This is a genomic window from Bradyrhizobium embrapense (assembly GCF_001189235.2).
Classification (GTDB): domain Bacteria; phylum Pseudomonadota; class Alphaproteobacteria; order Rhizobiales; family Xanthobacteraceae; genus Bradyrhizobium; species Bradyrhizobium embrapense.
The window spans coordinates 111,390-225,605 of sequence record NZ_LFIP02000011.1 but is presented as its reverse complement, the minus strand read 5'-3'; the positions used below and the strand labels follow the sequence as shown (position 1 = coordinate 225,605).

Here is a 114,216-nt window from a genome sequence, read left to right as displayed (position 1 = left end):
ACGTTCAGCGGCGTTGGCTGCGAAAGGGCAGGCGTTGACTGCTCACAGCACAAAATTTGGAAAGTCATCTAACTGCGTGGCGCATTCGAACAAAAATGTTGCCGCGCCCATGAAATGCTTCGCCATCTTGACACTCCATGAGGATCCAGAAGATGGCACTTACGTTCGGGTTTTGGTCGGAGCAAGAAACCCAGGTCGGGCAGAGCTATGCCCGCCGGCTCCATGAACTCGTGGACGAGGTGCGTCTGGCCGAAAAGGTCGGATTCGACTGCGTCGCGCTTTCCGAGCAGCACGTTGCGCTCGGCGGCATCTCGAGCTCCGCGCCGGAGGTCGTCTACGGGTACCTTGCAGCCGTTACGTCGCGCGTGAAGCTGAGGTCAGCGGTGACGCTGATGCCGCAGAAGATCAATCATGCCTTGCGATCGGCGGAGCGATTGGCAGTAACCGACATCCTGTCGCATGGCCGCATGGAATTCTACGCCGGCCGGGCCAACACGACCATCGCCATGCGCGCCTTCAACGTTGATCCGAGCGAAACTCTCGCCCAGATGGAGGAAGGCATCGCGCTCCTGAAGAAATCGATGCGCGAAGATATCTTCACCTTCGAGGGCAAGTACTATCAGATCCCGCCGCGGATGCTGGTGCCGAAGCCGATACAGAAGCCGCATCCGGTGATCGGCATCGCTGCGACCAGCGAGCGGAGCCACAGCTGGGCCGGATCCGAAGGCCTCGCCGTCATGAGTAGCTGCATCTACCAGGGATGGGAGGTCCAGGAAAAGCTTCTAAACACTTACCGTCGCGGCTGGAAGCGTGACGAGCAAAGCCCGCTCGATCGGCCGCGCATCGGCATTCCGCTTTTCTTCGGCATCGGGTCAACCGATCAGAAGGCGAAGGACGATTACGCCGAGCCCCTCATGCACTATGCGAGGATTTCAACGGACGCCTATCCCCGTCTCGCGAAGCTCGCCGACGACTATGCGTATATGAGCGAGAGCGTGCCAGCCATGGAGCGCGCGGGAAAGGACTGGGACTACTTGCTCAACCACTCCGCGACAACGGTCTGCGGAAGCCCGGACACCGTCATTCGTCAGATCGAGAAGTTCCAGGCGATGGGCGTCGACGAGGTGCTTCTCCATCTCGACTCCGTCAATCACGAGAAGATCATGGAAGCGATCGACATGTGCGGCCGGTATGTGATCCCCCACTTCAACGACAGGAACAATGTCGTCCGGCCTACGGAAGATATTCTCGGACAGATCCGCGCCATGCGACCGCAAAAGTAAGGCCAACAGGAAGCAACGGAAGATAGCCATGTCGAAGCAGAACTACAAATATCTGATCGTCGAGAAGCGGCCGAGCGGTGTGGCCATCGTCACGATGAACCGGCCGGAGATCCTCAATGCGATCAATTGGGATATGCACAGCGAGCTCGAACGGGTCTTCGTCGAGCTGGACGAGGACAAGGCGGTCCGCGCGATCGTTCTGACGGGGGCGGGACGGGGGTTCTGTTCGGGCGGCGATCAGAAAACGCTCGACAAGAGTCCGATCCCGTCGCCGACCCGGGGCGGACGCCATCTGATCCGGAACATGCTGGAAGTCGAGGCGCCGATCATCGCCGCGGTCAACGGCGTCGCGGTCGGTCTCGGGGCAACTCTCGCCTTGTTCTGCGATGTCATATTCGCCAGTCCGGCCGCGAGGTTTGCCGATACGCATGTTACCGCAGGCGTGGTCGCGGGCGATGGCGGCGCGGTGATGTGGCCACTGTTGATGGGACCCGTCCGGGCGAAGCACTACCTGATGACCGGTGACTTCATCTCCGCGGAAAAGGCCGCGTCCATCGGCATGATCAACGAGGTGATTTCGAACAGGGACGTCAAGGATGCTGCAATCGAGTACGCGGAGATGCTCGCGAGCGGCCCAAGAGAATCCATCATCTGGACCAAGTATTGCGTGAACAAGATCATCAAGCAGTACGCGCATCTTCTCCTTGACACCTCGACCGCCCTCGAGACGATCACCTTTGCCGCGCCCGACCGGCGCGATGCCGTTGCCGCCTTCGCTGAAAAGCGCAAGCGCTTCGCGGAGCGTTGAGGTGAGCGCCGAGGGTTTTGCGTCAGGCGCCCAACTCGCCGACGTAACCATTCCGCGGCTCCTGAGCCAGCGGAGGGTGGAGCTTTCTGACGAGATCGCGTTCAAGCAAAAACGGCGCGGTGACTGGATCGCCACGACCTGGAAGCAGTATTCGGACGAGGTGGCCAGGTTGGCGGCCACTCTGCAAAAGGCTGGCTTCGAACGCGGCGATCGCGCGGCGATCATGGGGGATGTGTCCCAGGAATGGCTTCTTGCGGACATGGCGATCATTTGTGCCGGCGGCATCATGGTCGGCGTCTACTTCACCTCATCGGCGGAGGAGGTCGGCTATTATCTGGGCGACTCCGGAACGTCGTTCATGTTCGTCGGGAGTGAACTTCAGCTCGGTACCGTCCTTGCATCGGGCCATGCTGACCAGTTGAAAAGAATTATCGTGCTCGATCCCGCGTGGAAGAAGACAGGCGGGCCGGCGAACGTCGTCTCTCTTCATGACTTCTGGAGCGAAACATCGGTTGACGCTGACATCTTTCTTAAGGAGCAGGTCGCAAAAGCAAAGGCGAGCGACCTGACCAGCATCGGATACACGTCCGGCACGACGGGATTTCCGAAGGGAGCGATGCTGACCCATCTGTCGCTGCTTGCTGGTGCGCACAGCGTAACCCTGTTCACGTCGAAGTTGCGCTCCGATGTCCACCGTGTCGTCGTGCACCTGCCGATGTCACACACGGTGGCACGCGCACAGGCAACGACACTGCCTCTGCTCATCCGCCTAGTGCCGTATTTCGGCGAGAACAGCGCAGAGTTCGCTCAAACCGTCAAGGAAGTGAAGCCGACCTACTTCATGGCTCCGCCGCGGTTCTTCCAGCGGTATGCCACCCAGATCCTCAGCAAGGTTCACGCTGGGTCCGAGAAGCAGAAGCAGGACTATCAGCTCGCGATGACTATCGCCCGCAAGGCCCTTGATGATCGTCAGGCCGGAGGCGTGCCGGACCCGTTCATTTCCGGCCTCTTTGCCCTGTGCCAGCAACAGGTCTTCCGTCCGCTGCTTGGTGAGGTCGGGTTCGAGGAACTCACGGTCGCATACACCTCGTCCGCGGCGATGCCTCCCGAGCTGATGTCGCTGTGGCAGCTATGGGGATTGCAGCTGAAGGAATGTTACGGACAGACGGAGCTGGTCGGCGCCAATCTGGTGCAGATGGCGGAATGGCCGGAAGCTGGCACCGTGGGCGTACCCCTGCGGGATCCGGCTTGGGAGACCGCTGTTCTCGAAGACGGGGAAATGATTGTCAGGGGACCCGGACTCTTTGTCGGTTACTGGAATAAGCCGGAAGAAACCAAATCCGCTCTGCGCGATGGCTGGCTCTACACCGGAGACATCGTGGACGTCGATTCGACGGGCCTCTTCAGGCTGGTCGATCGAAAAAAGGAGATCATCAACACTTCCAATGGAAAATCCATCAGCCCGACGCAGATCGAAAACGAGCTCAGGCGTAGCCCGTTTATCTCTGAGGCGGCTGTGCTGGGAGAAGGAAAGAAGTACCTCACCGCGCTGATCGAGGTGAACGCGACCGCAACGATGGATTGGGCCAGATCGCACGGTCTTCGCATCGACCGGTACTCGGAACTGGCGAACTCCGAAATCGTGGTGCGGATGATCGAAGGAGAGATCGGCAAGGCGAATGGCAGGCTCGCCAGGGCCGAGCAGATCAAGGCGTTCCGGATATTGCCGGAAGAGCTGTCTCCCGAGAACGGCATGATGACGCCGACTCGGAAGAAGCGTCGGAAGCAGATCATGGAGAGGTATCGGTCGTTGATCGATACGCTTTATGACGAGAGCGAAGACAACCTCGTCAAGGCGGAAGTCAGAACCTGAGCCAAATCATGCGGGCGGCGCATCTCGTGAAGCGCCGGGCCGCGAGTACAGATCCCTGGCGATGGCGCCTGACTGTTCGGTGAGCGCTATCAGACCGATCATTATTCTTGCAGCCAACCAAAGGGGGAATTCCATGAGAAAGCACGGCGAAAGCGGTTTGACCCGCCGGTCCTTGATCGGTAGCGGAATTGGCGCCGCAGTCGGACTCGCATCGTGGCAGTCAAGAGCGGCCAGCCCGGCCAAAGTCCGCGTCGGCGCAATCAATCCGAGCAGTGGCGTCCTGGCCTTTCCGGGGCAGGCTTGCGTACGCGGCATCGATGTCGGTGCGAAGTTCGCAAAGGAGAAGTTCGGTATAGAGCTGCAAATCATCCATGCGGACACGCAAAGCCGGCCGGAAAACGGACGGATTGCCGCCGAGAACCTGATCAGGCAGGGGTGCACGGTACTTATCGGCGCGTGGGATTCCGGAGCAACCATCTCCGCGCTTCAGGCCGCAGAAGCCGCAAAAGTGCCTATGGTCGTTCACATCGCGAGCGCGACCCAGGTGACCTCTCAAGGATTCAACGAGGTGTTCAGGTATTACCCGACGTCCCTGACAATCGTCAGGAAGTCCCTCATGGAGCTGAAGTCCATCCTGTCCTCGATCAAGGACGCTCCAACAAGCGCCGTCGTCATGCACCTCAACAATACGATGGGACAGTCGACCGCGGCGAGCATCGATCAGGCCTGGAAGGAGGTCGAAGTGCCTCTCAGGATTGCCGAGTATATTCCATACGATGAAAGAGCCAAGGATCTCTCGGTCGAGGTTGCAAAAGCCAAAGCGTCAGGCGCGGACGCGTTGGTCTCCGTGACGCGTGTCAACGATGCCATTATGATCATTCGGGAATGCACCAAGCAGGGGTGGAATCCCAAGATGATCTTCTCACCCAACTCGAATGGCGCGCAGGACAAGGCGTACTATGACGCGTTGGGCAAGTACGGTGACGGCGCGATACTCTCGACCCTGTGGTACAATCCGAAGGCGCCCGACGCCGCGGCGATCTTGAAGCGATTTGCGTCCGATTATCCAAATGACTGGGTCGACGGGAATTCAGGGTGTGCCTTCGAAGCTGTTCAGATTGTTGCGGACGCGGTAAGCCGCGCCGGTTCTTCCGAGTCCGCAGCGATCCACGCCGCGCTTAAAGCAACGGATATGACGCCTATCCTGATGTCCAGCGGCAAGATCAAGTTCGACGCCAATGGCCAGAATATGGGCAGCGACGTGACCATCCTCCAAGGGCAGAACGGGAAGCCTCGCGTGGTGGCGCCGCAGTCGGTCGCCGAAGCTGCGCTCCAATACCCTCTCGTCCCATTCAACTCGCGATAGGAGACGCTGCGAGCTGCGGCCCCAGCTTGCGATGTTGGGGCCTGGGCTCCCGGGCGAGGTCTTCAAGCCAAGGGCTCACGGCCGACGAAGCTGGATCGTTCGGCAAGGAAGCGGCGCGGGCTCTTGCCCATTGCCTTCTTGAACATGGTTATGAAGGCGCTGGGGGTCTCATAGCCCAGATCGAGCGAGACGGCCTGAACGGAAGATCCCGCAGACAGCCTCTGCAGCGCGACGAGGATGTGAAGGCGCTGTCGCCAGCGTCCGAACGTCATCCCGGTTTCCTTCAAGACCAGGCGGGCGAAGGTCCGAACACTCATCGCATATCGGGTCGCCAGTTCGTCGATCCTGCTGCGATCGCCGGGGTCATTGAGCAGCGATGCCGCGAGATGCTGAAGCCGGCTGTCGGTGGAGATGGGCAAGTACATCTGTTCGGTGGACATCTGCACCAATTCGTCGAGCAGCACGCGTCCGAGCCGGCTGGTCGGCCCCTCGACCGGATACAGGGGAGGAAAAACGGAGAGCCGATGGATCAGTTCACGGACGAGCGATGATATCGTGAATGTGCAGCATGTGCTCGGAAGCGTACTCGCCTGCGGATCGATGAAGACGACGTAGACCTTTCCATTGTCCGAGACGCAATTGCTGTGCATGACGCCGGCCGGTATCCACACGGCTCCCTGCGGCGGAACGATCCATAGTCCGCCGGGGGCACGACACATCACCGATCCATGTGAAGCGACTACGAGTTGCCCTTTCTTGTGTGAGTGGAGCGGAAGCTCGTCGTTGTCTTCACCGGTTTCGATGCAGAATGAGGTGATCGGCCGATCGAACTGATCCGGATCAATCGGATCGTAGTTGATCCGAAGCTCGGGCAAATTCATTCTGGCAAAGCCAGGATCCATTTCGGACGTGGATAACATGCTCATCGAACTCGCTCGTTATTGGCTACGGCTCCCGCAATTCAGGAGGCGGAGATAAGGGGCGCGCCTGGAGTCCGGGTGACGATAGCGCTCGGGGAAATGCTCGTCACCGAAAAGTAACGCGAGGAAGCAAGAATCTGATCCCGCGGGTTAGCCTCGTTCCTTCCCGGATGATGACTGTCACGGCCGCTCATCGCCGGGCTCCGCGATGGGGAAAGCAGCTGGAAGGCTCAACGTGCTGGGGACAAGACGCGTCTCGCGGCGCCAGACCGCGCACCGCCCCGACGGTGGAAAATGCCGCGTTCCCGCGTCAATCGGCTCCGCCGATCGCGCTTTCACGGTTGTCCGCAAGGGTTTTCGCCAGAAAATGCCGCGACCCCCGATGCTAGCAAGGAACTGTTTCGCAGAAAGCCGGCACGGACGTGTTGCCGATTGGAAGGCGAAAGCCAGGCCGCGCAGGCTGAATCATCGAAAGACCGAAGGCGGCGCCGGGCGATCGTTCGGGGGCAATTGAATATGGCGGAGGATAATCGAACTGTCTTCAGCATATCCCTGAGCGCTCAGGAACTGGAGTTCGCGGCGGCAGGCCGTGACTTTGTTCTGCAGAAGAAACCCGAGCTCAGATCGTGCATCGTTGTAGCGGACAATATGCTTTCGATCGCCGACCAGCCACATGTCCGGCAAGCATTCATGGAATTGGGCCTGGCTAGATTGGTCCGCGTTCTGCGGCTCGCGATCGTGGGTAAAGCGATTGCGATCAGGAGAGTCCCTAGATTGCTGTTCGATCTCGCGCGCTTCAGGACAAAAATCGTCCGCGCCCTGCGCAGGCGCGCGGGATAGCCGCTCAGGGAACGGCGTCGATCGATCGTGCGATGAAGCCGGCATTCGAAAGATGGTCGGTGATGGGCTCGATCAATTGTTGTGATCGGGTCGTCGTCGGCTATCGACCGACTGGTCCCAGGTTCATGCAGCATGGCGCGTGCCGATGTGGCTCATCCTGGCCTTGTCACGCGAAAATGCCGGAAGCTAGCGCAGTTCCGCCTTCTTCAGCAGAAAATGCCGGGCGGCATACCGGATAGTTCTGTCGCTGAGATCGTTCGTTGGGCTGTCTTCGATCGATATCCGCGTTCGGCGTTTGCGAAGGATCCACATCCTTCGCTTCCTCCCTGGACTTGGCCCGGCTTGTGCCGGGCCATTTTTTGCTCGGCGGCGGTTGAAGCGTCTACGGGATCAGCTTGTCGGCCGGCTCAGCGCTGTGGGGCTCAGCGGCGTATGATTTTCTTGAGAATCTCGGTCAGAGTCCGAAATTCTTCCCTCGTCAACGGGGCAAATGTCTCGCCGGAAATCTCAGCAATGGTCTCGATCGCAGCGTCCGCCGTCCGCCTCCCTTTGTCCGTTAATTCGATCTGCCGTCGTCGTGGATCCAAAGGATCCTTGGAGCTCTTGATCAGCCCGCGCGATTTGAGGCGATTGATGACGCCAGTGATCGTTGCTGAATCATAGTGGATCAGTCGCCCCAGGTGATTTTGAGAACATGATCCGACTTCCCTCAGTTTCGCCAGCGTCGAGAATTGGGGTGGGGTCAGTTCTTCGATCATTTTCGCGACAAAGATCGATGTGTGGGTACGGAGCGCGACGCGCAACAGGAATCCTGGTGCATCGTCCAACCTGTAAGATTGTGCGGCCTCTTTCGGCTTCTCCGTCGGAGCCGTCCTGGTTTTCGGTTGCACGATTTTCGTCCTCTTGCGGCACTTGCCCGTGGCTCGGCTGAACAAAGCTGGATGGCTCGGCCTTGGAAGTTCCGAGTTGATCATTTGTGTACATTCGTTGCCCCCAAGAATCCATGCCGTCCGACCGCGAGCCCTATCCGTCCGGCGGGTAGGGCTATCACTCGTATACGAGTGTAGCGCTTGCATACGAGTGATAATTGGGGTAGAGGTTGAGTATTGCCCCTGGGGAGGAGCCGCGCAGGCTTCCTGACCATTCGGCTGTGACCTCGCACCCCGGATCCGAGCATGTCGGTGACTGACAGCATGAGTGCCGTACGACCCGACCTCATCGAGAAGGTTACGGGGCGGGCAGAATACGTTACCGACCTCGTGATCCCGGGGATGCTGCACGGCTTTGTGGTTCGTTCGCCGGCTCCTCACGCGCGCATCTCGTCGATTGACGTGAGCGTCGCCAGGTCCGTACCCGGCGTCGTCGACGTGCTCATCGGAGCGGATGTCGTCTCGTTCGGTTGCTGGGGTGTCGTGCTTAAGGACCGGCCGATCATGGCAATCGACCGGGTCCGGTATGTGGGCGAGCCGGTCGCCGTGGTGATCGCTGAGACTATCGAGATCGCCGAAGCCGCCGCGGAGCTTGTGGACATCGCGTACGACGAACTCCCGCACGCAACGACCATCCGTGAAGCGATGATGGCGGATGCGCCGCTCATCCATGAGCATCATGAAAACCTCGAAGACTTCTACTTCAAGGGCGGCGCCAGGCCGACACCGGGCAGCAACATCTTCCACACTTACAGGAACAACGTCGGAGATGTTGAAGCTGCGGAGGCGGTCGCGGCGTACGTTCACGAGGACCACTTCACGTTTCCGGCAATCTCGCATTTCGCGATGGAGCCGCATGCTGTCATCGCCGACTTCCAGGGAGACTCCCTGACGGTCTGGGCAGGTGCGCAGACGCCGACCGCGGTTCAGAAGGTGCTCTCCAGGCTGTTCGGCCTGGCGCTGGCCAAGGTCCGCGTGATCGTCCCGTTCGTTGGCGGCGGATTCGGCGGCAAGGCATCCGTCAAGATCGAGCCGTTGGTCGCCGCCGCGTCCTGGAAGGTGCGCCGCCCGGTTCGGGTGGCTCAATCCATGGCTGAATCGATGCTCACCTGCCGAAGGCTCGGCGCTGACATCACGATTCGCACCGCGGTCGATGCCAACGGACGGATCCTCGCGAAGAGCGCCAGGCTTCTGCTCGACGGCGGAGCGTACTCAGATACGGGCTCAGCAGTCGCCACGAAATCGGCGAACCGCATCATGGGCCCATACGTGGTGCCGAACATGCGGCTCGAAGCATGTGCGGTTTACACGAACACCGTCCCTGGCGCGGCGTTCCGCTCAATCGGTGGCCCACAGGCGGTTTGGGCCAAGGAATCGCACATGGACAATGTGGCTGCGGCAATCGGCATGGACCCGACCGAGTTCCGCATGCTGAACCTGGCCTCCCGTGGCGAGCGCATCCGCCCCGACCTGCGCGCGCTCGACATGGACATGAGCGAGTTGATCGGCCGGGTGAGGCGGTCGTTCGCGCCGGACGCGCAACCCTCCAACCGCAAGGCGCAAGGATTGGCGCTTGCCGCAACCGATCCGGCGAATACGCCGATCAGCAACGCGATCGTGCGCCTCAAGATCGATGGGTCGATTCTCGTTGCGGTCTCCAGCATCGAGGTTGGTCAGGGCGCGCACGCGACGATGGCCCAAATCGCGGCGCAGACATTGAAGCAGAAGGTGTCTGCGGTCACCGTCCTGCGCTCGGATACAGCGGTCGCTCCTTACGACTGGGGTACCGGCGCGAGCCGCTCGACCGTCGTCGTCGGCCTCTCTGTCGAGAGCGCCGCTCTCGACGCAGCCGATCAGATTATCGACATGGTTGCAGAGGTCTGGGAGCTTCCCCGCGACGGACTGTCACTCGTCGAGGGAGGCGTCTCGACCGGTCCAGACGTTCTCACTTTCCATCAGATATTTCACCGCAGTCTGGGTGTCGATTCGGGAGAAGTCGTCGGCCGCGGTGCCATCACGCCGCGCTCGAAGAAAGGCTCCCTGGCGGAGTCACCTCTGTTCTGGGAGACAGCCGCAGGTCTCGCAGAGATCGTGGTCGATGAGGAAACCGGCGAGATCCGTGTGCCTCGGTACGCCAGCGCCGCCGACGTCGGCCGTGTGATCAATCGCCTCGCCGCGGAAGGTCAGGATGAGGGCGCCGCTGTCATGGGGCTCGGTCACGCGCTTCACGAGGCGCTCGAGTTCGAGGACGGGCAACCCGTCAACGCGACTCCGATCGATTATTCGATACCGCGGATCACCGACGTGCCGCCCTCGTTCGACACGATACTTGTCGAAAACGGCGACGGCCCCGGGGCTGGCGGCGCCAAAGGAATGGGCGAGGGAGCAATCCTGCCGGTCGCTCCGGCGATCGCCAACGCGCTGTTCGCCGCCTACGGCGTCCGAATAACCAATCTGCCGATGACACCCGAAAAAGTGTGGCGCGCACTCCGGAAGAGGAACTGAATTCATGGAATTCAACATGTCAATGGCGGTGCCGGCGACCCCGGCGCAGCTTTGGAGCACGCTGCTCGACGTTCCACGCATATCGAGCTGCATTCCCGGGTGCGAAAGCGTCGAGGAAATCCAGCGGCTTGCAACCTACAAAGCGACCGTCAAGCAGAAGATCGGTCCTTTCAAGCTCGAAGTGCCGGCTGACATCATCGTTGAATCGATTACCGAGCCGTCTCACGTGCGTACCCGCGCTACGGGCCGCGACAAGATCACAGGAACGCGGCTGGCCGTTGTCCTCGACGTAACCGTCACGCAGGCCGGTTCTGGATCCACATTTGCCGTGGACGCGAAAGTCGACGTGCAGGGCCGGCTCGCGAGCATGGGGTTCGGCATCATCAAACGCCGGGTCGATCAGAACTTCGAAGAGTTCGAGAAGCGACTCAAAGAAATGCTGGGCGCGGCCTGATCATGCTGCCGTCACCCTTCCAATTCGAGCGGCCTTCGACGATTGCCGACGCCGTGCGTGCCGTCGGCGATTCCGGGGACGGTATGTTCTACGCCGGCGGCACCGAATTGCTGCTCGCGCTGAAAATGCGCGTCATCCGTATAGACCGCCTCATCGACATCAAGGGTATCCCCGGGCTCGATTGCATTGCCGTCAACGGCATGAACGAGATCGAGATCGGCGCGCGCTGCACGCACAGAAAGATCAGCGGCGATCCCGTTATCCGCGAGCACGTGCCGGCGCTTGCGTCGCTCTGCGCCGAGGTCGCAAACATCAGGGTCCGGAACGTTGGGACAATCGGCGGCAATCTCTGCTTCGGAGAGCCTCACGCCGATCCGCCGACGATGCTCGCCGCTCTCAACGCACGGCTGGTGCTCGAGGGATCCCGGGGGACGCGTGAAGTTTACGCTGATGATTTCATCCGAAGCGAAATGGAAACGGTGCGCGAGCCTGACGAGCTGCTGAGAGTGATCGTGTTCCCGCGGCCCGCAGGACCCGTAACCTATCGCCGGTTCAAGCATGGTGAGAGGCCTTCCGTTAACGTCGCGATGGCCTGGTCACTGAATCCCGGCAGGAGCACGATCACGAGCGCCCGTGTGCGGGTCGGCGCGCTTGGTTCGCGGCCACAGCCTTTGACGATCGTCGAGGGTGCCCTCCGAAACGTAGCGGTAGCAGAGGCCCGTCGGGCGATTGAGACAGCTCTTCCCGCAGCCTTGGATCAGCTCGAAGTCAACGCCGATCGACATGGCGGGGCCGATTACAAGCGTCACCTTGCAGGCGTGCTTCTTCTGCGTAACGCCGATGAGGCGATCATCGCCGGCGGGAGCTGGCCGAAATGACACAGGTATTGGCTATCTCGTTCTCGCTGAACGGCAAGACGATTGCCGTCGACGTCCCGGCCCATGTGCTCCTGATCGACCTCATCCGAGATCGTTTGGGCCTCAGGGGAACGAAACGTTCCTGCGACATGGAAGTATGCGGCGCTTGCACGGTCCTTCTTGACGGTGAACCGATCTCGAGCTGCACAACGCTCGCGGTCGATGTGGACCGGCGCGCGGTCACCACAATCGAGGGTGTGACCCCACCAGACGGACTATCCCGGATCCAGGAGGCGTTCGTGCTTCATGGCGGTCTGCAGTGCGGCTTCTGCACGCCCGGGTTCATCATGGCAGTCACGGCGCTCTTGGAGACGACGCCACACCCGACAGACGCTGAAATCCGGCACTATCTCGACGGCAATCTTTGCCGCTGCACCGGTTACACCAAGATTTTCGAAGCCGTGAAGAGCCTTGCGCGCCGGCAGGATGCCGCTTGAAACCGCGCGAGACGGCGCAGCTACTTTTTGGAGGTATCATGAGTATTGATCAGGTCAAAAGAACGAGCGTCTTGATTGCGGGCGCGGGCATCGGCGGCTTGGCGATGGCCTTATCGCTGCTCCGACGCGGCATCGATTGCGACGTTTTCGAGCAGGCGTCCGAGTTGCGTGAAGTCGGCGCCGGTCTTTGGGTCTCCATGAACGGTGTGCGCGTACTTCGCGATCTCGGCCTCGCCGAGCAAGTCGAACAAAATTGCATCGCGGCCGAGCGACGTTCCATCCGGCTCTGGAACACCGGTGAAACGTGGTCCCTGTATGACCGGAGCACCGACGCAGCCCGCAACCAGCCCTACCTTCTGCTGCGCGCGCACCTGTTGAAGATCCTTGTCGACGGCGTACGGCGCGCGAAGGCGGACGCCATCCATCTGAACGCCCATGTTGTCGGATTCAGCCAGAGCCGGGACGGAGTTTTGGCCCGGCTCGCGGACGGCCGCGAGATCGAAGGTCGGGCGCTGATCGGCGCCGACGGTTCGCATTCGAAGGTCCGAACCGGGCTGATCGGCCAGATCGAAAGCCAGTACACCAACGCAATCGCCTGGCGTGGTCTTGTGCCGGTCGACCGCCTCGAGCCGCATCAGCGCGAGCCCGTGGTGTCGACATGGATTGGGCCGAACGCACATGTCACGGCATATCCGGTCCGCTGGCAGAACACGGAATTGATGACGTTCTCGGGGCAGGTCGATCGCAACGACTGGCTCCTGGAATCCTGGTCGGAGAAGGGGTCTGTCGAGGAGTGCCTGAAGGACTTCGTGGGCTGGCATCCCGACATCATCGCGCTCGTCAGCAACGTCGAAAGCCTTCACAAATGGGGCCTGTTCGTGCGGCCCACGCTGGCTGGTTGGTCGCAAGGACGGGTCACGCTTCTTGGAGATGCGTGCCACTCCATGCTGCCATATCTCGGTCAGGGAGTGAACATGGCGTTGGAGGACGCCTCCGTTCTCGCCCGGTGCCTCGAGCAGCACCCAAGCGATCCTGCGAGAGCTTTCCAGACATATCAAAGCCTGCGCCTGGATCGCACAACCAGGGTTGTGAACTCCGCGGCTGGGATGCTGCCGATCTTTCATAACCCGGCGCTATCCAGGGCCGAAACGGCGGGAGACTACATCAGGACGCAGTGGGCGCCGGAAGCGACCGCCGCTCGTTACGACTGGATCTACCAGTACGACGCGACCGCCATTCCTCTTCATTGACATCTCTCCCCACGAGCACCGGTGCACAAGGATGATCGGCAAAGCGCAGCCCTGGGACAGGGTGATACCGCTCGAAGAGCGCGAGACCTACGCGATCGCAGGATTGGGTGGCGCGGCTGGATTCGGCAAGCGGCCCGCGCTGCTGGTGATTGACGTGCAGTACCGCTCGGTCGGTGACCGGCCGATGCCGATCCGCGAGGCGATCAAGCAATATCCAACCAGCTGCGGTGAGGCTGGTTGGCAGGCCATAGCGCAGATTGCCGATCTGATGCGGTTGTTTCGCGGCAGAAGATGGCCGGTGATATTTCCGCATGTCGCCTGCAAGGTCAGCCATGACCAGGGGGCATTCGCGGCAAAAATTCCAGCCATCATGCAGATCCCGCCCGAGGGCTACGACTTTGTTCGCGAGGTGGCTCCAGAGCCGGGAGAGCTGCTGCTGCCAAAGACGCAGGCAAGCGCGTTCTTCGGCACCCCGCTCACGACATATCTCGTCGGGGCCGGGATCGATTCACTGGTGGTGACCGGCTGCACGACAAGCGGCTGCGTCCGGGCATCGGTCGTCGATGCATGCGCGCTGAATTTCAAATCGATCGTGCCGAGCGATGCTGTCTACGATCGTTCGCCGACTTCGCACGCCGTCAACCTGTTCGATATAGCCAGCAAGTACGCAGATGTGATGCCCACCTCGGAAGTCACCGAGCGGCTTCATGCGCTGCCAGCCGATCGTACGCAGGATCGCCCGACATGAGTGTCGCCCAGGTCTCCGGTCTGCTCTACGGCGCTCACGTGCGCGCAAATGGCGTCCGCCAGCATTACCTGCGCTTCGGCGGAGCCGGTCCTGCCATCATCATCCTCCCGGGCATCTCGACGGCCGCGGCACAATGGGCGTTCATCGCGGAACGTCTGTGCATCGGACATGACGTCTATGTACTCGACGTCCGGGGACGCGGCCTTTCCGAAAGCGGGCCGCATCTCAATTATTCGCTGGATGCCTGCGCCTCGGATCTGGTCGCATTCGCCGAGGCGCTGGAAATAGGCGCGTATACCCTGCTCGGCCACTCCATGGGCGCCCGGATCGGAATTCGTGCCGCACGCTGGCGGCCATCGTCCATGAGACAGTTGATCCTGGTCGATCCTCCGGTCTCCGGCCCCGGACGCCGCGCCTATCCAAGTCCGATCGGGCCTCTTCTGAAGCTGCTTCATAGCGCAAGGCTTGGAGAAGCGGACGCGGCGCTGCGAAGCCCCTCCGCGCCGCGCTGGCCCGAAAAGCACATCCGTGCCCGGGCCGAGTGGATGCACACCTGCGACGAGCGCGCCCTGATCGAAAGTCACAAGGGCTTTCATCACGATGACATTCACAACGATCTCGCCAACCTCAGCGTCCGAACCTGGCTGCTCGTTGCAGGCAAAGGCGACGTCATCCGTCCCGAAGATGAGAGAGAGATTCAACGATTATTGCCGTCCATCGAGATCAAGCGACTGGAGGGCGCAGGTCACCAAATGCACATCGACGACACGGAAGGCTTCCTTTCGATCGTCAGTGACGTCCTCGCCTGACCGCTCGAAAGACCGGTCGGAGCGCTGCGATTACATGCCCGGCAAAGGAGATGACTGAAGATGACCCGGCAACGCATCGATGTTGATATGCTCGAACTGTTCAAGGCCGAACTTGCACTCTGCAAGGTGAGCGAAGGCGAGGTCGTGGCTGTCCTGAGCGGCGGCGAGGATCAGTCGGAGTATGCCCAGACGTTCATGCTGGCCGCGCGGAGCCTTGGCGCGACAACTTTCCACCTCAATGTTCCAAAGTACGGCCAGAGCAAGGTTGCGGGCCAGCAGGGCAGACACGCGCTGAGCGGCAACCAGCCGGCGATCGACACGCTCAAGCGCGTGGACATGGTGATTGATCTTCTGGGCCTGCTGTTCTCGCGCGAGCAACTCGAAATTCAGGAGGCAGGCACGCGCATTCTGCGCGTCATGGAGCCGTTCCACATTCTCAAGAAGATGTTCCCGACTGAGGATCTCCGCCGGCGGACCGAGCTCTCACGGACGCTCCTGCAGTCAGCCAGAACCATGCGCATCACGTCGCCGGGCGGAACGGATGTGACCTACGGCCTAAAGCAATATCCGGTCATTTCCGAGTACGGATACACCGATGAACCGGGCCGCTGGGATCATTTCCCGTCAGGATTTGCTTTCACGCAGGCCACGGATGGGGACGTCAACGGCACTGTCGTCCTGATGCCGGGCGACATTCTCTGCGCATTCAAGCGCTACATCCAGTCTCCGGTCACGCTCACCATCAAGGACGGCTACATCGTCGACCTCAAGGGCGAAGGCACCGACGCGACGCTCATCAGGAGCTATATCGACAGTTTCGGCGATCCGCGAGGTTGGGCAGTCTCGCATATCGGGTGGGGATCGAATGAGCGCGCCGACTGGCACCATATAGCTGCATCTCAGCAACTCGCGTCGGAGCACATCATGAACGCGCTTTCCTTTTATGGAAACGTTCTGTTCTCGACGGGACCGAATACCGAGCTTGGCGGCACGAACGACACGCCGTGTCATCTCGATATCCCGCTTCGCGGCTGCAGTCTCTGGCTCGACGATATTCACATCCTCGACAAGGGCGAGTTTGCCTACCCGGAGTTGAGGGCGCCCGGCCGCTAGGCCTCGGCATCGAACCGGGACCCGGAGTCGCAATTGCGGCTCCCAATGACGCGGAAAGCGCTTCGGCGACGATCATCCACTGTTCAGCTCTTTCAACGGGAAACGCATTGCATGTCTAAGACCGTCTCAGGTGTGGAAGATTACACGGCCAGGCAACGCTATTCGATCATGATCTCGGCGATGCTGGGATACATTCTCGACTTCTACGATGTCCTGATCTTTCCGTTTCTCTTGCCGGCGATCCAGCGGTCAATGTCGCTATCGTTGACCGAGATCGGCTCCCTGCAGGCCCTGACGCTCTTCGGATCAGCGATCGGCGGGGCCCTGTTCGGCGTCATCGGTGATCGCCTTGGCCGAAAGACCTCGCTTCAGCTCACGATCGCGCTGTTCTCGGTCGCGGCGATTATTTCCGCGTTCGCATGGAATTACTGGTCGCTTGCGGTGCTGCGGTTCATCACCGGCATCGGTCTTGGCGGCGAGTACGGCGTTGGCATGGTGCTCTTCAACGAGGCCTGGAAAAAAGGCAGCCGCGGCCTGGGCGCGGCTGCGCTTCAGGGCTGCGCCGTGATCGCATCGTCCACGGCGTCGATCGTCGGAATCTGGCTTATCGCGACGTTCAGCGACGAGTGGAGCTGGCGCATCGGCCTGCTGAGCGGCGGAATGCCGATCCTGCTGATCATCTTCATCCGCTTCTTCATGCCTGAATCGAAAATCTGGCTGGAGTACGAGGCGCAACGCAAGGCCGGTCAGGTTGCAGAGGCGGCCCGCACGCTTCCCCTGGCGGATCTGTTTCGCAACGGGCTGGCGCGCCAGACCGTCACTGCCTGCGTGTGGCTGATGAGCTACATGCTTTGCTACTACAGCGTCGTCTCCTTCATTCCGACGCTGTTGCTCCGGGACATGCACACGCCGGGCGACGTGGTTCGCACCACGGCCGTTCTTCTTTCCGTGGTCAGCGGCATTTGCTATCTCGCCAACGGCTTTTTCAACGACAGGGCTGGCCGCCGATTCGGTGCTCTCGTGCCGGCGTTGTTCTGGATCGGATCCCTGGTTGGCATGGCGGTATGGGGAGGTCAGCTCTATGCCGGCTCGAAGACCGAGTGGCCGATGTTCTGGCTCTATATCGGTTTCGGGATTGGCAACGTTGCGCTCGGCGTGACGGGCGTCTGGATCTCGGAGCTCTATCCGGTCAATTTGCGCGCGACGGCGGTGTCCACGTTCTATATGGGCGGTCGTGGTCTTGGCAGCATCGCGCCGGTTATCGTGCCCCTTGCGGCCGCTCATTTCGGCGGAAGCCTGCTGAACGGCATGGTCGCCGTGGCCCTTCCCGCCGCAACTGTCTTCGTTCTGGCCTCTCTTCTGCTTCCTGAGACGCTCGGTCGGGATTTGTCCGCGAAGGGCTTCAAGGCCGATGCGGACTCGGAGCCGGCGATGAAGGCTGCTCCCGTCTCGAGCCTATGATGCGCTCGTGAAAGACGCGCGGCGAGATGAGAGCTTGTCGCGCTCATCTCGCCGGCCCGGCGCGGAAGGTGGCACTCGGTACAGGGCTCGTCGATACGGACAAATGACGCCTGGTCGAGGCCTTCAATGCATCGATCAAGACTCGGCCAGCACCGTCTTCTTCATGCGTGTGCCGCTGCCCCGATCGCAGGTGTTGCCGCCGGCCGATCCTCGGCGCCCCTGCCGAACCTGTTGCAATCATGCGATAGTGCTGCTTGGGCAATTCGGATTTCCGCGGCATGGCGATTGGCCGTATCGTCCGGATTTGGCGGTGTCCTTATGTAGCTGCGACCTTCAGATCGGCAGGTCAAGTTGTGGCGCCGCATCGTCGTTCTGTAGGGACGAAAGCGAAACCCCCAGCAGCCGGACTGACCTGGAAAAGGGCATCTCGTTTTGAAGCAGCGCGATCGACATTCGCTCGAGTTCTGCGCGGCTTGAAACCGCAGCAGGTACCGACCTGCTGCGCGTGATGATCTCGAAATCGTTGAACTTTACCTTGAGGGTCACCGTTCGGCCACGCGCTGCCTTGTCTTCACAGTGCCGCCAGACCTTGTCGATGAGTGGCTGCAGTTCGGCTGCCAATGTCTGGAATTCGGTCAAATCGCTTGAGAAAGTGGTTTCTGCGCCGACCGACTTCCGGATTCGATCGGCGCGGACCTCACGATGATCGACGCCCCTTGATATCCAATAGTAGTACGCTCCGGCCTTGCCGAAATTGGCCTGCATGAATGCGAGCGACTGATTGCGCATATCGAGCCCCGTGTAGAGGCCCAGGGCATTCATCCTGGCGCTGGTCGCAGGACCAATGCCGTGGAATCTGCCGACGGGCAGGACTTCCACGAATGCCGAGCCCATTTCAGGCGTGATGACGTATTGGCCATTCGGCTTGCGGTGATCCGAGGCAAGCTTTGCCAGAAACTTGTTATAGGAGATGCCGGCCGAAGCGTTCAGACCTGTCTCGGCTTTGATCTTGGCGCGGATAGCGAGCGCGACGTCGCGCGCCCATTGAATGCGCTGCAGGTTGTCGGTCACGTCGAGATAGGCCTCGTCGAGCGACAGGGGCTCGATAATCGGTGTGTGCTCTGCGAAGATGTCGCGGATCTGCTGCGAGATGGCCTTGTAAATCTCGAAGCGCGGCTTGACGAAGATCAGATCGGGGCATTGTCGTTTTGCCGTGACGGACGGCATGGCCGAACGAACTCCGAACTTTCTGGCTTCATAGCTGGCCGCCGCCACGACGCCGCGTTCGCGGGAGCCTCCGACGGCGACCGGCTTGCCACGCAGGTCTGGATTGTCCCGCTGCTCGACGGACGCATAGAATGCATCCATGTCGATGTGGATGATCTTGCGCTGCCGGAGCGGCGCAATTGCCTGGTCGTCATCGATCTCGATGGTCACGTCCCGAGCCCGGCCGTATCTTCCTTGACGCCACGAGCAACCACCCGGAGTGTTCCGTCGGCAAGCGGCCGCTGCAATTTCAGTGCCTCGTCCGGAGGTGCCGTCATCCAGACGTCTACCTCCGCCGGCGAGGTCAGGATCACCGGCGTCGCCTTCGGGTGAATGGCTCCGACCTCTGCATTGGGCTCCGTCGTCAGGAACGCGTAGAGGTCGTTGGTGGTCACGCCTTCCCTGACCTTGCGGACGGACGTCCAGCTGGTCCAGATGCCGGCGAAGCAGGCGAGGGGGCGACTCTCGTCGAGCGCGAACCAGATATCGCCGCCCGCAGCCCTGTTGAACTCGCTGAAGGAGTTGAACGGCACCACGCAGCGGTTTTCGGGGCCGAGCCATCTCGTCCAGTGCCTGCTCTTCACGTTGCGGATATTGGTCGTGCCGCCGTCCGGCTCCATCCGCAGCAATTCCTTGAAATCGACCGCCTTACCTTTCGCCTCGAGCTTTGCCGCGCGCTTTTTGGTTGCTTCCATCATGGCCTGCTGCGATGACGGCATGCCCCACCGTGCCGTCGCCAGTTCTCGGCCCTCGGCCGCATTGCGCACGATCGGCGCCTTGTAATTGGGAAAAACCCCTGGCATCGGCGCCAGATTGCCGACGTACCGGTTCACGACGCGGAACAGCGCGGCGATGGCTGCTTGATTGGTCGTGATCGAGTAGAGATTGCACATCGGTCAGGCTTTGGTCCGAGAGTGGCGCGGCTGCCCCGCCAACTGTAACAGAGTCGCGGAGGGACGCCGGCCTCGGCAAACTCGCGTCGCGCGACCTGCTCTGGATCGTCCAGTGCATCGATTTCGCCCTTTGGGATAGACCAGGCGCCCCTATCCTTGTTGACGTAGCAGATGTTGCAAGTGGTTTTCTTCCACGCTGCGTTCGACATCGCACTTCCTCCCGGATCGGTGGCGCCGATATTATATGATACGCGTAATAAAACAACTTGGGATATGGATATAGAGAGCCTGCGCGCTAGTTCCTCCTGATGCAGGCTGCATGCTGAGGTGTCGATTATCTGAACAGCCGCATCATGGGCAACGGCAAGCGAGGCCTTCGGCAGATCCCGCCATGGTGCCCCGGACCGCAAATCCAAAAAGATGCTATTGAGGGCACGGCGATCATTCACGCGCGGCAGGCCACGTGGCTTATTGGGGAGCACCGGCTTTATGGCGATCCATTCATAGGCGGCAAGTTAGTAGCGCATGATTCGATGAACGCTCTGTTCCCGATGAGAGCGATGGTGTTCGCGGAGGGTCGGCCCAAAATCGCAAAGGCAGCAAGCCGCCCATCCGCTGGCTCTACTTCAGCATTATGCAGGCGCCAAGAAGCACGAGGCGGTCGCCGATCGTGGTTACTTTGATTGAGAGGAGATACTAGCCTGCGAAGAGGCCGGCGTTGCAGTCACCTTGCCCAAACCATGACGTCGAACGCCAAGGCGGAGGGCCGGTTCGGCAAGCAGGACTTCGCCTACCTGCCTGATGAGGACGTCTACCGCTGCCCAATCCGGCCAGCTGCTGCCCTATCACTACACCAACATCGAGCACGGAATGACGCTGCGCCGTTATTGGTCGACGGCAGCGTGCCAAAGCTGCGCGACTAAGAGCCAATGTACGCCATCCAAGGAGCGCCGCATCTCGCGTTGGGAGCATGACCATGTGGTCGAGGAGGTCCAGAGACGGTCGATTCCAATCCCGACGCCGTGCGGAGACGGTCGAGCATCCCTTCGCACGATCAAAGCCCGCATGGATGCGTCCCACATCCAGATGGAGCACCTACGGAACGTCGCCGCCGAGATGGCGCTGCATGTTCTCGCCTATAACCTCACATGGGTGATGAACATCCTCGGCAAACAGAGCCTGATCGCAGCCATCCGCGCCGCCTGACGGCCAGAACGTGCGTCCAAAAGCGCAATACCGCGTCGCGACAACCACTTTGGAAGGTCATGGACGATCCGACGCGAGAATATTGGCCGACGACCGCGGCCGCGTGTCGCCCTATCCATTTACGCACGACAAAGACCCATTGTAGACATGGCTGGCAGATCCACGTAGCCTTCGCGGGGTGTTTGCTTCTCCAACGCTACAGAAAGCCGTACAATTGCCTCGGATTATCGACAAGGATTTTCTTGCGGGCAGTTTCATCCGGCGTCCACTGTGCCAACAGGTCGAACAGGCCCGCATCATCGGGCATGTGCTTTTCGCCGCGATGCGGCCAATCACTTCCCCAGACCATTCGCTCTGGCGCGGCCTTGGCGAATGCCTTCGCAACCTCGGTGGCATCGGCGTAGTTGGGAGGTCCGCTCGCAGTGTTGAGGTAAGCCCCGGAAAGTTTCATCCAGGTCCGTCCGCCATCAAGCAGCTTGCGGACCGCCTTATAGGCGCGATGATTGACGCCTTGAGCGGGCGGCAAGCGGGCGATGTGATCGATCACCACCGGTGTCGGCAGTCGTGACAAGATGCTCTGGAGATCGGCGATCTGGTCGCCTGTCATGTAAACCTGAACGTGCCAGCCGAGCGGATGGACCTTTCTGGCCATCGTCTCCAGGCGCTCGGCAGTCGTTACCCCCCATGATTGGGACGTCACAAAATTGACCCTGATGCCAACCGCGCCCTTCGCGGCCATCTGCGTTAGTTCCGCATCGGAAATATCGAGATCGACGACGACCACGGCGCGCGCCGAATTGCCGAATTGCGCGACGCCGTCGAGCGTGGCGCGATTGTCGACGCCATAGGTCGACGGCGTCACCACGACCACGCGGCTGGTTCCGATGCGTTTTTGAAACGATCGGTAGGCCGGTACGTCGCTATCGATCACCGGCTCGCCTTTCCAGTGACTCGAAGCGGGAAACTGCCGCGAGAAGATGTGGATGTGGGAATCGCAAGCACCTTCCGGAACAGACGTCTTCGGAGGTTCGGTGCCCGACGAAAACGGCACCACCCCTTGTTGGGCCTCAGCGTGGCCGCCCTGCAGTCCGACCGCCGTCGACATCGCAAACAAGCCAGCCGCTTTTAAGACATCGCGCCGAGCGACTTCAGCACCATGGATTGCTTTCATGGGTTTTCTCCTGATGAGCGTCCGTGCGTTCAGAAGCCGTAGAGCGCAGCGGGGTTGTCGACGAGGATCTGAGCCTGCAGCTTTGCATCCGGTGCCGAAACAGCCAGCAGATCGAGCAGCACGGCATCATCGGGTTTTGCGTCGGCAGGCGACGTGGGATGCGGCCAATCGCTGCCCCAGACGAGCCTTTCGGGGGCAAGCTTGACGAAGGCCCGCGCAAGCCGGTTCCGGTCAGCATAGGTCGGCGCGCCGCTTTTCGAGAGAATGTAGGCGCCAGTCAGCTTCACCCATGCGCCGCGCGTTTCAATGAGCCTGGCGATCACGCCAAACGCCGGATGATCCGGGCCGGCTGGCTCGGGAAGGTGACCCATGTGGTCAAACACGACCGGGACAGGCAATCCCTCCAGAGTATCTTTCAGCTCAACGATCTTGTCGCCGTCCGACACGAGCTGGATATGCCAGCCGAACTCGGCGATCTTGCGGGCGACCGGCGCCAAGTCGTCTATCGGGGCGCCACCGGGAAGCCGTGTGCCGAACCGCACGCCGCGAATGCCGATGGCGTGGAGGCGTTTGATCTCGTCCGTTGTCACAGTGGCGTCGAGCATGGCGATGCCACGTGCGTTGTTGCCGAACGCCTTGACCGATTCGACCAGCAGGCGATTGTCGGTCCCGTAGGTCGAAGGCTGCACTACCACGTTGCGCGCGAGCCCGAGCCGGCGCTGCAACTGGCGATAATTATCGACGCTGGCGTCCGGCGGCCGCAGCGTCGCGCTCGGCGCCGGCGGAAACCGGCTGTCGTAAATGTGATGGTGGCAGTCGGTCGCATTTGGCGGCACGGCGATTGATGGGGCCGCCGTGCCCGAAGACCAGGGCACCGGCTGGGCGAAGGCATGATGCGTTGTCGCGCCGAGCGCGGCGCCGGCCGAAAGCAACGCAAGGCAATGGCGGCGACTAATCAAGGTGATCACGTGTGGCTCCCGTCCAAGCTGGCTCATGCTGCGGTCGAGGCCGCGCGTGCTTCGCGAGCGGCCGCACGGCCGAGAACGAGCACGCTGATGGCAGCGGCCGCATCGATCGCGGCAACCGGCAACATGCCGAGCGCGAAGCTCCCGGTTGACTCCTTGATCAGCCCGACGACGTTGACCATGATGCCGCCGCCGATCAGATTGGCGATGGCGTTGATGCCCGCGATGCCCGCGGCCAGCGTGGTGGCCGACAACCATCCGGATGACAACGCCCAGAACGGTCCCTTGAAGGCATAGGCGCCGACCAGCGCGCAGGATACGGCGGCAACGGTGGTCGCAAGGCTTCCGGACAAAGTGAGATAGGACAGGCCGAACGCCCCGAGCAGCAGGGGAAGCGCAGTGTGCCATTTCCGCTCGTCGCTCCGGTCGGAATGTCGACCCCACAGGATCATGAGCACCGTGGCAATGCCGTACGGAATCGCGTTGACGAAGCCGGTCTGCAGGTTGGTCAGGCCGAACGCCTTGAGGACCTGCGGTTGCCATACCGACAACACGCTGCCGGTTGCCGATGCGCCTGAGCAGACCAGCGCCATCGTCAGGAAGTACTTGTTGCGCGCGAGTTCCCACAGCGAGATGTGACCGACGGGCTTTTTATGCGAAGCCTCTTCGTCGAGACGGCCGATCAGCCATTCGCGCTGCGCGTCGCTCAGCCAGCTTGCGTCGCGCGGTTTGTCGGTCAGCACGAAAAGGCAGGTAATCCCGAGCAGAACCGTGGGAAGCCCTTCCAGGATGAACAGCCACTGCCAGCCCTTGAGACCGAGAACGCCGTCCAGTTCGAGCAGCGATACGGACAGCGGGGATCCGAGGAATGTCGCCAGCGGGATGGAAACCGTGAAGGTCGCAAGGATGCGCGCGCGGTATTCATTCGGCAGCCAGTACGTCAGATAGAGGATTGCGCCCGGAAAGAAGCCGGCTTCCGCAGCTCCCAGGATGAACCGCATCGCATACAGCGAGTACGGCCCGGTCACCAGACCCATGCAGGCCGTGATCAGTCCCCACGTGATCATGATCCGCGCGATCCAGCGGCGGGCACCGAAGCGCTGCAAGGCAAGATTGCTCGGAACTTCGACCAGGAAATAGGAAAAGAAGAACAAGCTCGCGCCGAAGCCGAACATCGCCGGCGTCAGCCCGAGATCCTTGTTCATCTGCAACGCGGCAAAACCGACATTGACCCTGTCGAGCAAGGCGAAGAAGTAGCAAACCATCAGGAACGGAACGAGCCGCAGAACGACCCGGCGTATCGTTGTCCGTTCGAGTGATTGCACAGACTGTTCGCTCACGTCCTTATCCTCCCCTGCGGTGTTCATGGTTGCGCGTGATGGCTCGTCCGAGTGCGACGCGCCGCGCAAACTGCTGATTAGACTCCTTCGCAGCCCGCCTCTTGGAGGGCGCGCTCGACCCAGGAGCGGTCAACGGTACCGGCCTTGATGGCTGCCATCGTCTTGGCTTCGCCTTGCTGCTTCTTGTTGGCGGCGTCATAGACCGCTTCGGTCTGTTCGTAGGGAATGCAGACAAAGCCGTCGTCGTCGCCGACGATCAAATCGCCGGGCTGAATGATCATGCCGTCGATCGCAATCGGCGCGTTCACCTCGCCCGGTCCATTCTTGTAGGGACCGCGATGCGTCACGCCCGCCGCGTAGACCGGAAATGAGTTCGCGCGGATCCAACCATAGTCACGCACGGCGCCGTTGATGATCACGCCCGCAACCCCGATCTGCTGCGCGTGTGATATCATTAGTTCTCCGATGATGGCGTTGGTCAGGTCGCCGCCGGCATCGACGACGATGACATCCCCGGCCTTGGCGCGATTGAGCGCAGCGTGGACCATGAGGTTGTCGCCGGGACGCTGCTTGACCGTCAGGGCAACGCCGGCCAGCGCGCCTCCCGCATGCAGCGGCCGCAAACGGGGGCCGCCATGCGTCATGCGGTTCATGGAGTCGCTGATGTTGGCGACCGCAATGGCCTTGAACTTTTCGACTGTGGCCTGTTCGACCTTGCGTTGGCGGGTGTGTATCTTGAATCCGATGGACATGACTAAATCCTGATGATGGGAGGCGTGAATGGAGAGTGTGGTCAGGCCTTCTTCGATCGTGTCAGACCGGCCTTGAATTCGATGGCGTCGAGCGCTTCCTGGTAGGTGCGCGGCACGATGCCCTTGAAGTGGTCCTTGAGACCGAGGCTTTCCTTCCAGCGCAGGCGCGCCGCGATCGCGCGCGCCATGATCGGCTCGACGCCGGCATCCTGGACGGCGTCCGCCGACATTTCGAGTTCCTCGGCGCGGCGCTTGGCGTGGATCACACCTGATGGTGTGAGGCTGTGCACGGTATCCATCCATGGCCGCGCAAGCGTCTTGGAGGCGGACGCAAGCACGATTTCGTCGATCCCGTATTGACGGGCTGCGAGCAGCATCTCGTCCGTCAGCGCTTCGATACCCTTGATGAGGACGGAGCGGAGAATCTTGATGCCGGATGCGGTACCGAGAACTTCGCCGGTGAATTCGATCTGCATTCCCCATGGAACGAGCCAGTCCCGAACGCGCTCGCCGGCGGGACCGCTTGACAGCATGCGCATGGAGTAGCCGTGAAGCGGCGTGCCTTCGATCGAGCCGTCGCCGAGAAGCGCGCCGCTCGACGCCAGCTTTTCCGCAGCGCCCTTCTTGATTTTCGGCGTGGCAGAAGCGAAATCGAGAAATGTGTGCCTGTTGGTGAGAACCGGCGCAAAGGCGTCGGCGCTTTCGAGCGACGCCGAACCCGGCGTGACGCTGAAGATCAGGTCACTCGCGTCGGCCAGCTCCTTGTTTGAGCGCACCAGGGTGACGCCGGCTTCGCTCGCCCTGCTCTGAATAATATCGGAATAGGGGCCGTCGAATGCATATTTGTCGTAGCAGGCAATCTGCTGGAGGCCGGCCTTGCGGAGGCCCGCGCCGAGGGTGCTGCCGATCTCGCCATAACCGACGAGGCCAAGTCTGAACTGTTTGCGGTCTGTCATCATGTGCTTCCTTTGTGTTGGTGTTGACGGGTTCAGCCCTGCGCATCGGCGAGGCGGCGGAGGCCGGCGCCGCCGCCTCTCTCCGCAACGTGCGCGCACAGAACCTCGATCGGGTGACGCAAGCGAACGCCGTCTATGATTTTCGCTTGCGATCGACAGGAATATCCGTCCGCGAGCAGACGGCCTGATTTGCCTTTTTCGGCGACGTGTACGGCCCAGCTGAGCTGGTAGATGCGTTCCGACATCGCCCGGTGCTCGCGCTCGTGGCCGTAGGTACCGGCCATCCCGCAACAGCCTGAGGGCAAGGCCGATAGCTTGAGTCCGAATGCCTCGAACACGCTCGACCAGGCCGCCACAGCCGCCTGCGCGGTGGTCCGCTCGGTACAGTGAGGGAGCAGCCAGTATTCTTCTTGCCATGCCGCCGGCGGAATGCCGTCGAGACGCTGGGCGAGCCATTCCTGCACGAGCTGGACCTGCGGGACGTCGCGTCCCGGAAGCGCGTGGGCATATTCCGACCGATAGGTCAGCGTCATGGAGGGATCGAGCCCGATCAACGCAACGCCGGAGGCAGCGATGTCCTCAAGAGCGGTCGCGTTCGCGGAAGCGAGTTGTTCGAACCTGCCGAGGAAGCCGTGGACGTGCAGTGGCTTGCCGTTCGGTCGATAGGGCGAAAGCCAGGGCCGCAAGCCGATCCCGGTCAGGAGATCGACGAGGTCGAGCAGCACCCGCGTGTCGTAATAACTGGTGAAAGCGTCTTGCACGATGACAACGCTGGTCAGGCGCTCGGCGTCAGACAGTTTTGACAAACCTTCCGCTGCAAACGCGACGCCGCGGTGCGCGATTTCGCGATCAAGGTTCAGGTTCGACAGAGGCGGTGTGTGAACGAGCCCAATCGTTGCAGGCAGGCCGGTAGCGGTGGCGAGATTGAAGAGTTTTGGCGCCTTTGCCATCCAGGGTACCAATCGCTCCAGGGCCGCCAGCAGATGGTGTCGCAGGGGCCGCAGGTAACGGCCATGATAAAGTTCGAGAAACTTCGCCCGGAACGTCGGCACGTCGATTTTGATCGGGCACTGCGCCGAACAGGACTTGCAGGCGAGGCAACCGGCCATCGCCTCATGGATCTCGTGAGAGAAGTCGTTGCGGTTGCGCAGCGTTGCAAGCAGGCGAGACGGAAAGGCGATCCAGTCCGGGCGGGCGCGCAGGCGGCGCGCCTCGTCAAGCGGATCGCTCCCTGCCACGGCCAGCCGACGCAGCCACTCGCGCATCAACTGGGCGCGGCCCTTCGGTGAATGACGGCGCTCACGCGTGCCCTTCCAGGAGGGGCACATGGCGTCATCAGGATCCCAGTTGAAGCAGGCGCCATTGCCATTGCAGTGCAGGGCTTCATCGTAACCGGCCCGCACGACTGGCGGGATGGTGCGGTCGCTGTTTCCCTTGGTCGGCACGCCATCGACGCTCAGAAGCTTGCCGCCTTCCGGCACCGCGATCTTGCCGGGATTGAACTGGTTGCGTGGATCGAAGGCCGCTTTGATGGCCTGCAGAACCGGATAGAGCGGACCGAAGAAGCGGGGCGAGAACTCGGACCGAACGCCCTTGCCATGTTCGCCCCACAGCAGTCCGCCGTAGCGCTGCGTCAGCGCCACGACTTCTTCCGTCACGTCGCGGACGAGCGCCTCGGCGCCGACCGCTTTCATGTCGATCGCGGGGCGGACGTGGAGCACGCCGGCGTCGACATGGCCGAACATGCCGTAGTCGAGCCCGCGGCGGTCCAGCGCCGCGCGAAATTCGGCGATGTAGTCGGCAAGGTGCTCCCGTGGAACGGCGGTGTCTTCCACAAAGGGAATCGGCCGCTTGTCACCCTTCATGTTGCCGAGGAGGCCGACCGACTTCTTGCGCATGTCCCAGATGCGCTCGACATCCTCGGCGCCGCGCGCAACGGTGTAGCCGCGCCGGCCTGCACCGGAGCTGTCCAGTAAGGAAGCGAGGCGGCCAACCGCGCGCTCCACCTCCGCCTCATCGTTGCCGACAAACTCGACAAGGTTGACGCCGCGCGCCCGCTCGCCACCGTCCTCGGGAAAGAAGCCGGTGACATCGGCCCAGATCAGGTCGTCCTGGGCGAGCGCAAGAACTTTGGAATCAACCGTCTCAATGGATGCGGGTCCGAAGGGAACAAGAACCTGTGCGTCGCGCAGCGCTGCATCGAAGCTGTCGTAGCGCACGTTGACGAGCGCGGTGTGGCTCGGCAGCGGCAGAACCTTCAGCGTGGCTTCCGCCAGAAAACCAAGCGTGCCTTCGGAGCCGCAAAGGATCGCATTCAAGTCAAAACGCCCATCCGCGGTCCTGACATGGGCGAGGTCATAGCCCGTCAGGCAGCGGTTGAGCTTCGGGAAGAGTTCGGCGACGCGCGTCGCGTTTTCGCGCTCGAGCCTGTCGACTTCGCGATGGATGCTTCCGGCGAGATCCGGTCGCCCCTGGGCCTGCGCCAGTCCTGCCTGATCCAGCGGCCGGGAATGCCAAACGCTGCCATTGGAAAGAACGGTCGTGAGTTCGAGCACGTGGTCGCGTGTCTTGCCATAGAGACACGATCCCTGGCCGCAGGCATCGGTCGAGATCATTCCGCCGATGGTCGCGCGGTTGGAGGTCGAAAGCTCGGGCGCGAAGAACAAGCCGTGAGACTTGAGTGCCGCGTTCAGCTGGTCCTTGACGACGCCTGCCTCGACACGCGCCGTCAGCCCCTGCGGATCGATGGCCAGGATACGATTCATGTGGCGCGACAGATCGACGACGAGGCCTTCCGTCAATGACTGGCCGTTGGTGCCGGTGCCGCCGCCCCGCGGCGCAATCCGCACATCCGCGAAGCGTTCCTCGCCGAGCAGCTTCGCGATGCGCACGAGGTCGTTGACATCTAGCGGAAAGGCAATCGCCTGCGGGGTCAGTTGATAGATCGAATTGTCGGTCGCCATGACCGTTCGGTCTGCGTTGCCCGCAGTCAGATCGCCGGCAAAGCCGCGCGCTCGCAGTTCGGCGCAGAAGGCGCCGTAGAGCGGCAACGCGGCGGGTTCGGGCGGAAGGCGCGGGATCACGAGGTCACGCCGGCCCTCTGCGGGGCACCTCTTGTCCTGCTGCGGGTCCCTATAGCTCCGGCAAACAATGCGCCGCACCCATCACCCGATGAGGGCGGAGTTCGACCAAAAGCCACCGAAGCTCCGATTTGCATTTTCCTTCCCTTTGCGTCCTGCCCTGGAACAACGGTATCATAGTGTTGTTAATTTTGAAACACCGTTTCATTTTCAATAGGACGTATTGACCTGAGGATCAAGCTGGGAGGTTATGAGACTCCTGCAGGTCAGGTCTCGAAAACGAGCGGACGTGGAAAAGAATGCTGAAGGGAGTACGAAACAGGCCGAAGCTTGAAGGCGTCGCATCGGCCGAAAGGGTGTTGGCGGTGCTCACGGCCTTTCGACGCGGAGACGATGCGCTGGAATTGACGGAGCTCGCCCGCCGCACGTCACTCGTGAAGAGTACGATCATGCGTCTTTGCATCTCGCTGGAAAAATTCGAATTGATCGAGCGATTGGAAGATGGGCGCTATCGCCTCGGCGTCGAGTGCGCCCGCATCGGCTCCGTCTACCAGCAATCCTTCGCGATGGAGGAGCGCATTGTGCCGGTGCTAGAGCGTCTCGCCGCTGAGTCGCTTGAAACTGCGTCGTTCTACATTCGGCGTGGCAATCAACGGATCTGCCTGTTCCGGGCGGACTCGCCGTATCAACTTCGAATGAATGTCCGTCCAGGCGACGCGCGTCCAATGGACGGCTCGTCGATTGCCCAGGTCCTAAGTGCCTTCAGCGGAAAAGCCAGACAGAAATCGGCGGACATCCAAGTTCCGATTTATAGCTGCGGTGTAACCGACCCGCACGTTGCGTCGCTTGCGATGCCGGTCTTTGGCCCCGAAGGAAGCCTTGTCGGCGCTCTCGCGCTTTCCGGTCCATCTTCCCGCCTCACCGCCGATCACGCAGGCGGCCTGGGGCCGCGATTACGCGAAGAGGCCGAACGGCTCTCGTCTCAATTGGGCGCGCAACTCTGAAGGCATTGCACGTATTCGCATCAAGACGGCAACCGACTCGTCGACAACAACGTGGCTTTCGAAGAAGAAGGTTCGGTTTGGAATCGACGCTCATGTCTGCTTCTGGCCGTTTCGCTCGGAGTATCACTACTCTGGCCGGTCGGGCTCGGGCGTTAGAGCAAGGTTCGTAGGTGTCCGATCGCAACGCTGGCGCAAATAGGAGCCGCATACCCGCCAAGCCCTCCAGTGCTTAGGGCAGGGCTATTGAGCGATCGGCCTCCGCCCTCGATGCGCTCGTCCGCAATTGGTCTACGACCTGCTCCGTTCGAGCCGGTTGCCGATCGACCGCAAGGCCACTCGTGATCTCTAGGAACCTTGGGCTCGATGCGGCATCGCGCCGGCATGACATGCCCCAAATGCACTGGCCCAATGAAGGCCGGTCTCGACAATCAGCTCGTCTGCGAGCCGTGTCGCGAATATGTGCTCCTGTTTGCCGTCACGTTACGGTTCACACCTCCGTTCGGGACCGTGCTTGAGGAGCTCGGGTCGGCCCGGAGAGACCAAAGCAACCGGTGACACGCGTCAAGGTCCACGGTCATCCGGCGATCAGTTGGTCGAGCGGAAGACGGCAGCGCACGATGGTCTGGCCTTGCTCGCGGAGCAACTGCAGGTCTCCGTCGAGCGCACGCGCGCGTTCGTGCATTCCGGTCAGGCCTCTGCCGAACGTCAGGTCCCGCGGTAGGCCGACGCCGTCGTCGGATACGTCGATCTCGATCTGACCTCCGTTAACAGTCGCCGTGACGCAGATCGTTGTCGCCTTCGCATGTCGGAGCACGTTGGTCACACCCTCCTGGATGACGCGATAGGTGGTTTGTGAGAGCAGGCCGTCGAGGTCATCCAAGCGATGATCGATCCGGGATGTCACGCGGAGGCCGGGAGCCTGGGATTGGGCATTGCGCAGCAGCGCCCGCACGCTGACGGCTAACCCAAGATCCCCAATGTAGACCGGGCTCAGGCCTTCCAGCACACGCCGGTTCGCCTGCTGCAAGGCTTCCGTCGCGCTGAGAATGCCGTGCGCCGGCGAGCCTGGCTCAGGAGGGCCTTCAGCCTCGGGATCGGACAGCGCCGTGGCATTGGCGCGGATCGCGAACAGAAGCGGGCCCATCTCGTCATGGAGCTCCCGGGCCAGCTCGCGGCGCTCGTCGTCCTGGACCGCAACGAGCTTGCGCAGCAGGTCCCGATTGTCGCGGCTGAGGCGCTTCAGCGTCGCGGCGAGCTCGTTGGCTTCTGCACAGCTCTTCCGAATTTCTGGCGGACCGGCCAGCGGGATCGGAGTATCATAAACGCCATTTCGCATCCGGGTCAGTCCGGCACCAAGATGCGTCAGCGGGCGAAGCGCCGTACCCGTCGTGAAATAGGCGCTGAGCCCGGCGAGCAGCATCAGCGCAGCGCTCGATCCGGCAATGGCCAGGAAGCCCACCCACTTTTCCAGGATCTCGGCCGACAGGTCAGGTCTGAAGACGATATCACCGACATGTGCCGTTCGGATAGCGACGGGATGGGTTGAGCCGAGCTCGGGAATCTGCAGCAGAGCAGTGAACCAGGCGGGAACGCTGCCATGGTAAGTCTCAGAGGGCACGTTCCGCCGGTCGGGTCCCGACGGCACGAATGCGATGGCGGCAGGGGGGCGAAGCGAGGCTGCGAACGCATCGAGCGTTGGTTGCGGGTTGTCCGCGGCCGCAAGCGCAGCATTCAGCGCCTCGGCTACGCGCTGGGCAGAACGCGTGCCCTGGGCATTCTCATCTTCGAACTGTTCGGGCGAGAAGGTTTGCAGCGCAAGGCCGCCGAGCAGCAGCGCTCCGACAACCATTGCAGCCATGGGCAGCAACAGCCGGGCGCGAAGGGAAAGGCGGTTCCACAGTCGATCTGCGAGGCTTGGCACGGCGGGCTCCATTCGGCGATTCTTCTCTTTCAATTTCCGCGCTAAGTTCTATTTAGGCTGTGGAGGCAGCGTGCACGATACCGCCAAATCAGCCACGAGGATATTGATCGTCGACGACCATCCCGTCGTGCTGTCGGGCTGCCGATCCCTGTTTGCCGCAGACAAGACAGTGAAGATCGACGAGGCTGCCGATGCCAAGGCTGGTCATCGAGCTTTCCTACAGAAGCGGCCGGACGTGACCGTCATCGATATCAAACTGCCCGATGTCTCCGGGTTCGAACTGCTGCGCAGGATTCGCAAGGACGATCCGGACGCCCGTATCATCATGTTCAGCATGAATGACGATCCCGCATTCGTCGTGCGGGCTGTGGAGATGGGCGCGCAAGGCTATCTTTCGAAGAGCGACGATCCGCGCCTTTTTGTGAAAGCGGTACGCAAGGTCGCGGCCGGCGAGCGGTTCATTTCGCCGCACCTCGCGGAGGCAATTGCCTTCGCCAGCGCCGCGATCAAGGCTAATCCCGCTTCGCAGATATCTGCACGGGAGCTAGAAATCCTGCGGTTGCTCGGCCGCGGCGACAAGATCGTCGACATCGCAGCGGCGCTCGGCATCTCCTACAAGACTGTCGCCAACACCACGTCCCTCCTCAAGCAGAAGCTTGGCGCGAAGAACCACTCCGATCTGGTGCGCATCGCTGTTGAAATGGAACTCACCTGACGTGCGCAGAAATGGCTGGCCGCGTGCGGTGACGCGGCCAGTCCGTTGTCGCCGGAAGAACTGGCTGCATTCGTTGGGCAATGGAAGCGACGAATGCACCCTTCCGGCAATCGTCATGGGACCTTCTCGGCGGCTCACCACCTCGGGAATGACCAGCCTTGCCACCCTCCTTGCCATTCCGGGTCGCGATAGCTTGCAACGCGCTGGCCGCGCTGTGCAAACCGTGGACTTCTGTCGCCCTGCGCGTGCCGGGGCGGCTTTGCATGTCGCGCGATTTGCTCGAGCGCCTTCGACGGAGGTGACCTAGGCGGGTCAGCCTTTGCGACAGCCGCCGGCCGCGGTGCGGGAGCTTGAGCAGTGAGGGGAGCCGAGGGCGCGGGTGAGGCGGTGACGAGCGAAGCGCTTGTATCCATTCGTATCGCTTCCGGCCATTGGTGCCGGGAGTGAATGCGGATCGTTGCGCGGTCGATGTGGTTGCGGGCAACGGCAGCCGGCGGTGCCGGAAAGTACCAATCCGCGACAAACAGCAATCCAAGCAGCAGCGCGCCTGTAAACAGAAAGTATCGAAACAGAGGCATCAAACCGTCACCGCAATGTCGGACCGCATATCGGCACCGGCGCCGACTAACGGGAAAAAACGGCAATCGTTCCCGACATCTCTTTCGCAAAAAGGAGGCCGCCAACTGGCGGCCTCTTCGCATGGTTGGGGCGCGAACTGCCAGGTGGTCCCCGTGTCCCCGCGCCAATAACCCCGACCCTCGTGCTCACGGAAAGTGAACCGCTCGTGCGGTCCCCAACGCCAATTGTCTTCATGGACAAAGACGCCGGAGTCTCTTGGATAATCGAAAACCTCGTGGGTGTGCCAGCACACTTGCCCAGAGCATACGATCGCAGCCGATGCGCTCATCGCGGAAGCAGCCAGGAAGCCCGCACCAAGAACGACGCCGGCGGCCGTTTTGCCAATCAGCCTCGGGTTGTCTCCTAACGTCGAAACCATTGCCCGTGCGCCAACACTCCGGAGTCAAGGCTGGGCCTGGTTTTCGGGAGAAACATGCAACCAGGCTGGGAACTGTCGGCCTCTGCCGCGGTTGATGGCCAGTGCTAAGGCACACAATCAACTTCCCCCAAAAGGGCTCCGGCGCGGTTCCTCGGCTGCGCCGGAGCTGACGTTTGCCTACGAGCTCTAGCGCAGAATGTCGCGTCGAACGGTGCGATGTGGCACCCGGCTAGCCGCATCACCTGAAGCGGCGCCGGGTCAGACGTTTACGGACAGCAGGGATGATGGCAGTCGAAGGTCTCGCTGCTAGAGCGGCGCCCGGACCTGCTGGGCGGCCGGCAACGTGAAGTTCTTCATGGCTCTTGATTCCACGAATAGGCCGGACGTCACGATCAGGGCTAGAGAGAAAAATGCCACCACGGACAAGCATGCAAGCTGATCACCAGCGCCCATCGCAGCCACACTCCGCATTTGTTTCGATCCGTGAACGTGGCAGGAATCAGTTCGTTCCTTGGATCGGGAAAAACCGGCAATGCTCGTCGTGCGTTGCCCGACCTTGAGACATTTCTCGAGGCGGAGGTCGCTCAGGGCGAGGCGAGCGAATCGAAGCTGACCTTTGATGGGCTTCGCTACCGGCGGCAGTTGCTGGCAAGGGCCTGATGATACCCGCCCGGCAGAACCCCAGCCAATCGCGCCACGGTTTGCGTTGATCGTGAGCCATTCAAGCAAACGCCAATGAAGCGGCTCATGGATCTGAATGGCAAGCAGTTGGCGCACGGCCCGGAGTCGCTGGTGACGATGGCTGGTTCAGGAATCCGAGGTGGGAGCTCCCAGGAGACGCGCTGTGGATTGACTGATTGGCCCGCTGCCGTGCCCGATCCTCGAGCGTGGTCCACCATTCGCGGACCTTGCCTTCGATCGACTTGCGCCAGCCGTCTGGGGCCTTCTGCTTTAGCCGCGGCAGCAGGGCGCGCAGCGTCTCGGTGGCGTCCCCGACAAGGCCGACCTCCATCGGGAAGCGGATCGACAACATGCCGGCATCGATGTCGATTTGGACACCGTGGGCGCGGCCTTCCTTGGGCAGGAATTCCGAGTATGGAAAAGCCGAGCCGACCATCAGCAGCGTGTCGCACTGCGTCATCAGGTCGTAGCTCGGCTCGGTGCCGAGCAGGCCAATTAAGCCGGTCACCCAGGGAAGGTCATCTGGCAGCACGGCTTTGCCAAGCAGCGCCTTGGCGCAGCCGGCAGATAGTCGGTCTGCAACCGCGATGACCTCGTCGGTCGCGCCAAGTGCGCCGGCTCCGACCAGCATGGCAATCTTATGCCGGCGTTGAGGATATCTGCGGCACGGTCGAGTTCGGCTTCGTGCGGAACGATACGGAGCGGGGTGTAGCCGATACCGGAGCGTAGTGTGCTGTGGGCGCGCGGCGGGTCTTCGCAATCCTTCTCCTGGAGGTCGTTCGGGAGAACGACGGCAGTCACGGTACGCCGGGCGAGCGCGATCCGGGCGGCACGATCGGTCAAATGACGGACTTGCGCTGGCGAGGAGGGCTGGGCGACACAGGCACTCGCCATATCCTTCAACATCGAGACCAGGTCGCGTCGAGCTGCGCCATTCGAATTGCCCCGTGAAGCAGGATCCTGCGCTTCAACGCTGAGGCCACAGAAGCGCGCCGCGATGCTCTCAGCTGGTAGCACGAAAAGCGATCGAGCAATGGCCGCAACATCGGGCTCGGGTCGGAACACGATTAGTCCTCGCACGGCGCGGACGGCTTCGGCCGGATGTACTTCCACTACGATCAAGGGGCCGGGGACCGCACCGTGGGAGCGATACCGCTAGCGGGCCGCAGCTCGAGACGGCCACGATGCCGTTTAACCGCGTCATATCAATCGGGAAAAATAGGAACCTCCCACCCAAGTTGTTGTTGGCAATGGCTACTTTGAAGTCCATTGGAGGAGACATGAAATGAAGAAGCTCATTGTATGCGGTGCCCTCGCAGCGTTCGCATTTGCTACGCAGGCCGCTAGCGCAGCTGAGTTCTATATCGTACGCGACGCCAGCACCAAGAAGTGCACTGTGGTCGACAGCAAGCCGACAACCACAACCACGACAGTGGTGGGCGACGGCGTTTACAAGACGAAGACGGAAGCTGAATCCGCGGTGAAGACCACGAAGGTCTGCACCGAGCAGTAAGCCCTTCTCGCTTATAGTGGAGACTTAGGAATGCCCGTAATCTTGTTGTGGGGGATCCCCACGCTTATCGTTGTTGGCGGTGCTGGGTATTGGTTAGTTCACATGCACTGATCCTATTCGATCAGACGCGGCTCGTCCTGAATGGACGGGCCGTTTCGGTGCAAAAAAAGCGTTGCTGCAGCTCGGGCGCCGGTTTTGACATGACATGTAAGAGCTGGCTCTATGGCTTTGGGCTTGGCGAAGGTGCGGGCGAGGGTTGCTGAGGCGTCGGCGTTGGTTGAACCAGAGAGGTGATTGGCTGATCCGTGCCATTATGCGGAATGCAGGTCCCGGCATTCGCAAGTTTTCCGGCGGCTTCTTCTCGAGCTCGGCGGTGGTGGCGTCCACGGCGCCTGTCGAATTCGCCGTCATCCATCGTCGAGCGTTGACTCAAGGCGCTGTAGGCGTTCGCATAAGTCTGTTGCAACTGCTCCTCAGCGGTCAGGCAATCGGAGAGCTTCTCGAACACCAGATCGGTTTGAACCGGCGCTACGCCACCAACCAATACGACTAGAATCCATTTCATGTCTTCGCGATCCCAACATTCGAGCCTGCCTCGCAAACGTTTTGGGGAATCGAGGAGTTCCAGCTAGGTCTTGTGGTTCTCTGAGCGTTTCACCGACGACGCCCTGCGGATTTTACGTGTAAGAGAAATCAAAGACATCGAAGGACAAATCGCTGAGTTGGATAACTCCTCCTCCGAATCCGTGACCATGCGCCCTCCTTGAGGGGCGGAGCCTTCGTGGAGAAGACCTACTGACCTGGCGATCGCGGCAAGGCATTCTTCACCCGGTGTTCCGCCGGGTGCTTTCGGTTCTTGACCTTGATCAGTCGCAGGGGGCGACCGGTATTGCCGCAACTTCATGTCCGTCAGGACTGAAATGTGGCGGCGTTTCCGGAATCTCGCCATCCTCGGGCTTGTTGCACCGCGGGCATCGCGCGCCGGCACCACCGCAGGTGTCCGGTCCAAGGCTGATCCGGGTGATTCTAGCAGACCCAGCGGCCGTCGCAAACGGTGCAGCGCGGTGAGCTCATAGGTCTTCCCTTAGGCCGCAAAAGAAAGGATGTCGCACCTTCCCCTCGGCGGATTTGGCCCGGTACTTGATCTTGGCGAGCAGCTTCGGCTCGACCCAGATCCCTTCGTGCCTGTTGGGCTCGGTGTAGGGCTGCGTCTTGCGTATTAGCGGCGTCAGGCGCTGTCGAAGGTCGGTGGCCGAGGCCTTGTCAAAGCCGTGGTCGACTTTGCCGGCGTAGATCAGCGCGTCGCCCTCGCGCTGGCCGACATAGATGCCGTCCCAGTCGTTGCCATCAAGAGCAACGCCGGCGATGGTCAGCGTCTCACGCTGAGCGCAGGTCTTCTTCACCCAGTCGCGGCTGCGGTCGCCTATCGGGTAGACACTGTCGGCGATCTTCGATACGACGCCCTCACAGCCGAGCCTGCACGTATGGGCGAGCATCTCGGCGCCGTCGATCTCGAAGCCTTCGCTAAATTGGATGGCGGAGCCGGCGACGAGCTTCTTCAGCGCGGCCTTGCGATGCTTCAAGGGAAGCTTCCGCAGGTCGCGGCCGTTGAGATAGAGCAGATCGAAGGCCACCAGCACGATCTTGGTCGAGTGGTCGCGCAGCTCGTTCTGTAGCACCGAAAACTCGGTGGTGCCGTCGGCAGCCGGCGCAACAATCTCGCCGTCGATGATCGCCGATGCCGCCGAGATGTGCCAGGTATCGTCGGCGATCTTTTTGAATCGTTTGGTCCAGTCGTGCCCGCGCCGGGTGAATATCTTCATCTCCTCGTCGGCGAGGTGCACTTGCACCCTGTAGCCGTCGAACTTGATCTCGTGGATCCAGCGGGCGCCGCTCGGCACCTTGTCGATCGGCGTCGCCAGCGCGGGCGCGACGAAGCCTAGGAAGAGCGCCTTCGCTCCGATCGCCTCCGGCTTCCTCCGCTGAAACGCCACAACGCAAATCCACAAAATAATGAGCTGATTCAAACGGGCGTGGTCGCCAACGTTCCAGTGGGCAATTGGAACTGGTGATCTCATCTTGCGTTTTGCCCGATGGCAAAGACAGCGAAGAAGCTGACCACCAAGCCGCGGCGGAAGTCGGCCCGCCCGTGTGATAGGAGAGCCGCATGGATATGAAAGAAGCCTCGGCGATAACGGAAGCCTCGGGGCTGATCGAGCAGGAGGACATTGGTCGGACTTCCAAAGCGCCCCGTCGTGAACCCCAGCAGCCTTCGCACGGCTTCGCGCTGCGCTGGGGCGAGCAGCTACGTGAGGTTACCAGGAAGGCGCCTTTGCAGTCGCTCTTCGTCGCCTTCCTGGTCGGGATCTGGGTCGCGCGGCGGCGCTAACAGAATCCGCGAACCGGCTCGACCCACCAAGGCCTTGCCAGCAAGGGACGATCCGAACGTTGCCGAGCCAGGGTTATGCCCCTATGCAGGTTAGGAACCAAGTCCGGTGAATCACTGTTCCCGGATTTGCCGCAAGAAAATGCGGCGGATGAGGGATGCCAGAATGGCGAAGAAAGCGAAAAAACAGACGGCGCGTGGCCGCAAGCAGGACAGGGCACGCGTCGCCAGTGGCCAGGGCCATGAGGTCCGCTACGAGGCGCGGAAGGCCGGCAAGTCTGCGGGGTCCGTGAAGAAGGCGGTCAAGAAGGTCGGCAACAGCCGCAAGCGGGTTGAGCAGCGGCTGGGATCAACAATGAAGAAATCGTTAGGAACGCGGCCGCCGCGGTGAACGTTGGCAGCCAGCTCTCTGACCTTAGGGCGGAGCAGCCCTTTTGTTGATCAGTCGATTGAACGAAAATGGTTGAGAGGCTCAGACCATATGTAGCTTTCGCGGCCGTTTCATGCTTCCCGTTTTTGCACCGCTGCGCGTTCGGCGGAGAGTAATCCAGCGCTCGCATCATTTCCGGTGTCCAGCAGCCGCCCAGGAGCAACAGGCCTTGCGTGAGCTCCTCGCGCATCGCACGCAGCAACTCCTCGACGCGTCGGTTGTCCAAAACCGATTTGGTCATGGGATTGACTACGGGTCCTCAGCCGCAGGGGTAAAAGACGACGATACTGCCGAGGTAGGCGGTATGGTTCCGCGAAAGGAACAAAATTCCGGCTTCTCCACGTGTATTGAGAAAATCTGGAAGCAGATTCACACGGGTTATTTTTGCAGCGGCCGGGCTACGCGATGGTAACGCCGCAGGGCAGGTGATTTTCATTTCGTATTTTTTCAGCCCTAAACGACGGCTGCTGCTGCTACGTGACAGCGGTCAGCGATCCAGATTGGCCCCAGCATGATCCGGATGCTGGGGTCGTTTTCTTTAGGCGACCTGAGCTGGCATCGACCGATCGCGCATGGGAAGAGACGGTTAGCGGGGCGGTCCGCTAGGGCGCTGTCCCTCCGGCGCCCTGGAACGCTCCGGACGCTGATGGATTTTCCAGTCATGAGCGCGGACGATTACCTGGTGAGGGCTGGACACTACCGGCGGGCCAAAGAGACGGCCGACGACACGTTCACTCGCTATTTTCTTGAGCGGATGGAGCACGGTTATCGCGTCCTGGCTGCGAGCGAAGCAGCCATCGCGGCTTCGCAGGAAGTGGAAAAGAAACTGAACAATCGGCGCGACTAGCTGAACCCTTCAGCGTCATAGGTCCCGATACTCCGCTTTCGGATGATGGTCAGCCGGGCGCTGACCGCCGCCTCGGTACGGCCGAGCTTCTGGGCGATCCCGCGCCATGTCATCCCGGTCTCCCGGATCAATTGCAATAGCTCCTTTCTCTTCTTCAGCGGACCACGATCCTGCTGGCATGATTGTTCCGTGATGAAATCCCGGGAGTAATTTCAGATTCCTAAAGCCAGTCCGCTCGGTGCGTAGGCCGATCGGGAACCGGTACGGCATCTGCGGGTAGTCAGAGAACTGAAGCCGCGAAAGGATATTAGATGCAACTCGCAACGCTACCGGCGACTGCCTTCAAATCGCCGGCGATTAGCCTCTCTGGCATTGTCGACTATAACATGTACACCGCCTTTCGAACGCAGTTCGACAACGCGGCCGGCAAAGACCTTGTCGTGATCGAGCTGTCGACCTTGGGTGGGGACCCCGAGGTCGCCCGAATGATGGGGGAGGACGTGCGGTTCGCGAGCGAAACGGAGCCGCAACGTCGCTTTGTATTCCTCGGTAAGGCTGTGATTTATTCGGCGGGCGTTACGTTCATGAGCTTCTTTGCGCGGCCGAACAGATACGTCGCGCGCGGCACGCGACTGATGATCCATGAACGCAAGCTTTCGAAGAGCTTGGTGATCGATGGCCCTTTAACGACATGCATTGCGGTTGTGAGAGCGACGCTCAACGAAATCGAATGCTCGATCGCCATACAGAACGAGGGCTTTCAAAATCTAATCCTGGGATCGAACGTAACCATCGATGAGGTCATGCAGAAGGCGACGTCAAACTGGTATTTGGAGGCGCAGGAGGCGAGGACGTTGGGTCTGATCGAGACGGTTCTGTAACGCCGGAAAGGATCCAACAAGACTTATTCAGCCTCAGACGGAGGGCTCGGTGGCGGAAGCCCGTAGCGCTTGGCCCGATCGGCCGCCAACTTCCGATAGTCCTTCGCCTGCTGCATGAATTGCGCTTTCAGCCTGAGATCACTCTCGCCGGCGGCGAGGCGCTCAAATTGCAAAGCGTGCTCAATATACTCTGTTAGTAGCTTCATGGCTGCTAAGCGCCAACGCCTTGCTTCGCCGCGCGCTCCGCTCAAAGAGCCGGCTCGGAGTGCGGATGCGAAGCACGGCGGATCATCCGGTAGACGGAAGATCGTTCAAGAGCCTCGATCTGACAAGCAACCCTTCCTCCAGCTATCGGCAGCCTCATGGAGGCGCGTCCGGCTCGACCGGTCCGACCATCCGGCCATTGCTTACTTCGGCAAGTTGCATCGTTTCAAATGGTGACATGCGGGCAGTCTGGGCCGACCGGGAAATCCCCGCGATTACACAGAGCAACAAGTCGCCTTGCTGCCATTCAAAAGCAAATGCGCGAACCACCATCCAACCTCAGACTGGCCTGCATGTTCAAATTCGATCACATCGACGGTGTGGAGTGCAGCGTCATTGGACTGGCGGCTGGTGCGTCGGTCGCGCTTGTCGTCGGCGTGATCTGTCTCTTCATCTGGTGACGCTGGCCACCCCTCAGGCGTCACCTCACGGCCCCAGCTAGTGCCCTCGCTGGGGCCGTTCTCGTTCGGGAACAGTGGCAATTTGCGGCGTTGCAACGTCGGCCCCTCGCTGGGGCCGTTTCTTGTCAGGCCAGGAGATCTGCCTGGCTTGAGCATCCTCACGAAGGTTCCGCTCTCGTGGTACTCGAACCAGCCGTTGCTCGGCGGGAGACGCTGCAATGAAATCGTGTCGCTCACCAATCGAATCGGACCGAGTACCGCTGCTTCAGCCGCAGTTCGGCCGATACGAGCACCTGCTCAGAGTCAGCACCGTCACGCACCACGGCCACTAAGGTCTAATCAGTAGCGGAGGGGTTGATTTCGACGTGGCAGACATGCTCTCCGCCTGGGAGACTGCGGAGCTCGCGCGCTACCTTGACAGCCGCTTGATGGTCTTGACGGCACGTCTCGGCCCCCGCCAGCCTAGGAATTTCAGCTGCTTGTTCTCCAGAGCGTTCGTGGCCCGAAAAAACTGTTCGAGTTCATCGCATGCGCGAGAGGGGAGATGACGGATATCCATGAGCTCTGTTTCGGCCGGAGAGCGGTCCGGCACGGCGAAGATGCGGTCGTTACGCTCCTTCTTACCGTGGGCCTTCTGCTCGACCTCGAGGATGCCGACCGGCCTGCATTTGAGGACTACGCCGGGGTAAGTCTGTGCGTCATGGATGATCAGAACATCGAGCGGATCGCCGTCTGGGGCTCTCGTGGACGGGATAAAGCCCCAATCGTATGGATAGCTGAGTCCGGACATCAAAGGCTTGGAAAGGGTGAAGAAGCCGAGCTCTGGGTCGAAATCGATTTTGCAGGTACTCCCGCGCGGAGTCTCGACGATGGCATGCACACGTTCGTCGTCGGCCCAAGCGGGCAGTGAAAGGAGCTTGTTCATTCCCAGAAAACGGGGGCGACACGAGGATTGTTCCTAGAAGGACGTCGGGCCCAGCCATTTGGCTTCGAGGAGCCGGCAGGGGGCGGGTCGTGCTCAACACCGGCTACTGCTGCGGCGGTTGGCCGTTCGAGGCAGATACGCCGCCATCGACGGCCACGTTGGCGCCGGTCATGAAGCTCGCATCGTCGCTTGCGAGGAAAGCGATCACGGAGGCGATCTCCTCTGGTTCGCAGACGCGGCCGAGCGGGATTCGCTCGGCGAACCTCGCCAGCAGTTCCTTGTCGTCCATCATGTCGGCGGTCATTCCGGTCCGCGTCAGGGATGGACAAACCGCATTGACGCGCACGCCTCTCTTACCGAGATCCATGGCGAGAGCGCGCGTAAGATTGACCACAGCGCCCTTCGCCGCGTTATACGGGCTCATGCCCCAGTCACCACCGGTCCCCGACACTGAGGCGGTGTTCACTATCGAACCCCTGGTTTTCTCCAAATGGGGCAGCGCAGCGCGGCAGCCGAAAAACACACCGTCCACGTCGGTGGCCATGACCTTGCGCCACTGATTGTTCGTAATGGTCTTGGGGTCTCCGCCTTCGTGAACGCCCGCGTTGTTCACGAGGACGTCGAGCCGGCCGAAGTACTTGATCGTGGTCGCCACCATCTCGTCCACGGCGTCTGGGTCAGAGACGTCTGCCGTGTGAGCAAGGGCGCGGCCGAACCCAAGTTCTTTCGTGACATCCGCGAGTTTCATCTCCTCGCGGTCAACAAGCACGATGCTCGCTCCTTCGGACGCAAAGCGGCGCGCGGTTGCTGCTCCGATGCCGGACGCCGCGCCCGTCACGATCACGACTTTGCCTTCAAAACGGTTGGTCATTCGGTCATCCTTCGCGTCATTGGCTAGTCGTCGAGGTTGAGATCATCGCCTTCGCCGAGCCCGACCGTCCCACCCTCGGCATGGACAAGATCGTGGTCTTGCATTTCGGCCTTGCCAGTGTGCTCCACGATAACGCGTCGCTTGCCGCGCTCCGCCTTCGAAGGTTTCGGCGATGTCATTTTCGGCTTTTCGGGTTTGACTGACATCTGTGTCTCATCGGCGGCGTGTTCCGGCCTACGCTAGCCGTGTCGGCCTGGGCGGGTGCGCCGTCCTCGGATGCCGATCATGCAGAAACAAGGCAAGGGCGTTTGCCATTTCTTCGTCGGCTGCCGCTGCTGCGAACAGGCGTTCCTGCGCGTCCCGCGGAAGGTCCGCCCAAACAGCCAGCGCGGCGTGGCCGAGCAAAGCAGTCAACCGGTTTTCATCCGGATGTAGCACCTCCGGTGGACCAGGCAGCTCATCGGGTTGCAGCATCGGCCTTTCCCCTGCCACATCGTCTGCAAAGTCGACCGTTTCCGGCCGCCTCCCGACCGCTTGACGCGAGCCCTCATTCGCAAGCCTTCCGTCACCTACGATCTCGGCGACGAATTGCTTGGCAGTTCCTACGAAAGTGTCCTTAACGCTCATTCCCGCTAAGCTCCGAATGATTGCGCACGACATGCAGGCCGTACCGTTGGCCGGCTGTCATCATGGGTAGCCGATTGTGCGGCTGTGATGAATTAGGCGGCGCGTTGATTGACGCCGCTCACGGCCATATCGTTCAGCTTCTTGTCCGTTGCTTTTTCCTCGTCGAGGGTTTCCTGCAGAACGGCAGCGCAGTCATTACGGCCCAGCCTCTTGGCCCACGCAATCAGCGATCCGTAGCGGGTGATCTCGTAATGCTCGACGGCCTGGGCTGCGGCGATAAGTGCCGCATCCAGCACCGTCTTGTCGTCGACATCGCCGGCTACGTCACTGGCTTCTTCCAGAATGCCATCGATCGCAGGGCAGTTCACGCCTTTGGCCTCGACGCCGTGCATCTTGAAGACTCGTTCCAGTCGCATGATCTGGTTCTTCGTCTCGGCGAGATGAGTTTCAAATCCCTTCTTCAGAGCTCGGTCGCTTGCCTTCTCGATCATGTCTGGGAGGTTTTTCATGATCTGCTGCTCCGCATAATAGATGTCACGCAGGGTATGCACGAAAAGGTCATTCAGCGTTTTGATGTCTTTGGTGAAGAGTCCCATTGCTTACTCCATTTTCTGAGCTGAGCTTGCGGAGCAACGGTCGCAGACGATGCGCGTTCCTAAGGACTCGCGACGAATCCATTCAAGGGGCTGATAAGGAGGGTTGCCGAAAGACCACAAGCGGACCGAAGTGCGCTCGTTTCCGCCGTTGACTCCCCATTTCCGTCAATTTTGACCGCCATCTCAGGCATGGATATTTTTGCCGAAACGTGGCCAAGTCACGCGATCCATTCCTTTCAGTCAAAGCGATTTGCGAAACGCCAAATGAAAAACGCTGCGCTGTTTGCCCTTGGCTTGTTGGCCGCTGGTGTTTTGTTCCACGACGGCGCGAGATGTCAGACGTCGCTGGCCCCGCCACTTTCGCTTGCTCCGCCGCCGCCGTTAAGTGGACAGGGGACGGCACCTCCGGCCGCCGCCCCCACCAACAGCGTTTGGCCGCCGATGGCGGCACCGAGCGTGTCGCCGCCGCGGGTGGCGGGCAAACATCCGACGTCATCAGCAAAGAGCAATGTTGGGTCGTCACCGGCGATGGATGACGTTCCGCCGCCGGCGGAGACCGCCAAGGGCTCGGTTCCAGCCCGAGCCGCTAAAGATGTGCCGCCACTGGCATCCGCCCCACCATCTGCCACTGTCAAGGACACGCCGTCGGCGCCCGACGATGTTTCGCCAGCACCGGCGATCGGCAGGCTGCCGCCATTGGCCAAGCCGGCCACCGATTACGATGGCTTTAGCGTCGGCACCGTCGACGACAATGACGCGTCAAGCCGGACGACGCGACCCGTCAGGTCGCGCGCGGCAAAGCAGTCCAAGCGCGGTCAAGAAGCGGATCGTGTCTCTGGGCAGCAATCGGTCGATCCCAGGGAAGATGACAAACTAAAGGGCAAGCTCACGATTTGCCGCGGCTGCAAGTAGCAGGTCGCCGCTCCGGTTGCGTTCGTCAATTGGCCCACGAGGCAGGCGATCCAAACGCCGCTCCGAACACAGGCGCCGACGCTTCCAATAGTTTGCTGGAATGGCCGTTGTTTGTCTGAAGCTGGCTCAAACTTGCCCATGACGGATTGGAGCGAGAGTTCAAGTTTCACAGCGCTTAGAAAGTGGCGTACGCACGGGTGTGCACCGGGAGGTCAAGAAAAATCCCAACACAGCCAACAACCGTGGGCTTATGGCGGATGTGCCGGATCTGAACTTCCGAGGGCAGGCGAGGCGAGTGCTCCGCGAAAGCAGAATAGAATCGAAGGGGCCGCTCGGAGAGCGGCCCCTTCTCAAGTTCACCAGCTTCGGGTGCCGAAGCTGAAGCCGATGCTCGGGGGACCACCGTAGTAGCCATAGCCGCGGACGTAGCAGCCGGGGGCGGCCATAGTGGCCGTGACTTCGGCGAACCACATACTCGTCGTCCCTGCCGTAGCGGCGGTGGACGTAGCGGGGGCCGCGGGTCGGCGTCCGGCAGCAACGGCCATACTCGTCACAGAAGAGACGGATCTGCTTGGCGCCACCAACCTCGGTCGTCGCGATGGCCGCGGGCGCGACTGGGCGGCACCCGCAGAGGCCGACAGCGTGGCCCCGAGCGCTCCTAGACTAGAAGGACGGTCTTCATCATGTTCTCCTTTGCGCGAGTCAGTCGATCTCTTCGATGATGCGACGTTCGTGGGGCTCGACGATGTAGGTACGGCTGTCCCGGTTGATGTACCGGTACTCGCGAAGGCTCGGAGCATCCCGATAGACCTCGTCCGGGAAGGTCTCAATCTCAACGTCCTCCGGCACGCGCTCGCCGGTCCGCATCTCGGTCCGGACGGTACTGCCGGTCGTGCGACTCTCGCGTTCGACCGGGCGCGCCTTGGCGTGCTTGCGGACGACCTCGCGATCGCGGTCGCTGAACGTTACCCTACGCTGCTCGGTGCGCGCCGGCGCCGACGCGGTCGAGCGGCCGGAGTAGGGCAGGACCGTCACGATCTTGTAGGTGGACGGCTCCACGATCACGATCTCGTCTTTCACCAGGACGAAGTTATAGCCTCGATACTGGGGCACGATCTCGACGACGTCGGCGGGCAGTGGCTGCAGGTGGACGTCCCGCGGCACGACGGTGCCCACCGATAACGAGAAGTTCACGCTGGTGAGCGGCTGCACGTTTAGGTGCGAGATCGACGTGCTGATGCGCGTCCGCTGCTGGTCGTTGATGTTCGCCGCGGCATTCACGTTGGTGTTCGAGGAACGGTCAGCAGTGTTTTGCTGATTGTTTGGCTGCTGCGCGGCGTTTGTCGATCCGCTACCCATCGGCGACTGCGCCTGGTTGGTGTTCGACGCGGGCGGATTGGCGCTCTGCGTCTGATTGTTCGTGCTTGATGGCGGATTGGTCTGCGCCTGGTTCGAGGGTGTTGTGCCCTGGTTGGAGGGATTGGTCTGAGCCTGGTTGGCCGAATTGTTCGGGGCAGGCGCTTGTGTCGTGTTCGTGCCGCTTCCGGAATTGGACGACTGGCCGGCCGCGGTCTGACCGTTCGTCGACGGAGCCTGCGTCTGGGCGGAATTCGACGAAGGATTCGTCGGTGCGGGTCCGGATGACGAACCGGGTGACGTGGTCGATGTCGAGGGCGACGTGGTCGATGTATCCTGCTGACGCTGCGTCGTGGACGGACTGGAGCTTGACGTGTTTGGAGAAGACTGCGCAAACGCCGAAGTCGCGATGGCGACCGCAGCGGTCGTGGCCAAGAATAAACGCTTGTTCATCTGAATCTCCCTAATGTGGAAGCCGATCAACCCTCGGCGTGGCGTTCGGTTCCGAATCGGGAAATTTCGGCAATTGCGCGAGATCGATGCTAGGACTTTCTCCGGCGAGCCGGGGATGCTGCTTCGCGGAATGGCAAGCGCGCATTAACCTACAGAACCCTCGTCCGCCCGCTAACGCACCTGGAGTTCTGGCCTGGGCCGAACGGGCAAAGACCGCTGGCCATTCCCTCTCCGCCACAGCGTCGGACTGACCGTCGGACTTGAGCGCGAGAGCAGCAGCACCGAGTTCTTCGAGCGGCGTCAACTGCGTGCGACCAGCTCGCGATACCGGCTTTCGTATTCCCTCGCCATGCGACGGGCGACAAAACGATCCTCGAAGCGGGCGCGGACCGTTCTTCTGTCCAGCCGCACGGCTTCCTTGACGGCTTCGATCGCCTGCTCCTCGCTGTCCACAATAAAGCCGGTGACTCCGTCCTCCACTATTTCCGGGACCGATCCGGAGCGATAGGCGATCACAGGCGTCCCACACGCCATTGCCTCGATCATCACCAGGCCGAAGGGCTCGGGCCAATTGATCGGGAACAGCAAGGCGGCGGCACCCGCGAGGAACGGTTGCTTGCGGACTTCGTCTACCTCGCCGATCAGCATGATATTCTCTCCGTCGATCTCATGCTCGAGCTTCTTTTTGAAGTAGACCGTCTCCGCACGGGGAATCTTGGCGGCAATCCGCAGCGGCATCCGGACGGCGCGGGCGATGCGTATTGCATCCTCTGGGCCTTTCTCCGCGGTAAGTCGCCCGAGAAAAGCCAGGTACGAACCCGATTCGTAAGACGGCCAAAACAGATCCTTGGGTAGTCCGTGCGGAATCGTCGCGATCCAGTGCGCGCCCGGAAGGGGCTGGCGTTGATTGTCTGAAATGGAGACGAATGGGGCCTGCGGAAACGCGCCGACGACGTCGGACAAGCCGGGAAGATCGAGCCGCCCATGCATGGTCGTCAGAAACGGCACACCCGAGCGAGCTAGGACTGGTAGAGGCAACCAGTCGACATGCGAGTGGATCACATCGAATTCGCCTGCGCGCTCGGCGATGGCCTCAATCAGCAGAGCGCAGGCGGCATTTGGATCGACGCCCTTCCGCCCCAACCGCAACGCGCGCGGCCAAACAGCATGGAGCTTCCCCTTCGTTCTCGAATCTCCACTCGCGAACAGGGTGACGTCGTGCCCGAGTTCGGCCAGCTGATCCACCAGCCATGCGATCACCCGCTCCGTGCCACCATACAACCTTGGAGGAACACTCTCGGCCAAGGGAGCAAGCTGCGCGATCCGCATCGATCAGTCACCAAAGACGACCCGCAAGCCGATCACGACGACCGCGGAGATGAGAAAGGCGATCGCGAGCAGCGTCGCAAAGGGCCTTGTGCTCCCCCGAGCTACGCGTATGACGAGCATTTTCATGCTCGTCTTCATCCGTCTCCGGGGAGGCGGTGCAGGTAGGCAATCCCGAAGCCGGCGAGTTCTTCGGTATCGCTCTCTCGCTCTTCCCCTTTCCTTTGCAGGTAGCGTTCGAGAAGGCAGCGCCGGCTGTCCTGCGGACCGACGTCAGAGTGGCGCGCCCGGTAGACTGTCCAGGCGGTCTCCGCGGCATTCTTCAAGACGACACCGTCGACCATCTTCACGCTCCCGGCGACCGATCCAGCTTCTGGTAACTCAAGACGTCAGCAAAGTTTCCTATTTTTCCCGATCACCCAAAATGAGTCGGTGAATACGTACCCAACACGCTTCGGCGGCCGTGTCGCGTGCCGCACGGCGACGGTGCAGGCGCCGGCTTCGGCCAGAGCGCTTGGCGGCAAGAAGCTGGGACATCGAAGTGGGGCCTGAAGCCGACGGCTTGCCGAGGCGCGGCGTTCTCCGTCCGCATCTCGGCGGTCCCACCTGCATTAACTCAAGCACGGCACGACCCTTCTCAGTGATGTGCCATCCGTCTTTCAGAAGCGCGACCATGCGAGAGGATGTCGAGTTCGGGCGCGCGAGCGGCGAGGCGCTTAGTCCGCTCGGCCCAGTCGCCCCCTCGTCGCCAGAATCGCCATATCGCGCTTGAGGTCGGCCATGACGGCGAACCCCCTCGGGATACTAACCAGGATCTCGAGCACAGTGACTTGGAAGTTCACCGCACCTCCCCTGCCTATCGCCTCCTGTCGGAACGCCGTTGAGGGCCTCGCGTCCCACCTGGTTCTTTTCGGGCGCCCGCAGAAGTCCGACTGTGTAAGACGATTCTCGCCGAACTCAACAAAGTTAACGCGGCCACGTCAGGCAATGGCCATGGAGCGCTTCCGCGGCGCGGCACTGAACGCAACGTTGAACTTCCTGTTGTGGCGGAAGCTCGATGTTCTCGAGTTAAGCTGCGTCGGCGCCGAGCGAAACCATTGCCGTTTTTTCCCGTTGTTGGCGGGGCGCTCGAGCAACATGAAAGGATATCCTTGATGAAGAAGCTTGCAATATCGGCATTGATGGTCGGCACCCTCGGTCTGGCCTCTGTAGCCACGACGGCTCCTGCCGAAGCTCACTGGCGAGGCGGATGGGGATCAGGGATCGCCGGTGGCCTGGTTGCCGGTGCCGTGATCGGCGGGCTCGCCTCTTCGGCTTACGGCTGGGGACCGGGTTACGGTTACTACAGCGGCCCCGGCTACTACGGCGCCGGCTATTATGGCGGCCCGTACGCCTACGACTACGGGTACGATGAGCCGTATCGCTGGGGCGGCGGCTACACCACGACCTACTACACGGCGCCCGCTTCCTACGGTTATCGCTATCGTCGCGTCGTCCGCCCGGCCTACGCCTATTACCGCGGCTCTTATCCGGTCATTCGGCACCACTGGCATCACCACTACCGCCACTGGTGACGGCTAGTCGATCTGCACGCAGCGCGGCGGCGCGATGGAAGGCGCGGCCGATGCCTTTGCAGGCAGAATTCCGTCACCCCATCCACGAGCAAATGGCTCGGTCCGCTCGAAGGCGAGACGCCGGTCGGAGGCAGTTTTTCTGCAGCTTTGCCGAACGCTTCGGATGCGCGGGCCGCTGCGGAGCCGCGCAGGCGTCTCGCTCTTCGTCTCGACGCAAGATGCTGCAGGCATCGCAGCCATGGCTCAGCAGCACCCGCGGACGAACACAAAATAAATGAGAAATCAGCTATCGGCGGGGGCCGGAATGGAGTGGCGGGCCGCTTCTACAGCGACCCGCTAATGGAGGGCCTAGTCGATCTCCTGAACGACCTCTCGGGTGGACGGATCGACCAGCATCACGCGCTCGCCCGAGTAGACATAGCGGTACTTGGTGAGCGAGGGACCCCACTCGGCAGGGACCGCCTCGAGCTCGACTTCGCGCGGCACCGGCTGACCGACAACGATCTTCTCGCGGGTCTCCACGGGACGGACCTTGTGTTCGGTGACGTAAGACCGGATCTTCGTGCGGTATTCCGGCTCGATCTGCACGGCGGCAGTATGTCCGGTGCCGGTGGTGGTGGTGACGGTGGACTGCGCCATCGCGCCCGTTGAAATCATCGCCACCATCGCAGCTGTCAGTAGAAGCTTGTTCATCTTTCTCTCTCCTCGCCGCCATATGCGGCAGGGTCGAGAACCCTCCAATGATGGCAAGGTTCCGGTTCGTCCGCATGCGTCTGACGGAACATTCGGGTTCGGCGACGGTTCGTCCCAGGTTCCCAGCAGGGACTTGCTTAGGGAGTCCGCTGATGCCACCGTCCGACGCAGTCAGGAGTGCCTCCGATCGACGGCAACGAAGGCTCCTGATCCTGCTGGCTTTGGGATTCATCATTTTTGGCGCCGCCGCGGCCGCCCTATTCTACGTCCTGCAGCCGGAGACCCTCCGGATCGCCGTCGGCCCCTCAGGGAGCGACGACCATCAGGTGGTCCAAGCGATGGCGGAGGCCTTCGAAGAGGAAAGCAGGACGGTTAGATTGTCCCCAATCACTACCGCCGGAGCGGCCGAATCCCTTACATTCCTGGGGGCCGGCAAAACCGACCTGGCAATCGGTCGCGGCGACCTCGCCATGCCGTCTGATGCGCAGACGGTGGCCGTCCTGCGTAAGAACTACATCGTCATATGGTCGCCGTCCGCACGCGCGGGCAAGAACTCCAAGAAGAAGGGCGCTGCAAAGATCGGTGAGATCGCCGATCTCGCGGGACACAAGGTCGGCATCATCGGACAGACCGGCGCCAACGTCGCGCTCCTGCGGACAATCCTGGAAGGTTCAGGCGTGCAGCCCGACAAGGTTGCCACGGCCCAATTCGGAACCGAAGAGATCGAAAAGCTTGCGCAGGACAACACTCTAGACGCGTATCTCGCCGTCGGGCCTCTCGATAGCAAGATCACGGCTGCGGCCATCGCCGCGACGTCCCGATCGCGCGGGGCGCCGAAGTTTCTTCCGATCCAAGCATCTGAGGCGATCGCCCTGCGGCATCCACGCTACGAGGCCGATGAAATCCCCGGCAGCGCCTTCAACGGTAACCCGGCCTGGCCCGAGGACAAGATCGACACCATCAGCGTCAACCATCTCATCCTGGCCAGAAAAGAACTGTCGGAAGCCAAGGCAGCGACCTTCTATCGACAGCTTTTCGCGGTGCGCGATACGATCACGCAACGTGTGGCCGGCGCGGCGCACATCACGAAACCAGAGACGGATAAGGAGGCCGAGCCTTCCGTACACCGGGGCGCCGCAGCAGTCATCAACGGGACCGAGCGGACGTTTCTGGACAAGTACAGCGACTACTTCTGGTTCGCCCTACTTTTTCTCTCCGGGATCGGTTCAGCCGCCGCTTGGCTCCGGCGCTATCTGAACCGGGACGAACGGGTGGTTAACACCAGCCATCGCAGCCGCATTCTCGCCGCGGTATCGGAGGTTCGCAATGCTGGGTGTGAGCAGGATCTGCTGGCATCGCAACGGGAGGTCGACGCGATCATCGGCGAAACCCTCAAGTGCCACGACGAAGGAGCCATCGAACAGGAGGACATGGTGGTGTTTGGCCTCGTCCTTGAGCTATTCGATCATGCGGTCGCGGAAAGGCGAGCGGCGCTGCAGAGCAGTCTCCCCGATCAAGCGCGGACACAAGGACCGAGTCTCGCCTCTCGCCGATAGCCGCACCCGGCAAGCCAAAACTCATCGTGCAACACCGTCGAAAGCGCCGAGCCGTCGTTCAAGATCGAGAAGACATCCCGCGGAGGTAAATGCGCGGCGGCTCCCTCCAACATGTCACTCGCATCGACTTTTGCAGCGACCGCCAGGTGGCATCTCGTTCTAGAATACTGCCAGCGCGCCGTTTTTGTGCATCGATCTCACGGACCTGGGATAGGTCGAGAATCCGTCGGCATGTCTGCGACGGCCGTACTACGGCCTGTCTTCAGCCCTGATCCTCTAAGACTTGCCCGGCGCCCTAATCGGCGTCGATTGTCTTCGCGTTCGATGAACGCGGAACGGGTGCCACCTTCTTTAGTGGCTTCTGTCCCGGTGGTCTCGGCTCCGTCTTCTCCAGCTCTGCCTCAAATCGCTTCTGCCGCGATCGGGCAATCAGGCCGGCCAGCACCATCACGAAACCTGTAGCGATCATCGCATAGGGGGCCAAGTTCTTCAGCGAGACCGAAACCAATTCGCTCACTCGAAGCTCCGCGCCATCGCCGGACGCGAGCCTGATCCAGTGCAGGAAGCGCTCGCCGTGGTAGAGGGCGAGGTGGCCGGGCGACGCGAAGTCTGCTTCATTTTCCCTCGTGCCGGTGCTGCTGGAGAACGAGGCGCGCTTTAATGAGTTCGGCCTGCTCCTTGGTAAGTTTCTCGGCGATATCGCCGTTCTTGAGAAGAGCCGGGCCCTTCCGTTCTCGGTCATAAACCATCCAGCCGGTGGTTCCAATTCGAACGAGGAACCTGGCCTGCATAGGCAGTTCAGCGTAATTCACTGGATACCCCAATTGACACATGCAATCTGCACATTGGGGCATTTGGCGAGCGCCGCGGTCATTTCACTATGTGAATCGCAGTAGTCGATTTTAAGCGAACTAGTTACCCGTTACAGCAACAACGCTGACGTGCATACTTAAATGCGGTCGCCTGCCAAGCGGCGCAGACTAAAGCGTATGTTCGATCAGATTGAGGTTGTTGAATACGTGGTGCTCAGCTTTGGGCTGATGGGGCTCGCCGTGAGCGCGGCCTTCTTCCTCCTCATGTCCTGAAGCCAGCCAAAGGAGAGGCCGTTTCTTATCAAGGCGAACTGGTCGCTCCTAGCGTGCAGGAAAACGCCATGGAAGACATGGTATCGAGCGTGAAGAAGCTTCGCGCTGAAGCCGATCTGGCGCACCAGATCGCTATGAGCGCTACGGACGATAAAAAGCGCGAGCTATACGAACGCTTGGCGGCTCACTTTAGGCAAGTGGCTGTCGAGATTGAAAAGGCGATAAGCGACTAGCCAAGTGAATAGAAGAAAACCGACCATGCTGGGGATCTCGAATTCGCTCGCGCGTTACGAAGTTACGAATGGCCTCACGCACGCGATCGGATGATGTACGGCAGGTTCGGTTGGTGTGGGGAAAGGCGGTAGCGCTCTAGCGACTCGAACCTCCGACGGATCGTTATGCACACCGTCGGTTTCGCTGGTTTAAGATCCGACGCCAACCACCGATTGACCACCGAAACCCCGTGAACAAACAGCGATAAAGGTGGTCAATCAGGATCGACCTTCATTGTTTTTGTTGATTTTTTCGGCCGCTGATTACGTTCGGGACGCAGGGGTCGCAGGTTCGAATCCTGCCACTCCGACCATCTTTCCAAGCACTTATAGTTTCTGTGTTTTTTGCGCGCAACGACATGCGCGTCTATTTGTGGCGCGGCAGCCATGTCGGTCGATCTCGTGAGACATGTCCCTGCTATCGGGGAATCGCAACAGCGAGCCGCTCCGATTCTACGGCGCTCGGAACCTGACAAGGGACGATTGTTGGGCGCGGAGTAAGCGGCCCCTGACGTGATGTTGCGTAGCACGTCACCAAGCACCAGAAGGCCTCCCGTCGGATCTATCAGCCGATCCTGGCCGACATCAAAGCACGAATAGTCCGTCGCGAGTAGTGCTCAACGTGCCAGCGCAAATCCGAAAATAGCAGTTGTCAGGGCGTGCCGACCTCGAAGGCCAGCAGCACGTTGCCGGGCAGGCCGCCCCATTGCGCATAGCCTGAATTGACATACAGCATGCCGTCGACGACGACCGATCCGGGCCCGTCCATGGCGCCGCCACGGGCCGGAACACCATTCACCGTCGTGTAGTCGCGCGCGGTGTCGATCTCCCAAAGCAGCCGCGCATCATCGGTGGCGTAGGCGCGCAGGAAGCCGCTCACGCCGCCCGAGAAGACGACGCCGGGAATGAGAGTGACCGCTGCGGAGAGGGCGGGGCTACATTGGGGGCGGTCGCCGCAGGCAACCGGCGCCACCTGCATTTCGATTTTCCCGGTCGCAAGATCGAGTCCGAACAGGCCGCCGCCTTCGCTTGAGCTGAGGCGCCTCGAGCCGTCTCTCAAAAACCGCACGTCGGAATTGGCGACATAGATTCGGTCCTGGTCCGCGGCGGAGCCCCATTCGGTCCCTCCCAACGGGCCACCTTGGCCGATCCGCGTCTGCCACAGGATCTTGCCCTCATGGTCGGGATCGAGTGCATGTACGACGCCGGATTTCTGGCCGATGACCAGCTCGCGTTGACCGTCATGCAAGGTCACCAGGATGGGCGATTGTCCGAAATCGTGGTCGGGGCCGCGGTCCTGCGGACAGTTGCTCTGGTCGGTGCCGAAGCACGCGACGACGAAGCTGTCCTTGGGTGTTGCCTGCTGATGCCAAAGCATTCGCCCGGTCGCTAGATCAAGCGCGAGGATGGCATCGCTGGTGTCGGTCGCCGGATCGGCATAGCTGTTCGATGTCGCGACATAGAGCGCCTGGCGCTCCACATCGATCGTCGGTGCGGACCAGACCGACGCGCCGGCCGGACCGAACAGCTGGGTCCCGATGGCGTTGGTCCGGGTGGGATGCGGAGCTTCTGAAATGCTGTAGGTCTTCCATATCTGCGCGCCGGTTTCGGCCTTCAGCGCAACGACGCTGCCGCGAAACGTGCAGCATTGGTAGGTGGGCCGAGATCCCGTGGCCTCCTCGATCGATGACACCCCGAGATAGACGACGCCGGAATAGAAGGTTGGCGCACCGGTGATCCGGGCGGCCGGATGATTCTCGACCTTGCTTTTCCAGATCAGCGCACCGGTCGTCGCATTCACCGCGTAGACGTTGGCGAGCACATCGCCGAAGAAAATCGCGGACTGGCCGTTTTTCATCGGCGCAAAACTGATGGCCGCCCTGACCGGTGCGTCGGTCGGAAACACCCAGCGGGTGCATCCGGTTTTGGCATCGAGGGCGTGCACCTTGCGGTCGCCGCCGCCGACGAACAGCAAGCCGCCGATGACCGTCGGCTGAGCGAAGGCGACCGACGTGTCAGGAAACCCGAACGCCCACTTCAGACGCAGCCGCGGGACCTGGTCTGGCGCGAGGCCGGCCATCGCCGCCGGCTGAAACCGGCTGTTGCTGAGATCCGCGCCCCAGCCGTTCCACCGTGGTCCGTCGATCGGCTGCGGGAAACCGGCCTCGCCCTGCGCGCATTGGCCTGCACTGTCGGCCGACGCCTGCGAGGCAGTCTTGCCGGTGACGAGCGAGGCGATCGCCGCCCTCTCGTCATTGGTCAGCCCCTGCGCGAAGGATGCCATCGCACCGGTGGTGATCGCACCGAGAACCTCATCGAACGACTTCGATTGCAGCGCGGTGCGGCTCGGGGCGCGGATATCGGTGTTGCTGCTGTCGTGACACTGCGCGCAGCGTTGTGCGTAGAGCGCGGCTCCGCCTTGCTGCGCCGTCGCAGGAAGGCAAGGCGAGATCAGGGCGACGGCAATCGCGGCACTCAGTTTCATCGTGATGCACCGGTATAGGCTTTGATGAGGTGAGCGACGGCAGCCGAGCACAACCTGCCGGCTTCCACTGTGCATGGGAAGGCCGCTCGCGTGTGTCGGGGGTGCCGGGCCTGATCGCCACCGGCCGGTCCCCAAATCGGGCGCCCGACGGCGCGATCTCCCATTGACAGCCCACCCGATGTGATAGAATTATAACACAACAAGTTGCAAAAATAACATCATGTCATCATCGCATCAGCGTCTCGCGCGGGCGACGGGAGGAGGATGGAATTGTCCGGTTCGATCGCGGCAGAGCCCCGGCCGTCGGCGTCGCTCTTGATGGTCGGTGGCATCAACAAGCGCTTCGGCGGCGTGCGCGCGCTGCGCGACGTCAACCTCGAGGTCGTCTCCGGCGAGGTTCACGCGCTGCTGGGCGAGAACGGTGCCGGAAAATCCACGCTGATCAAGATCCTCAGCGGCGTTCATGCCGCCGACAGCGGCACGATCGAGATCGCGGGCAGACCTGCGACGTTCGACAGCCCAGCAAGATCGCGCGAGGCGGGGATCGCCGTCGTCTATCAGGACCTCAGTCTCGTCGAGTCCCTGAGCGTCGCCGACAATCTGCTGCTCGGCCGCGAGCCGCGTGCGCGGTTCGGCTTTGTCCGCAAGCGCGAGCTGATGGCCAGGGCGGAGACGTTCCTGAGCGAGCTCGGCATTCCGCTCGATACCAAGGCGACGGTCGGCTCGCTGCCGTTCGCCTATCGCCAGATGACGGAGATCGCCAAGGCGCTGATGGGCGAGGTGCGGCTGTTGATCCTCGATGAGCCGACCTCCTCGCTAACCTCGGATGAGGTCCGCATCCTGTTCGACGCGATCGGCAAGGCGACGCGCCGCGGCGTCGGCGTGATCTACGTGACGCATCGGCTCAACGAGGTGTTCGAGATCTCGCAGCGTGTCACGGTGCTGCGCGACGGCGCCAATGCCGGCACCTTCGTCACTGCCGATACCGACATGAAGCGGCTGGTGAATGCCATCATCGGAACCGATCGGTCGGCGCCGGCAGTATCGCGGGCCGCACCAGCGGCAGCGCGCACGTTCGATTCAGCGCCGGTTCTGTCCCTGTCGGGCGTCTCCAACGACCGGCTGTCCGCCGTTGACTTGTCGGTGATGAAGGGTGAAATCCACGGCCTTGCCGGTTTGATCGGCAGCGGGCGCACGGAGGTACTGGAGACCATCTTCGGGCTTCGGCCGGCCGGGAGCGGCACGCTCGAGATCGACGGCCGGCCGTGGCTGCCGAAGAGCGCTGCGGATGCGATCGAACAGGGCGTCGCACTGGTGCCCGAGGATCGGCATGTGCAGGGCCTGGTCCTCGATCATTCGATCGAACGCAACATCACGTTGCCGCGGATTCCGCATTTCTCGCGCTGGGGCTTCATGCAGCAACGCGCCGCCGCGCGGCGTGCGGAAACGGCCGTCGCGCGGCTTTCGGTGAAGGCGCAAGGTGTGTCCAGCCTGGTCAGGACGCTGTCCGGCGGCAACCAGCAGAAGGTCGTGTTCGGAAAATGGAACGATCCACGGCCGCGCGTGCTGCTGCTCGACGAGCCGACGGTCGGCGTCGACGTCGGCGCCCGCGAGGAAATCTACGGCGTGATCCGCAATGCCGCCCGCGAAGGGACTGGAGTCCTGATCGTCTCGTCGGATCTCGTCGAATTGATCGAACTCTGCGACCGCATCTCCGTGATCGTCAACGGACGCGTGGCGCGGACGCTCAATCGCGGCGAGATCGATGATGCCGAAGAGCTGCATCATCTCCTGCAGATCTACCAGGCTTCAGGACAAGGCGTATTGCAAGAGCTGCCCGCATGACCGAACTCACCGCGCCCAATGTCGTCGCCGCGTCGACCCGAACCGATCGGCGCCGCAAGCTGTTGCAGAATCTGCTGCGGGGCGAGCGCCCCTACATGCTGTACCTTGCCTTCGTCGTGCTGCTGGTCGTGTTCAGCCTGTCATCGCCGTGGTTCCTGTCGGTGGACAATTTCCTGAATATCGGACGCCAGACCACGCTGGTGTCGATCATCGCGGTCGGCATGACATTCGTGATCATCGCACGTCAGATCGATCTGTCGGTCGCATCGACACTGGCGCTGTCGGGCATGGCGGCTGCACTCGCCATGAGCCAGATCAGCAACAGCTGGATCGTCGGCGCCGCCGCCGGGCTCGGCACCGGCGCGCTGGTCGGGCTGCTCAACGGCATCCTGACCACGCAGCTCTCGATCCCGTCCTTCCTGGTCACGCTGGGATCGCTGAGCATGGCGCGGGGGCTGGCGATGATGGTGACCAACACCAAGCCGGTCATCATCACCAACGAGACCTATTTCGCAATCTTCGGCGAAGGCACGTTTTTGGGCATACCGGTTCCGATCGCCTGGACGCTGGTGGCGATGATCGTCGGCATCCTGCTGCTGCACTACAACGTGTTCGGCCGTCGCATCTATGCGGTCGGCGGCAATCCGACCGCAGCGCTCTATTCCGGCATCAACACCAAATGGGTGACGACCGCGGCCTTTGTGCTGACCGGCGCGCTGGCCGGGCTTGCGGCGCTGGTGCTGTCCGCGCGCTCGCACGCCGCGCGGCCCGACGTCGTGCAGGGCATGGAGCTCGACGTCATTGCCGCCGTGATCCTCGGCGGCTGCAGCCTGTTCGGCGGGCGCGGCTACATCCTCGGAACGCTGTTCGGCAGCCTCATCATCGGCACGCTCAATAACGGCCTCGTGCTGCTCGGCGTCAGCTCGCCGCTGCAGCTCGTCATCAAGGGAGCGATCATCGTCGCCGCGGTCGCCTTCACGAAGCGCTAGAGCACGACCCGGAAAAGTGTAGGGGCAAGGCCGCCGGCCTCCGGTCAATCGGCGACCAAAAAAGGGAGGAAACAATGAAGCCAATCTTGCGACAAACCCTGCCGCTGACCGCGCTGATCGCGGCGACGGCCATTTCGATCGCCCCCTCGGCGCGCGCCGAAGTGCCGGCAACCTGCGTCAAGGGCGTCGATCTCGCGACGCTTGGACCGAAATCGATCGTCGGCCAGGGGCCGCACGGCGAGAAGGCTGCCTCGCCCGAGGTGCTCGCGCTGTCGGACGCCGACGCGGCCAAGGTCAAGGAGAAGCATTTCAAGGTCGGCATCTCGATGCAGACCGTCAACCTCGACTGGGCGCAGCTGCAGATCCAGGGCATCACCGATACGCTGAAGAAGTACGGCGTGACGGTGACCGGCGTCGCATCTGCCGAATATCAGGTCGACAAGCAGATCGCCGACATCGAGAACACCATCCAGCAGCATCCGGACGGCATCATCTCGATTCCGGTCGATTTCACCGCGACCGCACCGACCTACAAGAAGGTCGCCAAGGCCGGCATCAAGCTGGTGCTGATGGACAGCATTCCGACCGGTCTGAAACATCCCGAGGAATACGCCTCGATGATTTCGGCGGACAATTTGGGCAACGGGCAAATCGCAGCCCAGATCCTGGCCTCCTGCATGCCGCAGGGCGGCACCATCGGCCTCGTCAATTTCGGTGTCGACTATTTCAGCACCAACGAGCGCACCAAGGGCGTCCGCGAGTGGATGCAGAAGAACCGTCCCGACATCAAGATGAAGCAGGTCGACTTCACCGACCCTCCGAAAGTGTCGCAGATCGCGGGTGACTTCCTCACCGGCAATCCTGACATCAAGGGCCTGTACGCGGTCTGGGATCAGCCGGCGCTCGATACGCTGAGCTCGATGCGCGCGCAGGGCATCGACATTCCCGTCACGACCGTCGACCTCGGCTTGCAATCGGCGATCGAGATCGCCAAAGGCGGGCCGCTGAAGGCGACCGGGTCGCAACGCCCCTATGATCAGGGCGTCGCGGAGGCGATGGCGATGATGAATGCGTTGCTGGGCAAGGAAACGCCGGCCTGGGTCGGCGTGCAGTCGCTGCCGGTGACGCAGTCCAATGTGCTGGAATCCTACAAGACGGTGTTCAAGAAGGAGCCGCCGCCGGAGCTGACCGACGTCTGCAACAAGGCGAAGCCGGCCTGCAACTAAGCCGAAGGAGTTCGATGCGTGGTCCCGCGAGCCCGCGCATCGTATGCAGCCTGATCCGGGCGTGCCAGCCCCCGCCCGGGTCAGGTTGCGCTGGTGACGTACTCGACGGGAAGGCTGCGGAAGTGCTTGCGCATGTCCGCTGACGCCGCGCCACCGACGATGATCCGCGAGAACGCGCCGATATCGGAGAAGAACGCCGATTTGAGGCTGCCGAGCTTGCTCGCGTCGATGACGAGGATGCTCTCCATCGCGGTCTCGATGACGGCCTGCTTGACGGCGACTTCGTGAAAATTCGAGCAGCTCGCGCCGCGGGTCCAGTGCACGCCGCCGGCGGAGATGAAGGCCTTGTTGATGCCGAGCCGCCGCAGATAGGACAGGCCGTCGTCCGATGCAAACGACTGCGACGAGGGATGGTAGAGCCCGCCCATCAGCATCACCTGCGTGGCCGGCCGCCGCGTCACGATCGAGGCCACGTTCATCGAATAGCAGATCACCGAGAGCGGCAGATCCTCGGGCAGGCAGTCCGCCAGCGATTGCATCGTGGTGCCGCAGTCGATGAAGATCGTATCGCCTTCCTTGATGGAGGCGGCGGCAGCCCGACAGGCGAGACGCTTGTCCTGGGTGTGCTGGTCGATCTCCTGCTCGAACGTGTACTTGATCCCGGTCGGCGACGCGGCATTGACGACGTAGCCGCCGAGCAAGGCGAGTGCGGCTTCCGGACCGGCAAGGTCGCGCCGCACCGTCATTTCGGAAACCTTGAGAAGCTCGGCGGCGTCCTTCAGATGCAGCGCGCCACTCGATTCGACGGCGCGGCGCAGCCTCTGCAGGCGCTGGACGCGTGTCTCGCTTGGTCGTGCGTTGGAAGTTTCAGCCATTTTGGTCGCCGAGCTTGCTTATCCGATTGACAATGATCTTACAATGTTGTGAGTTTAGCAACGTCGATCTGTTATAATAATAACATCCAGTCCGGCGGGCTGATCCGGTGTCGAGACGACGTCGTTCCCGGCATGCGGCAAAGCCCGCGGCAAGGTCAGAGGAGGATCACATGTTGCGATCGGCACATTCAATCTATCTGGCCGCTCCGTCGATTCGCTAGGACTGCACGGCGCCGCCATGACGCAAAGCGTCTTCATACAAAATCCGTCCCCGTTGGCTGCGCAATCGCCTTCCCCGGGAGGCGAGCATATTCATCCGCTGCCGCGCAACAGCGGCCGTGCGCTTGAGATGGACTGGGTCGACGACATCAGGATCAACCTGTCGGCCGCCGAACGCCGGGTTGCGAGCCTGCCGGGCCGGCGAACCGTGAAGAAGGACGCGCAGGCGGCGTGGCTGCTCAAGGCAGTCACCTGCATCGACCTGACGACGCTCAACGGCGACGATACGACCGAGCGGGTCAAGCGCCTCTGCGCCAAGGCCAAGGCGCCCGTGCGCGGCGATGTCATGGAGAAGCTCGGCTTTGCCGGGCGCGCCCTGCATACCGGCGCAGTGTGTGTCTACCATCGGTTCGTCGGCACAGCTGTCGAAGCGCTCCATGGATCCGGGATCCCGGTCGCTGCGGTCTCGACCGGGTTTCCCGCAGGCCTCGTGCCGCATGAGCTGAAGCTGAAGGAGATCGAGGCCTCAGTCCGCGACGGCGCGCAGGAGATCGACATCGTCATCACGCGCGAGCACGTGCTGACCGGCGATTGGCGGGCGCTTTACGCCGAGGTCCGGGATTTCCGCGCGGTCTGCGACAACGCGCATCTGAAGACGATCCTGGCCACGGGCGACCTCAAGACGCTGCGCAATGTCGCCAAGGCCTCGATGGTCTGCATGATGGCCGGTGCCGACTTCATCAAGACCTCCACCGGCAAGGAGGGCGTGAACGCGACGCTGCCGGTGACGCTGGCGATGCTGCGGATGATCCGGATCTATCAGGAGCGCACCGGCTACAAGATCGGCTTCAAGCCGGCCGGCGGCATCTCGACGGCAAAGGACGTGCTCACCTACCAGTTCCTGATGAAGGAGGAATTGGGGCGCGACTGGCTCGAGCCGGATCTGTTCCGCATCGGCGCCTCCAGCCTGCTCGCCGACATCGAGCGGCAGCTCGAGCATCATGTGACCGGCCGCTACTCGGCTTTCAACCGCCACCCCGTGGGATGAGACTCCAGCGATGAGCGTCGCAAACTATTTCGAGACCATGGAGTATGGCCCCGCGCCCGAGCCGGACGGCGAGGCGCGCGCCTGGCTGGCGCGGCATGGCGCCACGTTCGGGCATTTCATCGCCGGCAAGTTCACAGCGCCGCATGCGAGCAAACATCTCACGACAAGCGAGCCTGCCACCGGCAAGACGCTGGCGCGCATCGCGCAGGGCGACGCTACCGATGTCGAGGCGGCGGTCAGCGCCGCGCGCACCGCGCAAGTCGCGTGGGCCAAGCTTGGCGGTCACGGCCGCGCGCGTCATCTCTATGCGTTGGCGCGGATGCTGCAGCGTCACGCCCGGCTGTTCGCCGTGCTGGAGGCGATCGACAACGGCAAACCGATCCGCGAAACTCGCGATCTCGACGTGCCGCTCGCCGCGCGTCATTTCTACTATCACGCGGGCTGGGCGCAGTTGCAGGACCGTGAATTCGCCGATCAGGTGCCGATCGGCGTGATCGGCCAGATCATTCCGTGGAATTTCCCGCTGCTGATGCTGGCGTGGAAGATCGCGCCGGCGCTCGCCGCGGGCAACACCGTGGTGCTGAAGCCGGCGGAGTTCACCTCGCTCACCGCGCTGCTGTTCGCCGAACTGTCTGCGGACGCCGGGCTACCGCCGGGCGTGCTCAACGTCGTCACCGGCGACGGCGCGACGGGTGCACTGCTGGTAGAAAGTCCCGGTGTCGATAAGATCGCCTTCACAGGCTCGACCGAGGTCGGGCGGCTGATCCGCCAGTCGACCGCAGGGACCGGAAAATCGCTGACGCTGGAGCTCGGCGGCAAGTCGCCGTTCATCGTGTTCGACGATGCCGATATCGATGGCGCGGTGGAAGGCGTGGTCGACGCCATCTGGTTCAACCAGGGCCAGGTCTGCTGCGCCGGCTCGCGGCTGCTGCTCCAGGAAGGCATTGCGGAGACCTTCCGCAGGCGGCTGATCCGCCGCATGGAGACGCTTCGCGTCGGCATGCCGCTCGACAAGGCGATCGACATGGGCGCGGTGGTCGCGCCGGTGCAGCTCGAGCGGATCAAGTCGCTGGTCGAGACCGGGGTGAAGGAGGGCGCCGAGAAATATCAGACGTCCGGCGCGATGCCGGCGGAAGGCTGCTTCTATCCGCCGACCCTGCTGTGGAACGTGCATCCGTCGTCGACGGTTGCGACCGAGGAGATATTCGGGCCGGTGCTGGTGGCGATGACGTTCCGCACGCCGGACGAGGCCGTGATGCTCGCCAACAACACGCGCTACGGCCTTGCCGCGAGCGTGTGGAGCGAGACGATCGGGCTTGCGCTCGACATCGCGCCGAAACTCTTGGCCGGCGTGGTCTGGGTCAACGCCACCAATCTGTTCGATGCCAGCGTCGGCTTCGGCGGCTATCGCGAGTCCGGCTTCGGCCGCGAGGGCGGTCGCGAAGGCATGTACGAGTATCTCAAGCCGAAGGCCTGGAGCGGGCGCAAGGCGCGGGCCAAGGCATCGCCGCTGCCGACGGCGTCCGCTGCTGGCGCCGGATTTGACGTGCCGCCGATCGATAGGACCGCAAAACTGTTCGTTGGCGGCAAGCAGGTGCGTCCGGACGGCAATTATTCGCGCGCGGTGCTCTCGCCGAAGGGCCGGCGTCTCGGCGAAGCCGGCGAGGGCAATCGCAAGGATATCCGCAATGCTGTGGCCGCGGCGCGCTCCGCCGAGGGCTGGGCGCGGGCGACGTCGCATAATCGTGCCCAGATTCTCTACTACCTTGCCGAGAATCTCTCCGCGCGCGACGACGAGTTCGCCCGGCGCATCGCCGACATGACCGGCATTTCGGCAGCAAAGGCGCGCGCGGAAGTCGATGCCAGCATCGAGCGGCTGTTCAGCTATGGCGCCTGGGCGGACAAATTCGAAGGGGCCATCCATGCGCCGCCGCTGCGCGGCGTGGCGCTGGCGATGCATGAGCCGATCGGCGTGGTCGGTGTCGCCTGTCCAGACGAGGCGCCGCTGCTTGCCTTCATCAGCCTCGTGGCGCCGCTGATTGCGATGGGCAACCGGGTCGTCGCTGTACCGAGCGAGCGGCATCCGCTCGCCGCAACCGACTTCTACCAGGTGCTCGAGACCTCGGACGTGCCGGGCGGCGTCGTCAACATCGTCACTGGCGATCGCGGCGAGCTGGTCAAGGTCCTTGCCGAGCATGACGATGTCGACGCGCTCTGGGCGTTCGGATCGCAGGACGCCTCGGCGACGGCGGAACGGCTCTCGATCGGCAATCTCAAGCGGACGCTGGTCGATCACGGCCACGCGATCGACTGGTACGACAAGGCGGCGAGCGAGGGGCCGATCCTGCTCCGCCATGCGGTGCAGGTGAAGAACATCTGGATTCCGTATGGTGACTAGAGGCGTCTCGCGACGGTGATACGATTGAGGGATCCGGACCGTCAGAGTCCGGCGATTTTGAAGACAAGGGAGGGACGCAACATGCTCAAGGGCATCAATCCACTGCTCAATGCCGACGTGCTCTATGCCCTGCGGGCGATGGGGCACGGCGATCGCCTGGTGGTGTGCGACACCAATTTCCCGGCCGACTCGATCGCGCGTCAGAGCGTGCTCGGCCGGCTGCTGCGCATCGATAATGTGAGTGCCGCCAAGGCGGTCGAAGCCGTTCTCTCCGTGATGCCGCTCGATACATTCGTGGACGATGCCGCTGTTCGCATGGAGATCGTCGGGCAGCCTCAGGAAGTGCCCGCCGTGCAGCGCGAGGTGCAGGCCGCGATCGATCGCGCCGAAGGACGATCCTGGCCGCTGGTCGGCGTCGAGCGCCATGCATTCTACGAGAAGGCCAAGGCGGCCTATTGCGTGATCGCGACCGGCGAGCGGCGCTTCTACGGCTGCTTCCTGTTCAGCAAGGGCGTCATCGCGCCGGACGGGGAGTGACAACATGAGCAAGAAAGGCGTCGCCGTCCTCGGCGTCTTCGTCGTCGACCTCGCGTTCCGCGCCGGCAACATGCCGGCGATCGGCGAGACCATCGCCGGCTCGGGATTCGCGATGGGGCCCGGCGGCAAGGGATCCAACCAGGCTGTCGCGGCCGCACGGGCCGGTGCCAGCGTGAGCTTCATCTCGCGGATCGGCAGCGACGCTTTCGGCGAGCTTGCGATCAAGACCTGGGAGGTCGAGGGAATCCGGCCGCGCGTCGCCAGGACGGCGGACGCGCCGACCGGCGCGGCATTCATCTACGTCCACGAGACACGCGGCGATAATGCGATCATCGTGGTGCCGGGCGCAGCGGGCGGGATCGGTCCGGCCGATGTCGATGCGGTGGCGGACGCCATCCGCGACTCCAGCGTGTTCGTGACCCAGCTCGAGCAACCGGTCGATGCGGCGCGGCGCGGGCTCGAGATCGCGCGCGCCGCCGGCAGCATCACGGTGTTCAACCCGGCGCCGGCCATCAAGTTCGATAGCAGCCTGTTTGCGCTCTGCGATTATGTCGTTCCTAACGAGACCGAAGCTGAAGGGTTGACCGGCATTGCGGTGAGCGATCTCGCCGGCGCCCGCCGCGCCGGCGATGCCTTGCTGGCGAAAGGCGCCGGAACGGCGTTGATCACACTCGGCGAGCGCGGCGCGTTGTTTCATGCGCGGGACCGCTCGCTGCACGTGCCGCCGTTTGCCGCCGGCAAGGTGGTCGAGACCACCGGCGCGGGGGACGCCTTCGTCGGCGGCTTCGCGGCGGCGCTCGCGGACGGTGCTGACCCGCTCGAGGCCGCGCGGTTCGGGTCGGCCACGGCCGGCATCTCGGTGACGCGGCCGGGCACCGCGCCCGCGATGCCGCGGCGCGCGGAGATCGACGCGCTGCTGAAGGGATGATCGCGCGATGATGCGGAACGATCCGATCAAGCATGTCTTCATCTGGCCGGCGGTGCTCGTCGTGCTGGCGATCTCGATCTTTCCGCTGATCTATTCGCTCACCACGAGCTTCCTGAGCTATCGCCTGATTCCGCCGATCCCGCCGCGGGTGGTCTGGCTCGGCAATTATTCCACGCTGTTGCAGGAGCCGCGGTTCTGGAGTGCGCTATTCACGACGACGCTGATCGCCTTCATCGCGGTCGCCCTGCAATACGCGATCGGTTTCGGCGTCGCCCTGGCGCTGAATGCGCGGGTGCCGGGCGAACGGCTGTTTCGTGTCGCCCTGCTGCTGCCGATGCTGCTCGCGCCCGTCGCGGTCGCGCTGGTCGCGCGCATGATGTTCAACCCGACGATGGGGCCGCTCAACCAGTTCCTGTCACAGTTCGGTCTGGTCAACCTGCCGTTCCTCACAAATGGGCATTGGGCGCTCGCCTGCATCATCGCGGTCGAGGTCTGGCAGTGGACCCCGTTCGTCATCCTGATGATGCTGGCCGGTCTGCAAACGCTGCCCGAAGACGTCTACGAGGCCGCCGAGCTCGAGAATGCCAGCGCCTGGCAGCAGTTCTGGGGCATCACCTTTCCGATGCTGCTGCCGATTTCGGCCGCGATCGTCTTCATCCGCCTGATCGAGAGCTACAAGATCATGGACACGGTGTTCGTGATGACGGGCGGCGGGCCGGGCGTCGACACCGAGACGCTGACCCTGTTCGCCTATCAGGAGGGCTTCAAGAAGTTCAATCTCGGCTACACGTCGGCGCTCAGCTTCCTGTTCCTGATTGCGATCACGATCATCGGCGTCGCCTATCTGGCGCTGCTGCGGCCGCATCTGGAGAAGCGCCGATGAGCGGACATGGCTTGACCGGACTGTCGCCATGGAGCCGCCGCGTTGTCGCCGTCGGCGTTTTCCTCTGGTGCCTGATCACAGTATTCCCGCTCTATTGGGTGGTGGTGACCGCGTTCAAGACGCCGCCGGGCGTGGTCGGCGGGCCGACCTATCTGCCGTTCATCGACTTCACGCCGACCTTGCAGCCCTTCATCGATCTCTATCAGGGGATCCGCGGCGAGTTCTTCCGGACCTTCCTCAACTCGACGATCGTGGGCCTGTCGGCGGCGGCAATCGCGACCGCGATTGGCGCGATGGCGGCCTACGCGCTGGTGCGGTTCGAATTCAAGGTCCGCCTTGGTGCGGGGCTCGTGTTCTTCGTGCTCGCGCTCGGCGGCTATCTGCTGTTCAACGCGACGTTCGGATTCACCCGACCGCAGGCTTTGTTGCTCGCGTTTCCGATCGCGCTGGTCGCTGCCGTCGTCGCCAATCGGCTGCCGTTGCCCGGGCCGATCCTCGGCAATGAGGACATCCTGTTCTGGTTCGTCAGCCAGCGCATGTTCCCGCCGATCGTCACCGCCTTTGCGCTGTATCTGCTCTACAGCGAGATCGGCCGGCTCGGCTTCCAGTTGATCGACAGCTTCGTCGGCCTGACGCTGTGCTACGTCGCCTTCTCGCTGCCGATCGTGGTCTGGCTGATGCGCGATTTCTTCGAGGCGGTGCCGATCGAGGTCGAAGAGGCGGCGATGGTCGACAACGTGCCGAGCTGGCGCATCTTCTTCGGCATCGTGGTGCCGATGTCGATGAACGGGCTGCTGGCGACGTTCATGATCACGCTGGCCTTCGTCTGGAATGAGTTCCTGTTCGCGCTGTTCCTGACCAATTCCAGATGGCAGACGCTGCCCATCCTGGTGGCGGGACAGAACAGCCAGCGCGGCGACGAATGGTGGGCGATCTCGGCTGCGGCGCTCGTCGCAATCGTTCCCATGATGATCATGGCGGGCCTGCTCAGCCGGATGATGCGGTCGGGCCTGCTGCTCGGGGCCATCAAATAGCAAAAAACTGTGTAGGGAGGATGAGACGATGTTGCGACGAAAGTTCCTGATGCTGACCACCGCGCTGGCGATGGCCTGTGCCGCGAGCCAGGCGAATGCGGCCTGTAGTCCGGATTACACCGGCGTCACCCTGACGGTGGCGTCGCAGACCGGACCGTATATCGCCTCCGCGCTCAAGCTTGGCGCTGACGAATGGGCCAAGAAGACCTGCGGCAAGGTCAATGTCGTCGAGTTTCCGTGGTCCGAGCTCTATCCGAAGATCGCGACATCGCTCACGGCGTCGGACGCGACGTTCGATCTCGTCAGCTTCGCGCCGGCCTGGCTGCCCGACTTCGTTCCCTATCTCAGCGAGATGCCGAAAGAGATGCAGTCCGGCAAGGACTGGGACGACATCGAGCCGGCCTATCGCGAACGGCTGATGGTGTGGGAAGGCAAGATCTACTCGCAATCGATGGACGGCGACGTCCACACCTATACCTACCGCACCGACCTGTTCGGCGATCCCAAGGAAAAGGACGCGTTCAAGGCCAAATACGGCTACGACCTCGCGCCGCCGAAGACCTGGAAGCAGTATCTCGACATTGCGGAGTTCTTCCAGCGGCCGGACAAGGGCCTGTGGGGAACGGCGGAAGCCTTCCGCCGCGGTGGTCAGCAGTTCTGGTTCTTCTTCAGCCACGCGGCCGCCTACACCAACAATCCGAACTATCCGGGCGCGATGTTCTTCGACCCCGAGACGATGGACGCGCAGATCAACAACCCGGGCTGGGTGAAGGGGCTCGAGGAATACATCCGCGCGTCGAAGCTCGGGCCGCCCAACGCGCTGAACTTCTCGTTCGGCGAGGTGAACGCTGCCGTGGCCGGCGGCCAGGTGGCGGAATCGATCGGCTGGGGCGACACGGGTGTCATCGCGGCCGACCCGAAGCAGTCGAAGATCTCGGGCAAGGTCGGCTCGGCGATGCTGCCCGGTTCGGACGAGATCTGGAACGCCAAGACCAAGAAGTGGGACAAATTCCCGAGCGTGCTTCCGGGCCCGTTCATGGCATTCGGCGGCTGGCAGATCGCGGTGCCGAAGGCCGGCAAGAACCAGCAGGCGGCGTGGGATTTCGTCAAGACGCTGACGAGCCCCGAGGTGTCGGGCCAGGCGGCGATCACCGGAGGCAGCGGCGTCAATCCCTATCGCAAATCGCACACCGCCAACCTGCAACTGTGGAGCAAGATATTCTCGCCGGAAGAGGCCAAGGAATATCTCGGCGCGCAGTCGGACTCCATCAACGCCAAGAACGTCGCGCTCGACATGCGGCTGCCGGGCTACTTCTCCTACACCGAGGTGGTGGAGATCGAACTCGGCAAGGCGCTGGCCGGCCAGACCACGCCGCAGGCGGCGCTCGATGCGATGGCCAAGGAGTGGAACCGGCTGACCGACGAGTTCGGCCGGGCCAAGCAGCTCGCGGCCTATCGTGCGGCGATGGGCCTGCCGCCCAAGAACTAGCTTTCAACCGAGGCGTCCCGGATGATGCGCGAGCCTCATCCGGGACTTGACTTGCCGTCGAAGGGACGGAAAAGGATTCCATGGCGCACGTCGAGATCGAGAACGTCAGCAAGGCATACGGACCCTACAAGATCATCGAAGGGCTCGACCTCAAGGTGGCCGACGAGGAGTTCGTCGTGCTGGTCGGCCCGTCCGGCTGCGGCAAGACCACGACATTGCGCATGATCGCGGGACTGGAGGCCGTCACCGGAGGGACCATCCGCATCGGCAGCCGCGACGTCACGCAGTTGCGCCCGGGCCTGCGCAACTGCGCGATGGTGTTCCAGAACTACGCGCTCTATCCGCACATGACGGTCGGCGAGAACATCGGCTATGGCATGAAGGTGCGGGGCGAGTCGCGCGCCAGCATCGAGAAGGCCGTGGGTGACGTGGCGCGCGTCCTAGACCTCGAGCAGTATCTGCAACGCCGGCCCAAGCAACTTTCCGGCGGACAGCGCCAGCGCGTCGCGATCGGCCGTGCCATCGTGCGCAGCCCGGATGTGTTTCTGTTCGACGAGCCGTTGTCCAATCTCGACGCCAAGCTCCGCATCGAGATGCGGACCGAGATCAAGGCGCTGCATCGCCGGCTCGCCAAGACCATTGTCTACGTCACGCACGACCAGGTCGAAGCCATGACGATGGCCGATCGCGTCGTGGTGATGAACAAAGGCCGGATCGAGCAGGCTGCCGATCCGATCACGATCTACGAGAAGCCCTCTAACCTGTTCGTCGCGGGCTTCATGGGTGCGCCCAGCATGAATTTCATCCATGGCGAAATCGTAGCCCGCGACGGCGCGCTCACCTTCACCGAGCCGTCCGGTACGGCGTTGAGATTTCCCAAATCGCGAGAGGCAGCCTATGCGGGCAGCGTCGGCAAGCCCGTGGTGCTCGGCGTGCGGCCCGATCATGTGTTGCCGCAAGGCGCGCCGGCGGGTTCTTCGATCCGCCTGCTCGTGAAAGACGTGGAGCCGCTGGGGCCGCACACGCTCGTGATCGGGACCGTCGGCGCATTCGCGTTCACGGCGCAGATGCCGGTCGGCGTCGCCGCCGAGCCGGATCACGTCATCGACGTTGCGCTCGATCTCGAGCGAACGCATCTGTTCGACAAGACGTCAGGGGCGGCTATTTGCTGATCTGCTCTCGCAACGGCAGCAGGCTTGCCGGCACTGGAAAGAAGAGACCAGCGCTCCGGACATAACGCTCGGCCCCGAGCAGAGTACGGCTGAGATTGACCTCCGGCTGGCGAGCCAGAGCGGGCGTTCGAACGCCCTCGGAGCCGCAACGGGGGCTTTACCGGCGAATTGACCAGAACATGGGCTGAATCGGTTCCTGCCCTGCATCTGGGCGCGAATCGAGGCGGCTTCATCGGAAATCGCACGGCGAGCCGCCCATGGCGGCTTCTGACGCGATTGTTTTCCATGTTATCACCTGATCCGTCGAAACTGCCCGTGCATGACCTGCCCGAGCCCACGAGCCTGGATATTGATGATGTTGTCGCTTCCCAAGACCAAAATACGCGTGCTCCTGCTGGAGGGCGTGAATGATTCCGCGGTCCGGATGTTCGAGGCGAACGGCTATACCGAGCTGCAACGTCTGCCCAAGGCGCTGGGGCCCAAAGAGCTCAAGCAAGCGCTGTCGGGCATCCATATGCTGGGAATTCGGTCGCGGACGCAGTTGACCGCAGAAATCCTCGAGGCCGCCGACCGATTGCTCGTCGTCGGCTGCTTTTCGGTCGGCACCAATCAGGTTGATCTCGACGCCGCGCGAAAGCTCGGAATCCCCGTGTTCAACGCGCCATACTCCAACACCCGCAGCGTGGCGGAGCTGACCATCGCCGAGATCGTCATGCTGTTCCGCCGGATCTTTCCGCGTTCGGTCTCTGCGCATGCCGGCGGCTGGGACAAGTCTGCCGAAGGCAGCCGCGAGGTGCGCGGCAAGACGCTGGGCATCGTCGGCTACGGCAACATCGGCTCGCAGCTGTCGAACCTCGCCGAAGCCATGGGTATGCGCGTGATCTATTTCGATCAGACCGACAAGCTCCGCCACGGCAATACCGAGCCCGCTGAGTCGCTTGACGCGCTGCTCGCAGCAAGCGACGTCGTATCGCTGCACGTGCCGGAGACGCCGGCCACCGCCAACATGATCGGCGCAGCCCAGCTCCAGCTGATGAAGCGTGAAGCCTATCTGATCAACAATTCGCGCGGCACCGTGGTCGACCTCGATGCGCTGGCGAGCGCCCTGCGCGAGGAGCGGCTGGCGGGTGCCGCGGTCGACGTGTTTCCGATCGAGCCGGTGTCGAACGAGGCGCGTTTCGTCTCGCCGTTGCAGGGCCTGCCCAATGTGATTCTCACGCCGCATGTCGGCGGTTCGACGGAAGAAGCGCAGGATCGCATCGGCGGAGAAGTCGCGCGCAAGCTGATCGATTATTCCGATGTCGGGTCGACGTTCGGCGCGGTCAATTTTCCGCAGGTGCAATTGCCGGCGCGGCCGACCGGCACTCGCTTCATCCATGTTCACCGCAACGTTCCAGGCGTCATGCGTCAGGTCAACGACGCGGTTTCCCGGCACGGGATCAACATCCTGGCACAATATCTCCAAACCGATCCGGAAGTCGGCTATGTCGTGCTCGAAACCGACGTTGTCGGCGGTGAGGGCGAGGCACTGCTCGCCGATCTGAGAGCCATCGACGGCACCATCCGCGCGCGGGTGCTGTACGACCAGACCCGGCCGCAGGGCTGATCGACCGCGTCAATCCGCCGAGAAGCCGAACGGAACGCTCGAGGTTCTGAAATCGTCGGGAAGAATCTCCCGTCCGATCGGCGGCGCCGACCGCGCCGCGCATCTCGGGCGATGGCAGACCCGGCATGCGACGCCGATCGGGGTCGGCTCGTCCGCGTTCGGCCCCTGTCCGTCGCGCGTATAGATCAACTGGCCGGCATGCTCGGCGGCGCAGCCGATCGCGATCGCACGCTCGACGCGGATGGCGCCGAACGCGCCGCCGCCGGCGGTCACGGTGCGGGCGATCGAGAAGAACCGCTGACCGTCGGGCAATTCCAGCCATTGCGTCACGATCTGCCGCGGCGTCTTGAAGATATCGTGCACCGACCATAGCGGACAGGCGCCGCCGTGCTTGGCAAACGGGAAGCCGGCGCCGTCGAGCAGCTTGGAAATGTTGCCGGCGGGATCGACGCGGATCAGGAAGAACGGCACCTTCTCGAGCCCCGGCCGCTGCAGGGTCGTGACGCGGTGCGCGGTCTGCTCGAAGCTGGTGCCGAACTGGCGCGCCAGCGCCTCGAGATCGTAACGGCGCGTCTCGACCGCTTTAGCAAACACCGAGTACGGCATGATGAGTGCGGCCGCCGCATAGGCCGCGAGTGCGCGGCGGGCCAGCAACTCGGCGCTCTTGCTGGTAAACTTGCCGTCTTCCACCGCCGCGCTGATCTCGCCTTCCAGTTCCAGATAGGCGAGTTGCTTAGCGAGCTGGAAATTGAGGCCCGCGGTATCGAGCGAATCCTCGAGCAGCAATTGCCTGCGATGCAGGTCCAGTCGCCTGACTGAACCGAGCATGACGTTGGGCGGCAAATAGCGGACCTGGAGCTTGTGACGCTCGCGAAGCCGTTCGATGAATCCGGCCGGGCCCGCAGGTTCGTGGACCAGGCGCTCGGCGGCATCGTCGAGGTTGGCGAAGTTGTTGCGGCGCGCGGCGAGGAATCGCCTGACCTCCGCGACGGGATCGTTGGCGTCAAAATTCTCGCCCGGCAGCAAGGCAGCTCCCGCCAGATCCGGTGCGCGCCGCTCGGCAAGCGCCAGCTGCTCTTCGCGATAGGCGGTGTAAAGGCGCAGGAAGGCTTCGGTCATTCCGGGATAGCTGACCGCGAGGTCGCTGACCTCGAGCGCGGGGATGTCGATGTCGGCGAACATCGGCTCCTTCAAGATCGACTGCATGCGCGCGGTGTGATCGGCGCCGCCGTCGCCGGCGAGGTCGGCCAGATCGATCTTGTAGGTGCGGGCCAGACGAAGCAGCATGTCGGCCGTCACCGGCCGCTGATTGCGTTCCAGCAGCGCGACATAGGGGGCCGAGATTTCGAGGTCGGCGGCCATGTCGGCCTGGGTCAGCCCGAGGTCGCGCCGCAGCCGTCGCAGCCGCGGGCCCATGAAAACGGAACGGGCGCTTGAGGTTACCATTGTCTCATCCAAGACTTGTAAAATTCTTACAACAATACATCGGTATCTTGTAAGTTATGACAAGTTTTCCGCGCCAGGTCTAGCTCCCGATGACGCCGCGCGTCACAAACGGTGCAGTTATTTCGTCACCGAAGGGATCACGGACATGAACTTCCAACCGCGCGGGATCAGCGACCGGGCCATCCAGGGACCGGCTTCGTATCAGAGCGAGATTGAGGCGGCCGAAGCGCTGCTCAAGACCAAAGACACCTGGAACGGCGTCACCGCCGAGGCCGTGGCGCGCATGCGCCTGCAAAACCGCTTCAAGACCGGTCTGGATGTTGCCCGCTACACGGCTGCGCTGATGCGCGCCGACATGGCCGCCTATGATGCCGACAGCACCAAGTACACCCAGTCGCTCGGCTGCTGGCACGGCTTCATCGCCCAGCAGAAGCTGATCTCGGTCAAGAAGCACTTCGGCAATACCGACCGCCGTTACCTCTATCTCTCCGGCTGGATGATCGCTGCGCTGCGTTCCGAATTCGGCCCGCTGCCCGACCAGTCGATGCACGAGAAGACCTCGGTGCCGGCGCTGATCGAAGAGCTCTACACCTTCCTGCGCCAGGCGGATTCCCGTGAGCTCAACGACATCTTCCGCGCGCTCGATGCGGCGCGCAAGGAAGGCGACAAGGCCAAGGAAAAGGCGCTGATCGAGAAGATCGACAACTTCCAGACCCACGTCGTGCCCGTCATCGCCGACATCGATGCCGGCTTCGGCAATGCCGAGGCGACCTACCTGCTCGCCAAGAAGATGATCGAGGCGGGCGCCTGCGCGCTGCAGATCGAGAACCAGGTCTCCGACGAGAAGCAGTGCGGCCACCAGGACGGCAAGGTCACCGTGCCGCACGAGGTGTTCATCGCCAAGATTCGCGCCTGCCGCCACGCATTCCTCGAGCTCGGCGTCGAAGACGGCATCATCGTGACCCGTACCGACTCGCTCGGTGCCGGCCTGACCCAGCAGATCGCTGTGAGCCACAAGCCCGGCGACATCGGCGACCAGTACAACAGCTTCCTCGATTGCGAGGAAGTGACGGCTGCCAATGCGCGCAACGGCGACGTCATCATCAACCAGAACGGCAAGATGATGCGTCCGAAGCGGCTGCCTTCCAATCTCTACCAGTTCCGTCCCGGCACCGGCGCGGATCGTTGCGTGCTCGACTGCATCACCTCGCTGCAGAACGGCGCCGACCTGCTCTGGATCGAGACCGAGAAGCCGCATATCGAGCAGATCGCATCGATGGTCGACCGCATCCGCAAGGTCATCCCGAACGCCAAGCTTGCCTACAACAACTCGCCGTCGTTCAACTGGACCCTCAACTTCCGTTGGCAGGTCTACGACGCGATGAAGGAAGCCGGCCAGGACGTCAGCAAGTACAACCGCGCCGAGCTGATGAAGGCGGAGTACGACGACACCCCGCTGGCGAAGGAAGCCGACGAGCGGATCCGCACCTTCCAGGCGGATTCGGCCAAGCGCGCCGGCATCTTCCACCACCTGATCACGCTGCCGACCTACCACACGGCTGCGCTGTCGACCGACAATCTCGCACGCGAGTATTTCGGCGAGCAGGGTATGCTCGGTTACGTCAAGAACGTGCAGCGCGCGGAGATCCGTCAGGGCATCGCCTGCGTCAAGCATCAGAACATGGCGGGCTCCGACATCGGCGACGATCACAAGGAGTACTTCGCCGGCGAGGCTGCCCTCAAGGCGGGCGGCGCCCACAACACGATGAACCAGTTCGGCTAATTTTTCGACGGGTCATAGCGACCATCGGCTGGACAGGCGGGATTGCGAGGCAGTCCCGCCTGTTCTCTATTTGGCGGGGGCGGTTTCGACCATGCTGACGCGGTCGGGATCGACCCGTTCCGCTTGCAAACCCTCTCAAGGCCTCGAGCATGTGTGGAGGTTCACGTATTCCACGCGCGCATGATACCCTACGAACTTGAGGGAATGCCGTGCGATGGCTATCGGGCACTACGCATCTGCCGTCACCAGCTCCGCCGTGATGGAGCGGCTCAAGCCGTTCGATCCACGCGTCGTCGGAACGCTGCCGCTCGACCTGGCCGTAGCCGGCAGCGACATCGATGTCGTCTGTCATGCGTTCGATCCGGACGCGTTTGCCGAGACCGTCTGGGCCCACTATCGATCGGCCGCTGATTTCGCCCTCTACCGATGGACCTCGGAAGCGCGGCCGGTGATTGCCCGATTCGTGTGGGACGGTTGGCCGTTCGAACTGTTCGGTGACCGGCGCCCGGTCGACCGGCAGCCGGGCTGGATTCATTTCGATGTCGAACGGCGGTTGCTTGCGCTAGATGACGGACGGCTGCGGCGAGCCGTCGGCAAATTGCGGGCGGACGGCCTCAAGACCGAGCCTGCGTTCGCCGCCGTGCTCGGGATATCGGGCGATCCCTATCGTGGATTGCTCGAACTCGCGACTGAAACGGACAACGCATTGCGGGCACGGCTCGCGGCGTGCGGCCTCGGCTGATGGCGCGGTCTATTCGCCCGGAACGAGGCGGCCCATCGGCGGCCGAACGAGGCGCCGGTGCTTGCGGCGCGACAGATAGAGCAGCAGGCCGGTCACGGCGAACAATGGCATCATGGCGGCGGCCAGCATGAAGGCGAGCTTGCCGGGCCACCCCAGGATGGCGCCGCGGTGTATGTCGAGCACGCCGGCAAGGACACGCTCGCCGAACGTCTTGTCCGCGTAGCGATCCGACGAGATCACGTGCCCGGTGACGGCATCGATCCGGAATTCGTCACGCACGCTCTCGAGCGACGAATCCCGTGGCCATGACCGCACGCGCACGGCCGTGCCCGCGCCGGCCGGCAGGGTCAACAGGACCCGCCCGTAATCGTTCTTCTCTTGCTGCAGGAACGTGGTCCAGACCCGATCGAAGGCGAGCGATTTTGCCTCGGCGCTGCTGTCGGTCTTGGCCTCGCGCTTGTCCGCAGCCGCGCCGCGCGGTGGCTTGGGCTGCATCCCAGCATCCGTGGGCTGAGGCCGCGCCAGGAGCCAGTTGGCGCCGGCCTTGTACCACTCGAACGAGTACCACAGGCCGGTCAGCGTCATCACCAGATAGACCGGCAGCACCCAGGTGCCGATCACGGCGTGCAGCGAGCGGTGCAGGCCGCGCCCGCGCAGGCCGAGGTTCGGCTTCAGCCACATCTTCACGCTGCGCGCGCGATGCGGCCAGCGCAGCACGAGGCCGGTGATCAGCATCACGATCAGGCCAATCGCGGCAGTGCCGGTGATCTTGCGTCCCATGCCGTTGCCGTCGCCGGCCAACAGCAGCCAGCGATGCAGCTTGCGGACGGTCGCGAAGAAGTCCTCGCCGGACGGCGAGCCGAGCACATGTCCGTCATAGGGGTCGACATAGACCGAGGATGGCCGCGCGCCGCCTTCGCTGCGGGCGAAGCGGATGCGTGCGGCCGCTGACGGGTCGCTTGCCATCGTCACGGCGGAGGCCCTGCCGAAGTCGCCCGCCGACTGCAGCCGTGTGACCAGCTCATCCGGTGTCAGCCGCCGCCTCGCACTGGCGTCGACGCGCATGATGTGGCTGTTCAGGCTGGCCTCGATCTCGTCCTCGAAGGCCATCGTCGCGCCGGTGAGGCCGACCACCGCCCACAGCAGCGCCAGCGCGAGGCCGGCGAGGGAATGGACCTGCAGCAGCGCGGCCTTGATTGGGCGTCGGACATCACTCATCGAATCCGGCCTTTCGGATCAGGGCGATTGCGGCAGCCTGATGTGAAGCGATCTGGTCAATCGGCAGAGCATCGGCAGCGAACGATCCGATTTCCGCCACGATCGGCGCCCGCTTTGCGGTCGCCAGCACCGGGTATTCCAGCTCGGCGGCGGAGAAGATCGTCTGGGCCTCGGCTGTGACGAGGAATTCGAGGAACGCGCGCGCCGCGGCCGGATGCGGCGCGTGGCGGGCGATCGCGGCACCCGTCAGGTTGACGTGACTGCCGCCGCCCGCGAACGCCGTCGGCACCGCCTTCACGGTCTCCGCCCATCCGCGCCAGTCATTGCCTTCGCGGCCGTCGCGAAGCTGCGCGAGCGCGACCGTGTTGCCGATCCCGATGTCGCAACGTCCTTCCGCGATCTCGCGGACCACGTCGTTGTCCTTGCCGGCCGGCTTGTGGGCAAGATTGTGCTTCAGTCCGCCAAGCCAGCTCTCCGTCGCATCTGTTCCGTGATGCGCGAGGTAGGCCGCGATCAGCGCGACATTGTTCTGGTGCGCAGCCGGCCGCATGCACAGCTTGCCATGCCATTTGGGATCGGTGAGCTCTTCATAGGTGATCGCGGCGAGCGCGTCATCCTTGCGTGCGAACACCACACGCGGACGGATTGCGAGCGCGATCCACTGGCTGCCGTCGCCGCCGCGCAGGTTCGCCGGCACCGCCCGCTCGAGGGGCGGTGATGCCAGCGCCCGCGTCAGCCCGCGCGCGGCAAGCTGGGTCGTCTTGTCGAGACCGATGGTCAGCAGGACATCCGCGGCGGAATTGTCGCCCTCAGACATCAGTCGCTTGACCAGGCTGTCCTCGACGAAGACGGTCGTGACCTTGGTGCCGGTCGCTGCCGTGAACGCCGCGACGGCAGGCTCGAGCAGATTGGCTTCGCGGGTCGAGTAGAGCGTCAGCTCGTCGGCGCGGACCGCGGTGCAGGCGTACGCGAGCGCGGCCAGAGCGGCCAGCAGTCCGATCGCTGTCCGTGCCGTGGCCATGCTAGAATTTCACCGTCGCCGAGAGCGAGAAACGCCGCGCGTCGCCCATCGCCACGGCCAGATTGCTGACGGCCGAGGGATAATAGACGGTGTCGAACAGGTTCTTGACGTTGAACTGGTAGATCACCGGGAACGCCTGGACCTTGGTCTCGTAGGTGGCGAAGACATCCGCCACGGTGTAGGCCGGCAGCGCGAAGCTGTTGGCGGCATCGCCGGGCCGGTCGCCGACATAGCGCGCGCCGCCGCCGAGACGCAGCCGACCCGGCAGCGTGGTGCCGAAATCATAGACCAGATAGAGCGAGGCGGTGTTGAGCGCGACGTTCTGCAGCGCCTTGCCGACGAGCACCGGATCGTCGGTGACGCGCGCGTCGGTATAGCCGTAGCTGCCGATCATACTCCAATTGTCGGTCAGCCTGCCGGTCACGTCGAGTTCGACACCGCGGGAGCGAACCTTGCCCGCGGTGCGGTACTCGACGATGCCGGTCGCAGCGTTGAGCTGCGAAACCAGCACGTTCTTCTTGTCGATGTCGTAAAGCGCAAGCGTGCCGGAGATCCGCTTGTTGAAGTCGAACTTGACGCCGGTCTCCCACTGGGTGCCCTCTTCCGGGGCGATGTTGGAGCCGATCACGACGCCGCCGCTGAGCGGTGCAATGGTCGAGGTCGGCTTCAGCGACTGGGTGTAGCTCGCATAGAGCGAGACCTCGTCGGTGAGCTTGAGAATCGCGCCGCCGAGCGGCAGCGCCTTGTCCTGCGAGACGTTGGTGTTGGTGATGAAGGGGCGTCCCTTGCCCGCGATCTGGTCGTATTCCATGTAGCGCACGCCGCCGACCAGCGCGAAGCGCTCGGTCAGGTGCACCGTGTCCTGGAAGAACAGCGACCACTGGCCGAGCTTGTCGGTTTGGGCACTGTCGGTAGCGGACACCGTGGTGCCCGGCGTGATCAGGCCATAGGCCGGATTGTAGAAGTTGAAGCTCGGCGTCGCCTGCCGGATCAGATTGTCGCGGTAGATCGTGCGATACTGGCCGTCGCCGCCGAACAGCACCTCGTTGCGGATGCTGCCGAGCCAGACATTGCCCTGCAGATAGGAGGTGCCGTAGCTCGCATTGCTGAGCGAGCCCTGCGTGCCGTCATTGCTGCGGGTCTCGACGCCGGTCTTGGTATTGATGCCGGTGATGCGAAGCTGGTTGGCGCTGAATGTCTCGGTGTTGTAGCTGTAGGCCGCGAACAGCTTCCAGTCCTGGTTCAGGCGGTGTTCGACCGAGGCCTGCATCAGGTCGGAAGTGCCCCACACGTTGTTGAAGGGCTCGTCGAGCCGGCGCGTCGCCGGGATCGCTAGCGGCGCCTTGGTCGCGGAATCGAATGCCGTGCCGCGGTCGAACGGCGTGATGAACTCGCGGTGCTCGTAATTCAGCTGCACGGTGATGCTGTCGCCGTACCAGGCCAGCGATGGCGCCACCAGCATTTCGCGGTGACGGCCGAAATTGCGCCAATAGTCCTCGCTCACGCCATAGCCGATGAAGCGATAGGCGAGGCCGCCATTGCCGATCGGGCCGGTAATGTCGATGGTGCCGTCGGCGCCGTTTTTGTTGTTGGCGAAGGTCGAGCCGAGCAGGGTGACCGAGCCATGTTGATAGAGCTCGGGGCGCTTGCTGATGGTGTTGACGATGCCGCCGGGATCCATGATGCCGTAGAGCAGCGATGCCGGGCCTTTCAGCACCTCGACGCTCTCGACCGCCGTGTTGAGGCTGCGACCCTGCACCAGCGGCATGCCGTTGCGCATGATCGAGCCGTCGCGGTTGTCGCCGAAGCCGCGGCGCATCACCGCATCCTGGGTGCCGGCCAAAGTGTTGCCCTGGGTGACACCGCTGACATTGGCGAGCGCGTCATCGAGATTGCGCGGCAGCTGATCCTTCAGCACCTGCTCAGGCACGATGTTGACGGTTTGCGCGGTGTCGAGCGGTGAGGCGCCGCTGCGCAAGGTGGTCGAGCTCGGCATCGCGCGATAGTGCAGCTTGGCTTCGTTCAGCATGGCGGCGGCAGCGGCAGCGCGCTCCGAAGGTGTCGGTGGCGCCGGTTGCGCATTTCGACTGCGCTGCCGTGCCGCGGCGGCCGCCTGCGTTCGCTGCGCCGGCTTCGCCGCAGCGGCGGGCTTGCGCTTCTGTGTTGGTTGGTCGACCGTGACCGGCGGCAAGGGGACGCTCGATTGGGCGCTTGCCGGCGTCACCGCGGAGGAGATATCGGCGATAAGGAATGCCGCGCCGATCAGCAGGTGGGTGCGGCCCTTGTCGGCGGCATTTCGACGGTCGCCGACATTCCGGCCATCAGCATTCACAGGCACTCTTGCACTTCCGATTCACACGAACGTATTCACGTCGCGCCTCTAGCAGTCGGCGCGCGCGAAAAGAACCGGAGCAGACTTGAATCCCTCTAACCGGATTGGATTTGAATCGTTCTAAGACGCGATGGGGCTCGCGCTTGTGGGCGAGCCCCGCATCTCATGTTTGATTGTCACGTTAGAGCGTCAAATGGTCGCGCGATCCTGGCTTGAGGTCAGCGGTCGTTGCCCTGTCACGCCTCAAGCGTAGGATCGCTCTGTAAGGCGCGATGCGCCTCATGACATCGCGAGGCTTACGGGCGCCGAGCCGACCATTCCCGTGCTCACGCCGTCGCGTGCCATCGATTCAATCGTGCCCCAGTTCTCGCGGAAAATCCGCGCCGCCTCGTCGGCGCTTTCCGCCTGGATCGTCAGGCTGCACGCGCGTCTCGCGCCGTTGCTGGCGAGCTGGAAGTAAAGGACGTATCCAGGCGATTCCGCATTCCGTGCGCCCGAGACTGCCTGCTGCATGGTGGTTTTCCCCAATCGTGTTCTTGTTGCGTCGCCCGCAGACAGGATTTGACAGCGATGCGGCGCCTTCATGATTCAAATTGCGCAATCGGCACGATTGCGCATTTTGTCTGGCGGTGTTGCCGGGATTCAACAGGTGATGGAACCGATAGCTGGCAACGGCTGCAACTCAGCCGCGATCACGACATGCGCTCAACTATCACGGCGTGGCTTACGCATCCCCGTCGGGATGCACCATCAAGGTTTCCTGGATCGAGGTCGCGAGCACGGCCCCATCGCGGCCATGGACGCGCGCGATCGACAGCCCGCGGCCACCATCGGCGCAGGGGCTCTCGGTTTCGACATGCATCCAGGCGTCGGGCGAAAATGCGCGATGAAACCAGATGCAATGGTTGAGGCTCGACAGATAAAGTGGCGCGCGCTCCTGCAGGTCGCGGAGATGGCCGCTGACGCTGGAGAAGTTGAGCCACCAATCCGAGAGATAGGCGAACACCGCGGCCTGGGTGCGCGAACCGGCGGCGAGCGGTTGTCGGCATCTGATCCAGAAGCGCAGGCGTGGCTCTGCCGTCGCGGCCGACAGCTGACGTTCGATCTCGGGGATGCGGAAATCCATGCTGGGCTTGATGTGCTGCGAATACGGACCGAGCGGTCGCAACTGTGCCATCAGCCCGTCGGGGATCGTGGTCAGATCGGGCAGGCTCTCAGGATCCTCCAACGGCGCGAACGGCACCGCGTGCCGCGGACCCGGCTGCGGTGCGCAAAACGTCGCCTGCGCGCTCAGCACGGTGTGCCCGTTGCCCTGGTTGCCGACGACATGACGCGACGAGAACCGCTTGCCATCCTGCAGGACCGTCGCGTCAAATGTGATGCGCCGGGTGGGATCGGCGCCGCGCAGGAACAACAGCTGCAGCATCGCCGCCGGGCGATCTTCGGGCGCGCTGAGCGTCGCGGCCATCATGGCCTGGCCAAGGATCTGGCCGCCGTAAGAGCGCCCGTTGAGATTGCCGTCGCCGAAGCGGCTGCGATAGCGCAGCGCGGCGACGGTCTCGAGCGAGACCAGCGCCTCCGCCGCCTTGCCGTCCCAAGGATCGCACGCGGTATCGACACCCTGCGCGACGCGCGTGCCTTGCCCGTCCATCCCGATCACATCGCCGGGAATTTCTGCGGTCCCGGATAGAGCGGATAGCCGGCGGCGACGCCATACTCGCTGATGCCAAATCCGGTCTCGGTGCCGCTCTCGAGCCGGACGACATGGTCCGATAGCGTGCGCGCGACAGCGCGCGTCGCCGCGTCGTCGAGGTTCCAGATGTCGTGCGCGGCATGGTTCTCGCCGCGGTCGTCGCCATGGGTCCAGCCTTGCAGGCCGCCATACATGCCGGCCTTCAGATAAAATCGGGTCGGTAGCCCGTGCATCCTGACGCGGCGCGGCTCGCCGCGATCGAAGCTGAAAGTGAAGTCGGCCGCCGTGATGGTCTGGCCGAGCGGATCGTCGGCCCATTCGATCCTGTGCTCGACCGAAGTCACCTCGCGATGCGAAACCGATCCGTCAGCTTCGCGGCGGAACTCGGTGCCCGAGAGATAATGCGGCTTGCCCGGCGTACGCTCCTTGATGAAGATCGATAGCGCCGACGTCTCGAACTGGAACATCGACCAGGTCCAGAAGAAATTGCGATGGGTCGCAACCGGCGGCGTGGTCTCGTCGGTGCGCATCTCCGAGCGCAGGCCCCAGGAGCGGTCGCGCTGTCCCCACCATAGTTCCGGCTCGATGTCGTAGCGCTTGCCGTCGGCGACGATCCAGCCGCGCCAGCGGCCGAATTGCGAGACGCGCGCGAGGTCCTCCTCGACGACGCCGTTGCGCTCGCGAAAATTTTGCTTCTCTTGTGCCGCAGGAAAGCTTGCCTTGAACTCGAGCTCAAAGCTGATTCCGGACGGATTGTCGGCGAGCGAGACCCTGTGCAGGCTGTTGCCCTCGACGATCTCGATCCTGAGTCCGCCGACTTCCGTCTCCAGTGGACGTGTCCCGAGCCGGCGCGTGGCACGGAAATTGTGCTGGCGGCGGCCGATCGTGATGCCGGCAAACCCGTCCATCACGTTGCGATTCGGGTAATAGCCGAGCCCGATGTCGATCAGCAGCTCGCGGCCGTCGATCGGATGTGCGGTGTACCAGTAGCGTTCGGTGAACCTGACATCGCCGCCGCCTGCCTTGGCAAACGGCTGCGGAGTCTGATGGCCGATGAGATCGTCCTGGGCTGTCAGCATTGTTCTTGTCCTTGTGTTTGAGCCGGCTCGGTCAGTCGGATGGGCGGAGCGGGATCAGTCCTTGGCCGGGCCCGCGCCCACGATGTCGCCGAACAGCACCCAGGTCTTGCCGTCGAAGCGGGCGAAGCGGCGCTCGGTGATCGCGGCGTAATCCTGCGGCGTGGTCTGGATCGTGATGCCCGGAAGCAGCATCGGCAGCTCGATGCCGCTGAGGTTGGTGGCCTGCTTCAGCACGTTCTCCCGCGTGAGATTGTCGCCGCAGCGCTGCAGGATGATGGCGCCGAGCTGGGCCGTCGTGTAGCCGGTCACCGCGATCACGTCGTTCGGGTCCATTCCCGGCATGTATTTGGCGGCGAAGGCGAGATAGTCGGTCATGCCCTCGTCGTTGGTCCAGGCTGGATCGTTCGGCGTCTTGTAGGATGTCGTGGTCAGGATTCCGCTCGAGGCCTCGATGCCCGCCGGCACCAGCACGCCCGCAATCGAATTGGCGGTAGAGCCGAGGAAGATCAGCGGCTTCCAGCCGAGCTCATGGATCTTGCGGATCGCCATCGAGGCGAATTTGTTCTGAGCGGCGATCAGGATGGTGTCGGCGCCGGATGCCTTCAGATTCACGATCTGCGAGTCGATCGTGGGCTCGGTCGACTGATACATCGCCTCCTTGACGATCATGGTGTCGGCTTTCGTACCCAGCCCTTCCTTCAAGCCAAGCACAAAATCCTTGCCGATGTCGTCGGCCTGCAGCAACACGCCGATCTTGGCGTCGGGCTTCTCGCGCAGCACGTAGCGGGCAATGATCCGGGATTCGTTGACGTAGGTCGGCGAGTAGGGCGTCGTCCAGGGAAACTGCTTCGGGTCGTTCCAGCGGGTGCCGCCGCTCTGCACGAGCAGTTGCGGGACGCCGTTGCTGTTGAGATATTTCTGGATCGCGGCGTTGGTCGGCGTGCCGAACGGCGCCATGATCGCGAGCACCTTGTCGTTCTCGACCAGCGCGCGCGTGACCTCCACGGTCTTGGGCGGGCTGTAGGCGTCATCGCGGATCACGAAATTGATGTGGCGGCCGTTGATGCCGCCCTTTTCGTTCAGCATCGTGAAATAGGCGAGCATGGTCTTCGGGAAGCTCGCATAGATCGACGCCGGTCCGCTGTAGGGCGCGTTGGCGCCGAGCAATATTTCGGTGTCGCTGACCCCGGGACCATAGGCCTTCTGGGCGTTCGCTGTTCCGAGCGCGCCGGTGAGCGCGAACGCCCACACGGCAAGCGTTGTGATTGGCTTCCGCATCTTCCCCTCCCATGACGCCCTCTTTTGCGGGGCTCGTTGATCCCTGCGGCGGTGCCCTCAAGGGCTTTACCCGTCGCGTCGGCCATGCAATAATAGACCGTCTGTCCGGATTATCAACTGGAGAATCTCCGGGCGGCAAATCGGCTTCACGCATGACGGAAACATCCGCAGGTGTGCGCGGCCGGATGGCGGTTGAGGAGGAAACATGAAGCTGACGCAGGCGCTTATCTCGGCGGTGCAGTTGCGCAAGGATTCACCGGGCACCATCCATGCCGGACGGTCGCGAAGCTGGAAGGAGATCGGACAACGCGTCGCCTGCGCCGCGGGCGGGTTGCGGCGGCTCGGCATCGAGGCAGGCGATCGCGTCGCGATCCTTGCGCACAACAGCGATCTCTATATCGAAGCGCTCTATGCCATCGCTTGGGCGGGCGCGGTCGCGGTGCCGCTCAATACGCGTTGGGCGGTCGCCGAGAATGCTTACGCGATCGACGATTCCACGCCAAAACTGCTGCTGGTCGACAAGGCCTTTGCCGAGATCGCATCGGGCCTGCGCGGCGCGAAATCACTCACCGCGATGGTCTATCTGGACGAGGGACGGGTCCCCGAAGGGATGCAGGGCTATGACGAACTCGTCGCGCATGCGCCGATCGAGGATGCATCCGGCGCCTACAACGATCTCGCAGGCATCTTCTACACCGGCGGCACCACCGGCTTTCCCAAGGGCGTGATGCTTTCGCATGCCAACATCATCTATGAATCGCTGGTCTGGATCTATGCGCTCCGGTTCCGCGAGGACACGCGGTATCTACATTCGGCCGGGATGTTTCATCTGGCCGGCACCTCGCCGATGATCGCGCTCACGCTGGTGGGCGGCACCCACGTCACGATCCCGAAATTCGAGCCCGAGCTCGCGATGAAGACGATTGCCGAGCATAAGGTCGATTACTGCCTGTTCGTGCCGACCATGCTCAACATGATGCTCAATCATCCGTCGTTCGGCACGTATGACCTGAGCAGCGTCAGGGATTGCGAGTATGGCGCCTCGCCGATGCCGGATGCGCTGCTGGTCAAGCTGATGCGCGTTCTGCCGAGCTGGCGCTTCCACCAGGGCTACGGCATGACCGAGAGCGCGGCGCTGGCGACCATCTTGCCGTGGGAATACCACGCGCTGGAGGGACCGCTGGCGAGCAAGCGCAAATCAGCCGGGCGCGCGGCGCCTGGTGTCGAAATCCGCATCATCGACCCCGCGGGCAACGAAGTGCCGCGCGGCACGGTCGGCGAGATCGCGATCCGCGGCGCCGGCGTGATGCTCGGCTACTGGCGCAAGCCCGAGGAGAGCGCACGCGTGCTGCGCAATGGCTGGCTGCACACCGGCGACGGCGCCTGGATGGACGAGGACGGCTTCGTCTACATCGTCGATCGCCTCAAGGACATGATCGTCTCCGGCGGCGAGAACGTATATTCGGGAGAAGTGGAGAACGCGATCTTCCAGCACGAGCACGTCAAGGAATGCGCTGTCATTGCGGTACCAGATCCGCAATGGGGCGAGGCAGTGCACGCGATCGTCGTGCCGAAGGACGGCGCGCAGCTCGATTCCGACATGGTGATCGCGCATTGCCGCACCCTGATCGCGGGCTACAAGTGCCCACGCTCGGTCGACATCCGTCTCGAACCGCTGCCGCTGACCGGTTCCGGCAAGATCATGAAGTCGGCGCTGCGCCAGGAGAAGTGGCAGGGCTATGCGAGGTCGGTCAATTGATGCAGGACGTTGCGAAACGACCCGATGATGTGTCGGCCGCGCCGGAGCTTGTTCGTCCGGTCGCGGTCAATGACAACGTGGTGCAAACGGCGCTCGCACAGCATCTGTCGCGGATCTCCGGGAGCCGGACGGAGATCACGAGCTTTGGCCGCAAATCATCCGGCTTCTCGTGGATCACCTATGCTTTCGTGGCGCGTTCTGCGGCCGACGGGGATCGCAAACTGATCCTGCGCGTCGGTCCGCCGAACGGGCTGTTTGCACCTTACTCCGTGCTGCCGCAAGTCCATGCATTGCAGTCGCTGGCCGGCAGCGGCGTGCCGGTTCCGGCGTTGGTGTCGTCAGAACAGCACGGCGCCGAGATCGGCTTTCCCTTCTTCATCTGCACCCATGTCGAGGGCGAGGTTCCCGCGCCATGGGCGGCGAGCGAGTTCGATCCGGACCGCAAGCGTGCGATCGCCCGGCAATTCGTCGAGATCCTGGCATCGCTGCACCGGATCGATAAGGGCACAACGCCATTTGCATCGATGCAACTGGGCGGAGAACGCGCCGAAGTCCGCGCGATCGCCGGCTGGCGCGCTTCGCTGGCGCGTCCGACCGCGCGCTATTATCCGCTGCTCGATTGGGGCGGGCGCTGGCTTGAGAACAACTGCCCGCAGCCGCCATGCCGCACCATCGTGCATGGCGACTACCGGATCGGTAACTTCATCGAGCGCAACGGGCGGATCACCGCCATCCTCGATTGGGAGCTCGCGCACCTCGGCGATCCCCATGAGGATCTGGCCTGGGCGATGATGCCGACCTTCAATGCCGGGAGCCGGAGGCTCTATGGCGTGCTCGAGCGCGCCGAGGTGATTGATCTCTATCAGCGCGCCTCAGGCATTGCGGTGTCGGACAAGAGTCTCGCCTTCTACGAGGCCTACGCGCTGTATCAGGCGGCGGCGATCCAGATGTGCGCGGTGCGCGCCTTCGAGGTCGATCGCTTCAACGACATGCGGCTTGCCGTGATGGCAAGCCAGATGCCCTCGATCGTGCGGGCCTTCGAACGCGCATTGGAAGCCGCGGCATGAGTGCATCCTTCGAACGGCTGATCGACGGCATCGTCGATGCCCTGCAAAGCCATGTCGTGCCGAACAGCCGTGACGATTTCGTCCGTGGCCAGGTGTTTTCGGCGATCTATGCGCTGAACGGCCTGAAGCTCGCAGCCGATTGGAAGGCTGGACCGCTGCTTGAGCAGGTGCGTCTGCAGGACGATACTTTTGCTGCGGTCAAACGATTGGCTGACGGCATGGCGCATCCGGAGCTTCCGGCGACGCCGCGCATCGGGGGCGATCTGCTGGACGTCGCCGCGATCGAGGCGATGCGGGACGATGGCGACCGGCAACTGGGACAGCTTCTGCTCTGGGCGAGCGGCGAGGGCGCGCGTGCGGCCAATCGCGATGTCGCGGGGATCGAGCGGCTGCTGCGCCGGGCGATCTGCGACCAGCTCAAGATCGAGCTTGCGACGACGCCGAAGTCGATGCTGGAGCAAATCGCAGGCGGTGATAGCGGCGCGGCGCAGGGCTGAGATGGTTGCGTCGCCAACTACCGGTGATTGCATCGTTGCGCACTGTTCCGGCGATCGGCGCTGGGTTCGCAAAGAAGCTTGCCCGCTCGTCGCGCCCGTGCTATTCATTGACCGAACGGTCGTTCGGATTATTATTGGCGGCCGGTGAAAGCATCCGCGCAAGCGGCCGGCGAGGGAGACGGAGCGATGAATATTATGACCGGCGTCTCGCCATGGGAGCGGCTGATCCGACCCGACCGGGTGCACGGATCGCTCTACACCGATCCGGAGATCTTCGAGGCCGAGCTCAAGAACATCTGGTACCGGACCTGGGTCTATGTCGGGCACGAGAGCGAGGTGCCCAACGCCAACGACTACGTCGTCAAGTCGATCGGCCCGCAATCCGTGATCATGACGCGCGACGAGCAGGGCAAGGTCAATCTGCTGCTCAACCGCTGCTCGCATCGCGGCAACCAGGTCTGCTCTTTCGAGCGCGGCAATGCGCGCTCCTTCACCTGTCCGTTCCATTCCTGGACCTTCGCCAATGACGGCCGCCTGGTCGGCTATGCCTTCCCGGACGGCTACGAGGGGCAGGACAAGGCGCAGCTGGCGCTCGGGCGAGTGACGCGCGTCGAGTCCTATCGCGGCTTCGTGTTCGGCTCGTTCGCGGCCGATGGCCCGACCCTGAGGGAACATCTCGGCGGCGCCGCCGAGACTATCGATCGCCTGGTACGATCGTCGCCGGAGGGCGAGGTCGAGATCACCGCGGGCTTCCTCAAGCACCGCGTCAAGGCGAACTGGAAGTTCATCCTGGAGAACGAGTGCGACGGCTATCACCCGGCCTTCGTGCACACCTCGATCTTCGGTGTCGCCGACAGCATGATCGGCAAGCTCTATGGCGGCGCCTCGACCGCGCTGACCCGAGACTACGGCAACGGCCATACCGAGATCGATCTGCGGCCCGAGTTCCGCAAGCGCGACGCGCCGATGAGCTGGTTCGGCACCAGCGAGGAGCGGTTGCCGGACTATACAGCGCGGATGAAGGCCGCCTATGGCGATACCGCGGCGCGCGAGATCATGATCGACGGCACGCCGCATGTGATGATCTTCCCGAACCTGTTCATCGCCGAGATCCAGATGTTCGTGATCCAGCCGCTCGGCGTCGACGACAGCGTGCAGCATGTCACCGCACTGCAGTTCAAGGGCGCGCCCGACCTGAACCGGAGGCTGCGCCAGCAGACCATGGGCTCGGTCGGCCCGGCCGGCTTCCTGCTGGCAGATGATTCCGAAATGTACGAGCGCTGCCATCGCGGCGTGCTGGCGCGCAATCCGGAATGGATCTTCCTTGGCCGCGGCGAGAAGCGCCAGCGGCAGGACGAGCTCGGCTTCACGGTCGGCCACGTCACCGACGAGGTGCCGTCGCGCGGCATCTGGACCCATTATCGCAAGCTGATGGAGCCGGCCTGATGTTGTCGCGCGAGAGCAGCGCCACGTTGATGTGCGCCGTCACCGCCTTCCTCTATCGCGAGGCGCGATTGCAGGACGAGCATCAATACGAGGCCTGGGAGAGGCTCTGGACCGACGACGGGATCTATTGGGTGCCGGCCAATGGCGCCGACATCGATCCGGAGCGGCAGATGTCGATTATCTACGACAACCGTTCGCGGATCGCGCTGCGCGTTCGGCAATTGATGACCGGCAAGCACTTCACCCAGACGCCGCAGTCGAACCTGCGCCGGCTGGTCTCTAACATCGAGCTGATGGACGAGCAGCCGGACGATGGCGATATCGCGGTAGCCAGCAACAGCCTGATCTTCGAATCGAGTCTGCGCGACGACACGCTGTGGGCGGCGCGCAACGAATACCGGCTGCGCCATGTCGACGGGGAATTGCGGATGGCCAGCAAGAAGGTCATCCTCGTCAACAACGACAAGGCGATCTACACGCTGTCATTCCTGGTTTAGGGAAGGTCTCGCCATGATCGACAAGGGTCCCGTCCTGCTCGACATCACCGACGGCATCGCGCGGCTGCGGCTCAACCGGCCTGACGCGGCCAACGGCATGAGCGCCGAGCTCCTGAGCGCGCTGTGCGACGCCATCATGGTCTGTCACGGCCATCCGGATCTTCGCGTCGTGCTGCTGAGCGGCGAGGGCACGAACTTTTGTGCCGGCGGCGATGTCCGCGCCTTTGCCTCCAAGGGCGAGAAGCTGCCGGACTATATCCGCCAGGCCACCGCGTACCTTCAGAATGCAGTGACCGGATTGCTGCGGCTGGAGGCGCCAGTGATCGCCTCGGTGCAGGGCTTTGCGGCTGGGGGCGGCGGCTTCGGCCTGGTCTGCGCGTCCGACATCGTGATCGCGGCGGAATCGGCAAAATTCCTCGCCGGCGCGACGCGGGTGGCGATGGCGCCGGATGCTGGCGTCTCGGTGACGTTATCGCGGTTGGTCGGCCTGCGGCGGGCGATGTCGATCCTGCTGACCAACCCGGTGATCCCGGCCGCCGAGGCGCTGCAAATGGGCATCGTCACGAAGGTCGTGCCCGATACCGAGCTTGCCGCTGCATCGCTTGCGCTGGCGCGCGAGCTTGCGGCCGGTGCACCGAAAGCGCTGGCGGCAACCAAGCGCCTGGTCTGGGCCGGCACCGGCAGCAGCATCGAGCAATGCCTGTCGGAAGAGGCGCGCACCGTCGCCGAGCTCTCGGGGATGGCCGATGCGCGCGAAGGGCTCGCCGCGGTGATCGAGCGGCGCAAGCCGGTATTCAAGGGGCGCTGACGTGGCGGCCTTGCCATTCGGACGTCTCGATGGCCGCCGCGCCTTCGTCTCCGGCGGTGCGCGCGGCATCGGTGCCGCGATCGTGCGCAGTTTTGCCGGCGCGGGCGCCATGGTCGTGATCGCCGATCTCGACGTCGCCACGGCCGCGGAACTTGCGCGGGAGACCGGCGGAGTGGCTGCCGGGCTCGATGTCAGCGATGCCACGGCCGTGCAAGCCGTGATGGCGCAGGATGGCCCGTTCGACATCGTCGTCAACAATGCCGGCATCGATCAGCATGCCTTCTTCACCGACACGTCAGCAGAGGACTGGACGCGCCTGATCGCGGTCAATCTCACCTCGGTGCTGGCCTGCACCCACGCGGCGCTGCCGGCGATGCAGGCGGCGCGGTTCGGCCGCATCATCAATGTCACCTCGGAGGCGGCCCGGCTCGGCTCGAAGGGCGGCGCGGTCTATTCCGCGGCCAAGGGCGGCGTGATCTCCTTCACCCGGAGCATCGCGCGCGAGAATGCGCGCTTTCGCATCACCGCGAACGCAATCGCGCCGGGGCCGATCCGCACGCCGATGCTGGAACAGGCCGTCGCAAAGGGCGGCGACAAGATCCTGCAGGCGATGACCGGCGCGACGCTGCTCGGACGGCTCGGCGAGCCGGAGGAGGTTGCGGCCGCCGCGCTGTTCCTGGCGTCCGACCAGGCCGCCTATGTCACCGGCGAGACGCTCGGCGTGTCCGGCGGCATGGGCATCGGCGGCTGAGATGGCGAGCGCGGGCGACGATATCGCAATCGATCCGGTCGAACGCGCGATCGAGCGCTTGCGTGCGATCTATCGCAGCTGGACCCGCGACACCACCGTCGCGCAGATGCGTAGCGACTGGGATGCGGCCTTCGACGGCTGCTCGGTGCCGGTGATGTGCCAGCCGGTCTCCGCCGGCGGCGTCGACGGCGAATGGCTCGTCCCGTCGGGCGCACCGCACGACAAGGCGATCCTCTATGTTCACGGCGGCGGTTTCCGCATCGGTTCGGTCGCCTCGCATCGCGACCTGGCCGCGCGAATTGCCGATGCGTCCGGCTGCCGTGTGCTTTCGATCAATTATCGCCTGGCGCCGGAGCACCGGTTTCCGGCGGCGCTCGATGACGTACTGGCTGCCTACCACTATCTGCGCCGCCAAGGGCTGCGTCCTGCCGATATCGTCTTCGCCGGCGACTCCGCCGGCGGCAATCTTGTGCTCGCTACGATGCTCGCGGCGAGGGATCGCCGCCTGCCGCTCCCCGCTGCCGGCGCGCTGATGTCGCCCTGGACCGATCTCACCGCGAGCGGCGCAAGCTACGAGAGCCGGGCTGAGGCCGATCCGATCCATCAGCGCGCGATGATTCTGGCGCTGGCGAGGAACTATCTCGGCAAGGACGGCGATCCCCGTAATCCATTGGCTTCGCCGCTCTATGCCGATCTCACTCGTCTGCCACCGCTCCTTGTTCAGGTTGGCGACCGCGAAACCGTGCGCGACGATTCGGTTGACCTTGCCGCGCGGGCCAGGGCCGCAGGCTGTGAAGTCGAACTCCAGGTCTGGGACGGCATGATTCACGTGTTCCAGATGTTCCCCGAGATTCCGCACGCGCGCGAGGCGATCGCATCCCTTGCAGCTTTTCTGCGCAGCCATCTTCACATCAGCTACGAGAGGGCACCACAATGAACGTCATGACCTCTGATCCGTGCCAGCTCGTTGAGACCGAATTCCATTTCCCGGAGCCGCCCAATCTGCCCGAGGAACTGCGTATGCTGCGCGAGCAGGTCCGCCGCTTCGTCGAGAAGGAGGTGGTGCCGCATGCCGAGGCGTGGGAGCGCGACGGCAAGATCCCGCGCGAGATTTATCGCCGCATGGGTGCGCTCGGTTTCCTCGGCATGCGCCATGCGACGGAGTATGGCGGCACCGATATGGGACCGTTGGCCTCGATGGTGTTCGCCGAGGAGCTCGGGCGCTCGAGCTTCGGCGGCTTCACCTCGTCGATCCTTGTTCATACCGACATGTCCGCGGTGCACATCAGCCTGCGCGGCACGCCGGAACAGAAGCAGAGATATCTGCCCGCGATCATCCGCGGCGAGACGGTCTGCTCGATCGCCGTGACCGAGCCCGACGCCGGCTCGGATGTTGCCGGCCTCAAGACGCGCGCGCGGCGCGAGGGCGATCATTGGGTGATCAACGGCGCCAAGATGTTCATCACCAACGCGGTCTATGGCGACATCCTGATCGTCGCCGCGCGTACCGATCCGCATGCCAAGGGCAGCCGCGGCATCTCGCTGTTCATCCTCGAGCGCAACACGCCGGGCATCACGGCAACCAAGCTCGACAAGCATGGCTGGCTCTGCTCGGACACCGCGGAGCTCGGCTTCCAGGACGTGCGCGTGCCGGCGGAAAACCTGCTCGGCGAGGAGAACAAGGGTTTCTATGGCATCATGGAGACGTTCCAGAACGAGCGCATCTGCATCGGCGGCATCTGCGCAGGCGAGTCGGCCAAGGCGATCGAGCTGACGACGAACTATGTGAAGACGCGGCAGGCATTCGGCGGCCCGCTCTGGAACCAGCAGGGCGTGCGGCTGAAGCTCGCCCAGCTCGCCGCGAAGGCGGCAGCGGCGCGGGCGCTCGCCTATCAGGCCGCCGAGCTCGCGGCGGCCGGGAAGGATTGTCTTCGCGAAGTGTCGATGGTGAAGGCGCTGTCGCCTGAGGTGCTGCACGAGGTCGTGCATGGCTGCCTGCAATTGCACGGCGGCTCAGGCTTCATGCGCGGCACGCCGATCGAGCGCATGGCGCGCGACGCGCGGGTCCTGACGATCGGCGGCGGCGCCACCGAGGTGATGCTGGAGGAAGTCGCCAAGCGGATGTGAGCGGTTGACCTACGGCGTCGTCGACCTGCCCTGCCCAACAGTCCTTGGCGCAATCCCCGGCTTCAGCCGCCAATCCTCGCCGAAATCAGCGAGCGGATGGAAGAACAGCGGCTCGGTGCTCTCGATTTGCCGCAGCCGCTCGGCGTAGTCGTCGAGGTAGCGATGTCGCCTCGCCTCGTCGACGAAGTTCACCGAATACGACACGAAGGGCGGCAGCACCTTGCAGCCGGCATAGGCCAGGGTGCCATTCTGGATCGGCCACAGCACCACGTCGAGCGCGCCGACCAGCCCGTCGGGTGCGCACATTCCAGGATAGGCGGCGGTTGAGGTCACGACCATGGCGCGGCGGCCGGCGAGGCCGCCGGTGTCGTAACGGCGGCCGGCGCCATAGACCGCGCCATTGACGAACACGCGGTCGATCCAGCCCTTCATGATGGCGGGAACCGAGAACCACCATAGCGGAAACTGCAGGATTAGCATGTCGCACCACAGCAGCTTCTCGATCTCGGCGGCGATGTCGCCGCTGAGCGATTCCTTTTGCAGATTGTATTTCTGCTCGCGGTCATATTGCAGCCGGTCAGGGAACCGCCGCTCGCCAAAGTCTTCGGCGGTCGCCACCGGGTTGAAGCGCATGGCATAGAGATCGGAGATCCTGACCGTATGCCCGAGTGCGCTCAGCTCCGCCACCGACCGCGCCAGCAGTGCGGCGTTGAACGACTGCGCCTCCTGATGGGCAAAGACGATCAGGACCTTCATGGTTCTAGTTCACCGGCTTGAAGCTGAGCGTCGCCGTGTCGGCCTGCATGATCTGCAGCTTCTGGTTGGAGAAGCGGACGCCGGGTCCGAAGCTGATCGGCGCCATCACGCCGGTCTCGACATTCCTGGTCTTCTCCAGCTCGGAGATGGTGCAGGCCCAGGTCGGTTGCTTGCCACAGCGCTCGATCGCCGCGATCAGGACTCTGGCGGCAGCATAGCCGGTCATGGTGTAGCGGTTGATGCCCTTGAACTCGGCCTCCGACACCAGCGGCTTGGCCTTCTCGAGGAACGCCTTGCCGGCGGCGCCCGCGAACGGTTCGACATAGTCGACCGCGTAGATGCCGTCGCCGGCCGGGCCCATCAGCTTCAGCACCGGTTCGACGCGGCCGGGCCAGAAGATGCCGGTCACCGGCTTGATGCCGAGCTTCTCGATCTCCTTCATCATCGCGATGTTCTCGGCGATGATGCCGCCGGCCAGGAACACCTCGGCGCCTGACTCCTTGAGCTGCAGCATGTCGGACGAAAAATCCTGTTGGCCCTTCTTGTAGTTGCCGCTGTAGACGACATTCAGCTTCTTGGCCTTGACCACCGAATCGAAGCCGTCGTGCACGGCCACACCGTAATCGTCATCCTGGGTGATCAGTCCCCACTTCTTGCCTGGATTCTTGTCAGCGAGGAAGTTGACGAGATCGACGATGCCTTCTTCGTAGGATTGGCCGACCACGAACACGTTCTTGCGCGGCGGCTCCCACAGTGGCTTGACGGGCCCGACGTCGATGACCGTCGGAATGCCCGACTTCTCCAGCAGCGGCATCACCGCGATCGATTGGCCGGAGCCGGAGATGCCGATCATTGCAAATGCCTTGTCGACGTCGATCACCTTCTTGACGCCTTGGATGGTGCGCGCGGTGACGTAGCCGTCGTCTTCCAGCACATACTTGATCTTGCGGCCGTTGATCCCGCCGGCGGCGTTAGCTTCTGCGATCGCGATCTTGTGGCCGATCGAGGCCGCGACGCCGAGCAACGCGGGCGGCCCGGTCAGGGGCTCGACGTCGCCGATCAGGATCTCGGTGTCGGTGATCCCGGGATCGGCGGCGGCAGCAGGGCCGATGGCAAGACAGGCCGTGGATAGCAGCAGCGCGGCTGCCGCCAGATGTCTGATCATTGTCTCCTCCTCATGGTGTTACGTGTTTTTTTGGTTAGTAGCGCAGCGGCCAGTGCACCCAGGCCCGCTTGATGTCGTGCCAGGCGCCGACCAGTCCGCGGGGCTGGAAGCGCAGGAACAGGATGATGACGAGGCCGTAGAGCATGCTCTTCAGCTCCTGCGCCCCGGTCGTGAAGGTCGCGTCCATCTGGGCGCTGAACAGGCTGAAGGCGACCCGTGTCGCCTCCGGCAGCAGCACGATCAGGATGGTGCCGAGCACGGCGCCGAGCGCCGAGCCGAGGCCGCCGACGATCAGGATCGCCAGCGCCTCGATCGAGAGCAGGAACGGAAAGCCTTCGACGCTGACGAAGGACAGATAGATGCCGTAGAGCGCGCCGGCGATGCCGGTGATGAAGGCCGAGGTAACGAAGGCGTACAGCTTGTAGGCGTGCAGGTTGATTCCCATCACGCGGGCCGCGGTGTCGTTGTCGCGGATCGCGACGAAGGCGCGACCGACCCGGCTGCGGCGGATGTTGAGGGTGGCGAACAGCGTGAGCGCCGCGACGACCAGGCAGAGATAGGTAAAAGCCGCGTCGCTGTCGAAGCTGATGCCGAGGATCTCCGGCCGCTGCACCTGAATGCCCCGGGCGCCGTTGGTCAGCCAGCGCATCTCGAGGATCACGGTGTTGATGATGAACGAGAAGGCGAGCGTGGTGATGGCGAGATAGAGCCCCTTGAGCCGCAGCGATGGCGCGCCGACGATCAGGCTCGCCAGCGCCGGCACCACGCCGGCGCCGAGGAAGCCGACCAGTGGTGGCATGTGGTACTTCGAGACCAGCACCGCGTAGGCATAGGCGCCGGTGACGAGGAAGCCGACATGGCCGAGCGAAATGAGGCCGGTGTAGCCGGTCAGGATGTTGAGCCCGAGCGCGCCGGTCGTCGTGATCAGGATGATCATCAGGAACGACAACGCGTAAGAGTTCAGTAGATAGGGCGCTGCGATCAGTGCCAGCAGCAGCACGGCCGACCAGAGCCACACTGGCGGAGAGTCGATCAGCGCGACGAGTTCGCCATAGGTTTGCTTGTAATCACCGGTCCGCATCACACCCTCTCGATGTCGCGCTCGCCGAAAATGCCGAACGGGCGGACCATCAGGACGACGATGATCATGGCGAAGCCCGCCACCTCCTTCATTCCGGAGCTGAGATAACCACCGGCGAGGCTTTCGGTGATGCCGATCAGGAGGCCGCCGAGGCCGGAGCCGAGCACGGCATCGAGCCCGCCGAGGATCGTGGCCGGAAACGCCTTCAGCCCGAGCTGGAACATCGCTGGCGACAGGTCATAGGACAGCGCGAAGAACACGCCGCCGATGCCGGCGATCACCGACGACGCCGCCCAGGCCAGCGCATGGACCTTTGTGGCGCTGATGCCCATCAACAGCGCGGTGCGATCGTCGGACGCGACCGCGCGCATCGCGACGCCGACCTTGCTGTAGCGGAAGAACGCCCAGATCGCAGCAAGCAGCGCCAGCAGCGTGACGATGACGGCGATTTGCCCGGTGCGCAGCCCGATGCCGCCGAGGTGGACGATGCCGCGGCCCATGCCGATGTCGAGTGCGTGCGGATAGGCGTCCCAGACGAAATTGATCGCCGAGCGCAGGATCACAGCAAGCCCGATCGTGACCATCACGGTCGCGAACACCGGCTCGCCCAGCATCGGCCGCATCACCAGCCGCTCGATGACGAGGCCGAGGACGACCGCAGCCAGGATCGCGCCGATTGCGACGATGAAAACATTGCCGCTGACCGTGGTCGAGATCGTCCAGGCGATATAGGCCGTGATCATGGTCATCTCGCCCTGCGCGAAATTGACCAGCCCGGTCGACTTGTAGATCACCGCAAAGCCCATCGCGATCAGGCCGTAGATCGCGCCGATCGCGAGTCCGGAGATCAGCAGCTGGATGAGATACTGCATTCAACCCTCCGCCTGGTAGATGATGGCAAGCTCGCGCGCGAACTTCTTCTCGATCATGGCGCGGCGCACCTTCTGTGTGGCGGTGAGCTCGCCATCGTCATGGTCAAGCTCCTTCTCGAGGATGGCGAAGCGCCGGATGTTCTCGACCCGGGCGAAGCGCTTGTTGGTCTCGCCCACGATGCGCTCGACCAGCTCGTGCACTTCAGGCAGCTGCGACAGCGACTTGTAGTTGGTGTAGGCCAGCGCCCGATCGCGGGCCCAGCGGCCGACATTCTCGTAGTCGACCTGGACGATGGCGCCGAGATACTTCTTGGCCTCGCCGACCACGATCGCTTCCTTGATGAATTCGGAATCCTTCAGCGCGTTTTCGATCTCGGACGGGGCGATGTTCTTGCCGCCGGCGGTGATGATGATAGCCTTCTTGCGGTCGACCACGGCGATCTCGCCGTTGTCGAGGATGTCGATGATGTCGCCGGTGCGCAGCCAGCCGCCTTGTTCCAGCGAGGCTGTCGACGCCTTCTCGTCGAGGAAGTACCCTTTGAAGACGCCGGGGTTGCGCAGCAGAATTTCGCCGTCGGCCTCGCACTTCCACTCGGTCTGCGGCAGCGGCACGCCGCAGCCGCCGATCCTATGGTGGCTCTCGGTTTGGATGAAGGCGACGCCGCCGCTTTCGGTGAGGCCATAGCCCTGCGATACCGGGCGGCCGATGATGTCGAAGAAGCGCAACGTCTCCGGCGAGATCGAAGCGCCGGCGCACAGCCGGTGCCGGCTATAAGCAAAGCCGAGATGGCGCTGCAGATTACGGAACATCAGGAGATAAAGCAGCCCGTAAGCGGCACGATCGAGCATATTGGCCTTGCCGGCCTGCCGGCGATCGGACAGCGTGCGGCCCCAGGCGAGGCAGGCCTTGGTGAAGCCCTGCCGCAGCCGGCCGCTTTCGCCAAGGCGAAACAGAAAGCCCTGTTGCAGCTTCTCGTAGATGCGGGGCACGCCGACGAAGAAGGTCGGCGCGATCTCGCGGATGTTGATCGCGACCGTATCGATCGACTCGGCAAAGGACACGGTGCCGCCGAGCACCAGATGCGTCACCGTGCCGTAGCAGCGCTCGGCGACGTGGCACAGCGGCAGATAGCTGACCGCCTCGAACGGCTTGTCAGCGATCCCGACGGTCTTGGCGTAGGCATAGGCGGCGTAGACGAGATTGCGGTGGGTCAGCATCGCGCCCTTGGGCGGGCCCGTCGTGCCGGAGGTGTAGACGAGGATGCAGACATCGTCGGGCGCGCCCTGGCCGATCAGGCGGTCGAGAGTGACATTGGCCTCCGGGTTCGCCTCGGCGTAGGCCTTGCCGCGTTCGCACAGTGCGTCGAACGACATCAGTTCCGATTGCCGGTAGTGCCGCAGGCCCTTCATGTCGATGCAGACGATGGCCTCGAGGTCCGGCAGGCCGCCATTATTGGCCATCGCATCGAGCACCTTGTCGGTCTGCTCCTGATCGCCGGTAACGACGATACGGGCACCCGAGTGCTTGACTATATATTGCAGCTCGACCCAGGGATTGGTCGGATAGATGCCGACCGCGACCGCGCCGATCATTTGGGCGCCGAGATCGGCATAAAACCATTCCGGCGTGTTCTCACCGGCGATCGCGACACGGTCGCCGGACTTGATGCCGAGCGAGAGCAGGCCGAGCGCGACCGCGCGCGCGGTCTCGTAATAGTGCTGCCAGGAATAGGGATTCCAGATGCCGTAATCCTTCTCCCGCAGCGCCAGCGCATCGCCATGCATGGCGGCACGCTGCCGCAGCAATTGCGGGATGGTGATGGCGGCATCTGCAAGCGCCGTCCGCAGCGCATCGGCTCCTGCCACGGTTGCGATGCGCGGGGCGCTGGCTTGCAGCGGCGGATGGGTGGTGCGCAGGCTGTCCATCGTCGACATCAGGCGCCCGCCTTCATCGCTTCGGCGCGCTGGCCGCCGAGATAGGCGTCCGCGACGGCCGGATCGCGCCTGATTTCGTCGGGCGTGCCCTCGGCGATCTTGCGGCCGAAATTGAGCACATGGATGCGGTCGGAGATGTCCATCACGATGCGCATCTCGTGCTCGATCATCACGACGGTGATGCCGAGCTCGTCGCGGATATCGAGCACGAAGCGCGCGATGTCCTCGGTCTCCTCCTGGTTCATGCCGGAAACCATCTCGTCGAGCAGCAGCAGTTTCGGCTCGCAGGCGAGCGCGCGGGCAAGTTCGACGCGCTTCTGCTGGCCGTAAGACAGCGTGCCGACCACGGCGTCCCTGACATGCTCGATCTCGAGGAACTCGATGATGTGCTCGACGCGCTGCCGGGCCGCGATCTCCTCCTTGCGGGTGCGGCCGAAGAACACCACGGCGTCGAGTACGGTCGAGCGCAGATGGGTGTGGCGTCCGGTCAGGATGTTCTCGACCACGGTGCCGTGCTTGAACAGCGCCAGATTCTGGAAGGTGCGGCCGATCCCGACGGCGGCGAACTTCCATGGCGATATGGTCGCAAGGTCGATGCCGTCGAACCTGATGCGGCCGCCGCTCGGCCGCAGCACGCCTGAAATCATGTTGAACAGCGTGGTCTTCCCAGCGCCGTTCGGGCCGATGACGCTGCAGATCTCGCCGGGTGCGACACGCAGGCTGACATCGGCGACTGCGTGCAGGCCGCCGAAGCGTTTTGACAGGTTCTCGACTGTAAGCAGCGTCGTCACGACAGCCACCGCTTGCGGCGCTTGTAGTGCTTGACGTCGCGCAGGCTCTTACGGCCAGTGGAGGAGACGCCGAGATAGAACTCCTGGACATCCTCATTGGCGGTGAGCTTCTTTGCCGTACCGTCGAGCACGACGCGGCCGGTCTCCAGGATGTAGCCGTAGTCGGCGATGTCGAGCGCGCGCTGCGCGTTCTGTTCGACCAAGAGCACCGTCATCTTCAGCTCGTCGCGCAACCGGACGATCACCTCATAGATGCGGTCGATGATCAGCGGCGCGAGGCCGAGCGAGGGCTCGTCGAGCGCCAGCAACGCCGGATCGGTCATCAGCGCGCGGCCGATCGCGAGCATCTGCTGCTCGCCGCCGGACATATAGCCGGCGATCTGGTCGCGCCGCTCGTAGAGCCGCGGAAACAGCGCAAACACCTTGTCGCGGCGCTCGCGCGCTTCGGCGCCGGTCCTGATGTAGCCGCCCATCTGCAGGTTTTCGTCGATGGTCAGCGCGGCGAACACGCGGCGGCCCTCCGGCACCTGCACGATGCCGCGGCGGACCAGCTCGTCTGGCGCGAGTCGATGCACCTCGTCGTGGCGGAAGCGGATGCTGCCGTTCTCGATCACGCCTTCCTCGGTGTAGAGGATTCCGGACATCGCTTTCAGCAGTGTCGACTTGCCGGCACCGTTGGAGCCGAGCAGGGCGACGATGTTGCCCTCGGGCACTGCGATCGAGACATCGCGGATCGCCTCGATCGCGTTGTCGTAGACGATCCGGATGTTGCGGAATTCGAGCAAGGCATCCGGCGCCGGCACGGCGTGGGGCGCTGCCTGCGGCATCGGATGCGGGATGGTCGTCGGCATCGTGCTCAGACCCGGCCGGCTGATCGACGCGGCCGCGCGGCGAAGATCGCATCGGTCACGATCTTGGCGGTCTCGGCGCAAGCCTGGGTGCCGCCATTGCCGTATTGCTTCACCGCATCGCCGACGCACCACAGGCCTTCGATGCCGGTCTCGCGCGGCAGGTCGTAACCGGCACAGCTGCGTTGCGCCGGCCAATCGTCGCGCATCACCCGGATCGACAGGATTCTTGCCTGGTCGAAATTACCGAACTGCTCGCGAAGATCTTCGAGCGCGAGCGCGACTTCGGTATCGGCGTCGAAATCCCCGAGCGCCGGCACCGGCACGGCATATGCGACGTAGAGGTGCCAGCCGGGCGGCGCCAGTTCGGGGCAGGTCGCGGAAAGGTTCGCCATGTTGCAGAGCCGGCGCGTCTTGCCGAAGGTGACGATGCCGGGATGGTTGATCAGCGGCTCGCGGCTCGCGACGTTGATGACGATATTGGCGGCCGGGCGAAGGTCGTTCTTGACCTTCGCGATGTAATCAGCCGGAAATGCCTCGCTGCCGGCCAGCGCGACGGTGGCCTTCGGCCCCGCATTGCTGATCACGAGATCGGTGTCGATCCGCGTCTTTTCGCCGTTGCGCAGCACGGTGACGCCTTCGACGCGGCCGTTGGCGGTGTGGATCGTGGTCGCCGGCGTGCCCAGCCAGATGTCGCCATTGCGCCGGATCGCGCTCCCAAGACTGTTCCAGACGCCGATCGTGCCTTGCGGGCAGAAGCCGAACTTCTTGAAGGCGCCCTTGCTGGTGAAGTAGGTGAGGAAGGCGCGGGCCGGCAGCTCGGCGGCGTTGCAGGCGAAGATCGCCGCGCAGAGATTGCGGAACAGCGCGTGCACGGTGGCGTTGCTGGTGTAGCCCTTCAGCCAGTCCTCGGTCGATTGCCGCCCGTGGGGCAGGTTGCCGGAGCGGGCATCGGCGAATTTCTCCAGGATGCGCGAGGCTTGCTTGGTCAGCTGCCCGAGCAGCAGCGACCAGCCGCCGCGGCCGACATCGATCACCTTGCCGTCGATGAAGAACGAGCTCGCAGGCTCCGGCGCGCGGATATCGAGCTGGGCGCCGACGGTGTGGAAGGTTTCCTCGAACACGCCGCCGAACTCGATTGCGATCGCGCCAATATTGACCTTGAAGCCGTCGATCTCCTCGGTCGAGGCGCGTCCGCCGAGCCGATCCTTGTCGTCGACGACGAGGGTATGCAGCCCGCCATGGGCGAGACGCGCCGCGGCGCACAGCCCGCCGGCCCCGGCTCCGATCACGACAGCATCGACCTTCTGAGAATCCACGGGCAGCCTCCCTCGATGCCGCCGGGTTGGTCCCGGCGTGCAATCCGCTTGCTTGATAGCGGGCACTCTAATATAATCCGACCGGTCGTTCAAATTATTTTTTGACGCAGGTCAATGAACCGGCGTGGCTTACTCGATCACTTCTGGTGGATGGTGCCCGCAAAGGGGAGGAGGGCGTGGAGCTGCAATAGTATAGAGAGACGGGCGCCGTCCGATTCCGGCGGCCCCGAAGGTGCACAAGAGAGAATGGAATGGCGCGGACGCGCTCAGAAAATTACGACGAGATCCAGCGGGGCATCCTCACCACCGCCTGCGGCCTGTTCGCACGGCAGGGCTACATGCGCGCCTCGATCGCCGACCTTGCGGATGCCTGCAAGCTGTCGCGCGGCGCGCTGTATCATTATTTCGACTCCAAGGAAGCGATCCTGTTCGCGATCCTCGATGCACATATCCGCGAGATGATCGCCGACGTCGAGGCCGCGATGGCCGGCAAGACGGCGACGCTGGAGCAGTTCCGCGCCGCGATCCAGGCCATCGTCGCGCTCAATGCGCGCTCGAGCGACGAGCAGCGCGTCATCCTCAACGACCTCTCGTTCCTCGGCGAGACCGAGCAGGATGCGATCAAGGCGCTGGAGCGTCAGCTGGTCGACACGGTCTCGGACCTCCTGGTCAAGCTCGACAAGGAAGGCAAGATCGTCAAGCGAACCAAGAAGATCTACAGCATGATGCTGTTCGGCATCCTGAACTTCAGCCACACTTGGTACGATCCGAAGGGCGGCGTCGACCCCGGCGAGTTCGCCGACATGGTGGTGGACCTGTTCCTGTACGGCTTCACGATGCCTGTGCCGGCAAAGGATGCCGCGCGGCCGCTGCGCCAGCGCGCGTGAGGCCGTCGCCGCGGCGGCGACCGCCCTTCACCCCGTCCGCACATTCTTGTGAAGGCTGCTGCCGGTCCCGTGCGTAACGCGCCTGGAGGCAGGCTGCGTAGTCCTGCCAAGAGCGCCGCAGCCGCGGCCGATGGTGGCACCGTAGCAAGGAAAGAAACATCCGCATGGATCTGTCGTTCAAAATCGCCGAACACGGCGAGGGGTCTTATCGTTTGCTTGCGATCCTGCGCTGGGTCATGGTGGTGATCTTCGTGTCGTTCGGCATGCAGAAGTTCACGCTGCAGTCGGCGCAAGGCATCGTGCAATTCATCAGCAACAGCCCGTTCGTCTCGTGGCTGTCGGTGTTCGGCCTTCGCGGCGAGGCTTATGTGCTCGGCGTCACGGAGTTCGGCATTGCCGTGCTGCTTGCCGCCGGCGCGTTCAGCCCGATCCTGTCTGCGATCGGCGCCTTGATGGGCGTGATCACCTTTGCAGTGACTTGGTCGTTCTTCTTCACGACACCGGGTGTGGTGAAATGGAGCCTGTCGACCGACCCGATGGCCTGGAATCTGGCTGGCGAGTTCCTGTTCAAGGACATCGTGCTGCTCTGTGTCTGCCTGGTGCTGCTGCTCGCGTCGTTGCCGCGGTCGATCGTCGGGTCGCGCGCGACATAAGTCTCACACGTGGTGTGATCGATGGTTAATCCACGCCTAACCGCGCATCGCTTGTATCGGGCATCTGGAACAGGACAATTCGTCACACGCAGCCGTGTCGTGTAAATCGAACCTGATGGGCCTACTCAACCGTTGATTGACGAATTGTTGCTAGTAAGAAACCGTCCCCGATCGGGAGCGGAATGTGGCGAGACCAGATATATCGGCGGCGAGAGCGGTAAGCGTTGGTATTGCCTCTCCGTCGCGGCACGCTCCCCGCATTTTCAAATGCACCGCATTTCTTAGTTCCATTGCAGTTCCCGCGCCGTGGCTGGAGTGGGAGGGCGGTCGCGATCGCGGTTTCCGGCAGTGACCGCCGGAACAGCGATCGGGCCGCCCCTTCCCGGACGGAACGGGTAACGGTGAAACACGCACGATCGTGAACTCGGGCGCGTGAATTGCACCCGGCAGGATCACGGTGTCGCCATCTCTCGATGGCTGAACAGCTTCTCCTGCCGGTCACTTCAAAACGGTGTCCCGATTCGTTCTTCATGAAACACTGGACTTTCAGACAATGGCTCTTCGCCCGGATCGCGGCTGTCCTGCTTGCCGTTGCCGCCAGCGTGCTGACGGCAGCGCGGGCTGATTCCGACATGGATGCGCAGATCAGGGACATCGTCACGACGGAATTGGCGCCGACCGCAACCGCGGTCGATCCGGGTGGCCTGGCCGCGGCGGTCTATGCTGGTGGTCGGGTCGCCTTCTTCAACTACGGCTTCGCTGACGCAGCGGCAAAGCGGCCGGTCACCTCCGACACGCTGTTCAACCTCGCCTCGCTGCGCAAGCTGTTCGAGGCGACACTGGTCGCACTCGGCACCGAGCGCGGCGAATTGCGGCTGGACGATCCCGTCGGCAAGTATCTGCCCGAGTTGCACGCCGGCTATGTCGGCCGCGTCACCATCGGCGAGCTCGTCAACCATACATCGGGGCTGCTGCTGCCGACCGATCATCCGCCCTGGCCGAACGAGAGCTTCAGCCGCGATCAGTTCATCGCGATGCTCAATGCCTGGACGCCCCAGAAAGGGCAGCAGCCGGGCAAGCAGCGCGTCTACAGCCATGCCGGCTATGTCCTGCTGCAGCTGGTGCTGGAACAGCGCTATCGCATGCCGATCGCGACATTGATCGAGAGTCGCATCCTCAAGCCGCTCGGCATGACCTCGACCTTCGTTCCGGACCGCGACGAGGACAATCGCGCGGCGATGCCGCCGGAGATCATGCAGCGCATGGTTCAGGGCTACGCCCACGACGGCACGGCGATCGGTCCACCCGGCAATCAGCAGAGCTATTACGATTTTCCCGGCACCGGCCAAATGTTCTCGTCGGCGCGCGATCTCGGCATCTTGCTGCGCGCCTGTCTCGACGGCGCGGTAATCGATCCGCAACTGCGCGCGGCATTGCAGATGACCATGCGCGAGAGTTTTCGTGTCGATGCGGAGTTTGGGCAGGCGATGGCGTGGGAGCATGTGCGGCTGGACGGCGTCACCGTCATCGACAAGCCCGGCGGTCTCAACAATGCCTCGGCCTATATCGGCCTGGTGCTGGCGCGCCGGTTCGGCATCGTGCTGCTCGCCAATCGCGGCGACTATCCGCACGAGATCGCGCGCTACAGGATTCTGCCGGCACTCGCGCGGCTCTAACCAAACCAGAATAGCCTAGCGAGGCTGCGTACCAATCCGATGACACGGCCTCCGCGGCCGGGCAGGGGGTGCATGCAAAAACTGTCATGGCGCGGAACCGAGATCGGCTGTATAAGCCGGTAGCTTCTTCTCCTGCTTGAAGAGGCCGATATGACTGATTTACATAATCCCGATTTGCACGCTCCTGATCTACACGCTCCTGATCTTCACGCTTGGCTTTCGCGACAGCCGCACGGCTTGCGAACCTTCAGGACCTTCCAGCAAAAACTCGAGACCCTGGGCAAGAACGACCCGGAGCAACGCGGCGTTTGCCGGCTGCTGAGCGGTCTCGTCGGCAATTACGTCGAAATCTTCGACGAGGAGCCGCTGCCCGTCGCGGTCGCCGACCGTGCCTATGGCCGGCTGCTCGATCTCGTTGCGAGCCTCGATCTCAAGGGCAGTCCCGACCGGCGCCTGGCCGATATCAACCGCATCGCGTCCTGCGATCTGTTGAATTGATCGCGCTTCATCCCCGCGCCGCGGCGAGCTCGCGGTAGAGCGCAGCGTAGCGGCCGGCGCGATTGTGCCAGGAGACATCGGTGGCCATGCCGGCCTGTTGCAGCCGGCGCCAGGTCACCTTGTCGTTGAACAGCAGGTTCGCCGTGCGCAGGCCGTGGGCGAGCGCCTCCGAGGTCACGGGCGCGAATTTGACGCCGGTTGCGGCGCTGCCTGTGATCGCGGCTTCGTCGAAGGCCAGCACGGTGTCGGCAAGGCCGCCGACATTGGCAACGATCGGGACCGCGCCGTAGCGCAGCGCGCAGAGCTGGGTGAGGCCGCACGGCTCGAACCGCGACGGCACCGCAAGCGCATCAGAGCCTGCCTGGATCAGATGCGCCAGTGCCTCGTCATAGCCGATCACGACCGCGATCCGCCCCGGATTGTCGCGCGCCAGCGCGGCGTAGCGATCCTGCAGGTCGCGATCGCCGCTGCCGAGCAGCGCGAGTTGAATGCCTTCGCCGAGCAATGTCGGAATGTTCTCCAGCAGCAGGTCGAGGCCCTTCTGCCACGACAGTCGGCTGATGACGCCGAGCAGCATCGCATCCGGCGCCGGATCGAGGGCGAAGCGTCGCTGCAGCGCCGCCTTGTTGGCTGCGCGCCCGGCCATCTGCTCGGTGCTGAAGCGCGCGGCGATGTCGGGATCGGTGGCCGGATTCCACACATCGATGTCGATGCCGTTGAGGATGCCGCTGAGCACGTCGGCGCGCTCGCGGAGCAGGCCGCCGAGCCCCATGCCGCCCTCATCGGTCTGGATCTCCTGCGCATAGGTCGGCGACACCGTGGTGATGCGGTCGGCGAATTGCAGGCCGGCCTTCAGCAAACTGATGGTGCCGTAATATTCAACGCCGTGCAGCGAATATGCCTCACCGGGCAGGCCGAACGTCGCCAGCATGTCCGGCGGGAATTGCCCCTGATAAGCGAGGTTGTGCACGGTCATCACCGTGCCCGGCCGCTTTTGGCCGCCATAATGCAGATAGGCCGGCGCGAGTCCGGCTTGCCAATCATGCGCATGCACGATGTCGGGCACGAAGCTCTCGATTGCACCCCGGCCGATTTCGGCCGCCATCCGCGACAGCGCCGCGAAGCGGATGCCGTTGTCGGGCCAGTCGCGTCCGTCGGGAGCGAGATAGGGATTGCCGGGGCGCGCATAGAGATGCGGCGCGTCGAGAGCGAGAAGATCGATGCCGCCATGCGAGCCGCCGATCAGGCGGATCGGCCCGCCGTAGAACTCGCCCCAGTGCAGCAGCGTTTCCGACGCGGCGAGTGCCTTCAGCACGGCCGGATAGCCGGGCACCAGCGTCCGCGGCGTGACGCCGTGCTGCCCGAGCGCCGCCGGCAGCGCGCCGACCACGTCGGCAAGGCCGCCGGTCTTGACGATCGGGTAGACTTCCGAGGCGACCGCGAGGACGCGGATGGGCGTCATGTCTCGAGCCTGTCGATCATCGACTGGGTGATCAGCGTGATCCCGTTCTCGGTGGTGCGGAAGCGCTTGCCGTCGAACTCGGGATCCTCGCCGACCACGAGCCCTTCCGGAATCCGCACGCCGCGATCGATCACGACGTTTCTGAGCCGTGCGCCGCGGCCGACATTCACATAGGGCATGATCACCGCGTTCTCGACATTGGCGTAGGAATTGACGTGGACGCCGGTGAACAGCAGCGAGCGGCGCAGCGACGCGCCCGAGATGATGCAGGCGCCCGAGACCAGCGAGGTCACGGCCTGGCCGCGGCGGCCTTCCTCATCGTGAACGAACTTGGCGGGCGGAGTGATCTCGGCATAGGTCCAGATCGGCCACGACCGATCATAGAGATCGAGCTCCGGAACGACATCGGTGAGGTCGATGTTGGCGCCCCAATAGGCATCGACGGTGCCGGCGTCGCGCCAGTAGGCGCGCGGATCGTCGCCGGAGCGGACGCAGGAATCGTTGAACTGATGGGCGATCGCGCGGCCGTGTTTGACGATGTAGGGAATGATGTCCTTGCCGAAATCGTGCGCCGAGTTCGGGTCGGCGGCATCGCGGCGCAATTCGTCGAACAGGAATTCCGAGTTGAAGACATAGATGCCCATGCTGGCGAGCGACTTGTCGGGCTTGCCGGGCATCGGCGGCGGATCGGCCGGTTTCTCCAGGAACGACTGGATCAGGCCGGTCTCGTCGATATGCATGATGCCGAAGCCGGAGGATTCCGCGCGCGGCATCTCGAGGCAGCCGACCGTGACATCGGCGCCGCTCTCGACATGCTGCTTCAGCATGATCTCGTAGTCCATCTTGTAGACATGGTCGCCGGCCAGCACGAGAATGTACTTGGTGCCGTGCGCCTCGATGATGTCGATGTTCTGATAGACCGCGTCCGCCGTGCCGACATACCACATCGTCTCGGAGACGCGCTGGCTCGCGGGCAGGATGTCGAAGCTCTCGTTTCGTTCCGGGCGGAAGAAGTTCCAGCCGCCCTGCAGATGCCGGATCAGGCTGTGCGCCTTGTACTGGGTCGCCACCGCGATGCGGCGGATGCCCGAGTTCACCGCGTTGGAAAGCGCGAAATCGATGATGCGGGATTTGCCGCCGAAATACACCGCCGGCTTGGCGCGCCTGTCGGTGAGCTCCTGAAGTCTGCTGCCGCGTCCGCCGGCCAGCACGAAAGCGAGGGCGTGACGCGACAATGGTTCATTTCCGACTGATCTCACGGTCATCCTCCCAGAACTTCAGGCCGGCCCCGCTGCCTTCTCTCGTCCGGAAGGCCTGATCGGCGCCAACGGGGCCGATTGGAACGTAGCAAGCGCGCCCCGGTTGAGCAAAGCGGGATGACAGACTTTCGTTCCCGCAACCCCTTCTCGTGAAGATCGGGGTTGCGGGCGGGTTAAGGCTATTGACGGCGCGCGATTTCGGCCTAGAGCAGGCCTGCGCATTTCCTGCCCAGGCCAGCATCTCATGACAGTTTCTTCCGTCACGCCCCAGACCGTCCGTGCAAAGCTGCTGCTGCGCCAGGAGATTGCACTGCTCGACGTCAGGCACGAGGCGGACTTCGCCACCGGCCATCCGCTGTTTGCCGCCAACATGGCGGCGGACCGGATCGCGTTCGAAGCCGAGTTGCGGCTGCCGCGCAAGGACGTGCCGATCGTGCTCTATGACAATGGCGAGGACCTCGTCGCTGCCGCGGCCGGCGAGTTGCGCACCTTTGGCTACAGCAACGTCGCGGCCCTTGCCGGCGGCTTGCAGGGCTGGAAGGCGGCCGGCTACGAGGTATTCGAGGACGTCAATTCCTACGCCAAGGCCTTTGGCGAACTGGTCGAGTCGCGCCGGCACACGCCGTCGCTGAGCGCCGACGAGGTCGCCGCGCTGATCTCGGACAAGGCCAATATCGCGATCCTCGATGTGCGTCGGTTCGACGAATATGCCACCATGAACATCCCGGGCTCGGTCAGCGTGCCCGGCGCCGAGCTGGTGCTGCGCGCAGGGCGCGCGGCGCCCGATCCCGACACCACCATCATCGTCAACTGCGCCGGCCGCACCCGCTCGATCATCGGCACGCAATCGCTGATCAATGCCGGACTGCCGAACAAGGTGCGGGCGCTGCGCAACGGCACGATCGGCTGGACGCTGGCCAAACACCAGCTCGAGCACGGCGCCGGCAAGCGCGGCGACGTCGGGCCGTTCGAGGGCGCCGCCGACAATGCACGCGACGTGGCCTATCGCGCCGGCGTCCGTCACATCGGCGCCGCTGAACTCGCCGCGCTGCAAGGTGATGCGCAGCGCACGCTGTATCGCTTCGATGTGCGCGACGCCGAGGAATACGCCGCCGGGCATCTGGCTGGTTTCCGGCATTATGCGGGCGGCCAGCTGGTGCAGGAAATCGACATGGCGGCCCCGGTGCGCGGCGGGCGCATCGTGCTGACCGACGACAGGAGCATCCGTGCCGACATGACGGCGTCCTGGCTCGCGCAGATGGGCTGGGAGGTCTATGTGCTCGACGGCGGCTATGAGGGCCGACTCGAAGTCGGACCGCCGCGCGTCGTGCCGCGGCCCGATCCTGCGCACCGCTACCGGCGTCCCTATGAAGGCACCGGGGTCGCGGAGCAGGCGATGCAGGCCTATCTCGATTGGGAGTATGGCCTGGTCGACCAGCTGCGCCGTGACGGCACGCACGGGTTTTACGTGATCTAGCCGCTGAAGTGTGACGGCGGCGCGACCGCACGGGTGCCGAGTTGTTGGGGCACGCCGCCAAAATATCGAAAACAACCCCATGCACAGTAGCCGGTGGCTGCCGGCGTTCGACATGGCGGCTTGACTCGTCGGGCAACTCAGCGTTATATTTCCATTATTCCGAAATCGTGCAGACGTCTCTCGCATGGTCATCACTCGACCATGCGCATGCGGGCAATTCAGTATTCCAGAGATCGCGGAGCTCGCAATGACGGACGCGCTGATAGTGGTTTAGTCCGGGCCGAACGCGTCGTAGACCAGCTTGCGGAACGCCGGCGTGATGCGCTGGCGCTCGTTCTGGGTCTGCTCGAGCATGATGTAGATCATGTCGAGCTTCGGATCGACGCCGAAATAGGTGCCGCTGCCGCTGTCCCATTTCAACTCGCCGATCGAGCCGGGCGGCGGTGGCCTGGCAATGCCGGGGTCGGTGCGCACGGCGATGCCGTAGCCGTAACCAAAACCGTCACCGGGGAAGTACCAATAGTCGCGGCCGACGCCGGAGCCCGGCCCGATATGGTCCGTGGTCATGGTCTTGAAGGCCGTGGGGCTGAGATAGCGCTTGCCGTCGAGCTCGCCGCCATTGAGCAGCATCTGCGCAAAGCGCGCGTAATCGAGAATGGTCGACACCAGGCCGCCGCCGCCGGATTCCCACTCCGGGTGCGCGCGCCGGTCGTTTTCCCCCTCGATCAGGATGGTGTCCGAGGGCAGCGGCTCGGCCAGCCGCGATCGTTCGGTCTCGGCATCGAGCACAAATCTTGTGTCGTTCATCTTCAGGGGATCGAAGATGCGCTCCTTCTCGAACTGATAGAGCGACTTGCCCGTCACGATCTCGATCACCCGGCCGAGCACGTCGGTGGAATGACCGTAGCGCCACATCGTGCCCGGTTGCCGCGACAGCGGCAGCCTGGCCAGCCGCGCCACGAATTCCTTGTTGTCGAACTTGCCGTCGAACAGATGGCCTGCGCGGTAGAGCTTCTGGATCCAGTCGGCGCCGATATATTCGTAGGTGATGCCCGAGGTGTGCCGCATCAGGTCCTCGATCGTGACCGGGCGGATCGGCGGCACCAGTTCGAGCTTGCCGAGATCGTTGCCGCCATCCGGCTCGATGCCGACCATCACGTCGGCGAAGGCCGGAATGTATTTCGACAGCGGATCCTGCGGCGACAGTCTGCCTTCGTCGACCAGCATCATGGCGGCGGTATTGGTGATCGGCTTGGTCATCGAATGCAGTGCGAACATCGTGTCCGGCCGCATCGGCGATTTGGTCGTGACGTCGCGATAGCCGAAGGTTTTCAGGTAGACCGGCTTGCCGTGCTGCTGGATCAGGATGACCGCGCCCGGAATCTTTCCTGTCGCAACCTCGTTGTCGAAGAACGCGGTGATGCGTTCGAGCTTCTCCGGCGACTGGGCGGGGGCGTCGGTGGCGTGCGCCACGCCGGACATGACAAATGCAAGACACACGATCGCACTCGCCGCTCCGCGAAGTGTCCGCACGACATATCTGCACGACATTGAAAAGCCCGCCCCCGCCTGCTGCATCGAACGCCGCGGTTTTAGCGCAGACGTCCCCGCACCATAATCATTTTCGAGCGAGTTTATTCCCTGACGATGGTCGAAATTCATACAATTTGCATGGCGCCGACCGGCGAACGCACGGCATTCGACAGCACCTGCAGCGCCTGGCTCAGTTCGGCGCGGTTGCGTGCGGCGCCCAGCGAGACGCGCAGGCCGCGCGGCGCTGCGTCGCCTGTCGCGAACGCATCTTCGCCGACCACGGCAAGGCCGTTGCGCATCAGATGCGACAGCAGGTCGGTGCCATCGAAATGTTTCGGCAGCGGCATCCAGAGATGGTGGCTCGCCGGCCGCGCCGCATAGGCGACGCCCTTGAGGAAACGGGCCGCGAGCTGCTGGCGCGCGGCCGCCTCGTTGCGGATGGCGCGGATGATCTCAGTGGCGACGCCGGAGCGCAGCCATTGCGTGACCAGCGCGACCATCAGCGATGGCGGCATTTGCATGGTGGCCTGCATGCCGGCGCGCATCCGCTGCTCGGCGCTCGCGTCCGGTGCCAGCAGATAGGCGACGCGCAATGCGGGCGCGATGCACTTGGCGATGCTCGCGGCAAGGTAGGTGCGTTCCGGAATCAAGCTGGCGATCGGCGCCATTTGTGGTTCGAGCGGGCCGTAGACGTCGTCCTCGATCAGGACGCAGCCGCGCTTCCTGATGATGTCCGCAATTGCCTTGCGTCGTGCCGCGCCCATCGTCGCGGTGGTCGGGTTCTGCTGCGTCGGCACCAGATAGACCGCCTTCGGCTTGTGCTTGCGGCAGGCCTCATCCAGCGCGTCGGGCCGCGCGCCCTCGGCGTCCATCGCAATGCCGACGAGGCGGATATCGAGCCGCGCCGCGGCAGCCTTGATGCCGGGAAACGTCAACGCCTCCGTCAGCACGACGTCGCCGGGCGAGGTCAGCGCCAGCAGGGCGTTGAAGATGATCGCCTGCGAACCCGGATAGATCACGATGTGGTCGGCCGATGCGTTCGGCACGCGCGGCTGCAGCCACGCGGCGCCGGCCTCGCGTTCCTCGGCGGTGCCGCCCGGACGCGTATAGCCGAGATAGGCCGAAAACCCGGCCTCGGAACGGATGTTGCCAAGTCCCTGTGCGATGCGCAGGTCGAGATTGGCCTCGACGGGTTGCGGCGGCAGGTTCATTGAAAGGTCGATGTTGACGGGCGCTGCCAGCTCGGACGCCGCGCGCGCGGTGGTCTCCGAAACGAAGGTGCCCTGACCTACCCGGGCATCGAGCAGCCCGCGCCGCCGAGCCTCGCCATAGGCGCGCGTCACCGTGGTGAGGTCGATGCCGAGCGCCGTCGCCAGCGCGCGGTGGGTCGGCAGCCGCTGGCCGCGCACCAGACGTCCGCTCGCGATATCGGCCGCCAGCGCGTCAACGATGCGCAGGAACATCGGGCCGTGCCATTCCGAAACTGTAGGGATCCAATCCATGCAATCCAGCGGCTTTGTCTTTGATTGTATGCTACATAGGGCATATTGTATGGATCATCAGATCAGGTCAAGGACAACGGCGAAAGGAAAACGACAATGACCGAGACGGTTTCCCTGCCTAAGGCAATGTTGCGCGGTTTTGCGATGAAGTGCCCGAACTGCGGGCAGGGCCATCTGTTCGGCCGCTTCCTTAAAGTTGCTGACCATTGCGAGGTCTGCGGCGAGGACTTCACCCCGCAGCGCGCCGACGATTTCCCGGCCTATCTCGTGATCGTCGTGGTCGGCCACATCGTGGTGCCGGCGCTGCTGTGGATGGAGATGACCTACGCGCCGCCGGCCTGGTTGCAGCTCGCGATCTGGCTGCCGTTCACGCTGTTCAGCGCACTCGGCCTGTTGCAGCCGACCAAGGGCGCGATCGTCGGGCTGCAATGGCAGCTCGGGATGGAGGGATTTGCGGCGACGCGGCGGGTGGCGGCGCCGGTGCGGGCCAACGTTGGACGGACTCGCGAAGCCTGACGCGATCTCAAAATCGTAGCCCGGATGGAGCGTAGCGAAATCCGGGGCTCGTGCCGCAGGCAAAACCGTCCCGGATTGCG

General features: G+C 63.1%; 104 protein-coding genes and 4 pseudogenes. 56 read left to right on the top strand and 52 right to left on the bottom strand.

Annotated features, from left to right (window positions below; translation table 11 throughout):
• Positions 1-152 precede the first annotated feature (152 nt).
• The 4 genes from AKN83_RS33620 to AKN83_RS33605 all read left to right on the top strand — a co-directional run bounded on the left by AKN83_RS33620 (position 153) and on the right by AKN83_RS33605 (position 5,330).
• Entirely contained in the window at positions 153-1,283 is a 1,131-nt protein-coding gene (locus AKN83_RS33620; protein ID WP_050401630.1) for an LLM class flavin-dependent oxidoreductase, read from the top strand.
• Between the two features lie 28 nt (positions 1,284-1,311).
• Positions 1,312-2,091 carry an enoyl-CoA hydratase/isomerase family protein gene (locus AKN83_RS33615; protein WP_050401602.1) on the top strand — a complete coding sequence of 260 codons (780 nt, stop codon included), beginning with the start codon at positions 1,312-1,314 and terminating at the stop codon, positions 2,089-2,091.
• Position 2,092: 1 nt separating this feature from the next.
• Complete coding sequence (locus AKN83_RS33610) at positions 2,093-3,964, top strand: AMP-dependent synthetase/ligase (RefSeq protein WP_050401601.1); 1,872 nt, start codon at positions 2,093-2,095, stop codon at positions 3,962-3,964.
• Between the two features lie 133 nt (positions 3,965-4,097).
• Positions 4,098-5,330, top strand: coding sequence for an ABC transporter substrate-binding protein (locus tag AKN83_RS33605; RefSeq protein ID WP_050401600.1), 1,233 nt, complete (start codon positions 4,098-4,100; stop codon positions 5,328-5,330).
• Between the two features lie 62 nt (positions 5,331-5,392).
• Here AKN83_RS33605 and AKN83_RS33600 read toward each other — a convergent pair whose 3' ends face one another.
• Complete coding sequence (locus AKN83_RS33600) at positions 5,393-6,256, bottom strand: AraC family transcriptional regulator (protein WP_244522191.1); 864 nt, start codon at positions 6,254-6,256, stop codon at positions 5,393-5,395.
• Between the two features lie 426 nt (positions 6,257-6,682).
• Here AKN83_RS33600 and AKN83_RS33595 point away from each other — a divergent pair, with 426 nt between their 5' ends.
• Complete coding sequence (locus AKN83_RS33595) at positions 6,683-7,090, top strand: hypothetical protein (protein WP_244522190.1); 408 nt, start codon at positions 6,683-6,685, stop codon at positions 7,088-7,090.
• A 422-nt stretch (positions 7,091-7,512) separates the two neighbouring features.
• On the opposite strand, the gene AKN83_RS33590 is transcribed toward AKN83_RS33595, so the two are convergent.
• Complete coding sequence (locus tag AKN83_RS33590) at positions 7,513-7,980, bottom strand: MarR family winged helix-turn-helix transcriptional regulator (protein ID WP_050401629.1); 468 nt, start codon at positions 7,978-7,980, stop codon at positions 7,513-7,515.
• A 285-nt stretch (positions 7,981-8,265) separates the two neighbouring features.
• Here AKN83_RS33590 and AKN83_RS33585 point away from each other — a divergent pair, with 285 nt between their 5' ends.
• From AKN83_RS33585 to AKN83_RS33545, 9 genes are all read left to right on the top strand, one after another.
• Positions 8,266-10,524: a xanthine dehydrogenase family protein molybdopterin-binding subunit gene (locus tag AKN83_RS33585; RefSeq protein WP_083992351.1), complete on the top strand. Its 2,259-nt coding sequence runs from the start codon at positions 8,266-8,268 to the stop codon at positions 10,522-10,524.
• Between the two features lie 4 nt (positions 10,525-10,528).
• Entirely contained in the window at positions 10,529-10,978 is a 450-nt protein-coding gene (locus AKN83_RS33580) for an SRPBCC family protein (RefSeq protein ID WP_050401596.1), read from the top strand.
• A gap of 2 nt (positions 10,979-10,980) precedes the next feature.
• Positions 10,981-11,856, top strand: a complete 876-nt coding sequence (locus AKN83_RS33575) for an FAD binding domain-containing protein (protein ID WP_050401595.1) — start codon at positions 10,981-10,983, stop codon at positions 11,854-11,856.
• Positions 11,853-12,332 (top strand): (2Fe-2S)-binding protein, encoded by a 480-nt coding sequence (locus tag AKN83_RS33570; protein ID WP_083992350.1) that lies wholly within the window; start codon positions 11,853-11,855, stop codon positions 12,330-12,332. Before AKN83_RS33575 ends, AKN83_RS33570 begins: the two co-directional genes overlap by 4 nt.
• A 38-nt stretch (positions 12,333-12,370) precedes the next feature.
• Positions 12,371-13,582: an FAD-dependent monooxygenase gene (locus AKN83_RS33565; RefSeq protein ID WP_083992358.1), complete on the top strand. Its 1,212-nt coding sequence runs from the start codon at positions 12,371-12,373 to the stop codon at positions 13,580-13,582.
• 31 nt (positions 13,583-13,613) lie between these two features.
• Positions 13,614-14,330, top strand: a complete 717-nt coding sequence (locus AKN83_RS33560) for an isochorismatase family protein (RefSeq protein WP_050401594.1) — start codon at positions 13,614-13,616, stop codon at positions 14,328-14,330.
• Positions 14,327-15,139 carry an alpha/beta fold hydrolase gene (locus AKN83_RS33555; protein WP_050401593.1) on the top strand — a complete coding sequence of 271 codons (813 nt, stop codon included), beginning with the start codon at positions 14,327-14,329 and terminating at the stop codon, positions 15,137-15,139. The genes AKN83_RS33560 and AKN83_RS33555 overlap by 4 nt, the downstream gene beginning before the upstream one ends.
• 60 nt (positions 15,140-15,199) lie before the next feature.
• On the top strand, positions 15,200-16,252 hold the full coding sequence (locus tag AKN83_RS33550) for a 2,5-dihydroxypyridine 5,6-dioxygenase NicX family protein (RefSeq protein WP_083992349.1): 1,053 nt from the start codon (positions 15,200-15,202) through the stop codon (positions 16,250-16,252).
• A 111-nt stretch (positions 16,253-16,363) separates the two neighbouring features.
• Positions 16,364-17,713 carry an MFS transporter gene (locus AKN83_RS33545; protein WP_050401592.1) on the top strand — a complete coding sequence of 450 codons (1,350 nt, stop codon included), beginning with the start codon at positions 16,364-16,366 and terminating at the stop codon, positions 17,711-17,713.
• Positions 17,714-18,046: 333 nt separating this feature from the next.
• Here AKN83_RS33545 and dinB read toward each other — a convergent pair whose 3' ends face one another.
• The 4 genes and pseudogenes from dinB to AKN83_RS42160 form a co-directional block, all read right to left on the bottom strand.
• The gene (gene dinB / locus AKN83_RS33540; protein ID WP_083992348.1) at positions 18,047-19,150 is read right to left on the bottom strand and encodes a DNA polymerase IV; all 1,104 of its coding nucleotides are present in this window, start codon (positions 19,148-19,150) and stop codon (positions 18,047-18,049) included.
• On the bottom strand, positions 19,147-19,872 hold the full coding sequence (locus AKN83_RS33535; protein WP_050401591.1) for an SOS response-associated peptidase: 726 nt from the start codon (positions 19,870-19,872) through the stop codon (positions 19,147-19,149). Before AKN83_RS33535 ends, dinB begins: the two co-directional genes overlap by 4 nt.
• Positions 19,873-19,943: 71 nt before the next feature.
• Positions 19,944-20,033, bottom strand: a pseudogene (locus AKN83_RS42285) (NUDIX hydrolase); the annotation flags it as partial.
• 219 nt (positions 20,034-20,252) lie between these two features.
• Positions 20,253-20,369 (bottom strand): annotated as a pseudogene (locus AKN83_RS42160) (IS5/IS1182 family transposase); the annotation flags it as partial.
• A gap of 373 nt (positions 20,370-20,742) precedes the next feature.
• Between AKN83_RS42160 and AKN83_RS42155 the strand changes: the two are divergent.
• The gene (locus AKN83_RS42155) at positions 20,743-21,078 is read left to right on the top strand and encodes a hypothetical protein (RefSeq protein WP_157113689.1); all 336 of its coding nucleotides are present in this window, start codon (positions 20,743-20,745) and stop codon (positions 21,076-21,078) included.
• Between the two features lie 196 nt (positions 21,079-21,274).
• Here AKN83_RS42155 and AKN83_RS33525 read toward each other — a convergent pair whose 3' ends face one another.
• From AKN83_RS33525 to ydiJ, 6 genes are all read right to left on the bottom strand, one after another.
• Positions 21,275-22,249 (bottom strand): amidohydrolase family protein, encoded by a 975-nt coding sequence (locus AKN83_RS33525; RefSeq protein ID WP_050401589.1) that lies wholly within the window; start codon positions 22,247-22,249, stop codon positions 21,275-21,277.
• 29 nt (positions 22,250-22,278) lie between these two features.
• A complete protein-coding gene (locus tag AKN83_RS33520; protein ID WP_157113688.1) occupies positions 22,279-23,217 on the bottom strand; it encodes an amidohydrolase family protein in 939 nt (312 codons plus the stop codon).
• A 23-nt stretch (positions 23,218-23,240) separates the two neighbouring features.
• Positions 23,241-24,554 (bottom strand): MFS transporter, encoded by a 1,314-nt coding sequence (locus AKN83_RS33515; protein ID WP_430641593.1) that lies wholly within the window; start codon positions 24,552-24,554, stop codon positions 23,241-23,243.
• Between the two features lie 77 nt (positions 24,555-24,631).
• Complete coding sequence (locus AKN83_RS33510; RefSeq protein WP_050401586.1) at positions 24,632-25,306, bottom strand: RraA family protein; 675 nt, start codon at positions 25,304-25,306, stop codon at positions 24,632-24,634.
• A gap of 41 nt (positions 25,307-25,347) precedes the next feature.
• On the bottom strand, positions 25,348-26,262 hold the full coding sequence (locus AKN83_RS33505; RefSeq protein ID WP_050401624.1) for a DUF1932 domain-containing protein: 915 nt from the start codon (positions 26,260-26,262) through the stop codon (positions 25,348-25,350).
• Between the two features lie 32 nt (positions 26,263-26,294).
• A complete protein-coding gene (ydiJ, locus tag AKN83_RS33500; protein ID WP_050401585.1) occupies positions 26,295-29,345 on the bottom strand; it encodes a D-2-hydroxyglutarate dehydrogenase YdiJ in 3,051 nt (1,016 codons plus the stop codon).
• A gap of 296 nt (positions 29,346-29,641) precedes the next feature.
• On the opposite strand from ydiJ, the gene AKN83_RS33495 reads away from it, so the two are divergent.
• Positions 29,642-30,346, top strand: coding sequence for an IclR family transcriptional regulator (locus AKN83_RS33495; RefSeq protein ID WP_050401584.1), 705 nt, complete (start codon positions 29,642-29,644; stop codon positions 30,344-30,346).
• 574 nt (positions 30,347-30,920) lie between these two features.
• Here the strand turns inward: AKN83_RS33495 and AKN83_RS33490 are convergent.
• A complete protein-coding gene (locus tag AKN83_RS33490; protein WP_172803657.1) occupies positions 30,921-32,279 on the bottom strand; it encodes an ATP-binding protein in 1,359 nt (452 codons plus the stop codon).
• A 58-nt stretch (positions 32,280-32,337) separates the two neighbouring features.
• On the opposite strand from AKN83_RS33490, the gene AKN83_RS33485 reads away from it, so the two are divergent.
• Positions 32,338-32,982 (top strand): response regulator transcription factor, encoded by a 645-nt coding sequence (locus tag AKN83_RS33485; RefSeq protein ID WP_050401583.1) that lies wholly within the window; start codon positions 32,338-32,340, stop codon positions 32,980-32,982.
• Between the two features lie 1,303 nt (positions 32,983-34,285).
• Here AKN83_RS33485 and AKN83_RS41505 read toward each other — a convergent pair.
• Both AKN83_RS41505 and AKN83_RS33480 read right to left on the bottom strand, forming a co-directional pair.
• Positions 34,286-34,756, bottom strand: a complete 471-nt coding sequence (locus AKN83_RS41505; RefSeq protein ID WP_244522197.1) for a hypothetical protein — start codon at positions 34,754-34,756, stop codon at positions 34,286-34,288.
• Positions 34,747-35,578, bottom strand: a pseudogene (locus AKN83_RS33480) (thiamine pyrophosphate-requiring protein); the annotation flags it as partial. The pseudogene AKN83_RS33480 and the gene AKN83_RS41505, both read right to left, overlap by 10 nt.
• 367 nt (positions 35,579-35,945) lie before the next feature.
• On the opposite strand from AKN83_RS33480, the gene AKN83_RS33475 reads away from it, so the two are divergent.
• Positions 35,946-36,173 carry a hypothetical protein gene (locus AKN83_RS33475; protein WP_050401582.1) on the top strand — a complete coding sequence of 76 codons (228 nt, stop codon included), beginning with the start codon at positions 35,946-35,948 and terminating at the stop codon, positions 36,171-36,173.
• A 220-nt stretch (positions 36,174-36,393) separates the two neighbouring features.
• Here the strand turns inward: AKN83_RS33475 and AKN83_RS38930 are convergent, their stop codons facing one another.
• Complete coding sequence (locus tag AKN83_RS38930; protein ID WP_083992347.1) at positions 36,394-36,738, bottom strand: hypothetical protein; 345 nt, start codon at positions 36,736-36,738, stop codon at positions 36,394-36,396.
• Positions 36,739-37,243: 505 nt separating this feature from the next.
• Positions 37,244-38,167: a non-homologous end-joining DNA ligase gene (ligD, locus tag AKN83_RS33465; RefSeq protein WP_050401580.1), complete on the bottom strand. Its 924-nt coding sequence runs from the start codon at positions 38,165-38,167 to the stop codon at positions 37,244-37,246.
• Between the two features lie 173 nt (positions 38,168-38,340).
• Here ligD and AKN83_RS33460 point away from each other — a divergent pair, with 173 nt between their 5' ends.
• From AKN83_RS33460 to AKN83_RS33445, 4 genes are all read left to right on the top strand, one after another.
• Complete coding sequence (locus AKN83_RS33460; RefSeq protein WP_050401579.1) at positions 38,341-38,562, top strand: hypothetical protein; 222 nt, start codon at positions 38,341-38,343, stop codon at positions 38,560-38,562.
• Positions 38,563-38,725: 163 nt separating this feature from the next.
• The gene (locus AKN83_RS33455) at positions 38,726-38,950 is read left to right on the top strand and encodes a DUF3606 domain-containing protein (protein ID WP_050401578.1); all 225 of its coding nucleotides are present in this window, start codon (positions 38,726-38,728) and stop codon (positions 38,948-38,950) included.
• Positions 38,951-39,650: 700 nt separating this feature from the next.
• Positions 39,651-39,836, top strand: a complete 186-nt coding sequence (locus AKN83_RS40170; protein ID WP_157113686.1) for a hypothetical protein — start codon at positions 39,651-39,653, stop codon at positions 39,834-39,836.
• 311 nt (positions 39,837-40,147) lie between these two features.
• Positions 40,148-40,717 (top strand): peptidase S14, encoded by a 570-nt coding sequence (locus tag AKN83_RS33445; RefSeq protein WP_050401576.1) that lies wholly within the window; start codon positions 40,148-40,150, stop codon positions 40,715-40,717.
• Positions 40,718-41,196: 479 nt separating this feature from the next.
• On the opposite strand, the gene AKN83_RS40160 is transcribed toward AKN83_RS33445, so the two are convergent.
• The 4 genes from AKN83_RS40160 to AKN83_RS40155 form a co-directional block, all read right to left on the bottom strand.
• Positions 41,197-41,619: a hypothetical protein gene (locus tag AKN83_RS40160; RefSeq protein WP_157113685.1), complete on the bottom strand. Its 423-nt coding sequence runs from the start codon at positions 41,617-41,619 to the stop codon at positions 41,197-41,199.
• Positions 41,620-41,791: 172 nt separating this feature from the next.
• Positions 41,792-42,307 (bottom strand): inorganic diphosphatase, encoded by a 516-nt coding sequence (locus AKN83_RS33435; RefSeq protein ID WP_050401574.1) that lies wholly within the window; start codon positions 42,305-42,307, stop codon positions 41,792-41,794.
• Positions 42,308-42,410: 103 nt separating this feature from the next.
• Entirely contained in the window at positions 42,411-43,178 is a 768-nt protein-coding gene (gene budC, locus AKN83_RS33430; protein WP_050401573.1) for a meso-2,3-butanediol dehydrogenase, read from the bottom strand.
• Positions 43,179-43,201: 23 nt separating this feature from the next.
• Complete coding sequence (locus AKN83_RS40155) at positions 43,202-43,384, bottom strand: hypothetical protein (RefSeq protein ID WP_157113684.1); 183 nt, start codon at positions 43,382-43,384, stop codon at positions 43,202-43,204.
• A 79-nt stretch (positions 43,385-43,463) separates the two neighbouring features.
• On the opposite strand from AKN83_RS40155, the gene AKN83_RS41935 reads away from it, so the two are divergent.
• Positions 43,464-43,613, top strand: coding sequence for a hypothetical protein (locus tag AKN83_RS41935; protein WP_157113683.1), 150 nt, complete (start codon positions 43,464-43,466; stop codon positions 43,611-43,613).
• A 284-nt stretch (positions 43,614-43,897) separates the two neighbouring features.
• Here the strand turns inward: AKN83_RS41935 and AKN83_RS33420 are convergent, their stop codons facing one another.
• Positions 43,898-44,401 carry a YciE/YciF ferroxidase family protein gene (locus tag AKN83_RS33420; protein ID WP_050401572.1) on the bottom strand — a complete coding sequence of 168 codons (504 nt, stop codon included), beginning with the start codon at positions 44,399-44,401 and terminating at the stop codon, positions 43,898-43,900.
• A gap of 189 nt (positions 44,402-44,590) precedes the next feature.
• Here AKN83_RS33420 and AKN83_RS40145 point away from each other — a divergent pair, with 189 nt between their 5' ends.
• The gene (locus AKN83_RS40145; RefSeq protein ID WP_157113682.1) at positions 44,591-45,313 is read left to right on the top strand and encodes a hypothetical protein; all 723 of its coding nucleotides are present in this window, start codon (positions 44,591-44,593) and stop codon (positions 45,311-45,313) included.
• A 702-nt stretch (positions 45,314-46,015) separates the two neighbouring features.
• On the opposite strand, the gene AKN83_RS33410 is transcribed toward AKN83_RS40145, so the two are convergent.
• From AKN83_RS33410 to AKN83_RS40140, 6 genes and pseudogenes are all read right to left on the bottom strand, one after another.
• Positions 46,016-47,122, bottom strand: a complete 1,107-nt coding sequence (locus AKN83_RS33410; protein WP_050401570.1) for a DUF1236 domain-containing protein — start codon at positions 47,120-47,122, stop codon at positions 46,016-46,018.
• Positions 47,123-47,422: 300 nt separating this feature from the next.
• Positions 47,423-48,451 (bottom strand): glycosyltransferase family 4 protein, encoded by a 1,029-nt coding sequence (locus AKN83_RS33405; protein WP_050401569.1) that lies wholly within the window; start codon positions 48,449-48,451, stop codon positions 47,423-47,425.
• 3 nt (positions 48,452-48,454) lie between these two features.
• On the bottom strand, positions 48,455-48,577 hold the full coding sequence (locus AKN83_RS41830; RefSeq protein WP_283807426.1) for a hypothetical protein: 123 nt from the start codon (positions 48,575-48,577) through the stop codon (positions 48,455-48,457).
• Positions 48,578-48,585: 8 nt separating this feature from the next.
• Positions 48,586-48,792, bottom strand: coding sequence for a hypothetical protein (locus AKN83_RS33400; RefSeq protein WP_050401568.1), 207 nt, complete (start codon positions 48,790-48,792; stop codon positions 48,586-48,588).
• A gap of 58 nt (positions 48,793-48,850) precedes the next feature.
• A pseudogene (locus AKN83_RS41490) lies at positions 48,851-49,290 on the bottom strand (hypothetical protein).
• Positions 49,291-49,428: 138 nt separating this feature from the next.
• A complete protein-coding gene (locus AKN83_RS40140; protein ID WP_157113681.1) occupies positions 49,429-49,587 on the bottom strand; it encodes a hypothetical protein in 159 nt (52 codons plus the stop codon).
• Between the two features lie 15 nt (positions 49,588-49,602).
• Here AKN83_RS40140 and AKN83_RS33390 point away from each other — a divergent pair, with 15 nt between their 5' ends.
• Positions 49,603-50,022, top strand: coding sequence for a hypothetical protein (locus tag AKN83_RS33390; RefSeq protein WP_063695649.1), 420 nt, complete (start codon positions 49,603-49,605; stop codon positions 50,020-50,022).
• A gap of 348 nt (positions 50,023-50,370) precedes the next feature.
• Here the strand turns inward: AKN83_RS33390 and AKN83_RS33385 are convergent, their stop codons facing one another.
• Entirely contained in the window at positions 50,371-50,715 is a 345-nt protein-coding gene (locus tag AKN83_RS33385; RefSeq protein ID WP_050401567.1) for a DUF1236 domain-containing protein, read from the bottom strand.
• A 152-nt stretch (positions 50,716-50,867) separates the two neighbouring features.
• Here AKN83_RS33385 and AKN83_RS33380 point away from each other — a divergent pair, with 152 nt between their 5' ends.
• Positions 50,868-52,271 (top strand): TAXI family TRAP transporter solute-binding subunit, encoded by a 1,404-nt coding sequence (locus AKN83_RS33380; protein ID WP_050401566.1) that lies wholly within the window; start codon positions 50,868-50,870, stop codon positions 52,269-52,271.
• Between the two features lie 295 nt (positions 52,272-52,566).
• On the opposite strand, the gene AKN83_RS40135 is transcribed toward AKN83_RS33380, so the two are convergent.
• Complete coding sequence (locus AKN83_RS40135; protein ID WP_063695648.1) at positions 52,567-53,013, bottom strand: hypothetical protein; 447 nt, start codon at positions 53,011-53,013, stop codon at positions 52,567-52,569.
• A 411-nt stretch (positions 53,014-53,424) separates the two neighbouring features.
• On the opposite strand from AKN83_RS40135, the gene AKN83_RS33370 reads away from it, so the two are divergent.
• Positions 53,425-53,589 (top strand): hypothetical protein, encoded by a 165-nt coding sequence (locus AKN83_RS33370; RefSeq protein ID WP_157113680.1) that lies wholly within the window; start codon positions 53,425-53,427, stop codon positions 53,587-53,589.
• A 691-nt stretch (positions 53,590-54,280) separates the two neighbouring features.
• Here AKN83_RS33370 and AKN83_RS33365 read toward each other — a convergent pair.
• Positions 54,281-56,113, bottom strand: a complete 1,833-nt coding sequence (locus tag AKN83_RS33365; RefSeq protein WP_063695646.1) for an outer membrane protein assembly factor BamB family protein — start codon at positions 56,111-56,113, stop codon at positions 54,281-54,283.
• Between the two features lie 270 nt (positions 56,114-56,383).
• On the opposite strand from AKN83_RS33365, the gene AKN83_RS33360 reads away from it, so the two are divergent.
• From AKN83_RS33360 to AKN83_RS33350, 3 genes are all read left to right on the top strand, one after another.
• Positions 56,384-57,958, top strand: a complete 1,575-nt coding sequence (locus AKN83_RS33360) for a sugar ABC transporter ATP-binding protein (RefSeq protein WP_430641592.1) — start codon at positions 56,384-56,386, stop codon at positions 57,956-57,958.
• Positions 57,955-58,947, top strand: coding sequence for an ABC transporter permease (locus AKN83_RS33355; RefSeq protein ID WP_050401562.1), 993 nt, complete (start codon positions 57,955-57,957; stop codon positions 58,945-58,947). Before AKN83_RS33360 ends, AKN83_RS33355 begins: the two co-directional genes overlap by 4 nt.
• Before the next feature lie 74 nt (positions 58,948-59,021).
• A complete protein-coding gene (locus AKN83_RS33350) occupies positions 59,022-60,173 on the top strand; it encodes a substrate-binding domain-containing protein (protein WP_050401561.1) in 1,152 nt (383 codons plus the stop codon).
• Between the two features lie 80 nt (positions 60,174-60,253).
• Here the strand turns inward: AKN83_RS33350 and AKN83_RS33345 are convergent, their stop codons facing one another.
• Positions 60,254-61,048, bottom strand: a complete 795-nt coding sequence (locus AKN83_RS33345) for a DeoR/GlpR family DNA-binding transcription regulator (protein ID WP_050401560.1) — start codon at positions 61,046-61,048, stop codon at positions 60,254-60,256.
• 349 nt (positions 61,049-61,397) lie between these two features.
• Here AKN83_RS33345 and deoC point away from each other — a divergent pair, with 349 nt between their 5' ends.
• The 9 genes from deoC (at position 61,398) to serA (ending at position 72,362) form a co-directional block, all read left to right on the top strand.
• Positions 61,398-62,315 (top strand): deoxyribose-phosphate aldolase, encoded by a 918-nt coding sequence (gene deoC, locus AKN83_RS33340; protein ID WP_244522189.1) that lies wholly within the window; start codon positions 61,398-61,400, stop codon positions 62,313-62,315.
• Between the two features lie 10 nt (positions 62,316-62,325).
• Positions 62,326-64,713 (top strand): aldehyde dehydrogenase family protein, encoded by a 2,388-nt coding sequence (locus AKN83_RS33335; protein WP_050401558.1) that lies wholly within the window; start codon positions 62,326-62,328, stop codon positions 64,711-64,713.
• An 81-nt stretch (positions 64,714-64,794) separates the two neighbouring features.
• The gene (locus AKN83_RS33330; protein WP_050401557.1) at positions 64,795-65,250 is read left to right on the top strand and encodes an RbsD/FucU family protein; all 456 of its coding nucleotides are present in this window, start codon (positions 64,795-64,797) and stop codon (positions 65,248-65,250) included.
• Between the two features lie 4 nt (positions 65,251-65,254).
• Entirely contained in the window at positions 65,255-66,178 is a 924-nt protein-coding gene (locus AKN83_RS33325) for a ribokinase (protein WP_050401556.1), read from the top strand.
• A gap of 7 nt (positions 66,179-66,185) precedes the next feature.
• A complete protein-coding gene (locus tag AKN83_RS33320) occupies positions 66,186-67,061 on the top strand; it encodes a carbohydrate ABC transporter permease (protein WP_050401555.1) in 876 nt (291 codons plus the stop codon).
• Positions 67,058-68,095 carry a carbohydrate ABC transporter permease gene (locus AKN83_RS33315; protein WP_157113679.1) on the top strand — a complete coding sequence of 346 codons (1,038 nt, stop codon included), beginning with the start codon at positions 67,058-67,060 and terminating at the stop codon, positions 68,093-68,095. The genes AKN83_RS33320 and AKN83_RS33315 overlap by 4 nt, the downstream gene beginning before the upstream one ends.
• A 31-nt stretch (positions 68,096-68,126) precedes the next feature.
• Positions 68,127-69,584 carry an extracellular solute-binding protein gene (locus AKN83_RS33310; protein WP_430641595.1) on the top strand — a complete coding sequence of 486 codons (1,458 nt, stop codon included), beginning with the start codon at positions 68,127-68,129 and terminating at the stop codon, positions 69,582-69,584.
• 80 nt (positions 69,585-69,664) lie between these two features.
• Complete coding sequence (locus AKN83_RS33305) at positions 69,665-70,756, top strand: ABC transporter ATP-binding protein (RefSeq protein ID WP_050401553.1); 1,092 nt, start codon at positions 69,665-69,667, stop codon at positions 70,754-70,756.
• A gap of 352 nt (positions 70,757-71,108) precedes the next feature.
• A complete protein-coding gene (serA, locus tag AKN83_RS33300; protein ID WP_050401552.1) occupies positions 71,109-72,362 on the top strand; it encodes a phosphoglycerate dehydrogenase in 1,254 nt (417 codons plus the stop codon).
• A gap of 9 nt (positions 72,363-72,371) precedes the next feature.
• Here the strand turns inward: serA and AKN83_RS33295 are convergent, their stop codons facing one another.
• Positions 72,372-73,808, bottom strand: a complete 1,437-nt coding sequence (locus AKN83_RS33295; RefSeq protein ID WP_050401551.1) for a helix-turn-helix domain-containing protein — start codon at positions 73,806-73,808, stop codon at positions 72,372-72,374.
• 145 nt (positions 73,809-73,953) lie between these two features.
• Here AKN83_RS33295 and AKN83_RS33290 point away from each other — a divergent pair, with 145 nt between their 5' ends.
• Positions 73,954-75,591, top strand: a complete 1,638-nt coding sequence (locus AKN83_RS33290; RefSeq protein WP_050401550.1) for an isocitrate lyase — start codon at positions 73,954-73,956, stop codon at positions 75,589-75,591.
• A 214-nt stretch (positions 75,592-75,805) separates the two neighbouring features.
• On the top strand, positions 75,806-76,333 hold the full coding sequence (locus AKN83_RS33285) for a DUF4269 domain-containing protein (protein ID WP_050401549.1): 528 nt from the start codon (positions 75,806-75,808) through the stop codon (positions 76,331-76,333).
• 9 nt (positions 76,334-76,342) lie between these two features.
• Here the strand turns inward: AKN83_RS33285 and AKN83_RS33280 are convergent, their stop codons facing one another.
• The 7 genes from AKN83_RS33280 to AKN83_RS33250 form a co-directional block, all read right to left on the bottom strand.
• Positions 76,343-77,551, bottom strand: a complete 1,209-nt coding sequence (locus AKN83_RS33280; RefSeq protein ID WP_050401548.1) for a PepSY-associated TM helix domain-containing protein — start codon at positions 77,549-77,551, stop codon at positions 76,343-76,345.
• On the bottom strand, positions 77,544-78,572 hold the full coding sequence (locus tag AKN83_RS33275) for an extracellular solute-binding protein (protein ID WP_050401547.1): 1,029 nt from the start codon (positions 78,570-78,572) through the stop codon (positions 77,544-77,546). Before AKN83_RS33275 ends, AKN83_RS33280 begins: the two co-directional genes overlap by 8 nt.
• A 1-nt stretch (position 78,573) precedes the next feature.
• Positions 78,574-80,904: a TonB-dependent siderophore receptor gene (locus AKN83_RS33270; RefSeq protein WP_050401546.1), complete on the bottom strand. Its 2,331-nt coding sequence runs from the start codon at positions 80,902-80,904 to the stop codon at positions 78,574-78,576.
• A 279-nt stretch (positions 80,905-81,183) separates the two neighbouring features.
• Positions 81,184-81,417, bottom strand: coding sequence for a hypothetical protein (locus tag AKN83_RS40130; protein ID WP_050401545.1), 234 nt, complete (start codon positions 81,415-81,417; stop codon positions 81,184-81,186).
• A 211-nt stretch (positions 81,418-81,628) separates the two neighbouring features.
• Positions 81,629-82,555 carry an acyl-CoA thioesterase gene (locus AKN83_RS33260; RefSeq protein WP_050401544.1) on the bottom strand — a complete coding sequence of 309 codons (927 nt, stop codon included), beginning with the start codon at positions 82,553-82,555 and terminating at the stop codon, positions 81,629-81,631.
• Between the two features lie 5 nt (positions 82,556-82,560).
• Entirely contained in the window at positions 82,561-83,676 is a 1,116-nt protein-coding gene (locus tag AKN83_RS40765) for an Rv3169 family protein (protein WP_050401543.1), read from the bottom strand.
• Between the two features lie 54 nt (positions 83,677-83,730).
• Positions 83,731-84,954, bottom strand: a complete 1,224-nt coding sequence (locus AKN83_RS33250) for an ABC transporter substrate-binding protein (RefSeq protein WP_050401542.1) — start codon at positions 84,952-84,954, stop codon at positions 83,731-83,733.
• A 205-nt stretch (positions 84,955-85,159) separates the two neighbouring features.
• Here AKN83_RS33250 and AKN83_RS33245 point away from each other — a divergent pair, with 205 nt between their 5' ends.
• From AKN83_RS33245 to AKN83_RS33205, 9 genes are all read left to right on the top strand, one after another.
• A complete protein-coding gene (locus AKN83_RS33245; protein WP_050401541.1) occupies positions 85,160-86,713 on the top strand; it encodes an acyl-CoA synthetase in 1,554 nt (517 codons plus the stop codon).
• The gene (locus AKN83_RS33240; RefSeq protein WP_050401540.1) at positions 86,713-87,780 is read left to right on the top strand and encodes a phosphotransferase family protein; all 1,068 of its coding nucleotides are present in this window, start codon (positions 86,713-86,715) and stop codon (positions 87,778-87,780) included. The genes AKN83_RS33245 and AKN83_RS33240 overlap by 1 nt, the downstream gene beginning before the upstream one ends.
• Complete coding sequence (locus AKN83_RS33235; RefSeq protein ID WP_050401539.1) at positions 87,777-88,277, top strand: hypothetical protein; 501 nt, start codon at positions 87,777-87,779, stop codon at positions 88,275-88,277. Before AKN83_RS33240 ends, AKN83_RS33235 begins: the two co-directional genes overlap by 4 nt.
• 186 nt (positions 88,278-88,463) lie before the next feature.
• Positions 88,464-89,723, top strand: a complete 1,260-nt coding sequence (locus tag AKN83_RS33230) for an aromatic ring-hydroxylating oxygenase subunit alpha (RefSeq protein WP_050401538.1) — start codon at positions 88,464-88,466, stop codon at positions 89,721-89,723.
• Positions 89,723-90,220: an aromatic-ring-hydroxylating dioxygenase subunit beta gene (locus AKN83_RS33225; RefSeq protein WP_050401537.1), complete on the top strand. Its 498-nt coding sequence runs from the start codon at positions 89,723-89,725 to the stop codon at positions 90,218-90,220. Before AKN83_RS33230 ends, AKN83_RS33225 begins: the two co-directional genes overlap by 1 nt.
• A 13-nt stretch (positions 90,221-90,233) precedes the next feature.
• On the top strand, positions 90,234-91,028 hold the full coding sequence (locus AKN83_RS33220; RefSeq protein ID WP_050401536.1) for an enoyl-CoA hydratase/isomerase family protein: 795 nt from the start codon (positions 90,234-90,236) through the stop codon (positions 91,026-91,028).
• Between the two features lies 1 nt (position 91,029).
• Positions 91,030-91,779 (top strand): SDR family NAD(P)-dependent oxidoreductase, encoded by a 750-nt coding sequence (locus AKN83_RS33215; RefSeq protein WP_050401535.1) that lies wholly within the window; start codon positions 91,030-91,032, stop codon positions 91,777-91,779.
• A 1-nt stretch (position 91,780) separates the two neighbouring features.
• Positions 91,781-92,716 (top strand): alpha/beta hydrolase, encoded by a 936-nt coding sequence (locus tag AKN83_RS33210; RefSeq protein ID WP_050401534.1) that lies wholly within the window; start codon positions 91,781-91,783, stop codon positions 92,714-92,716.
• Between the two features lie 5 nt (positions 92,717-92,721).
• Positions 92,722-93,906, top strand: coding sequence for an acyl-CoA dehydrogenase family protein (locus AKN83_RS33205; protein WP_244522188.1), 1,185 nt, complete (start codon positions 92,722-92,724; stop codon positions 93,904-93,906).
• 9 nt (positions 93,907-93,915) lie between these two features.
• Here the strand turns inward: AKN83_RS33205 and AKN83_RS33200 are convergent, their stop codons facing one another.
• From AKN83_RS33200 to AKN83_RS33165, 8 genes are read right to left on the bottom strand one after another with little or no spacing between them, the layout of a single operon-like run.
• Positions 93,916-94,662, bottom strand: a complete 747-nt coding sequence (locus AKN83_RS33200) for an NAD(P)H-dependent oxidoreductase (protein ID WP_050401533.1) — start codon at positions 94,660-94,662, stop codon at positions 93,916-93,918.
• 4 nt (positions 94,663-94,666) lie between these two features.
• Positions 94,667-95,827, bottom strand: a complete 1,161-nt coding sequence (locus AKN83_RS33195; protein WP_050401532.1) for an ABC transporter substrate-binding protein — start codon at positions 95,825-95,827, stop codon at positions 94,667-94,669.
• A gap of 34 nt (positions 95,828-95,861) precedes the next feature.
• A complete protein-coding gene (locus AKN83_RS33190) occupies positions 95,862-96,908 on the bottom strand; it encodes a branched-chain amino acid ABC transporter permease (protein ID WP_050401531.1) in 1,047 nt (348 codons plus the stop codon).
• A complete protein-coding gene (locus AKN83_RS33185) occupies positions 96,908-97,780 on the bottom strand; it encodes a branched-chain amino acid ABC transporter permease (protein WP_050401530.1) in 873 nt (290 codons plus the stop codon). The genes AKN83_RS33190 and AKN83_RS33185 overlap by 1 nt, the downstream gene beginning before the upstream one ends.
• Entirely contained in the window at positions 97,781-99,715 is a 1,935-nt protein-coding gene (locus tag AKN83_RS33180; RefSeq protein WP_050401529.1) for an AMP-dependent synthetase/ligase, read from the bottom strand.
• Entirely contained in the window at positions 99,715-100,506 is a 792-nt protein-coding gene (locus tag AKN83_RS33175; protein WP_050401617.1) for an ABC transporter ATP-binding protein, read from the bottom strand. Before AKN83_RS33175 ends, AKN83_RS33180 begins: the two co-directional genes overlap by 1 nt.
• Complete coding sequence (locus AKN83_RS33170; RefSeq protein WP_050401528.1) at positions 100,503-101,357, bottom strand: ABC transporter ATP-binding protein; 855 nt, start codon at positions 101,355-101,357, stop codon at positions 100,503-100,505. The genes AKN83_RS33175 and AKN83_RS33170 overlap by 4 nt, the downstream gene beginning before the upstream one ends.
• Before the next feature lie 5 nt (positions 101,358-101,362).
• A complete protein-coding gene (locus AKN83_RS33165) occupies positions 101,363-102,673 on the bottom strand; it encodes a phytoene desaturase family protein (RefSeq protein ID WP_244522187.1) in 1,311 nt (436 codons plus the stop codon).
• Positions 102,674-102,924: 251 nt separating this feature from the next.
• Here AKN83_RS33165 and AKN83_RS33160 point away from each other — a divergent pair, with 251 nt between their 5' ends.
• The 4 genes from AKN83_RS33160 (at position 102,925) to AKN83_RS33145 (ending at position 106,387) form a co-directional block, all read left to right on the top strand.
• Positions 102,925-103,560: a TetR/AcrR family transcriptional regulator gene (locus AKN83_RS33160; protein ID WP_050401527.1), complete on the top strand. Its 636-nt coding sequence runs from the start codon at positions 102,925-102,927 to the stop codon at positions 103,558-103,560.
• Between the two features lie 164 nt (positions 103,561-103,724).
• Positions 103,725-104,213, top strand: coding sequence for a DUF417 family protein (locus AKN83_RS33155; RefSeq protein WP_050401526.1), 489 nt, complete (start codon positions 103,725-103,727; stop codon positions 104,211-104,213).
• Between the two features lie 530 nt (positions 104,214-104,743).
• Entirely contained in the window at positions 104,744-105,889 is a 1,146-nt protein-coding gene (locus tag AKN83_RS33150) for a serine hydrolase (protein ID WP_083992355.1), read from the top strand.
• A 150-nt stretch (positions 105,890-106,039) separates the two neighbouring features.
• A complete protein-coding gene (locus tag AKN83_RS33145) occupies positions 106,040-106,387 on the top strand; it encodes a hypothetical protein (RefSeq protein ID WP_050401525.1) in 348 nt (115 codons plus the stop codon).
• Between the two features lie 7 nt (positions 106,388-106,394).
• Here AKN83_RS33145 and glgA read toward each other — a convergent pair whose 3' ends face one another.
• Entirely contained in the window at positions 106,395-107,849 is a 1,455-nt protein-coding gene (gene glgA, locus AKN83_RS33140; RefSeq protein ID WP_050401524.1) for a glycogen synthase GlgA, read from the bottom strand.
• Positions 107,846-109,114: a glucose-1-phosphate adenylyltransferase gene (glgC, locus tag AKN83_RS33135; RefSeq protein WP_050401523.1), complete on the bottom strand. Its 1,269-nt coding sequence runs from the start codon at positions 109,112-109,114 to the stop codon at positions 107,846-107,848. Before glgC ends, glgA begins: the two co-directional genes overlap by 4 nt.
• Before the next feature lie 238 nt (positions 109,115-109,352).
• On the opposite strand from glgC, the gene AKN83_RS33130 reads away from it, so the two are divergent.
• Positions 109,353-110,585 carry a rhodanese-like domain-containing protein gene (locus AKN83_RS33130; protein ID WP_050401522.1) on the top strand — a complete coding sequence of 411 codons (1,233 nt, stop codon included), beginning with the start codon at positions 109,353-109,355 and terminating at the stop codon, positions 110,583-110,585.
• Between the two features lie 270 nt (positions 110,586-110,855).
• Here AKN83_RS33130 and AKN83_RS33125 read toward each other — a convergent pair whose 3' ends face one another.
• Both AKN83_RS33125 and AKN83_RS33120 read right to left on the bottom strand, forming a co-directional pair.
• Positions 110,856-112,067, bottom strand: coding sequence for a serine hydrolase domain-containing protein (locus AKN83_RS33125; RefSeq protein WP_083992344.1), 1,212 nt, complete (start codon positions 112,065-112,067; stop codon positions 110,856-110,858).
• Between the two features lie 176 nt (positions 112,068-112,243).
• Positions 112,244-113,620 (bottom strand): aminotransferase-like domain-containing protein, encoded by a 1,377-nt coding sequence (locus tag AKN83_RS33120; RefSeq protein WP_050401521.1) that lies wholly within the window; start codon positions 113,618-113,620, stop codon positions 112,244-112,246.
• A gap of 96 nt (positions 113,621-113,716) precedes the next feature.
• On the opposite strand from AKN83_RS33120, the gene AKN83_RS33115 reads away from it, so the two are divergent.
• Entirely contained in the window at positions 113,717-114,136 is a 420-nt protein-coding gene (locus AKN83_RS33115) for a DUF983 domain-containing protein (RefSeq protein ID WP_050401520.1), read from the top strand.
• Positions 114,137-114,216: the final 80 nt, after the last annotated feature.

What these genes read in the sequence shown, in the direction of transcription:
- AKN83_RS33620 (WP_050401630.1), top strand. Translation starts at nt 153, where the DNA reads ATGGCACTTACGTTCGGGTTTTGGTCGGAGCAAGAAACCCAGGTCGGG.
- AKN83_RS33615 (WP_050401602.1), top strand. Translation starts at nt 1,312, where the DNA reads ATGTCGAAGCAGAACTACAAATATCTGATCGTCGAGAAGCGGCCGAGC.
- AKN83_RS33605 (WP_050401600.1), top strand. Translation starts at nt 4,098, where the DNA reads ATGAGAAAGCACGGCGAAAGCGGTTTGACCCGCCGGTCCTTGATCGGT.
- AKN83_RS33600 (WP_244522191.1), bottom strand. Translation starts at nt 6,256, where the DNA reads ATGAGCATGTTATCCACGTCCGAAATGGATCCTGGCTTTGCCAGAATG.
- AKN83_RS33585 (WP_083992351.1), top strand. Translation starts at nt 8,266, where the DNA reads ATGTCGGTGACTGACAGCATGAGTGCCGTACGACCCGACCTCATCGAG.
- AKN83_RS33580 (WP_050401596.1), top strand. Translation starts at nt 10,529, where the DNA reads ATGGAATTCAACATGTCAATGGCGGTGCCGGCGACCCCGGCGCAGCTT.
- AKN83_RS33575 (WP_050401595.1), top strand. Translation starts at nt 10,981, where the DNA reads ATGCTGCCGTCACCCTTCCAATTCGAGCGGCCTTCGACGATTGCCGAC.
- AKN83_RS33570 (WP_083992350.1), top strand. Translation starts at nt 11,853, where the DNA reads ATGACACAGGTATTGGCTATCTCGTTCTCGCTGAACGGCAAGACGATT.
- AKN83_RS33565 (WP_083992358.1), top strand. Translation starts at nt 12,371, where the DNA reads ATGAGTATTGATCAGGTCAAAAGAACGAGCGTCTTGATTGCGGGCGCG.
- AKN83_RS33560 (WP_050401594.1), top strand. Translation starts at nt 13,614, where the DNA reads ATGATCGGCAAAGCGCAGCCCTGGGACAGGGTGATACCGCTCGAAGAG.
- AKN83_RS33555 (WP_050401593.1), top strand. Translation starts at nt 14,327, where the DNA reads ATGAGTGTCGCCCAGGTCTCCGGTCTGCTCTACGGCGCTCACGTGCGC.
- AKN83_RS33550 (WP_083992349.1), top strand. Translation starts at nt 15,200, where the DNA reads ATGACCCGGCAACGCATCGATGTTGATATGCTCGAACTGTTCAAGGCC.
- AKN83_RS33545 (WP_050401592.1), top strand. Translation starts at nt 16,364, where the DNA reads ATGTCTAAGACCGTCTCAGGTGTGGAAGATTACACGGCCAGGCAACGC.
- AKN83_RS33535 (WP_050401591.1), bottom strand. Translation starts at nt 19,872, where the DNA reads ATGTGCAATCTCTACTCGATCACGACCAATCAAGCAGCCATCGCCGCG.
- AKN83_RS42155 (WP_157113689.1), top strand. Translation starts at nt 20,743, where the DNA reads ATGACGCTGCGCCGTTATTGGTCGACGGCAGCGTGCCAAAGCTGCGCG.
- AKN83_RS33525 (WP_050401589.1), bottom strand. Translation starts at nt 22,249, where the DNA reads ATGAAAGCAATCCATGGTGCTGAAGTCGCTCGGCGCGATGTCTTAAAA.
- AKN83_RS33510 (WP_050401586.1), bottom strand. Translation starts at nt 25,306, where the DNA reads ATGTCCATCGGATTCAAGATACACACCCGCCAACGCAAGGTCGAACAG.
- AKN83_RS33505 (WP_050401624.1), bottom strand. Translation starts at nt 26,262, where the DNA reads ATGACAGACCGCAAACAGTTCAGACTTGGCCTCGTCGGTTATGGCGAG.
- AKN83_RS33495 (WP_050401584.1), top strand. Translation starts at nt 29,642, where the DNA reads ATGCTGAAGGGAGTACGAAACAGGCCGAAGCTTGAAGGCGTCGCATCG.
- AKN83_RS33490 (WP_172803657.1), bottom strand. Translation starts at nt 32,279, where the DNA reads ATGGAGCCCGCCGTGCCAAGCCTCGCAGATCGACTGTGGAACCGCCTT.
- AKN83_RS33475 (WP_050401582.1), top strand. Translation starts at nt 35,946, where the DNA reads ATGAAGAAGCTCATTGTATGCGGTGCCCTCGCAGCGTTCGCATTTGCT.
- AKN83_RS38930 (WP_083992347.1), bottom strand. Translation starts at nt 36,738, where the DNA reads ATGAAATGGATTCTAGTCGTATTGGTTGGTGGCGTAGCGCCGGTTCAA.
- AKN83_RS33460 (WP_050401579.1), top strand. Translation starts at nt 38,341, where the DNA reads ATGGATATGAAAGAAGCCTCGGCGATAACGGAAGCCTCGGGGCTGATC.
- AKN83_RS33455 (WP_050401578.1), top strand. Translation starts at nt 38,726, where the DNA reads ATGGCGAAGAAAGCGAAAAAACAGACGGCGCGTGGCCGCAAGCAGGAC.
- AKN83_RS40170 (WP_157113686.1), top strand. Translation starts at nt 39,651, where the DNA reads ATGAGCGCGGACGATTACCTGGTGAGGGCTGGACACTACCGGCGGGCC.
- AKN83_RS33445 (WP_050401576.1), top strand. Translation starts at nt 40,148, where the DNA reads ATGCAACTCGCAACGCTACCGGCGACTGCCTTCAAATCGCCGGCGATT.
- AKN83_RS33435 (WP_050401574.1), bottom strand. Translation starts at nt 42,307, where the DNA reads ATGAACAAGCTCCTTTCACTGCCCGCTTGGGCCGACGACGAACGTGTG.
- budC (WP_050401573.1), bottom strand. Translation starts at nt 43,178, where the DNA reads ATGACCAACCGTTTTGAAGGCAAAGTCGTGATCGTGACGGGCGCGGCG.
- AKN83_RS40155 (WP_157113684.1), bottom strand. Translation starts at nt 43,384, where the DNA reads ATGTCAGTCAAACCCGAAAAGCCGAAAATGACATCGCCGAAACCTTCG.
- AKN83_RS41935 (WP_157113683.1), top strand. Translation starts at nt 43,464, where the DNA reads ATGCAGAAACAAGGCAAGGGCGTTTGCCATTTCTTCGTCGGCTGCCGC.
- AKN83_RS33420 (WP_050401572.1), bottom strand. Translation starts at nt 44,401, where the DNA reads ATGGGACTCTTCACCAAAGACATCAAAACGCTGAATGACCTTTTCGTG.
- AKN83_RS40145 (WP_157113682.1), top strand. Translation starts at nt 44,591, where the DNA reads ATGGATATTTTTGCCGAAACGTGGCCAAGTCACGCGATCCATTCCTTT.
- AKN83_RS33410 (WP_050401570.1), bottom strand. Translation starts at nt 47,122, where the DNA reads ATGAACAAGCGTTTATTCTTGGCCACGACCGCTGCGGTCGCCATCGCG.
- AKN83_RS33405 (WP_050401569.1), bottom strand. Translation starts at nt 48,451, where the DNA reads ATGCGGATCGCGCAGCTTGCTCCCTTGGCCGAGAGTGTTCCTCCAAGG.
- AKN83_RS41830 (WP_283807426.1), bottom strand. Translation starts at nt 48,577, where the DNA reads ATGAAAATGCTCGTCATACGCGTAGCTCGGGGGAGCACAAGGCCCTTT.
- AKN83_RS33400 (WP_050401568.1), bottom strand. Translation starts at nt 48,792, where the DNA reads ATGGTCGACGGTGTCGTCTTGAAGAATGCCGCGGAGACCGCCTGGACA.
- AKN83_RS40140 (WP_157113681.1), bottom strand. Translation starts at nt 49,587, where the DNA reads ATGTTGCTCGAGCGCCCCGCCAACAACGGGAAAAAACGGCAATGGTTT.
- AKN83_RS33390 (WP_063695649.1), top strand. Translation starts at nt 49,603, where the DNA reads ATGAAGAAGCTTGCAATATCGGCATTGATGGTCGGCACCCTCGGTCTG.
- AKN83_RS33385 (WP_050401567.1), bottom strand. Translation starts at nt 50,715, where the DNA reads ATGAACAAGCTTCTACTGACAGCTGCGATGGTGGCGATGATTTCAACG.
- AKN83_RS33380 (WP_050401566.1), top strand. Translation starts at nt 50,868, where the DNA reads ATGCCACCGTCCGACGCAGTCAGGAGTGCCTCCGATCGACGGCAACGA.
- AKN83_RS40135 (WP_063695648.1), bottom strand. Translation starts at nt 53,013, where the DNA reads ATGACCGAGAACGGAAGGGCCCGGCTCTTCTCAAGAACGGCGATATCG.
- AKN83_RS33370 (WP_157113680.1), top strand. Translation starts at nt 53,425, where the DNA reads ATGGAAGACATGGTATCGAGCGTGAAGAAGCTTCGCGCTGAAGCCGAT.
- AKN83_RS33365 (WP_063695646.1), bottom strand. Translation starts at nt 56,113, where the DNA reads ATGAAACTGAGTGCCGCGATTGCCGTCGCCCTGATCTCGCCTTGCCTT.
- AKN83_RS33355 (WP_050401562.1), top strand. Translation starts at nt 57,955, where the DNA reads ATGACCGAACTCACCGCGCCCAATGTCGTCGCCGCGTCGACCCGAACC.
- AKN83_RS33350 (WP_050401561.1), top strand. Translation starts at nt 59,022, where the DNA reads ATGAAGCCAATCTTGCGACAAACCCTGCCGCTGACCGCGCTGATCGCG.
- AKN83_RS33345 (WP_050401560.1), bottom strand. Translation starts at nt 61,048, where the DNA reads ATGGCTGAAACTTCCAACGCACGACCAAGCGAGACACGCGTCCAGCGC.
- deoC (WP_244522189.1), top strand. Translation starts at nt 61,398, where the DNA reads ATGGACTGGGTCGACGACATCAGGATCAACCTGTCGGCCGCCGAACGC.
- AKN83_RS33335 (WP_050401558.1), top strand. Translation starts at nt 62,326, where the DNA reads ATGAGCGTCGCAAACTATTTCGAGACCATGGAGTATGGCCCCGCGCCC.
- AKN83_RS33330 (WP_050401557.1), top strand. Translation starts at nt 64,795, where the DNA reads ATGCTCAAGGGCATCAATCCACTGCTCAATGCCGACGTGCTCTATGCC.
- AKN83_RS33325 (WP_050401556.1), top strand. Translation starts at nt 65,255, where the DNA reads ATGAGCAAGAAAGGCGTCGCCGTCCTCGGCGTCTTCGTCGTCGACCTC.
- AKN83_RS33320 (WP_050401555.1), top strand. Translation starts at nt 66,186, where the DNA reads ATGATGCGGAACGATCCGATCAAGCATGTCTTCATCTGGCCGGCGGTG.
- AKN83_RS33315 (WP_157113679.1), top strand. Translation starts at nt 67,058, where the DNA reads ATGAGCGGACATGGCTTGACCGGACTGTCGCCATGGAGCCGCCGCGTT.
- AKN83_RS33305 (WP_050401553.1), top strand. Translation starts at nt 69,665, where the DNA reads ATGGCGCACGTCGAGATCGAGAACGTCAGCAAGGCATACGGACCCTAC.
- serA (WP_050401552.1), top strand. Translation starts at nt 71,109, where the DNA reads ATGATGTTGTCGCTTCCCAAGACCAAAATACGCGTGCTCCTGCTGGAG.
- AKN83_RS33295 (WP_050401551.1), bottom strand. Translation starts at nt 73,808, where the DNA reads ATGGTAACCTCAAGCGCCCGTTCCGTTTTCATGGGCCCGCGGCTGCGA.
- AKN83_RS33290 (WP_050401550.1), top strand. Translation starts at nt 73,954, where the DNA reads ATGAACTTCCAACCGCGCGGGATCAGCGACCGGGCCATCCAGGGACCG.
- AKN83_RS33285 (WP_050401549.1), top strand. Translation starts at nt 75,806, where the DNA reads ATGGCTATCGGGCACTACGCATCTGCCGTCACCAGCTCCGCCGTGATG.
- AKN83_RS33280 (WP_050401548.1), bottom strand. Translation starts at nt 77,551, where the DNA reads ATGAGTGATGTCCGACGCCCAATCAAGGCCGCGCTGCTGCAGGTCCAT.
- AKN83_RS33275 (WP_050401547.1), bottom strand. Translation starts at nt 78,572, where the DNA reads ATGGCCACGGCACGGACAGCGATCGGACTGCTGGCCGCTCTGGCCGCG.
- AKN83_RS40130 (WP_050401545.1), bottom strand. Translation starts at nt 81,417, where the DNA reads ATGCAGCAGGCAGTCTCGGGCGCACGGAATGCGGAATCGCCTGGATAC.
- AKN83_RS33260 (WP_050401544.1), bottom strand. Translation starts at nt 82,555, where the DNA reads ATGGACGGGCAAGGCACGCGCGTCGCGCAGGGTGTCGATACCGCGTGC.
- AKN83_RS40765 (WP_050401543.1), bottom strand. Translation starts at nt 83,676, where the DNA reads ATGCTGACAGCCCAGGACGATCTCATCGGCCATCAGACTCCGCAGCCG.
- AKN83_RS33250 (WP_050401542.1), bottom strand. Translation starts at nt 84,954, where the DNA reads ATGCGGAAGCCAATCACAACGCTTGCCGTGTGGGCGTTCGCGCTCACC.
- AKN83_RS33245 (WP_050401541.1), top strand. Translation starts at nt 85,160, where the DNA reads ATGAAGCTGACGCAGGCGCTTATCTCGGCGGTGCAGTTGCGCAAGGAT.
- AKN83_RS33240 (WP_050401540.1), top strand. Translation starts at nt 86,713, where the DNA reads ATGCAGGACGTTGCGAAACGACCCGATGATGTGTCGGCCGCGCCGGAG.
- AKN83_RS33235 (WP_050401539.1), top strand. Translation starts at nt 87,777, where the DNA reads ATGAGTGCATCCTTCGAACGGCTGATCGACGGCATCGTCGATGCCCTG.
- AKN83_RS33230 (WP_050401538.1), top strand. Translation starts at nt 88,464, where the DNA reads ATGAATATTATGACCGGCGTCTCGCCATGGGAGCGGCTGATCCGACCC.
- AKN83_RS33225 (WP_050401537.1), top strand. Translation starts at nt 89,723, where the DNA reads ATGTTGTCGCGCGAGAGCAGCGCCACGTTGATGTGCGCCGTCACCGCC.
- AKN83_RS33220 (WP_050401536.1), top strand. Translation starts at nt 90,234, where the DNA reads ATGATCGACAAGGGTCCCGTCCTGCTCGACATCACCGACGGCATCGCG.
- AKN83_RS33210 (WP_050401534.1), top strand. Translation starts at nt 91,781, where the DNA reads ATGGCGAGCGCGGGCGACGATATCGCAATCGATCCGGTCGAACGCGCG.
- AKN83_RS33205 (WP_244522188.1), top strand. Translation starts at nt 92,722, where the DNA reads ATGACCTCTGATCCGTGCCAGCTCGTTGAGACCGAATTCCATTTCCCG.
- AKN83_RS33200 (WP_050401533.1), bottom strand. Translation starts at nt 94,662, where the DNA reads ATGAAGGTCCTGATCGTCTTTGCCCATCAGGAGGCGCAGTCGTTCAAC.
- AKN83_RS33195 (WP_050401532.1), bottom strand. Translation starts at nt 95,827, where the DNA reads ATGATCAGACATCTGGCGGCAGCCGCGCTGCTGCTATCCACGGCCTGT.
- AKN83_RS33190 (WP_050401531.1), bottom strand. Translation starts at nt 96,908, where the DNA reads ATGCGGACCGGTGATTACAAGCAAACCTATGGCGAACTCGTCGCGCTG.
- AKN83_RS33185 (WP_050401530.1), bottom strand. Translation starts at nt 97,780, where the DNA reads ATGCAGTATCTCATCCAGCTGCTGATCTCCGGACTCGCGATCGGCGCG.
- AKN83_RS33180 (WP_050401529.1), bottom strand. Translation starts at nt 99,715, where the DNA reads ATGTCGACGATGGACAGCCTGCGCACCACCCATCCGCCGCTGCAAGCC.
- AKN83_RS33170 (WP_050401528.1), bottom strand. Translation starts at nt 101,357, where the DNA reads ATGCCGACGACCATCCCGCATCCGATGCCGCAGGCAGCGCCCCACGCC.
- AKN83_RS33160 (WP_050401527.1), top strand. Translation starts at nt 102,925, where the DNA reads ATGGCGCGGACGCGCTCAGAAAATTACGACGAGATCCAGCGGGGCATC.
- AKN83_RS33155 (WP_050401526.1), top strand. Translation starts at nt 103,725, where the DNA reads ATGGATCTGTCGTTCAAAATCGCCGAACACGGCGAGGGGTCTTATCGT.
- AKN83_RS33150 (WP_083992355.1), top strand. Translation starts at nt 104,744, where the DNA reads ATGAAACACTGGACTTTCAGACAATGGCTCTTCGCCCGGATCGCGGCT.
- AKN83_RS33145 (WP_050401525.1), top strand. Translation starts at nt 106,040, where the DNA reads ATGACTGATTTACATAATCCCGATTTGCACGCTCCTGATCTACACGCT.
- glgA (WP_050401524.1), bottom strand. Translation starts at nt 107,849, where the DNA reads ATGACGCCCATCCGCGTCCTCGCGGTCGCCTCGGAAGTCTACCCGATC.
- glgC (WP_050401523.1), bottom strand. Translation starts at nt 109,114, where the DNA reads ATGACCGTGAGATCAGTCGGAAATGAACCATTGTCGCGTCACGCCCTC.
- AKN83_RS33130 (WP_050401522.1), top strand. Translation starts at nt 109,353, where the DNA reads ATGACAGTTTCTTCCGTCACGCCCCAGACCGTCCGTGCAAAGCTGCTG.
- AKN83_RS33125 (WP_083992344.1), bottom strand. Translation starts at nt 112,067, where the DNA reads ATGTCCGGCGTGGCGCACGCCACCGACGCCCCCGCCCAGTCGCCGGAG.
- AKN83_RS33120 (WP_050401521.1), bottom strand. Translation starts at nt 113,620, where the DNA reads ATGGATTGGATCCCTACAGTTTCGGAATGGCACGGCCCGATGTTCCTG.
- AKN83_RS33115 (WP_050401520.1), top strand. Translation starts at nt 113,717, where the DNA reads ATGACCGAGACGGTTTCCCTGCCTAAGGCAATGTTGCGCGGTTTTGCG.